This is a genomic window from Superficieibacter electus, from assembly GCF_002915575.1.
Classification (GTDB): Bacteria; Pseudomonadota; Gammaproteobacteria; order Enterobacterales; family Enterobacteriaceae; genus Superficieibacter; species Superficieibacter electus.
In genome coordinates this window covers 172,614-287,956 of record NZ_PQGD01000002.1, presented here as the reverse complement: position 1 = coordinate 287,956, position 115,343 = coordinate 172,614, and the positions used below count along the sequence as shown (strand labels likewise).

Below are 115,343 nucleotides of genomic sequence, written 5' to 3'. Positions count from 1 at the left end.
TTTGCGTAACCGCTCTTCTTCAAGCAGTTGTGCCGGTTCGCTGTTGCTGATCGTATCAAGAGAGGATTCCAGTTCGCGGAGTTCGCGACGTTTTCCTGCCGTCATCGCCGTGCGTCGGGCCAGCGAATTTTGTAGCGAACGTACCACGCTGATATTGGCCGGGACGCCGTTGGAGGTATATCCAGCCCGATGCGTTTTGTATTCGTTCATCTGCCGGTGCTGATTTTTCTTCAGGTTAGGCAGGGCTAAATCTTCAAAAAGCAGATCCAGATACTCGTCTTTGGAAATCTGGAACACAAATTCATCCTGGCCTTCGCCATCCTGACTTGCCTGTCCCTGTCCGCTACCACCGCCACCGCCGCCACCCTGAGGACGCTCAATACGATCGTTTTGCACGAAGTGGTCATTCCCCGGATGAACACGACTGCGTTCGCCGCCGCGCCCCTGATGGAACATCGGTTCGTTGATATCGCCAGCCGGAATGGAAACGGATTCGCCGCTTTCCACGTCCGTCACCGAGCGTTTATTGATGGCTTCGGATATGGATTGCTTAATTTGTGCTTTATAACGGCGTAAAAAGCGCTGGCGGTTAACCGCACTCTTATTTTTACCGTTCAGTCGTCGGTCAATGAACCAGGTCATATGCCCCCCGTACTGCTTTTGCCAACTTCACGCTGCGTTCACAGACCGGAAAACGTTCTGTTCTCCGGCCTGCAAAACGCATCTTTATTCAGGCCCGGTGAGCCGTGCTACCGGGCATTGATATTATGAAGATTTACGTACGCGTAAATACCACTCGCACAGCAGACGCACCTGCTTGCGGGTATAGCCTTTCTCCATCATCCGATCGACAAAATCGTCGTGTTTTTTCTGCTCGTCGGTCGATGTTTTCGCGTTAAAGGAAATCACCGGCAGCAGTTCTTCAGTGTTAGAGAACATTTTCTTCTCGATCACCGTACGCAGTTTCTCGTAGCTGGTCCAGTTCGGATTACGTCCATTGTTATTGGCTCTGGCGCGCAGCACGAAGTTAACGATTTCATTACGGAAATCTTTTGGATTGCTGATCCCGGCGGGCTTCTCGATTTTTTCCAGTTCAGCATTCAGTGATTCACGGTCGAAAAGCTGCCCGGTATCCGGGTCGCGATACTCCTGATCCTGTATCCAGAAATCCGCATAAGTGACATAGCGATCGAAGATGTTCTGCCCGTATTCGGAGTAGGACTCCAGATAAGCCGTCTGGATCTCTTTGCCAATGAACTCGGCATATTTCGGGATTAGATAGCCTTTCAGGAACTCAAGATAGCGTTCTGCCTGCTCTTGTGGGAACTGCTCGCGCTCGATCTGCTGCTCCAGAACATAGAACAGATGCACCGGGTTCGCGGCGACTTCCGCATGATCGAAGTTAAACACTCTTGAGAGGATTTTAAAGGCGAAACGGGTCGACAGACCGTTCATGCCTTCATCCACGCCCGCATAATCCCGATACTCCTGATAGGATTTAGCTTTTGGATCGGTGTCCTTGAGACTTTCACCATCATAAACGCGCATTTTTGAATAGGTGCTGGAGTTTTCCGGCTCTTTCAGGCGCGACAGAATAGTAAAGCGGGCCAGCGTTTCCAGCGTACCCGGCGCGCAAGGTGCGTGAGTTAATTCACTGTGATTAAGCAGCTTCTCGTAGATTTTGATCTCTTCGGAGATGCGCAGGCAGTAGGGCACCTTGACGATATAGACACGGTCAAGGAACGCTTCATTGTTCTTATTATTACGGAAAGTGACCCATTCAGATTCGTTGGAGTGGGCGAGGATAATGCCGTTAAACGGCAGGGCCGAAATCCCCTCGGTGCCGTTATAGTTGCCTTCCTGGGTCGCCGTCAGCAGCGGATGCAACACCTTGATTGGTGCTTTAAACATCTCCACGAACTCCATAATGCCCTGGTTTGCCCGGCACAGCGCGCCGGAATAGCCATAGGCATCAGGATCGTTCTGGGCGTGGTTCTCCAGTTTACGGATGTCCACTTTACCTACCAGTGCGGAGATGTCCTGATTGTTCTCATCGCCAGGCTCTGTTTTGGCAATCGCAATCTGCTCCAGAATGGACGGCCAGACTTTGACCACGCGGAATTTGGTGATGTCGCCGCCAAACTCATGCAGGCGTTTTGCCGCCCATGGCGACATAATAGTGCCGAGATAACGGCGTGGAATGCCGTATTCTTTATCGAGTATCTGGGCATCTTCCTGCGGATTAAACAGGCACAATGGGTGATCGTTAACCGGGCTACGTTCACCGTCCGCGCTCAGCACGTAAATCGGCACTCGTTGCATGAGCGCTTTCAGCCGTTCTGCCAGCGAGGATTTACCGCCGCCGACAGGACCCAGCAGATAGAGGATCTGTTTTTTCTCTTCCAGGCCCTGAGCCGCATGTTTCAGGTATGAAACAATCTGCTCAATAGCCTCTTCCATTCCGTAAAACTCCTCAAAGGCCGGATAACGTGCGATGACCCGGTTCGAAAAGAGACGAGATAGCCGTGGTTCCTGAGCAGTGTCAACCATCACTGGCTCACCGATTGCCGTCAATAGCCGCTCCGCCGCATTGGCGTAGGCGCTACGATCCTGGCGGCAAATAGTAAGAAATTCCTGCAGTGTGAACTCTTCGTCCTTGGCAGCTTCATAACGCTGGCGGTAGTGATCGAATATATTCATGGCATGCCGTCCTTTCGTTTTTAGCACAGGTAAAGAGCCGTTCATATGAATAGTAGAGGCTCCAGGAAGAGGTAGGCTGAGCCACGCTCATTCACACTCCAGCAACCATTATGCCAGGTTAGAGGAGGCCAGAAGACGACGTGCCCGGCGATACACCTTCTAAATAAAGCGTAGATGGCATTTGCAAAACTTGCATGCGAGCCATGACCAATTTCAATGACATATCAATAACTCATCTAAAAATAATTATCGTTGTCTTAAAGCCCGCCAGCGCTGGTCATCGTAGCGTCATCCCTGTGCAAACGATTTGTCATTTACGCAAGAGATAGTAAAAAGTTTCTCTAAGTAAGAATCTTGTAAATTATTTGGGTTGTGCGTAAAGGGCGGTTACACTCCTTCAGCGGATTATTTGATTACAGGAAAGAGCGAATTGTGACTAAATTCAAACTTCTGGCACTGGGTGTGCTAATTGCTTCTTCGGTCAGCGTCGCGCAGGCGGCTGGCCCCTGGACAGTGGGTGCGGGTGTCGGCGTCGTGCAAAATCCCTATAAGCAATATGATGACGATGTTTATCCTGTACCGGTTATCGCTTACGAAGGTGATGATTTCTGGTTCCGCGGCCTGGGTGGCGGCTATTATTTGTGGAACGATAAAACCGACAAACTCTCCATTACGGCGTACTACTCTCCGCTGCATTTCAAACCTCATGACAGCGACAATAACCAATTGCGCCAGCTCGATCGCCGCCGTTCGACGGTGATGGCAGGGCTAACCTATGTTCATGAAACCCCGTACGGTTTCCTGCGCACTACACTTGCGGGTGATACCCTGGATAACAGCAATGGCATCACCGGGGATGTGGCATGGCTTTACCGCTACATTAACGATAGCTGGCGCATCACGCCGGGCATCGGGGTGGAGTGGAGCAGCGAAAACCAGAATGAGTACTTCTATGGCGTGTCCGGCAAGGAATCTCGCCGTAGCGGTCTTCGCAGCTATAATCCGAACGATAGCTGGAACCCGTATGTCGAGCTGGCGGTGAGCTATAGTCTGAACGATCACTGGAACCTCTATGGCTCCGGACGCTATACCCGTTTGTCGGATGAGGTGACTGACAGCCCGATGGTCGACAAATCCTGGTCCGGCGTACTTTCAACTGGCGTAACCTACAGTTTCTGACAGGGCACATATCCAGGGCATTTTATGCGATAAAACAGGGCAATTATGCCCTGTTTTGCATTATGGTGGGGCAGTAAAAATCTCAGGAGGAGTTATGACAAGCAAACGTATTCATTTTGGTCATCAGGCTACGGTGCCGGCCATCGGCCAGGGCACATGGTACATGGGGGAAAGTCGAAGCCAGCGCGCGACTGAGGTCGCCGCCCTGCGCGCAGGCGTCGAACAGGGACTGACGCTGATTGATACGGCGGAAATGTATGCTGATGGCGGTGCGGAAGAGGTGGTGGGCGACGCGCTGAAAGGCATTCGCGACCAGGTATTTCTGGTATCAAAAGTCTACCCATGGAATGCCGGGGGCAAAAAGGCCATTGCTGCCTGCGAAGCCAGCCTGCGCCGGCTGGGCACCGACCATCTCGACCTTTATTTGCTGCACTGGCGGGGAAACTATTCGCTGGCGGAAACCGTCGACGTGATGGAGACGCTGATTGCCCAGGGCAAAATTGCCCGCTGGGGCGTGTCGAATCTGGACATCGACGATATGCACGAGTTATGGCAGGTGGACGGCGGCAGACAGTGTGCGACTAATCAGGTGCTCTATCATCTGGCCTCGCGCGGTATCGAATATGATTTGTTACCGTGGTGCCAGCAGCAGTCGTTACCGGTGATGGCGTATTGTCCGCTGGCGCAGGCTGGCAGGCTGCGTAACGGGCTGATGAATAATGCTACGGTGCTGGACATTGCACATGCGCACAATGCCAGCGCGGCACAAATCCTGCTGGCGTGGGTTATTACTCATCAGGGCGTGATGGCGATCCCCAAAGCATCGAGCGTGGAACATGTGAAAGAGAATGCTGCCGCACTGAACATTACCCTGAGTGCGGACGAGCTGGCGAAACTCGATCGTGTATTTCCAGCTCCCCAGCGCAAGATGCCGCTGGACGTGGTGTAACATTCAGGAATGGTGGCTTCGCCTTATCCGGCCTGTAAACCGCTACCGGATTGCAGTCCCTGCTGCCACACACGCAATCGACGATGCACCGCTTAGACGTTTTCTGAAATGGCTACCCGGCGGTAGCCATTTTTAGTGACGCTATACGAATTAACAGGCCAATTATTAGCGTTTAGCCACGCGAATGGTCTGTGCCAGACGAGAAGGTTTCTCCTCGCTGGTTTTTTGCTTGCGAGTGGCGCAAGCCGTTTCAACGCAAACAAACGTCTTATAGCCGTCGTCCGGCATATCGCCCATGCTGACAGAGAGTGCCGGGCCAGGGTTCCAGCCAACTACATCGTCGTTATGGTGGTGAATCACTTCAATACTGCGATTCAACGCCGTATCGTGGATAACGCTGCACGCTTCCGGCTTCGTATAAACGCGGTCGGTGCGATCCGGGAAGGTCTGCACACCCTCAGCCAGAACGCCTTCCTGCGCGTTATTTACTTTATCAATGTAGCGATCGCCAAGACCGCTGACTTTTACCGCACTGATATCACCCACGTTGAAGTAGGTATGCAGCGCTGAAGTTGTTTCAAATTCGCCGTGCGCTTCCAGTTCGATTTCGCAGGTTTTACCCAGCTTGAAGCGCGCATACAGTGTGAAATCATGCGGCCAGTACTGGCGTGAGGCGTCGCTGCTCTGAAGTTCAAATGTCAACATAACGCCATTATCATCTTCGTTGTGCGCTTTCAGCGTCCACGGCAGGTTGCGGGCAAAGCCGTGAGAGGGCAGACCTTGTTGTTCAGCAGGCCCAAACCACGGCCAGCAGACTGGAACGCCACCGCGCAGCGCCACGCCATTTTTAAATGGTGTATTGCCGCTTAACCACAATACTTCCTCTTCACCTGCCGGTTTCCAGGAGAGCAGATGCGCGCCCTGAAGGGCAAGAGAGGCTTTCACCTGCGGATGGTCAATAACGATCACTTCCAGTTCGTCAAGCTGACGCTGAGAAAGCACCGGGGTTATCTGTTCGATTACAGGTAGAGCAAAAATTTTATTAATCATTTAGCGCAATCCTCTGTCTTCAAAACAAAAAAAGAGCGACCGAAGTCGCTCTTTAGGATCATGTCTCATCTCACTTATTTAGAGATGTGGGCAATCAGGTCCAGAACTTTGTTAGAGTAGCCAGTTTCGTTGTCGTACCAGGAAACCAGTTTCACAAAGTTGTCATTCAGTGCGATACCTGCTTTGGCATCGAACACGGAAGTGCAGATTTCGCCGTTGAAATCGGTAGAAACAACGTCGTCTTCGGTGTAACCCAGAACGCCTTTCATTTCGCCTTCAGAAGCGGCTTTGATGGCTTTCTTGATTTCTTCGTAAGAGGCTGCTTTTTCCAGACGAACGGTCAGGTCAACAACGGATACGTTCGGAGTCGGAACGCGGAACGCCATACCGGTCAGTTTGCCATTCAGTTCTGGCAGTACTTTACCTACTGCTTTAGCAGCACCGGTAGAGGACGGGATGATGTTCTGGGATGCGCCGCGGCCGCCGCGCCAGTCTTTGTGAGACGGGCCATCAACGGTTTTCTGAGTCGCGGTGGTCGCGTGAACGGTCGTCATCAGACCTTCGATGATGCCGAAGTTGTCGTTGATAACTTTTGCCAGCGGTGCCAGGCAGTTGGTGGTGCAGGAAGCGTTAGAAACGATGTCCTGGCCTTCATATTTGTCAAAGTTAGCGCCTTTAACAAACATCGGCGTGTTGTCTTTGGACGGGCCAGTCAGAACCACTTTCTTCGCGCCAGCAGTGATGTGCTTACGAGCGGTTTCGTCGGTCAGGAAGATACCGGTAGCTTCAGCAACAACGTCAACGCCGATTTCGTTCCATTTCAGGTTAGCCGGATCTTTTTCTGCGGTAACACGGATGGTTTTGCCGTTAACAACCAGATGGCCGTCTTTCACTTCTACGGTACCGTTGAAACGGCCGTGAGTGGAGTCATATTTCAGCATGTACGCCATGTAGTCAGCGTCTAACAGATCGTTGATACCAACGATTTCAATGTCAGAACGTTCCTGAGCAGCACGGAAAACAATGCGACCGATACGGCCAAAACCGTTGATACCTACTTTGATAGTCATATATTCCACCAGCTATTTGTTAGTGAATAAAAGGTTGCCTGTAAAATTACAAAAACCTTACGCAGCGTCAAGCGGAATCGTGTCAATCATTGCGACAAATCAATCCTCTGCTTAACCTTTGGACGACTGACTCGCTCGACTTTTCCTTTGGGCTGAAAACCACATGGGGGCTGCGCCCGGAATTTTAAAGGGCCAGCCGGATAAAAATGTGAATGCCATCACAATAATCCGGGTAGCCACGCACAACGGATAAGTTTAGAACAAATAGCCACACCTTGATGTTAATGTTTTGTTAGAATAGGCTTACAAATGTAAGTGCGACTACAGCGAGATGTATCAAAATGGCTAATAAACCATCACCCGAAACGCTAAAAACGACGCTGAGCGAAATGCAATTTTATGTGACGCAAAATCATGGTACCGAGCCGCCATTTACCGGGCGACTCTTGCATAATAAACGTGAAGGGGTTTATCACTGTCTGGTGTGCGACGCACCGCTGTTCAATTCTGCGTCAAAATATGAGTCTGGCTGCGGCTGGCCGAGTTTTTATGAGCCAGTTAGCGAAACGGCAATCCGCTCACTCAATGACTACTCACACGGTATGCAGCGCATTGAAATCCGCTGTGGAAATTGCGACGCGCATCTGGGACATGTTTTTCCGGATGGTCCGCAACCTACCGGAGAGCGTTTTTGCGTCAACTCAGCATCATTAAGCTTTACGGATGATACTGACGGCGAGCAAATTAAAGGCTGAAAAATCGATTCAGCTAATTATTCCATCTTCAGGAGCACGAGAGTGGAACTCGACACACTTATTGAGAGTATGACGCCGGAAGTTTATCAACGCCTGGTCACTGCCGTTGAGCTGGGAAAATGGCCTGATGGCGTCGCACTGACGCCGGAGCAGAAGGAAAACAGTCTGCAACTGGTAATGCTCTGGCAGGCGCGGCATAACACTGACGCCCAGCACATGACTATCGACACACAGGGGCAGATGGTGATGAAAACGAAGCAGCAGCTAAAAGAAGAATTTGGCATCACGCCAAAACCCATCGCCACTTTCCGCTCCTGAATATAAGCCTGTTTATCGCCCGGCATTGTTGTTACACCGGGCGCAAAGGGGCTGTTATTTTTTGTTCATCATGGCTTTCAGATCGGCGAACGGATTGTATTTCGCCGCGCCTACGCTTTCCTGCGCATCTTCACCTGCTACCACGGTTGAACCATATTGATCGGCTTCCGTGTATTTTGAATGCTCATGATCGTGGCAGTAGAGACAAAGCATCTCCCAGTTACTGCCATCTTCCGGATTGTTTGAGTGATCGTGGTCAATGTGATGCACTGTCAACTCGCGCAGGTTGGAATACACAAACTCGCGCGAGCAGCGTCCACACACCCATGGAAAAAGCTTCAGGGCTTTTTCGCGATAGCCGACCTCAAGTCGGGCATAGTTTTTGGGGATATAAGCCATAATATTGGACCTTAATACAGGGTGACGCTGCCATGGTAGCAGGCATCGGGCCCGTAAGTTAATGTAATTGCGTCATACCCGTCGCCATCAAACCTGGGTTTCCAGCCAGTCGTCGAGGGTGTACAACGTTGCACCAGCAGCGGCCATCTCCATAAAGGCCACATTGCTGTCCTGCGGCTGAATATTGACGCCGCGGCAGCCATCAGTGATCACATTAACAGCGTAACCCAGCGTCAGGGCATCAAGTACGGTAAATTTGACGCAGTAATCGGTGGCCAGTCCCATAACGATCAGTGCGGTTACCTGCTTCTCACGCAGCCAGCTATCCAGACCGGTTTGCTGACGGTGCTCGTTATCAAAAAAAGCACTGTAACTGTCAATCAGCGGATTTTGCCCTTTACGAAAAACGGCTTCGATTGCTTTATGCTTTAACAGCGGATGGAGCTGTGCGCCTTCGCTATCCTGAACGCAGTGATCGGGCCAGAAGGTCTGGGGAATGCCATCCAGCATGCCGTCGGTAAAAGGCTCAACGCCTTGCTGGCTGGCGAAACTGCCGTGGTCTGCCGGATGCCAGTCCTGGCAGGCGACAACGTTCTCACCACGTCGATGGCACCAGTCAATCAGCGTATTCGCGACATCAACCGTGCTGTCACCTTCCGGGACGGCCAGCGCGCCACCCGCGCAGAAATCATTTTGTATATCGACCAGTAATAGTGCTCGTTGCTTCATTGTCACTCCTTCATTCATCCGGGGTCAGCTCACCGCGCAGGTTTTGCATCATCGCCGTACGAATGGCATCGGTGCTCAGCCCCTGGCTGAGCAGATAATGGAGCTTGGTCAGCGTGGCTTCTACCGTCATGTCGAAACCGCTGATGACCCCCGCATGGGCCAGCGCATTGCCGGTAGCATAGCCGCCCATATTAACCTTACCTGACATGCATTGTGTCAGGTTCACCACCACAATTCCGCGCTGGCTGGCGTCGGCCAGCTCCTGAAGAAACTCGGCATTCTGCGGCGCATTACCCACTCCGTAAGAGCGCAGGATCAAGGCTTTAACCGGCTGGCGCAGAAAGTTACGTACTACGTCTGCGGAAATACCCGGATAAATCGTCACTACCCCAATGGGTTGCGGTGTGATCGGATGGACGATAAGTTCGCCGGTTCCTCGTGGCGATGGCGGCGTTCCAAGACGGCGAATATGAATTCCGGCTTCCAGTAAAGGTGCCAGGTTAGGAGAGGCAAAGGCATCAAAACCATCGGCATGCGCCTTTGTCGTACGGTTACCACGATAGAGGCGATTATTAAAAAACAGCGCAACTTCATTAATGGGATAATTGGCGGCCACGTACAAGGCATTGAGCAGGTTAATTTGTCCGTCCGAGCGCAGCTCGGCCAGCGGGATTTGTGACCCTGTCACAATTACCGGTTTGCTCAGATTTTCCAGCATGAAAGAGAGGGCGGAGGCGGTGAAAGCCATGGTATCGGTGCCATGAAGGATCACGAATCCGTCATAGTTGTCGTAGTTCGCCTTAATGTCTTCAGCAATATGTTGCCAGTCCTGCGGCGTCATATCTGAAGAGTCCATCAGCGGCAGATATTCATGAATGGCGAAATCCGGCATTTCCGGACGATGGAACTCCGGCATTTGCGCCAGTTGCTGCTGGAGGTGCCCGGAAACAGGAATATAGCCCTGCTCGGAGCGTTGCATACCGATGGTGCCGCCAGTATAGGCGACGTAAATGGATTTCTTTTGCATAACGGCCTGGTCGCGTCTGTGAATGCGGGGAGTATAGCGTGGAGATAATGAAAACGGCAGTATCCTGACGGTTACAGCATTTAACAAGCTTCTCCTTTGCGTGAATAAAAAATAGTCGTTGATGCCGATATTAACCAAAGAGTGAGAACAGCGGAAGCAACGAGATACAGAAGAATGTATCAAATCTGACGTGGCAATCAGGAGAGGCTATTAAGTATGTTTCTGGATAAAAAACGATGCGCCGCCAGGGCGACGCATCGTGAAGTGACTAGCGAATGTTGGCGCAGGTTAAGCAAAACGCGTAGCGATTTTGCGGGTCGTTGAAGGCGGCGAGCTTGTCGCTTTCTTCTTTCACCACGCTTGCCGCGCCTGCCAGCGGGGCAGGCAGATACGCCTGCATCGCCTGTGGCAGCATGGCGCGCACAGACCCGGTCAGGCTGTCAATGACCATATTGAACATGCCAGGCTCTTCAACCAGGTAGTCCAGTTGCCACTGTTTAAGCTTCGCCAGTTCGGCGGCTTTAGCGATGGCATCGTCAAAATCACCAAGGCTGTCGACCAGACCGTTGTTTTTCGCATCCTGACCAGTCCAGACATGGCCCTGAGCAATCTTGTCGATTTGCTCTGGCGTACTCTTACGGGCAGCGGCAACCAGTGAGATAAAGCGCTGATAGCCGTTTTCAATGCTCAACTGCATGATCTGCTGCACTTCCGGCGGCAGATTTTTCGTAATGGAAACATCCGCCAGCGGTGAGGTTGCCACCCCGTCGGTGTGCACACCGATAGAATCGAGGCTGTTTTCTACGGTGTTTATCACGCCAAAGATGCCGATAGAGCCAGTCAGGGTGCTTGGGTTAGCGACGATATAGTTTGCTGGTGTGGAGATCCAGTAACCGCCGGACGCCGCCATACCGCCCATTGACACAACTACCGGTTTGCCCGCTGCTTTCGCCGCTGCCAGCTCAGCGCGGATCACTTCTGAGGCGCTGACGCTGCCGCCAGGGCTGTTAACCCGCAATACGATTGCTTTTACATCGTTGTCGAGGCGGGCTTCGCGGATTTGCGCGGCGGTGGTATCGCCACCCACATTACCCTGCGTCGCTTCGCCGTCCATGATGGCACCGTTTGCAAAGATGACCGCGATTTTGCCACCTTCCTGCGCCGGTTTTTTCAGCGCATAGTCATACATGCTGATGGCGCTGAAATCTTTGTCTTTATCGCTCCAGCCAAACTGTTTACTCAGCGCTTTTTCCATCTCGGCGCTGGAACCCAGTTCATCTACCAGTTTATTGTCGAGCGCATATTTCGCGGTATCGCCACCGGTTTTACGCAGGCCATCCAGCACGCCCTGCGCGCCGGGAAATACCTGCTGGGCGGAAATCTTGCGATTTGACGCAATCGTTGAGAGATAATTCTGCCACAGCTCGCCGATCCAGCGGCTGTCGGCTTCACGGGCCGCCGGGGACATATCGTCACGAATAAACGGCTCTACCGCCGACTTATAGGTACCAACGCGGAAAACGTGCGTAGTGACCTTCAGCTTATCCAGCAGGGACTTGTAATACAGGCCGTTGGTGGCAAAACCGTGTAAATCGACCGTACCCTGCGGCGAGAGCCAGATCTTATTGGCAAAACTGGCGAGGTAATATTGCCCCTGCGTGTAGCTATCGCCCACCGCATAGACCGGTTTGCCGCTGTCGCGGAACTCGCGCAGCGCTTTACCGATATATTGCATTGACGGCTGATCGGCACCGGCAAAATTTTTCAGATCCAGCACGATGCCGGTGATGTTGCGGTCTTCCTTTGCCTGACGGATCGAATGCACAATATCAAACAGCGAGTTTTCCTGTAACCGGTCAGAGTTAGCACCAAACAACTCGCGGGTTACCGCACTCAGCTTACTGGTGGGCGAGGGATTGTCGACGACAACACCGGTAATATCCAGCAGCAGTGCGCCACGCTGGGTATTTTCTTCCGGACCACTGGTCAGCTGCATCCAGATCCCGACGCACACCAGCAGCAGGAAAATAAACACTACATTCAGGACCAACTGGCGTACAAAGTTGAGTAAACGCCATGTCCACTTAAAAAATCCGGCTATATATCGCCAAAGGGTTCGCATGCAATCTCCCTGACCAAACAGAATGAAAAATTTGCCGTTTCGGCAAAATCGTGTGGCTATCCTAAATACACCGTCGCCACTTGTCAGCAGGAATCGCTGGCGGTGCTGTAACAAAACGCCTGTACATGTTAATTTTGTGAAGAATTAACATAACAGGAGTTAATTAATGGATGCACTTGAACTGCTCGTCAACCGTCGTAGCGCTTCACGACTGATCGATCCGGCTCCGGCAGGCGATCAACTGGAAAATATTCTGCGCGCCGGTATTCGCGCGCCAGATCACGGTACCCTGCAACCATGGCGGTTTTATATTGTAGAAGGTGAAGGGCGTCAGCGCTTCAGTGCGCTGCTGGAAAAAGGCGCGCTCGATGCGGGATCAGATGAAAAAGCCATCGACAAAGCGCGGAATGCGCCGTTCCGTGCGCCGATGATTATTGCCGTGGTGGCGAAATGCGAAGAGCACCATAAAGTCCCGCGCTGGGAACAGGAAATGTCCGCTGGCTGCGCGGTAATGGCAATGCAAATGGCGGCACTGGCACAGGGGTTTAATGGTATCTGGCGCAGTGGTCCGCTGACGGAAAGTTCTGTTGTTCGTGAAGGGCTGGAATGTCGTGCGCAGGACAAAATTGTCGGTTTTCTCTATTTAGGCACGCCGCAGTTAAAAGCTTCAACAACGATTGAACTGGCCGACACCGCTCCCTTTGTCCGCTATTTCTGACATCAACGGAAAAACTGTCTGGATTATGAGCGAAAGCAGCATGATTCAGACAGTAGTACTTATCACTGCCCGCTTCTGGCGCTACCATAGCGGCAGTGCATTGACAGGAGAGGTCCATGAGCGCGCAAGCTATTCGATTAACGCAATACAGCCACGGAGCAGGTTGCGGTTGTAAAATTTCCCCGAAGGTGCTGGAGACTATCCTGCACAGCGATCAGGCAAAGTTTATCGACCCCAGACTGCTTGTCGGTAATGAAACCCGCGACGATGCGGCGGTTTACGATTTAGGCAACGGTACGTCGGTCATCAGCACTACCGATTTTTTTATGCCTATCGTCGATAATCCTTTTGATTTTGGCCGTATCGCCGCCACCAATGCCATCAGCGATATTTTTGCCATGGGCGGGAAACCGATTATGGCCATCGCGATTCTGGGCTGGCCGATTGAGAAACTGGCTCCGGAGATTGCCCGTGAGGTCATCGAAGGCGGTCGTCATGCTTGTCAGCAGGCTGGTATTGCCCTTGCGGGCGGGCACTCCATTGACGCCCCTGAGCCTATTTTTGGCCTGGCGGTGACCGGTATCGTGCCGACCGAGCGGGTGAAGAAAAACAGCACCGCGCAGGTGGGCTGCAAACTCTATCTTACCAAACCGCTGGGGATTGGCGTCTTAACTACCGCTGAGAAAAAATCATTGCTCAAAGCGGAGCATCAGGGGCTGGCGACCGAAGTAATGTGTCGTATGAACCTCGCCGGCGCAGCATTTGCCGATCTTGAGAGCGTGAAAGCGATGACCGACGTCACTGGTTTCGGTCTGCTGGGGCATCTGAGCGAAATGTGCCAGGGCGCAGGCGTTCAGGCGCAGATCCGCTATGAAGATGTACCAAAACTGCCGGGCGTGGAGGAATATATTCAGCGTGGTGCGGTGCCGGGCGGCACCGGGCGCAACTATGCCAGCTATGGTCATTTAATGGGCGATATGCCGCAAGCATGGCGCGATCTCCTGTGCGATCCACAAACTTCCGGCGGGCTACTGCTGGCGGTGACGCCGGAAGGGGAAGCGGAAGTACAGGCCGCCGCCGCAGAGTTTGGCATCACGCTCAGCGCGATCGGCGAACTGGTACGCGCGCGCGCGGGACGACCGATGATCGAGATCCGTTAAGTCGATGCGGCTGTTTATTGCGGAAAAGCCAAGCCTGGGACGGGCGATTGCGGATGTGCTCCCAAAGCCGCATCGTAAAGGCGATGGCTTTATTGAGTGCGGTAATGGGCAGGTCGTCACCTGGTGTATCGGCCATCTTCTCGAACAGGCCCAGCCTGATGCGTACGATGGCCGCTATGCGCGCTGGAACCTCAACGATCTGCCTATCGTGCCGGAGAAGTGGCAGCTTCAGCCGAGGCCGTCGGTCACCAAACAGCTCAATGTTATCAAACGCTTTCTACATGAAGCCGAGGAAGTGATCCACGCGGGTGACCCGGATCGTGAAGGGCAGTTACTGGTCGATGAAGTGCTGGATTACCTGCAACTCGCGCCGGCAAAACGCCAGCAGGTGCAGCGCTGCCTGATTAACGACCTGAATCCGCAGGCCGTGGAACGCGCAATTTCGCGTCTGCGTGCCAACAGCGAGTTTATCCCGCTGTGCGTTTCCGCGCTGGCACGGGCGCGTGCCGACTGGCTTTACGGTATTAACATGACCCGGGCTTATACGATCCTTGGTCGCAACGCGGGCTATCAGGGCGTGCTGTCGGTAGGGCGCGTGCAGACACCGGTGCTCGGGCTGGTAGTTCGCCGTGATGAAGAAATTGAAAACTTCATTGCCAAAGATTTCTTTGATGTAAAAGCGCATATCGTCACGCCAAAGGACGAGCGCTTTACTGCGCTCTGGCAGCCGAGTGAAGCCTGCGAACCGTATCAGGATGAAGAAGGGCGATTGCTGCATCGTCCGCTGGCCGATCACGTCGTCAGCCGCATCGCCGGTCAGCCTGCAATCGTGACATCGTATAACGATAAACGGGAATCAGAACCTGCGCCGCTGCCGTTTTCCCTCTCCTCGCTGCAAATTGAGGCCGCCCGGCGTTTTAACCTCAGCGCGCAGAACGTGCTGGATATCTGCCAGAAGCTGTATGAAACCCATAAGCTCATTACCTACCCGCGCTCAGACTGCCGCTATCTGCCGGAAGAGCACTTTGCCGGACGTCATGCGGTAATGAATGCGATTGGCGTTCATGCGCCGGGCCTGCTGCCGCAGCCTGTGGTCGATGCTAATAAACGCAATCGCTGCTGGGATGATAAAAAAGTCGACGCCCACCATGCGATTATCCCTACGGCGCGCAGTTCCGCCGTCAATCTCAACGACCACGAAGCCAAAGTGTACGGTCTGATCGCCCGTCAGTATTTGATGCAGTTTTGCCCGGATGCGGTGTTCCGTAAGTGCGTGATTGAACTGGAGATCGCTAACGGCAAATTTATTGCCAAAGCCCGCTTCCTCGCCGATGCAGGCTGGCGCACGCTGCTCGGCTCTAAAGAGCGTGATGAAGAAAACGACGGCACTCCGCTGCCGGTGGTGGCGAAAGGCGATGAATTACTGTGTGAAAAAGGCGAAGTCGTGGAACGGCAAACCCAGCCGCCACGTCACTTTACCGACGCCACGCTGCTGTCTGCCATGACCGGGATCGCCCGTTTTGTACAGGATAAAGATCTCAAGAAGATCCTGCGCGCCACCGACGGACTTGGCACCGAGGCTACCCGCGCCGGGATCATCGAACTGCTGTTTAAGCGCAGCTTCTTGCATAAGCAGGGGCGCTATATTCACTCGACGGAAGCCGGCCGCGCGTTGATCCACTCTTTGCCTGAGATGGCGGCGAGGCCGGATATGACTGCCCACTGGGAATCGGTACTGACGCAAATCAGTGAGAAGCAGTGCCGCTATCAGGACTTCATGCAGCCGCTGGTCGGCACATTGCACGATCTGATCCATCAGGCTCGCAGCACGCCGGTCCGCCAGTTTCGTGGTATTGTCGCGCCGGCAGCGGATAAGAAAAAAGGGTTTCGTAAACGCAGCACGAAAAAAACGTCCCCACCTGATAATGGCGAGAATGCCGCAATACCATCTTAATATATTCTGAAAAACGCCTTCAGGAGCACGCGGCTCAAAGGCGTTTTTTTTAACCCTGATATTATGCCTGCCGACTTTTGGGCTGATATTCCACACTGCGCTGGAATAGATATATATTGGGTTAAATCCATGGTTGAAAAATATATATTAATGGTATTGCTCTTGCGCCCGACGTTATCCAGTGCCACAACGGATGCCGGTATTCCCGCCACAGCATTTCGGCGCGCAACGTTACAGGAAACCACCTGGCTGAACCAGCAGGCGAATTCACACTCCCTGCATTGCGCGGATATCTACGTTGCCAGTGAGATCCATTCGCTGATGAATTATTCACTCGCGCCGGTGGTAATGACGTTTTCTTCCCGCCCGTTATTTCCACAAGGAAGAATGATCTGCCAGCTTACTACCAGCCGTAACGTCCCCGGCTCTCTCGATCTTTTAGCTAAAGAGGAGGGTAGCGTAGGCAATACGCGCTATACGCTAACGCATACGGGCGTCAATGCCGATGGCTATATTGGCAATAGAGATGAAGGCTGGCATTTTGCCTGTGAAACCCGGGAAAGCGTCAACGATAACGAAGCCGATTTTCACGGTTGTTTCATCAATGATGAGAATTTTTATATTCAGAAAGTGCCGGAGTTAACCGCGCTGGAGGTGCCGGAAGGGTATCTGATTTCGGTCGGTAAGATGCGCTTTAATCCCATTGCACAGCTACGCATTGGTAATAGCCAATTTATTACTGCCGCTGATTTTCCCTTTATCTACGGTGATAACGCCGCGCAGGCGATAGCCAAACTGGAGAACAATACCCGCGTCAGTTGGTCATGGGGAGAACTGACGTCCAGCCGGGTCAGAACCAGCACGCTTTCTGCACAGAGCGTGACGCTTGCCCGGCCAGCGGTGGAAGTACTGGATCGTGCCTGGGACGGTTATCAGTAGTGAAGCGCCTCTTTTGACGGAGGCGCAACAAGGTTAAATCACACCCTGGACCAGCATGGCGTCCGCGACTTTTACGAAGCCCGCAATATTCGCCCCGCGCACGTAGTGGGTCTGTTTACCTTCACCACCGTATTCCACGCAGGCATGGTGAATGTCGAGCATGATATGGTGCAGGCGGGCATCCACCTTCTCCGCTTTCCAGCCCATACGCGCGGCATTCTGCGCCATTTCCAGTCCTGATGTGGCGACGCCGCCGGCGTTGGCCGCTTTGCCCGGCGCGAACAGAACACCCGCTTCAAGGAACAGATCGGTGGCTTCAATGGTGGTCGGCATATTTGCGCCTTCCGCCACCGCTTTTACGCCGTTGGCAATAAGCTGACGAGCCGCATCGACGTCCAGTTCGTTCTGCGTCGCGCACGGCAGGGCGATGTCCACCGGCACGTTCCACGGCTGCTGCCCTTCAAGATAGGTTAAACCAAATTCTTTGGCATAGGCGGCCACACGACCATCGCGGCTGGCTTTGATCTCCACCAGGCGGGCCAGTTTTTCTGCGGTAAAACCCGCTTCATCCACGACCGTGCCGCTGGAATCGGAAGCGGTGATGACCCGCGCACCCAACGACATCGCTTTTTCAATGGCGTATTGCGCCACGTTGCCCGAGCCAGACACCGCCACGCGCATACCTTCAAAACCAAGACCGTGACGTTTTAGCATCGCATCGGTGAAATAGACCAGCCCGTAGCCGGTCGCTTCCGGACGAATCAGGCTGCCGCCAAAGGAGAGACCCTTACCGGTGAACACACAAGCGGTATTGTTGGAGAGTTTTTTCATCATCCCGGCCATAAAGCCAACTTCGCGGCCACCGACGCCGATATCGCCCGCCGGTACGTCGGTGTCCGGACCAAGGTGACGGTACAATTCCGTCATCAGCGCCTGACAGAAGCGCATGACTTCGCCATCGCTTTTCCCTTTCGGATCGAAATCGCTACCGCCTTTACCTCCACCCATGGGCAGGGTGGTCAGGGCATTTTTAAAGGTCTGTTCGAAGCCGAGGAATTTCAGGATCGACAGGTTAACGGTAGGGTGGAAGCGCATGCCGCCTTTAAACGGACCGATGGCGGAGCTGAACTGTACGCGCCAGGCGCGGTTAACCTGCACCTGATTGCGGTCATCGACCCAGACGACGCGGAACTGGATCACGCGTTCGGGTTCAACCAGTCTTTCCAGCAGTGACAGTTCGCGGTAGCGGGGATTTTGTTCCAGGAACGGCCAAAGCGTGGTCATGACTTCACGTACGGCCTGAGCGAATTCTTTTTGCTCCGGATCGCGCTGTTGTACGCGGGCAAGGAAACTTTCCAGAGAGCGTGTCTGATCCATAGATATAAGAGCCTCTTATGATGTGATGGGTTGTATTTATTATGGTTGCGAAGAAAAAGTGACAGCTTTTCGACTATAACATTCGCGCCCGTGCGGGTTGCAAGAAAAAATTCCTGTAGCGGGCGAATTTATAATGGGACGCGCATCATAATAAAAAGTGATGGCAGCATATTTATCTGGCTTTGGTTATAGTACGTAATAAATACATTCAGGAATTAAATAATATGAAGATGATGATCGCTGCTGCTATTTTTGCCCTGGTCAGCGCCAGCGCGCAGGCTGAACCGCGTATTCGCCCGGATGTTGAGGTCAATGTCCCGCCAGACGTGTTCAGCACTGGCGGTCAGCGTGCGCAGCCCTGTAACCAGTGCTGCGTCTATCAGGATCAAAACTACTCCGAAGGTGCGGTGATAAAAACAGAAGGCGTGTTGCTTCAGTGCCAGCGGGACGAGAAAACCCTCAGCACTCATCCGCTGGTGTGGCGGCGCGTAAAAGCATAAACGCGTCTAATAAAGGGATATCAGCGGGGGCGAGTGGAAAACCCCGCGCGTCGGCCGGGACGCACCAGATCAAATCCTGATGTTCAATAGCGGTCAACGTGCCGCTAAACGCGGGCACATGCCAGGCGTGAAGATGGATAAGCCGCCCTGAAACCTCACGCTGGTGGCTGGCAACGTAATTCCCTACCGTCGCCTCAATACCCAGTTCTTCGCGCAGTTCGCGCACCAGCGCCTGCGGCTGGCTTTCGCCCGGCTCGACTTTACCGCCCGCAAATTCCCACAGGCCAGGCTGATCGGCGTGGGCAGGCCGCCTGGCGAGTAAAATTTTGCCATCACGTTCGATGATAGCGGCTACCACGTCGAGGGTTTTCATCGCTCAGACCTTAAACGTTGCCCATACCGGCGCGTGATCTGAGGGCTTTTCCATACTGCGGATGTCATAATCAATGCCCGTTTCCACGCAGCGCTCCGCCAGCGGGAGGCTTGCCAGCAGCAGGTCAATACGCAGACCGCGATTATCGTCAAACCCTTTTGAACGGTAATCGAACCACGAATAGCGATCGGCGGTTTCCGGGTTAGCCTGACGGAAGGTGTCTACCAACCCCCAGTCCAGCAGGCGCTGCATCCACTCGCGCTCTTCCGGCAGGAACGAGCACTTGCCAGTGCGCAGCCAGCGTTTACGGCTGTCTTCGCCAATACCAATATCCAGATCGGTCGGGCTGATATTCATGTCACCCATAATCAGCACTGGATTTTCTTTCTTCAGCTCGCTTTCCAGCAGGGTTTGTAAGTTCTGATAAAACTGTTCTTTGGCGGGGAATTTAAGCGGATGGTCGCGGCTTTCCCCCTGCGGGAAATAACCGTTGATCACGGTCACGTTGCCCAGCGGCGACGGCACCTCGGCAATAATAATGCGGCGCTGGGCCTCTTCACCATCATTTGGAAAACCACGGCGTACCGAGACCGGCGTTTCTTTGGTCAATAGCGCCACGCCGTAATGCCCCTTCTGGCCGTGATAAAAAACGTTATAGCCGAGTTTTGCCACTTCTTCGAGAGGAAACATGTCGTCATGTACCTTGGTTTCCTGCAAGCCGATCACATCCGGCTGATGCTTTTCGACAATTGCGGCAAGTTGATGCGGGCGGGCGCGCAGGCCGTTGATATTAAAAGAGACGAATTTCATAGTCGCTGCCACTGTGCTGGATGAGTTGAGTGGCGATGGTAGCAGAAATTACGTCGCGCCGCGCGAAGATCCCGCGCCTGGCTCACCGCGGTGCAGTAAGCGTGCGATATCAGTGCGCGACGCACCTTAATGAGGCGGCCATCTGCAAGAAATTTCGCAGGCGATCACATTTCCAGAATTATATTTTACGTATGAATAATATTTCTGATTATCAGGCGGTAAATCCACGTTTTAGCCTATTTATGCACTTTGTATGCAAATGTAGTGCATACCGCTCGGTTGTAACCCGTTGATATTCCGTTCACGCATCCGTTTTATGCATTTTTTTCGCTGGCTGGCACGATGCCTGCAATCTACATTTACAGCGCAAACACTCATGAATATTAACATTTCTTAAACTTTTTATTTACCGGATGAGGTCGCTATGTCTCAGTCAATCACGCGTGATAATTTTGATGAATGGATGATGCCCGTTTACGCACCGGCCTCATTTATTCCGGTGCGCGGAGAAGGTTCCCGCCTGTGGGATCAACAGGGCAAAGACTATATCGATTTTGCGGGCGGCATTGCGGTCAACGCGCTGGGGCATGCACATCCGGCCCTCAATCGTGCGCTCAAAGAACAGGCTGATAAATTCTGGCATACCGGCAACGGCTATACCAATGAACCGGTACTCAGACTGGCGAAACGCCTAATCGACGCGACCTTTGCGGACCGCGTTTTCTTCTGTAACTCCGGTGCGGAGGCAAACGAAGCGGCGCTCAAACTGGCGCGCAAATATGCCCACGACCATACTGGCCCGCACAAAAGCGGCATTGTGGCCTTTAATAATGCGTTTCATGGACGAACCCTGTTTACCGTCTCAGCCGGTGGGCAGCCCGCCTATTCCCGTGATTTTGCGCCGCTGCCGCCGGGTATCCGTCACGCCGTATTTAACGATCTGGCCTCGGCCCGGGAACTGATCAACGACGATACCTGCGCGGTGATCGTTGAGCCGATTCAGGGTGAGGGCGGCGTGGTGCCTGCTGAACCAGCGTTTTTGCGCGGCCTGCGTGAGCTGTGCGATCGCCATCAGGCGCTGCTGATTTTTGATGAAGTTCAGTCCGGGGTCGGGCGCACCGGTGAGCTGTACGCTTATATGCACTATGGCGTCACACCGGATTTGCTGACCACTGCTAAGGCGCTGGGTGGCGGCTTCCCTATCGGAGCGCTACTGGCGAGCGAAGCCTGTGCCAGCGTGATGACTGTCGGTACCCACGGCACTACCTACGGCGGCAATCCGCTGGCCAGCGCGGTGGCCGGAGAAGTGCTAACCCTGATCAATCGTCAGGAGGTACTGAACGGGGTTAAACAGCGCCATCAGTGGTTCTGCGAACGACTACAGGCTATCGGTCAGCAGACCGGCGTTTTCAAAGGCATTCGCGGTCTTGGCCTGCTGATTGGCTGCGTGCTGGACGATCGCTACGCCGGGCGGGCTAAAGAATTGAGTATGCTGGCGGCACAAGAGGGCGTGATGGTGCTGATAGCAGGGGGCAACGTGATTCGTTTCGCGCCTGCGCTGATCATCAGCGAAGAAGAGATTACAGCAGGTCTTGACCGCTTCACCCGCGCCTGCGAACGCTTTGTATCAGGAGGTTCATCATGATGATCATCCGTCCGGTTGCTCATGACGATCTGCCCGCGCTGGTGGCACTCGCCGGTAAAACCGGCGGCGGGCTGACCTCCTTGCCTGCCGATGAAGCCACGCTCTCAGCGCGAATTGACCGCGCACTTAACACCTGGCAGGACTCGATTGACCGTGGTGAACAGGGCTATGTTTTCGTCCTGGAAGACACTGACAGCGGCGAGGTGGCGGGGATTTGTGCCATCGAAGTGGCGGTGGGCTTAAACGATCCCTGGTACAACTATCGGGTCGGCACCCTGGTGCATGCGTCCAAAGAGCTCAATGTGTATAACGCGCTGCCAGCGCTATTTCTGAGTAATGACCATACCGGCAGCAGCGAATTATGTACGCTGTTTCTCGACCCTGCCTGGCGTAAAGACGGTAACGGCTACCTGCTGTCAAAATCACGATTTCTGTTTATGGCCGCCTTTCGCGATCGCTTCAATGAAAAAGTGGTCGCCGAAATGCGCGGCGTGATCGACGACAACGGCTACTCCCCCTTCTGGGAGAGCCTCGGCAAGCGCTTTTTTTCGATGGAATTTTCCCGTGCCGACTACCTGTGTGGTACTGGGCAGAAAGCGTTTATTGCTGAACTGATGCCCAGGCATCCTATCTATACCGACTTCCTCTCGCCCGAGGCCCGGGCAGTCATTGGCGAAGTGCATCCACAAACCGCACCAGCGCGTGCGGTGCTGGAAAAAGAAGGCTTTCGCTATCGCGACTATATCGACATTTTTGACGGTGGCCCAACGCTTGAATGCGACATCGACCGCGTTCGCGCCATTCGTAAAAGCCGACTGGTGGAGGTTGGTGAAGGCCAGCCAGCAGCGGGCGAGCAGCCGCTTTGCCTGGTCGCTAACGAACAGTATCACCACTTTCGCGCCATGTTGATTGAGGCTGACCCGCAGTGTGAGCGACTGCTCCTCAACGCGGCGCAAATGGATGCCCTGAAATGCCATTCGGGCGACCGGGTACGGCTGGTACGTCTGTGTGCTGAGGAGAAAAAACAATGAGCCAGTGGATTAACGGTGACTGGGTGACCGGTCGCGGTGCGCGACGCGTTAAACATAACCCGGTATCAACTGAGGTGGTGTGGCAGGGTTATAACGCCGATGCAGAGCAGGTGCTCCAGGCCGGCGGCGCGGCGCGGGCGGCGTTTCCCGGCTGGGCCAGACAGCCGCTCAGCGCGCGTCAGGCGATCGTGGAAAAATTTGCCTCGCTGCTGGAAAGCCATCAGCAGGCATTAACTGAAACCATCGCCAGAGAAACCGGAAAACCGCGCTGGGAGGCGGCAACCGAAGTGACGGCGATGATCAATAAGATTGCTATATCCATCAAAGCGTATCATGTGCGCACAGGGGAGCAACGTACCGGGATGCCTGACGGCGAGGCCACATTGCGTCATCGTCCGCACGGGGTGCTGGCGGTGTTCGGGCCTTATAACTTTCCAGGGCATTTGCCGAACGGCCATATTGTGCCTGCGCTGCTGGCGGGCAATACGGTGATTTTTAAACCCAGCGAACTGACCCCGGGCAGCGGCGAGGCGGTGGTGAAACTCTGGGAGCAGGCCGGCTTACCGCCCGGCGTGCTGAATCTGGTGCAGGGAGGGCGGGAAACCGGGGCGGCATTAAGTCAGTTGGCGGCGATTGATGGCCTGCTGTTTACCGGCAGTTCCGCCACCGGCGCACAGTTGCATCAGCAACTGGCGGGCCAGCCGCAGAAAATTCTTGCGCTGGAGATGGGCGGCAATAATCCACTGATCGTCGATGAGCCAGAGGATATTGATGCGGCAGTGCATCTGACCATTCAGTCCGCTTTTATAACGGCCGGGCAGCGCTGTACCTGCGCACGTCGTCTGCTGGTAAAACGCGGTGAACAGGGCGATCGATTCCTTACCCGGCTGGTTGAGATCGCGGGCGGTCTGCGTCCGGGCGCATGGGACGCTGAGCCACAGCCATTTATGGGCGGACTGATTTCTGAACAGGCCGCGCAGCGCGTTGTTCAGGCGTGGCAGCAGCATGCGGAAAATGGCGGCGTGACGCTGCTGGAGCCACGCTTGCTCCAGCCCAGTACCTCGCTGTTGACGCCTGGCATCATTGATGTCACCGGCGTGGCCAACGTGCCAGATGAAGAGGTTTTTGGCCCATTACTGTGCGTCTGGCGCTACGATGATTTCGCAGAGGCTATTCGCCTGGCAAATGCTACCCGCTACGGGCTGGCGAGCGGTCTGGTTTCAGGCGATCGACAGAAGTTTGAGCAACTGCTGCTCGAAGCGCGGGCCGGGATCGTCAACTGGAATAAACCGCTAACCGGGGCGGCCAGCACCGCGCCTTTTGGTGGCGTGGGGGCGTCCGGTAATCACCGGCCCGGCGCGTGGTATGCCGCCGATTATTGCGCGTGGCCGCTGGCAAGCCTCGAATCTTCTGCGCTGGCCTTACCCGCCACGTTGAGTCCGGGGCTGGATTTTACACATAAGGAGCAGCCATGAGCGCCAGGGAAGTCAATTTTGATGGTCTGGTCGGGCCGACCCACCATTACGCAGGTCTCTCATTTGGCAATGAGGCTTCAACAAAACACCGGCTTCAGTTTTCAAATCCAAAGCTTGCGGCGAAGCAGGGGCTGTTAAAGATGAAAGCGCTGGCGGACGCCGGATTTTTACAGGCCGTTATCCCGCCACAAGAGCGGCCCAATATTCCAGCGCTTCGTCAGCTCGGATTTAGCGGTAGCGACGCGCATATTATTGAAACCGTCGCAGCGCAGGCACCATGGCTGTTGTCATCGGTAAGCTCCGCTTCTTCAATGTGGGTCGCAAATGCCGCCACGGTATGTCCCTCTGCCGATGCTTTAGACGGTAAAGTTCACCTGACAGTTGCCAACCTTAATAACAAATTTCACCGTTCGTGCGAAGCGCCGACGACAGAAGCGGTATTACGCGCTATTTTTCCTGATAATGCCCGGTTCGCCATTCACGCCGCCCTGCCGCAGGTGGCGCTATTTGGCGATGAGGGGGCAGCAAATCATAACCGCCTCGGTGGTGAATATGGTCAGCCGGGCATCCAGCTTTTTGTCTACGGGCGGGAAGAGAGCGGCGTCGCCCGCCCGGAACGTTACCCGGCGCGTCAGACGCTGGAGGCCAGTCAGGCGGTGGCGCGACTTAATCAGATTGATCCTGCACGGGTTATTTTCGCCCGGCAAAATCCGGCGGTCATTGACCGGGGAGTTTTCCATAATGACGTTATCGCCGTCAGTAATCGCCAGGTGTTGTTCTGCCATGAAGAAGCCTTTGCCGATCAGCCCGCGCTGATGGAAACACTGCGCCAGCGTATTCCGGGTTTTATACCGCTTCAGGTCTCCGCCAGCGATGTCAGCGTGGATGAGGCCGTGGTGACGTATCTTTTCAACAGTCAGCTTCTCAGTAAAGCGGACGGCTCCATGTTACTGGTGCTGCCGCAGGAGTCGCAGCAGCATCCGCGTGTCTGGCGTTATCTGACCCGGCTACTGGAGGAAGATAACCCTGTCAATGAACTCAAGGTGTTCGATTTGCGTGAGAGCATGGCTAACGGCGGGGGACCGGCCTGCCTGCGCCTGCGTGTGGTCCTGACCCAGGAAGAACAGGCTCTGGTGAATCCGGCAGTAATGATGGATGAGACACTTTTCACTACGTTAAACCGCTGGGTGGATCGCTACTATCGCGACCGGTTAGTGCAGGCCGACCTGGCCGATCCCCACCTCCTGCGCGAAGGACGCGAGGCGCTGGATAACCTGACGCAGATCTTAAAACTGGGGTCTGTTTATCCCTTCCAGCGCTAAATGGAGGCAAGATGAATCATTTTCTGGCATTGACGCTGGCGGGCACCGCACCGCTGGCCACCCGGGGTGATACCCCCGGGTTTCGCTGGCGCTGGCTGGAGGAGGGCATACTGGAGTTAACGCCGCACCAGCCGGTGTCGCAGGCGCTGGTCCTCTCCGCGGGTATCCACGGCAACGAAACCGCGCCAGTGGAGATGGTGGATCGATTATTGAATGAATTGATGGCGGGCAGCATTCCCCTGCGCTGGCGGTTGCTGATTATCCTCGGCAATCCCGCCGCGCTGCGGGCCGGGAAACGCTATCTGCACGCCGATCTCAACCGGATGTTCGGCGGTCGCTGGCAGCAATTTCCGCGCAGCGGCGAGACGGCCCGCGCCGCGTTACTGGAAGAGACGGTTAGCCACTTTTTTGCCGAAGATGAACGAGCGTTACGCTGGCATCTGGATCTGCATACGGCAATCCGGGGTTCGCATCATGTCCGTTTTGGCGTGTTGCCCGTGCGAAACCAACCCTGGGATGCGGCATTTTTACGCTGGCTGGGAACGGCGGGGCTGGAAGCGCTGGTTTTTCATCAGCAGCCTGGTGGAACCTTCAGTCATTTCAGCAGTGAGCGTTTTACTGCACTGGCCTGTACGCTGGAACTGGGCAAGGCATTGCCGTTTGGCGAAAATGATCTTTCTCTTTTTGCCACTACTGGCCGGGCACTTAGTCATCTGGCTGCTGGTGAGTTGACGCAGGGGAGTTATGCTGAACCGCTGCGTTATCAGGTTGTACAGCAACTGACCCGACATGGCGCGAATTTTACCCTGCATATGTCAGCGAAAACACTTAATTTCACTGCATTTCCCCCCGGAACGTTGCTGGCTGAAGAAGACGGACGCTACTGGCGGGTCGGAAATGAAAACGAATATGTGCTTTTCCCAAATCCTGACGTTGCGCCAGGTTTGCGTGCGGGATTGATGCTAAAAAGGTTATCGTAAAGTAGCGACTTTAATTTACGCTCCGGCCAATTTTACCGGAGCTATTATTTTTATCGGTAATGCGGATTTATCCTGGTAAAGTGCTTTATTATTAATCAGCGTTGTTTTATACTTTTCATAATTACTTCACAATCAGTGCATTAACTATTTTTGCAATCACTCTCCATCTTTTTTTCATATTTTCTCCATAATTGATGAATAAACGTTTTTTACCCTTTCAATGCTTTACTCTGATAATGACTTATTGACGAAAAAGCGCGTAAAGTTAATATTGTCAATACGGCAAATACGCCGAAAGAATAACTGAAAGAAGGATAAAACCATGCGTAAATTAACTGCTCTGTTTGTTGCCTCTACCCTGGCGTTTGGCGCAGCGAATCTGGCCCATGCAGCAGACACCACCACCGCTCCGGGCGCAGGCAAAACAGCGCTACAGCACAAAGGGCCAATGGGGCCGCATCATGACATGATGTTCAAAGACCTGAACCTGACGGATGCGCAAAAACAGCAGGTTCGCGACATTATGAAAGCCCAGCGTGCTGAAATGAAACGCCCGCCGGTTGAGGAGTTGCGTGCCACCCACGCCCTGATCGCCAGCGACACCTTCGATAAGGCGAAAGCAGAAGCCCAGATCGACAAAATGCAGGCACAGCATAAGTCTCAGATGCTGGCACGCATGGAGGCACAGAACAAAATTTATAACATTCTGACCCCGGAGCAGAAAAAACAGTTTAATGCCAATTTTGAGAAGCGTCTGACAGAACATCACGCCGCAGACGGTAAAATGGCTCCGCCAGCTGAGTAAACTCGCTGACAAAATTCAAGACCGCCGGTCCTGCCCATAGCCTCTTCAGGCCGTGGGCAGGCCCGGCGGTTTTTCTTTTTATCACTTGCCTCCGGCTACCGACGCGGTATTCTCCTGAGGCTGGATCAACATTCCTGCCTTTCCGGGCTCCGTATGCGTTTTTCACTTTGTGGCAAGGTTATGTTAAGGCCAGCCGTTACGCTGCCGATAATTGACCCATAACCGATAATGATAAGCCGCTGTCAGCAACGGGCGGCATAGCACTACGCACTGTCCTTTCAGGAGTGATGATGGATTATTTTGATATGCGCACAATGCCGGTCAATTTATGGCGCAACGGTGCCGGCGAAACCCGCGAGCTCTGTTGCTTTCCTCCTGCGACTCGCGACTTTAACTGGCGGGCCAGTATTGCCTCCATTGCGGCAAGCGGTGAGTTCGCGGTTTTTCCGGGAACCGATCGGGTAATTACTTTGCTTGAAGGTGGAGAAATGACGCTGGATGCCGGCAGTGAATTTCGTCATACGTTGCGGCGCTTTCAGCCGTTTCGTTTTTCCGGCGAGCAAACGGTCCGCGCCCATCTTACGGAAGGGCATATGTCGATGGATTTCAACATCATAACCCGCCGCGATCGCTGCCAGGCGAAGGTGAGAGTTGCTGACCGCACGTTCACCACCTTCGGTTCGCGCGGAGGCGTGGTATTTGTCCTCAATGGCGCATGGCAGCTCGGCGATAAATTATTAACTGCTGAGCAGGGTGCTTACTGGCAGGATGGATCTCATACCCTGCGGTTACTGAAAACCGAGGGGCAACTGCTGTTTAGTGAGATTACCTGGCTACCGGGACATTAATTCGCTGATTTCGAAATTTCCCGCCATCAGGGGCTTGCAGAGAATTTTATAGCCATCCTGATCGAACCCGGCAGGGGTGCGTAATAAGGATGTCGCCTCGTCCGGGCTATTGACCGACCCGAGCCATAGCCAGTTATCAATAATATGATACTGGGTCATATCCGGGCCGCTTTCTTTCATTGCCACCGGGCCTTTCCACGGCCAGCATACGACCTGCAACCGTGCCAGGGCATCATGCAGTCGCTGATTGTGTTCCTCAATGCTTTCTTTACCGCAACAGGCTCCGGCACAACGTCGCAGAGCGGCACGAAAACAGGCGCGCCCGCGCGTCACCGATTCCAGACCGAGTAGCCCGTAACAGAGCTTGTGTTCATCGGCAATGCTCTGCAATGCGCCGAGCGCCGCACGCCGGTTAGCGAACAGGCCAAATAGCCCCGGCTGGTGGGAAAAATCAACTTCACGGGCGTAAACCACCTGCGGTTTGCCATCTACCATCAGCAGCGAACAAAGCTGGCGATTGCGTCGAAGACGTTTATTAAAGAGCGGCTGCTGCTCTTTGATCATCTGCGCTTCCAGTAGCAATGCACCAACTTCACCTGCGGTACGCAGCCAGGTGATCCGCCTCGACTGGCGCAGCATAGCGGCTTCAGCAGGGGTACGCAGATGCGAGAGTACCCGGCTGCGAATGTTAATGCTTTTGCCAATATACAGCGGCATGGCTTCACTTTCGCCATGAAAAAAGTAGACACCGGGCAATTTAGGCAACGCCTCAAGCCAGGGACGTAAATGCTCGGGATATTCATATATAGCCGCAGCTTCGAAATCGAGTCGCGGTGCTGAGGGACGCCTTGCCACATTTACTCCTGATACTGTTTACGCATACAGTATAGCAAGATAAATCTGGCGAAAAAAGAGGCGGGGTGAACGGGCCGGAGCAAAGCTCGGCCCGCAGAGAATTACTTTTTCCAGAAATCGTCAAACACGGTGATAGGCGGACGACGTTTATGTTCAGTTTTCAGATACCAGCCTTCAATAATTCGGGCGGTGCCTTCATCAACCGTTTTACCTTCAAGGTAATTGTCGATGTCTTCATACGTTACGCCAAGTGCGGCTTCATCCGGTAAAGAAGGACGATCATCCTCCAGGTCTGCTGTTGGCAGTTTTTTGTACAAATGCTCCGGACAGCCAAGCTGCGCCAGTAGCTGTTTGCCCTGACGTTTATTCAGACGGAACAGCGGGTTGATATCCGTTCCGCCATCGCCATATTTGGTAAAGAAGCCGGTTAACGCCTCGGCCGCATGATCGGTGCCAACGACCACGCCTTTCGTCATTCCGGCGATGCTATATTGTGCTTTCATCCGCTCACGCGCTTTTTCATTACCGCGAACGAAATCGCTTAATTCAATGCCGGCGTCACGCAACGCCTGTTCGCTGGCCAGCACCGCTCCTTTGATGTTTACCGTCAATACGCGATCGGGTTGAATAAATTCGATTGCATCCTGACAGTCCTGCTCATCAGCCTGAACGCCATAAGGTAGCCGCACTGCAATAAATTGCAGGTCATCGGCACTGTTTTCTGCGCGCAATTCATTAATGGCCTGCTGGCACAGTTTTCCGGCAAGCGTGGAGTCCTGCCCGCCACTGATCCCCAGCACCAGCGATTTAATGAAGGGATACGTCGTTAAATACGATTTCAGAAAATCCACGCTGCGACGAATCTCTTCTTGTGCATCAATCTGTGGTTTAGCGCCAAGCGCATGAATAATGTCCTGTTGCAAAGCCATGTCACCCCCCCGTAAGTAAATTCAGTTATGTCATCGACATTTCTGGACGATACCTTAAACCTACCTCTTCAGCGGTAAAACGACAAGAATTGAGCCGCCAGAGGAGGGTGATTGGTGCATTTTCGCCCTCATCCGCTGTTTTTTAAGGATATTTCCGAAAGACAGAGGATTTTCTCATGTAGGTTGAAAAATCCGGATATCTATTCCAGGCTTATAACACGCTGATAAACAAGAGGACGGAATATGAACAAGAATGTAGCAGGAATTTTAAGTGCAGCGGCAGTACTGACTATGTTGGCAGGGTGTACGGCTTACGATCGTACCAAAGACCAATTTACACAGCCGGTAGTAAAAGATATTAAGAAAGGGATGACGCGCCAGCAGGTACAGCAGATTGCAGGCCGCCCTTCTTCTGAAGTGTCCATGGTCCATGCCCGTGGTACCTGCCAGACCTATATCCTGGGTCAACGCGATGGTAAAACAGAAACTTATTTTGTCGCGCTTGATGATACCGGCCGGGTGCTCAACTCTGGTTACCAGACCTGTGCTGAGTACGATACCGATCCGCAGGCTCCGAAGCAGTAATATCCTTTCTCTGCCTGAGACAACGAAGAAACCGGCCCCTGAGCCGGTTTCTTTTTGTGCAGGAAATTCTTTTTTAATCGCGCGAATTATTTGGCCAAAATGTGAGGGGCATCAAGGCAACAGGTCAATGAGAGACAATTCAAGTGCCTCAGGCATTATCACCGTCCAGTAGAACCTCGTATACTTATGTCAGGCAAAACAATATTATTTAGAATTGCCATCGACGACAAAGCGAGATTAATAATTCGCCGTACAAAAATTGTTCGTAAAATTATGGAGGGTTTTATGGAGAAGAAAAAAATCTATTTATTTTGCTCCGCAGGGATGTCCACTTCTCTGTTGGTATCAAAAATGCGTGCTCAGGCAGAAAAATATGAAGTGCCGGTAACCATTGAAGCTTTTCCTGAATCACTGGCAGCAGATAAAGGGCCTGAAGCTGATGTTATTTTACTCGGGCCGCAAATTGCTTATATGTTATCAGACATTAAAAATGTCGTGCCGAACAAACCCATTGAGGTTATTGACTCGATTCTGTATGGAAAAGTCGACGGTCTGGGGGTATTGAAATCCGCCGTCGCAGCGATAAAAAAAGCAGCAGTACATTAATTTTATTTATTTTTCCCGTCAAAGAGTAATTTCATATTTCAGCGCCGCAATATTCTATTGCGGCATTATAGGATGTTATGTATGAGCAAAGCTATAGATTCACTCGAGAAGGTACTTTTGCCCTTTGCTGTGAAATTAGGCAAGCAGGTGCATGTTAATGCGATTAAAAATGGCTTTATTCGCTTAATGCCATTAACGCTTGCAGGCGCAATGTTTGTTCTGATTAATAATGTATTCTTGAGTTTTGGTGAGGGTTCATTTTTTTACTCCTTAGGCATCCGTCTGGATGCTTCAACTATTCAAACATTAGAAGGCTTTAAGGTCATTGGTGGCAGCGTTTATAACGGTACGCTGGGTATTATGTCGCTGATGACGCCGTTCTTTATCGGGATGGCGCTGGCCGAGGAACGTAAAGTTGACCCGCTGGCAGCAGGTTTGCTGTCTATTGCTTCTTTTATGACAGTCACCCCTTTTGCTGTTGGAGAGGCGTATGCCGTCGGTGCGAACTGGCTGGGCGGGCAGAACATCATTTCCGGTATTATCATCGGGCTGGTGGTCGCTGAGATCTTTACCTTTATCGTGCGCCGTAACTGGGTCATCAAATTGCCGGATAGCGTGCCTGCATCAGTTTCGCGCTCGTTTTCCGCCCTGATTCCAGGTTTTATTATTCTGCTCATTATGGGTTTTGTCGCCTGGGGACTGACACTCATCGGCAGCAATTTCCACCAGATTATCATGGACAGCGTTTCTAAACCGCTGGCCTCAATGGGGAGCGTCGTAGGCTGGGCTTATGTGGTGTTTAACGCGCTGCTGTGGTTCTTTGGTGTTCACGGTGGACTGGCGTTGACGGCGCTGAACAGCGGTATTCTTGGCCCATGGGGCATGGAAAATATGGCGACCTATACCCAGTATGGGTCGGTTGATGCGGCGATTGCTGCCGGTAAAACTTTCCATTTCTGGACCGGACCGATGCTGGAATCGTACATTTTCCTTGGCGGTACGGGGGCCACATTAGGTCTTATTCTGGCGATTTTCATCGCTTCACGACGCGCGGATCACCGCCAGGTAGCGAAGCTGGCGCTGCCGTCAGGTCTGTTCAATATCAATGAACCGATTCTGTTCGGTATGCCGATCATCATGAACCCATTGATGATGATCCCCTTTGTGCTGATCCAGCCTATTCTGGCAGGTATCACACTGGCGGCCTATTCACTGGGCCTGATCCCACCGTCAACCAATTTCGCGCCATGGACAATGCCGCCTGGACTGGGTGCGTTCTTTAACTCAAACGGTAGTATTGGTGCGCTGATTCTGGCCCTGTTTAACCTGGGCGTGGCGACGCTGTTCTATCTGCCTTTCGTGATCATCTCCAACAAAGCCCAGACGGTCATTGAGGAAGAAGAAAGCGAAGAAGACATCCGTAACGCGCTGTCGTTCTAATCTCCACCGGAGCGGAGGACACTCCGCTCGTTGCTTAAAGGAAAGTTTGTATGTTTGATTTGGAAGAGATCACTGAGGCGGATACCGCAGCCGAAGAACTGGAAGAGGTAGTCATGGGGCTGATTATCAACTCAGGCTCTGCCCGCAGTCAGGCTTATGCCGCGTTGAAAAAAGCGAAAGAGGGTGATTTTATCGCGGCCAACGAGCTGATGGCGCAATCCCGGCTGGCCCTTAATGAGGCGCATCGTGTTCAGACACAGCTCATTGAGAGCGATCAAGGTCAGGGCATAATGAAAGTTAGTCTGGTACTGGTGCATGCTCAGGACCATCTCATGACCTCTATGCTTGCCCGTGAGCTTATCGCCGAGCTCATTGAGCTGCATGAGAAAATGCAATAGGCTTGGGAAAGCCGGGTAACAGGAGAGTGCGATGGAAATCAAAACGGTACGCGCAAGTCAATTTTTGAACAGTGAAGATTTTCATATGTTCATTTTTGATAAAGTTGAGAGCGTCAGTGGGTTACATCAGCACGATTACTACGAGTTTACCATTGTTCTGACGGGCAGCTGCTATCAGGAAATCAATGGTAAACGGGTATTGCTCGAACGAGGGGATTTCGTCTTTATCCCCATCGGCTCGCATCATCAAACGTTTTATGAATTCGGCATGACGCGTATTTTAAATATGGGGATCAGCCGTTCCTTTTTTGATGAGCATTACCTGTATTTGTTACCCTTTTGTTTTGTTGCATCTCAGAAGTATCATATTAAGAAGGAATTTCTCACTTATCTTGAATCGGTTATTGCGTCACTCGATTTTCGTGATAATGAATTTGATGAATTCAATAAGCTGTTAACGTTCTACATTGTTAATCGTCTACAGCATTATAAAGAGCAGGTTGAGGATGATGATATCCCCGTCTGGCTCCGACGCACCGTGAAAGAAATGCATGATAAGGCCATGTTTGGTGAGAATGCGCTGGAGAAGATGATTGCGATTTCCGGTAAAAGCCAGGCTTATCTCACGCGCTCTACGCAAAAGTACTACAACAAAACGCCGGTACAAATCATTAATGAAATCAGAATTAATTTCTGTAAAAAGCAACTGGAAACGACCAATTTTTCGGTTGCTGATATCGCGTTTGATTCCGGGTTTAGTAGCCCCTGTATTTTTATTAAGACGTTTAAAAAATTAACCTCGTTTACCCCGGGTTCATATCGCAAACAGTTTTGTGGCGGTTAATGAAAAACGCTGCATAATTTTTAATTATCAATTTATCAAAAATGATTCTGCTAAATGATGTATGTAAATAATCATTTACTGGAAGGGAGATTATATGAAAACATTAAAAGTTGTCACCATTGGTGGCGGCAGTAGTTATACGCCGGAATTACTCGAAGGCTTTATTAAACGTTATAATGAACTGCCCGTAAGTGAATTGTGGCTGGTGGATGTAGAAGAAGGCCGGGAGAAGCTGGATATTATTCATAACCTTTGTCAAAGGATGGTAGAAAAAGCTGGGGTACCGCTTAAGGTCTATAAAACGCTGGACCGCCGTCAGGCGTTGCAGGGGGCTGATTTCGTGACGACGCAACTGCGCGTTGGTCAGTTGAAAGCACGCGAAAAAGACGAGCGTATTCCGCTGAGCCATGGCTATCTGGGACAGGAAACTAACGGCGCTGGTGGCCTGTTTAAAGGGCTACGTACCATTCCGGTCATTTTCGATATTATTAAAGACGTTGAAGAAATTTGCCCGAACGCGTGGATTGTTAACTTCACCAACCCGGCGGGTATGGTGACCGAAGCGGTATACCGCCACACCAATTTCAGACGTTTTATCGGCGTGTGTAACGTGCCTGTTGGCATGAAAATGTTCATTCGCGATGTCCTGAAACTGGAAGAGAGCGACGATCTGTCCATCGATCTGTTTGGTCTGAACCACATGGTCTTTGTTAAAGAGGTGCTGGTTAACGGTCAGTCGCGCTTTGCGGAACTGATCGACGGTGTGGCCTCCGGTACTCTGACCGCCAGAACCGTTAAGAACATTTTTGGCCTGCCGTTTAATGAAGGGCTTATCCGCGCGCTCAATCTGCTGCCGTGTTCTTATTTGCAGTATTACTTCAAGCATAAAGAAATGCTGGCAATCGAAATAGGTGAGTTTTACAAAGGCGGGGCGCGGGCTCAGGTCGTACAGCAGCTCGAAAAACAGCTTTTTGAATTATATAAAGATCCAAACCTCAATGTTAAGCCGGCGGAACTGGAACAGCGCGGTGGGGCATACTACTCTGACGCAGCGTGTGAAGTCATTAACGCCATTTACAATGATAAGCAAACCGAGCACTACATCAATATTCCGCATCAGGGATGCGTGCAGAATATCCCGCACGACTGGACGGTCGAGATGACCTGCCTGCTGGGGCGCAACGGGGCGACGCCACACCCACGCATTACCCATTTTGACGAAAATGTGTTGGGTCTGATCCACTCCATTAAGTGCTTTGAGATTGCGGCAAGCAAGGCGGCACTGAGCGGCGAATTTAATGATGCGTTGTTGGCACTCAACCTGAACCCGTTAATGCGCTCCGATACTGATGCGCAAGTATTAATTCAGGAATTGCTACTGGCGCATCAGGAGCATCTGCCCCGGTTTGCGAAGGCCATCGCTGCACTTAAATAACTGTGTGAAAGAAAGGAGGCACCTCGTGCAACGTTTATTGATTGTTAACGCCGACGACTTTGGTTTAAGCAAAGGGGTAAACTACGGCATCATTGAGGCCGCCCGTCATGGCGTGGTGACATCCACGACGGCAATGATGAACGCGCCCGCGATCGAGCACGGCGCAGAACTCAGCACAAGCGTCCCGCAACTGGGTGTAGGGCTACATTTTGTGCTTAGCTTTGGTTGCCCTTTGACCAACATGCCGTCGCTTGCTCGCGACGGTAAGTTTGGTAAATGGGTGTGGGAGGTAGCGGAGCAGGGCGCATTGAGTACTGAAGACGTAGAATGTGAACTGGCTTGTCAGTATCAGCGCTTTTTAGATGTTTTTGGCCGCGCGCCAACGCATATTGACAGCCATCACCACGTGCATTTGATCCCGCAAGTGTATGCCGTCGTAGCGAAGTTCGCGCATGATAAAGGCTTGCCGGTTCGCATCGATCGTGAGGTGGTGGAACAAAACCAGATTGCCCTCACCGACGAGCGTAGCAGCGATAGCTTTGCCAGTAATTTCTATGCCGAAAACGTGCAGGAAGCGTTTTTCTTGGACATTCTGGACAACGCTGTTACTCGCGACGAGCGGTCGATCGAAATTATGTGTCATCCGGGACTGGTTGATAAACCCCTCCAGCAAAGCCAGTATTGCTATCCGCGTCTGGACGAGCTTGACGTGCTGACTGCGCCTTCACTGAAAGCGGCGGTGAAAGCTCGGGGATTCAGACTGGGGAACTTTAGCGACCTGTAGAAGAGAAGACCGTAGCGAATGCTATGTTGCGCCGTAATGCCGGGTGGCGGCTTCGCCTTACCCGGCCTATGACGTTATCAATATCAGGCGTTGTCCATAACACGTAGGCCTGCGCAAGCGAAGCGCCGCCAGGCAAGGTGCGACGGAATAACATTTGTCAGTCATACCGGTTATTCAACTTCAACAGGTTGTCCATAACACGTAGGCCTGCGCAAGCGAAGCGCCGCCAGGCAAAAGGCCACGGTGTAACGTTGTCAGCGAGTTAAGACCGCAGCGCCAGCGCTGCGGTCTTCTGTTACGCCGGAATACTGGCGATTTTACTGCTACGTGACCATACCCGGTGGGCAGCCAGCAGAGTAATCAGTTCTTTTACCGTCGCCGCAGAAATACTGTCGGCTTCAACAATACCCTCTTCACCCTGAGCATCGACATTGAGCACGGTTTTAAACTCACGGGCATCGCCTGCCAGCACGATGGGTTTAAGGTGCTTGTAGGCTTCCAGCAGATAGTAATTCGCATCGCCGTTAGCTTTCAGGTTGGTAAGGTCGCCGCCAGGAACTACCACCGCATCAACCGTGAGCGAAGGCGCGCCCGCGAAGGTTGCCATAATATTCAGCGCCGAACCGTCATCCGCCTTGATTTCACCCATTCGGGAATACAGCAGTTTGGCATGCACGCCTTGCGCTTTCAGCCCTTTTAGCAGTGCCAGCAAATCAGCCGCCTTCACCTTATCGTTCAGTAATACGCCGACCACACGGCCCTTAACGTTGCCGCCGGGGATAGCATAAAGGCTCAATGAGGGATCTTTTTTCAGGCCGTTCACATCTGCTGGTGGGGTGATGGCGAGCTGTTCATCGCTCAGTGTCAGACCCAGGTTTTCTGCCACTCCCTGCGCCAGCTTGAGATCGATACGGGCCAGATGATCTACCACCCGCTCGCGAATATAAGGGCGGCTCACTTTACCCAGTTCGAAGCTGTAGGCGTCGATGATATGTTGCTGCTCGACCGGTGTCTGGCTATTCCAGAACAGGCGCGGGTGAGAATAATATTCCGCAAATGACGGGCTGCGCTCGCGCACTTTATTGCCATCAACACGTTCCTGATAGCTTTCAAAACCGCCACGTTTAGCTGCCGGTGGCGTTTCGCGCGGCCAGTTATCGTTAATCGAATTCGGTTCGTAGTTCGCCGGGTTGGTATCAATATCCATGCGATGCATCCCGTCCCGCTGGAAGTTATGATACGGGCAGGTAGGGCGGTTAATCGGGATCTCGTGGAAATTCGGCCCACCAAGGCGGCTGATTTGGGTATCGGTATAAGAGAATAAACGCCCCTGCAACAGCGGATCGTTAGAGAAGTCTATCCCCGGAACAATATGCCCTGGGTGGAAAGCGGCCTGTTCGTTTTCGGCAAAGAAGTTATCCGGGTTGCGATTCAGCACCATTTTACCAACCAGTTGTACCGGTACCAGTTCTTCCGGAATAAGTTTGGTTGGATCGAGCAAATCAAAGTCAAACTTAAACTCATCTTCTTCCGGGATCAGTTGTAATCCCAGTTCAAATTCAGGGTAATCGCCAGCCTCGATAGACTCCCACAGCTCACGGCGGTGGAAATCCGGATCGCGGCCTGTCAGCTTCTGGGATTCATCCCACACCATCGACGCTTTACCCGCCACCGGTTTCCAGTGGAAACGGACGAAGGTCGCCTTTCCATCTGCGTTAATAAGGCGGAAGGTGTGGATGCCAAAGCCTTCCATAGTACGCAGACTACGCGGCAGGCCGCGGTCAGACATCGCCCAGATGACGTTGTGCAGCGTTTCTGGTTGCAGTGAAACATAGTCCCAGAACGTATCGTGCGCTGAACCGCCCTGCGGAATAGCCCAGTGTGGTTCCGGTTTCACCGCATGCACAAAGTCAGGAAATTTATGGGCGTCCTGAATAAAGAACACCGGCGTGTTATTACCCACTAAATCGAAAATCCCTTCCTCGGTATAGAACTTGGTGGCAAAGCCGCGAATATCACGCACGGTATCTGCCGAGCCTGCGCCGCCCTGTACGGTAGAGAACCGCACGAATACCGGGGTTTTCTTTTGCGGATCGCTGAGGAAATCAGCTTTCGTAATATCACTCAAATCTTTATAGGGCTGAAAATAGCCATGCGCGGCAGAACCGCGGGCATGCACAATACGCTCAGGAATACGTTCGTGGTCAAAGTGGGTGATTTTTTCGCGCAGAATAAAGTCTTCAAGCAGCGTCGGGCCACGATTGCCGGCGCGCAATGAATTCTGGTCGTCGGCAATCTTGACGCCCTGGTTGGTCGTTAATGCCTGGTTTTCACTGCCTTTGCGGAAGGCTTCCAGCGCGGTAAGTTTATCACTTTCGACATCAGGTGCTTTCAAACTACCCGGCGCGGTAGGTTGTTCTCCGGGTGCGGTCGGTTTAGGGTCCGGCTGATGCGAACCATCTGCCGGTGCCAGAGAATCCAGACCCGGCTGCGCTTCTCTTTCATCATGGACGGGAGAAGGGTGATTTTTGCTGTTTTTATCATCTTTCGACATTGCGTAAGCCTCTTGTTTTCATCTCTGAAAATGGTCGTTCTTAGGTTAAAAACCTCTCTAACTATAGAACAATCTCAAAGGCAGGCACGGCGAAGGGGGAAAGAAGATAAGTCAATGCACACCTGACGCGACGTCAGGGTGACATTTCGGCTATCATAGCGTTTTGTTAGTGATCTCTTGTGAATGAACTGCTTATGAAAACGCTTCGACAACAAAATCGTCCTGTCATCAGCTACGTGCCTCGTGTTGAGCCCGCGCCGCCTGAACATGCGGTGAAGATGGAGGGTTTTCAGGACGTCTGGCTGCTGCGCGGGAAGTATGTTGCGTTTGTTCTGATGGGCGAGAAGTTTGCCCGCTCACAGGCATTCAGCGTGCCGGAATCCGCCCAGCGCTGGGCAACGCAGATGCGTCAGGAAGGTGAAATCGACGAGTAGATGGCGATGCCCGGCGAACCGGGCGAGGGCAATTGGCCGGGCAGTGTACCCGGCATGTTACTAGCGATGCGCCAGTTCTACTTCATCTTCACTGTTCAGAACGGCTTTATCGGTTTGCTTAAGCCACTGGCTGGTCAGCGTACCGGCGGTCATCGAACCACTTACGTTGAGTGCGGTGCGGCCCATATCAATCAGCGGCTCTACGGAAATTAACAGTGCCACCAGCGTAACCGGCAACCCCATAGCAGGCAGGACGATCAGTGCGGCAAAGGTGGCACCGCCGCCTACGCCCGCTACGCCTGCGGAACTTACCGTGACAATACCGACCAGCGTGGCAATCCACATCGGGTCCAGCGGATTAATGCCCACCGTTGGCGCAACCATTACCGCCAGCATCGCCGGGTACAGACCGGCACAACCATTTTGCCCGATCGTTGCGCCAAACGAGGCGGAGAAGCTGGCGATAGACTCCGGCACACCCAGACGACGCGTTTGCGCTTCAACATTCAGCGGAATGCTTGCGGCGCTGGAGCGGCTGGTGAACGCAAAAGTCAGGACCGGCCACACCTTACGGAAGTAGCGCAGCGGGCTGACGCCGTTGACGCCGAGCAGGAGGCCATGGACCACAAACATGATGGCAAGACCCAGATAAGAAGCGATAACAAAGCTCCCGAGCTTGATGATATCCTGAAGGTTAGATCCGGCCACCACTTTGGTCATCAGTGCCAGCACGCCGTACGGCGTCACCTGCATCACCAGACGTACCAGCTTCATGACCCAGCTTTGCAGCGTATCGATCGCCGTCAGAACCCGCTGGCCTTTTTCGACATCGTCTTTCAGCAACTTAAGTGCCGCCACGCCAAGGAACGCCGCGAAAATCACTACACTAATGATGGAGGTCGGATTGGCTCCTGTCAGATCAGCAAACGGGTTTTTCGGCACAAACGACAAAATAAGCTGCGGGACGGTCAGGTCGGCCACTTTACCGGCATAGTTAGTTTCAATGGCGTTAAGACGCGCCGTCTCGGCTGCCCCTTGAACCAGCCCTTCAGCAGAGAGGCCAAAGAGATTGGTGACCAGCACGCCCACTAAGGCCGCAATTAAGGTGGTAAACAGCAGCGTACCAATGGTCAGAACGCTGATTTTTCCCAACTGTGCCGCGTTATGCAGACGGGCCACCGCGCTCAGAATTGAGGCAAAGACCAGCGGCATGACGATCATTTGCAGCAACTGGACATAGCCGTTGCCAACCACGTTAAACCACTGGATTGAACTTTTCAGGACCGGGCTGTCATCGCCATAGATCAGCTGTAACGCCAGACCAAAGACCACGCCCAGCAGCAAACCCGCCAGCACTTTTTTTGCCAGACTCCACTGTTTGTGACGGGTTTGCCCCAGCACAAACAACAAAATCACGAACACGATAATGTTCGCTATTAATGGAAAATTCATCCCCGTTCTCCTGTTTATTATGGCCGGCTTAGAAACGCCGACTCAGATGGCGCAAGAGTAGCAGAAGTGTGATGGGGGTCTTATATCCAAATGGAATGGCTTATAACTTTACATGTCAATCGCGCCACTAATGGCTTAATTGATGATTTATCATACGATAAAAGTTTGTTTGCAGGGCGTTAATCATTCCGGATGACCAGCGTACCGCGCTGTTATCCGGCAGATTTTGCGGCATCCAGATAGCCCAGGCAAACAGCGCCATACACAGGACGCGCTCAAGTTGATTACCTTTTCGCGGGGCCAGGATAGGCAAACGAAAACGCCAGCGACAGGGCCATAGCAGAGGGACGCCTGCGGGCGTGAGCATGTCGGCAAGAATATGACTCAGATAGCCCAGCACCAGTCCCTGAACCGCGTCTGCAGGGATAACCCAACTTTCCGGCACCTTTAAATAACACAGCGTCAGGCCGCCGAACACGGCCAACAAACTATGGGTAAAACCACGATGACCAAACGCTCGCGCTACCGGTTTGGAGATCCACCTCAGCCGCTGGCCAAGAAAAGACTGTGGATGATCGATATCCGGCAAAAGACAGGTCAAAATGGCCGATGGAATGATATGCCACCAGTCGCCTTGCGCGAGCACGGGCGTAAGCTCGGCATTTTTGGCAAAAACCGCGCAGGCGATGGAAAAAAGAAGGTGGCCTTCCGCCGTCATGATGATCACTGGACTCGCTAAACTGTCGATTCATCCAGTATAGGGTTTTTATACAGTATGTGAAAGAGGTGACGTTGTAACTCAATGTCACAATTTACGTAGCAGGGCGGCGACCGCGCCTTGCCCTGCCTGTGGAATCTTAAATATCAATGTAGTATTTACGATTTGTAGGCCTGTGCAAGCGCCGCGCCGCCAGGCAGGATGCCTGCTGTAATTAACCGCGCAGATGCTGGCTTGTCAGCTCATTTAGCGATGCCAGTTTAACGTTCGCCAGCGCATAGCGCGGATCGTGCTGAGCGTCTGCGGCAGGAACCACAATTGAGCGCATACGTGCCGCTTTGGTGGCAATCATCCCGTTTACCGAATCTTCCAGTGTGACGCAAGTAAGCGGGTCGACGCCTAACTTTGCCGCGCAATCGAGATAGACCTGAGGGTGCGGCTTGCTGTAAGGCAGTTTCTCGGCGGAGGCCAGTGCATCAAAATCGTCGCGCAAATCAAACATCGTCAGTACATTTTCCAGCATGTGCAGCGGGGAGGCTGACGCCAGGCCGATTTTAAGGCCTTCCGCTTTACACAGCGCTACTGCCTCACGTACGCCGGGCAACAGCGGACGCGCATCTTCCACCAGGTTTATCGTGCGGCGAATAATTCGCGCCGTCACTTCCTCACGGCCTGGACCATTCCATGGCTGCTGGGCGTACCACAGATCCACAACCATATCGATGCGTAATCCCAGCAGGTCGGGCAGCTCATCGCGCCGCGAAATATCCACGCCCAGGCTCTCCATGACCTCCAGTTCCGCCCGATCCCACAATGGCTCGGAATCAATAAGTAAACCATCCATATCAAAAATTGCGGCGAGAATTTGTCGCTTAACTGTCATTGCACCCCTCCTCAGGAGTCATATCGTACGGCGTAGTAAGTCTGAGTATGGGTTGTTATAGCATATTGCTTTTAAAAATCGGGCGAAAACTGGCAGCAGCGGGTAGAATTAGCAGCGATAACAAAGCGTCTCTATAAGGGGAATCCATGACGTATCAACAAGCTGGACGCATCGCAATCATTAAACGGATTGCGGGTTGGGTAATATTCATTCCAGCAGTCGTTTCTACGCTAATCTCGGTTCTGAAATTCATGTATGCGCACAGCGAAAAGCAGGCAGGGATCAACGCTGTAATGCTGGACTTTGCACACGTGATGATTGAAATGATGCGTTTTAATACGCCGTTCCTGAATTTTTTCTGGTACAACTCGCCACAGCCGGAGTTCAGTCATGGTCTCAACGTGACGTTCTGGGTCATTTTTGCGCTAATCTTCATTGGTCTGGCATTGCAGGCCTCCGGTGCGCGGATGAGTCGTCAGGCCCGTTTCCTGCGGGAAGGGGTTGAAGACCAGATGATCCTGGAAAACGCGAAAGGCGCGGATGGCATGACCCGTCAGCAAATTGAATCGCGGATTGTGGTGCCGCGTCATACCATCTTCCTGCAAATTGTGCCGCTGTACATCACACCGATTGTCGTCATTATTATCGGCTATTTTTTCTTTTCGCTGCTGGGCTTTATTTAACATACCCGCCCGGCTTCAATACCGGGCGAACCGTTACACGGCGGGCAGCGGTCGCGGTTTACCTTCGCTGTCTACTGCCACATAAATAAAGAGCGCCTCAGTCGCTTTATAACGCTGGCCGATCGGCTCCGAAGAAACCTTTTTTACCCACACTTCAACGTTAATGTTTACTGAGGTATTGCCTCGTTTCACGCAGCGAGCGTAGCAGCACACCACATCGCCGACCGCCACCGGGCGCAAAAATGTCATGCCATCGACCCGCACGGTCACGACCCGACCCTGAGCGATTTCTTTGGCCTGAATTGCGCCGCCCATATCCATCTGCGACATCAGCCAGCCGCCAAAAATATCTCCGTTCGCATTGGTGTCGGCAGGCATTGCCAGCGTACGTAGTACCAGTTCACCCTGCGGCGCATCGTTTGTGGTTGTCATTGTGGTTCCAACATTGCGTTATTGCTATTCGGGCAAATGCTACTACGAAAGGGCAATAGTGAGAATGGGCAAGCGCGAGAGATTATGCCTCCGCGCACCATTAGCCAGCGAAGAGGTAGGTCAAGAAAAAGCGTGGGGCTTATTGCGACAGCTTTCACGGTATCTGAGTAATGATCCCCCTGCCTATATAGCCTGCTTCCCAGAGAAGAAATTCAGTCCCTGTTTTAAGATAAGGCAATACGATATCGGCTGACAAAAATGCGATCTCTACATCCTTTATGGTTTCGCCTGGATAAATATCTCTGCCAATTAGGTTGACAAATATTCGGCAGTCCCAGCCATAAGCGGCTAAGGCTTCAATATCTTTAAAATAAAGCGGGCAGCCAAACGGTCGGGCGGCAAGCAGCGGGAGGCGTCTTCCGCCCTCATCTGTGCTGTAAAGCTGGAGGGTGGTCCGGATGGCTCTCATGGCGTTAGTTGGGATTCAGGACGATATTCATATCGTGTTCACCGCCCCTCATTGAGAACGTTGATAACAGTGCCGTAGCCAATGATTTTGCTCATCTCTCTTACTTCAAATCTGTCGCCGCTTTTAATCATGTGACCGATAAATTCCCAGCTCACAAAGGTGATCGTGGTCATTATAGATTCGCCTGGATAGTGTAGACAGTCATCATCATAGTGATGTTTGCCGCTGACCAGATAAGGGATGTTATCGAATTTGTGATGAGGGAAATAACCACTTCCGATGCCATTCACTTTAGGCAAGGGAATGTTTTCGGCTAATCTGAAAACCGCTAATACGTGTTCCATGGCGAATCCCGGTAATTATCGACAATATTATTCAGTATGACGTCACGCGAGTCGCTATTTTTTGTGCGAAATCAGCGTAAGCAACAAGAGGGATACTTGACGCATTTATTGCAAAAGTGAAGGGAATAGTGCAGCCGGACGGGCGACGCCGCCCGGCGAGAAAGATGGCGTACCTGTCTTACGGTTTGTCATCCTGCGGCATGTGTCGGTAAATATACACTCCGCTCAACAGGGTAAATACCAGCGTCAGCGCCGTCAGGCCGAAGACCTTGAAATTAACCCAGATATTTTGCGGTAGCCAAAAAGCAATGTAGATATTCGCCAGGCCGCAGAGAATGAAAAACAGCGCCCAGGCAATATTCAGTCTCGACCACACCGCAGCAGGCAGCGTAAGTTCTTTACCCAGCATGCGCTGGATCAAGGGCTTTTTCATTACCCACTGGCTGAAGAGCAGCGCGCCAGCAAACAGCGCGTAAATAACGGTGACTTTCCATTTGATAAACTCATCGTTATGGAAGAAGAGCGTTAACCCGCCGAAGACCGCCACCAGCACAAAGGTAATCAGCGCCATTTTTTCGACCCGACGATAGCGGACCCAGCTGTAAATGAGTACCACGGCGGTGGCAATAATCAGCGCCGTGGTCGCCATGTAGATATCGTACAGCTTGTAGAAGGCAAAAAAGACCACCAGAGGTAAAAAATCCAGAAACTGCTTCATACAACGATTCCGTGATAATGACGCTCATCAGACGAGCGACAGGGTTAAGGACGAATAAGCATGTACAGGCGAAAAAGATAAATGAGCAGCATCGCGGAAATCAGATTGCTCAGAGTGTTAGCGACAATAGCTCCCGGCAGTGGCGTCAACACCGCAAAATGCGAGGCCAGCATCAGCAGCAGCGTTTTAGCCAACAGCCAGCAAATAATCGCCGGGGCGACAATACGCATATTGGCCCAGGCCAGACGCATACTGGCACGCATTGCGGCAAAAATTCCCATTTTATCCTGCACGATCATTACCGGGGCAAAGGCCAGTACGATGGCCAGAATTACCCCCGGCACCACAATAAGCATTACGCCAATCTGCACCAAAAACGTGGTGAGCAGGATCAGCAAAAACAGCTTAGGCAGCACCGGGGCGCTGGCACCAATGGCGCGCAGGGCGCTGACGGGCTGCCCGGCCGAAATCATCTGGATCAGCAGCAGTACCCCGCCTGCCAGTAGCGCATTGCCAACCAGCCCGGAAAATGTCGAGACTGCCGACGCGTGGAGTAATACTTGTTGCTGCTCCGGCGTCATGCTCTGCACCAGTTCAAATAATCCACCGCTACCGGCCAGATTGTCACCCTCACTCAGGATTGAAAGCTGCTCTTCACCAGGTGAAAAAGCATGGCCAAGTACCACCGTGATAAACGCACACAACAAAGCAATCAGCAAAATAGTAATGAACTGATTACGAAAAAAATTACCCGTGTCACGGTAAACGGACTTTGCCGTGATAGACATGCACTCTCCTTGAGTTTGGCAGGTGTTATTAAGCGCATGATTGTACCCTGGATAACTCATCAGTGGCAGCATCAGGAAAAGTAAGTATTGGTGGGTCTTTGTAAAGGGGCGGTAAGTGGTAGTGTGCTCTGGCACGCAGGCAGGCCTCGTTAAGTTCGCCATTTTCACCTGACATGACAAATTCGCGGCAGGTTGACGGTCGATTTTCATAGATCGTACAGCATGTCGCCTCGCCGGGTTCACCCTGCAACGCAATACAGCGGGGATCTTTCTGATAGGTGCCGCGCATGCAGCGCAGAAAGGGGGAAACCGGCTCGGTAAGGGCCACCGGGACGTTACCATAAGCATCGTCGCCCTCGGACCAGTAAAAGGAAACACGAAAATACGCACAACAGGCACCGCACGTCATGCACGGGTTTATATCGCTCATAACACACCTGAAAACGCACTCAAATTATCACCAGAAGTAAGGTAGGCCTCTGATGCGTCAGGCGCAATAGGACCATGGCAAATTATTTTTGGCACTCATTGTCATCAAAATTGACGTGGTTTGGCGAAACGGGATTGTGTCGAGTCTGTAAAAATTAATCCAGATCAATAAAGGTTAAATCTCAGGATTAAATGTGATCTAAGTTGGATCACTTTTACTTCTTTGTAGGTATATTTGCCGCGCCTGATAAAACCATAACGATGGAGTGGATATGAAAAAAATTGCGGTGGCGGCATTAATCTTAAGCAGTCTCTCTGGTGGTACAGCATGGGCGCACGAGGCGGGTGAGTTTTTCATTCGCGCCGGGTCAGCAACGGTACGACCAACTGAAGGTTCAGATAACGTGCTGCAGAGCCTTGGTGGTTTCAACGTTGATAATAATACCCAGCTTGGCCTGACATTTACCTGGATGGCAACGGATAACGTGGGGGTAGAACTGCTCGCCGCCACGCCGTTTCGTCATAAAGTAGGCACCGGGCCAACAGGCGATATTGCGACGGTGCACCATTTGCCGCCTACCTTAATGGCGCAGTGGTATTTTGGCGATGCCAGCAGCAAGGTCCGGCCTTATATCGGCGCGGGCGTGAATTACACGACTTTTTTTGATGAAAGCTTTAATGATACCGGCAAGGCTGCCGGGCTGTCCGATCTCAGCCTGAAAGACTCCTGGGGGGCGGCAGGCCAGGTCGGGCTGGATTACCTTATTAACCGTGACTGGCTGATTAACATGTCGGTCTGGTATATGGATATTGATACCGAAGTGAAGTTTAAAGCGGGGGGCGTACAGCAGAATGTTGACACCCGTCTCGACCCGTGGGTATTCATGTTCTCAGCCGGGTATCGTTTTTAATTTTTTGTTACAAACTGGCCGCGAGCGGCCAGTTCCTTGTTTTATATCTATTCAGATTTAACTATAAAGGCTTTTTATGCGATGAAGAGCATAACAGGCACACTTTGATAATGCGCATTCATACAGAAGGGTTATTATCGCCGTTTGAGTTTTTCCTTAATTTGTCCTTAAGTAGTGACGGCATATGACACTGAAAACGCAATTTTCCGCAGCAGCATTTTTTCTGCTCCTGCTGGCAGTCCTGTTTCCCTTTGCGGCAGATTTACATCTGCCTCTGCTTCACGGTGAAGTCGTGGAATGGATTGAAAACGGCCAGGCGCTGTGGCTGCTGTTTGGCGCTGTTTTTACCGCGTCTTATATTAAGCCATTATCGCTTGAAAAGGGGTCCAGGCAGTTCTGGCTGTGGGCGGTAGTATGGTGGGTGGTATTGCTGGGAAGAAGCACCAGTTGGGGACGGGACTATTTCCCGCATGAACCCAAACTGGTATTCAGGACGATTTCGGTGATCCTGATCGCCGCACTGGCGCTGCCGATTCTTCTGTCCTCAACCTTACGCAAAGAGATTGCCCTGAAATTGCGCACCGCGGAAATATCGCTGTGGATGGCGCTTGTGGTGGTGATCACTTTCTTGATTTCTGACTCAGTAGAACATCATCGCCTGCTTGCACCGTGGTTTTTGCACGCCAGACAGTATCAGGATTTGATTGAAGAACTCTATGAGATCCCCTTTATGGTGGGCTTGTTCTTTATTACCTGGGACCTGATGAAAAACGAGAAGCGGGGCGCTCCGCTTTCCGTGGCGCATGCCAGCCGCTAAAAAAAAGCCCGCATTAAAGGCGGGCAAGTCATACTGGAAGCAATGTGAGCAATGTCGTACCGAATACCTGAGTATTTAGCTCAACTATTCGGTAGTGAGAAAGATAATCTTTATCATCTTCAGAATCAACCCCTTCTTTTGTGCGGATGTCAGGGCAAGGTAAATACCGTGCGTTTTTTACTGTCGTCCACGGCCCAGGCTGCGCTGACTTCTGCCAGGGGAGCGGGTGTCGTGGCGATCGTAAACCCGCCCGGAACAGCAGCCTCAAACATCCGTGCCGTCGCTGAAACCAGTTCTGCCATCGACAGGCTGCCGATGCCGCTCCCCATCAGTTGAAGGGGGGATGCCCGCAGCACTGTCCCCGGAAGGGAAATATCAGCGCCGGACAGTGAGCCAACCTGTATAAAGCGCACGGGGTGAGTCGATGGACTATGTTTTGCCAGCGTGGTCAGGATATGCCGGGCACTCTCCCCCCATAGGTAATCAATCACCACATCAATCTGTTCGCTGGCATGCTCTGCCAGTTGTTCTGGCATATCCTCCGTCCCGAGCAGCAGCGTATGATCTGCACCACAGCATTCCAGTGCAGCCGGATTACGTCCGCTGGCAATGATCTTTTTCGCCCCAAGGTGGCGGGCGATTTGTACTGCCAATTGCCCTGCGCTACCGGTGGCACCGTTAATCAATACCGTTTCTCCCGGCTGAAATCTGGCGCGATTCACCAGCGCCGCCCAGGCCGACATGCCAGGATTACCCATTGCGGCTGCATCGACAGAGGAAAGCGTTTCAGGCAGCGGCAGGCAATGTTCAGCGGGTACCAGCGTCCATTCCGCCATACTGCCCCAGGGCGCGACCGGCATAACGAACCAGACGCGCTCGCCCTGTTCGGTAAGACCCACGCCGTCAATCCCGGGGATAAAAGGCTGGGTAGCGCTGAAACTATAATGCTTACCCGCCGCACGGCTTTTAGCCACATGACTGATTGCTGCCGCCTGAACCTGAATAAGCCGATTGTCGGCACTCGCTTGCGGGGCAGGAAAGTCCCCATATACGGGGCCTGTAGTAGGGTCATACACCACTGCTGCTTTCATTGGTCTTCCTCCGTCTGGCTGTTATGTGTAAAATGCACATATCTACCCACGGCACTATACTCTGCTGGATTTTATATGCAAGATGCACATAAAAGTTATGACATTACCGATTTTCATGGCGCGCTACTGGATATCATCAGCGTCATGAATCATCCCTTGCGCGACGAAATTCTGCTGAACGAAGCGAATGTCCGTCTCGATCAAACGCTTTTCCCTCTGTTAGTCACCATCGGTCGGTATGGGCCAGTGGGCGTTGTTGAGCTGGCGGCCCGGTTGGGCAGGGACTACACCACCGTGAGTCGTCAGATAAAACGGCTGGAAGGTCTTGCGCTGGTAAACAAGCAGCCAGCGGCGCATGACAGACGCGTTAGTGAGGTGACCGTTGCGCCGCAGGGTGACGCTCTGCTGAACAATATTAATCAGGCCCGCCAGCGATTAATGAACCGGATTTTTAGGCAATGGTCGCCGCAGGACGTGGATGCACTTTTTCGCCTGGTGCGTAAATATGCGAACTGCGTGAAGGGGGAAGCCCTGTCCGACCCGCAGGCCGGACAGCGTTAACATCAGATATGCGGCGTGGCCGCTTTCATTTTCTGCACAAACCCGTTGAGTTCACTGAGCATTTTCTCAGGCGCGTTGAGGTTATTTTCAATGATTTTAACGATTGCCGAGCCGGAGATTGCGCCTGCTGCACCAGCATGAATGGCGGCGGTCACCTGTTCCGGCGCGGAGATACCGAATCCCTGCAGCGGCGGTGCCGCATGGTATTCGGTCAGCTTCTCCACCAGGTGGTGCAGCGGCAGTGCAGCCTGTTTTTCCGCACCGGTCACGCCAGCACGCGAAAGCAGATAGGTGTAGCCCCGGCCATGTGAGGCTATCTGGCGCAGCAGGTCATCATCCGCATTCGGCGGGCAAATAAAAATAGGCGCAACGTTGTGGCGCAGCGCGGCCTGGCGAAAGGGAGTGGACTCTTCAATGGGAACATCAGCGACCAGCACTGAATCCACGCCAACACGGGCGCAGGCAGCGTAAAATTCATCAATGCCGCGGCTGAAGACCAGGTTGGCGTACATCAGCAGGCCGATGGGAATATGCGGATACTTCTGGCGAATGGTTGCCAGCATTTCAAAGCACTGGCCCGGCGTGACGCCCGAGGCAAACGCACGCAGGGTCGCATTCTGAATGGTCGGGCCATCCGCCAGCGGATCGGAGAACGGAATACCCAGCTCAAGCGCATCCGCACCCGCTTCAATCAGCGTATCAATAATCTTCAGCGACTGTTCGGGAGAGGGATCGCCAAGGGTCACGAATGGCACAAATGCGCCTTCCCGGCGGTCTTTCAGTCTGGCAAATAACTGTTCATAGCGTTCCATCAGATTTCCCCTCGCGCTTTCAGAATGTCGTGTACGGTGAAAATGTCTTTATCGCCGCGACCGGAGAGGTTAACCACCAGTAGCTGCTCTTTTTCAGGATTATCGCGCATCATTTTCAGCGCATGGGCAAGCGCGTGAGACGATTCCAGCGCCGGAATGATCCCTTCTTCACGACATAACGCTTTGAATGCGTCCAGCGCTTCGTCATCGGTGATGGAGACATAATCAGCGCGCCCGGTGCTGTTCAGGTAAGCGTGCTGCGGGCCAACGGACGGGAAATCCAGACCAGCAGAAATGGAATAAGATTCTTCGATTTGTCCGTCTTCGGTCTGCATCATCGGCGATTTCATGCCGAAGTAGATACCTACGCGACCATGTTTTAGCGGCGCACCGTGCTCGCCCGTTTCGATGCCGTGACCGGCAGGCTCTACGCCGATAAGTCCAACGCTGGCTTCTTCAATAAAATCCGCAAACATGCCAATGGCGTTCGAACCACCGCCGACGCAGGCGATAACGGCATCCGGCAGACGACCTTCTTTTTCGCGGATCTGCACTTTCGTCTCTTCGCCGATCATGCGCTGAAATTCACGCACGATAGTCGGGAACGGGTGCGGACCTGCGGCGGTGCCGAGCATATAGTGCGCAGTATCATAACTGCCGGACCAGTCGCGCAGGGCCTCGTTACAGGCGTCTTTCAGCGTCGCGGAGCCGCTATATACCGGAATGACTTCCGCGCCCATCAGCCGCATACGGAACACGTTTGGCGACTGGCGCTCAACATCTTTCGCCCCCATATAGATGCGACACTTCAGCCCCAGCAACGCGCTGGCGAGTGCCGAGGCAACGCCATGCTGGCCTGCGCCGGTTTCGGCGATGATTTCCGTTTTGCCCATCCGTTTGGCCAGCAGTGCCTGTCCGAGCACCTGGTTGGTTTTATGCGCGCCGCCGTGCAGCAGATCTTCACGCTTAAGATACAGCGTGGTCTTTGTGCCGGCAGTAAGGTTCTGGCATTTGGTCAGCGCGGTCGGACGGCCGGCATAATTTTTTAACAGGTCGGTAAACTGCGCCTGAAATTCAGGATCTTTCTGCGCGCTGACGAAGGCTTCTTCCAGCTGGCGCAGGGCAGGCATCAGGATCTGCGGCACATACATGCCACCAAACTCACCGAAGTACGGGTTTAATAATGTAGTCATCGTCACTTCCTTAATAAGCGCGCAGCGTCTGAAATACCGAGGCCAGTTTGCTGGCATCTTTTTTACCCGGTGCAGATTCTACGCCAGAATTAAAATCAAGCCCGGCACAGCCGGTGCCTGCGGCGCTAACGCAGTTGTCGGGACCAAGCCCGCCTGCCAGCAGGACATTGCTCAGGTCCTGGCCCGCCAGCAGCGACCAGTCGAATGACTGACCGCTACCGCCCTGGCCATTATCAAAAATGTATTTATCAACGTGGTTAAAATGGCGCGCAGGCAGGGTGTTGCTTACGCTCAGCGCTTTCCAGACCGCCACGTCAGCGGGCAGGGCGGCGCGCAGGCGGGTGATGTAATCCTGGTCTTCGTCGCCGTGCAGTTGCACTGCAGCAAGCGCCAGCGTCTGCGCCGTCGCCGCCACCTGCTCGACTGGTGCATTGCGGAACACGCCGACATAGTGCAGTGGCGCACCCGCCATCACGTTACGCGCCTGAGCCTCACTGACCGCACGCGGCGAGGACGGTACGAAAATCAATCCGCCATAGATTGCCCCTGCCTCATGAGCCGCCTGCGCATCTTCAGCGCGGGTCAGGCCGCAGACTTTGTTTTCACCGAGCAGAACCCGCAACACGGCGGCGTTAAGATCGTCATGCGACATCAGCGCCGAGCCAATCAGAAAACCATTGGCGAAACGGCTTAGCTCACGGATCTGCGCGTGGGTAGTAATGCCGGATTCGCTGATCACCGTCACGCCGTGACCCAGGCGCGGGGCCAGTTCGCGGGTGCGGTTGAGATCGATAGACAAATCGCGCAGGTCACGGTTATTAATACCGACCACTTTCGCTTCCAGCGCAATCGCCCGCTCCAGTTCTTCCTCGTTACTGACTTCCGTCAGCACGCCCATCTTCAGGCTATGCGCAACGGCAGCCAGCTGGCGATACTGTTCGTCATCCAGCACGGAGAGCATCAGCAGGCAGGCATCGGCCTGATAATAGCGTGCGAGGTAGATCTGGTAAGGATCGATAATAAAATCCTTGCACAAAATTGGCTGCGGCGCGATGCCGCTGACAATGGGCAGAAAATCAAAGCTGCCCTGAAAATATTTTTCATCGGTTAATACCGAAATGGCGGAGGCATGATGTTTATAGATCCCGGCGATACGCGCAGGATCGAAATCATCACGGATCACCCCTTTTGACGGAGACGCCTTCTTACACTCCAGAATAAACGCGGTGCGAGCGCCCTGTAAGGCGGCGTAAAAATCGCGCTGGCTGGCAACCACCTCATTCTGAAAGCTTGCCAGCGGCTGCTGCTGTTTACGGTTTTCTACCCATATCGTCTTGTCGGCGACGATTTTCGCTAAAACGGTTTGCATCATTTACCCTCTTGCCGCCAGTGCGGTGACGCGATCGTAAGCCGCGCCGCTGCGTAATACGCTCAGGACTTTTTGTACGTTAGCCTGCAAATCTTCTTCACCGTGTAGCCGCATGAGCATGGCGACATTCGCCGCCACGGCAGCCTGGTGCGCAGTGTCGCCTTTACCTTGTAGTAAGCGTGTTAAAATGTCACGGTTTTCTTCCGGCGTACCGCCGGCCAGTTCTTGCTGATGATATGGCGTCAGGCCGAAATCAGCGGCAGTAAGCTGATAGTTTTTGATTTCCCCGTTGTGCAGCTCTGCGACCACGGTGGGCGCGTGGAGGGATACCTCGTCCATGCCGCCGCTGTGCACCACGGCTGCCCGCTGGTAACCCAGCACGCGCAGGGTTTCGGCAATCGGCAGCACCAGTTCCGGGCTGTACACGCCAATCAGTGCCAGCGGCGGATGCGCCGGATTAATCAGCGGACCCAGTACGTTAAACAGGGTGCGGGTTTTTAACTGCTGGCGGACCGGCATTGCGTGGCGAAACCCGGTGTGATATTTCGGCGCAAACAGGAAGCAGACGCCCAGTTCATCGAGTGCAGCACGCGATTTATCAGCATTCATGTCCAGATTAATGCCGAAAGCGGCCAGCAGATCTGACGATCCGGATTTACTGGAGACGCTGCGGTTACCGTGTTTCGCGACTTTCAACCCGCAGGCAGCGGCGACAAAAGCGCTGGCGGTGGAAATATTAATACTGTTGCTGCCATCGCCGCCGGTGCCCACGATGTCGGCAAACGGATAATCAGGGCGCGGGAACGGCGCGGCGTTTTCCAAAAGCGCGGTGGCGGCACCGGCAATTTCATTGGGATGCTCGCCGCGAATTTTCATGCTCACCAGCGCCGCCGCCAGTTGCTCTGGCTTCAGCTCGCCGCGCACCACAGCGGAGAAAAGCTGGTGGCTCTCCTGCTGACTGAGGGTCTGCGCCTGATAGAGTTTTTCCAGTACCGGTTGCAGCGTGTGCGTCTGCTGGAGTTTCTGCATGGCCCATGCCAGCGTTTGCTCCAGCAGACGCGCGCCCTGGGTGGTGAGGATTGACTCCGGATGAAACTGGAAACCGCATACCCGGTCAGCATCGTGACGAACTGCCATCACCATGCCGTCAAAATGGGCATTGATGGTCAGTCCGGCCGGAATGTTGCTGCCCACCAGCGAATGATAACGCGCAACCGGCAGCGGATTAGGCAGGCTGGCAAACATCGCCTGGCCGTCATGTTCAATGCTGGACGCTTTGCCGTGCAGAATTTCGCCCGCCTGGCCGACATAGCCGCCGTAAGCTTCCACTATCGCCTGATGTCCCAGGCAGATGCCAATAATCGGCAGCTTACCACGCATCCGGGTGAGCAGTTCTGGCATACAGCCCGCTTCGCTCGGTGCCCCGGGGCCTGGTGAGAGCATCAATACCGGGTTGTCCATGGTTGCCAGACGGTCAATTAACGTTTGCGCCGGGACATGGTTACGGTAAATCACCACGTTGTGCCCGCTGGCACGTAGCTGATCTGCCAGGTTATAAGTAAAGGAGTCGATATTATCGAGCAGCAGAATGTCAGCCATCAGAAAATCTCCTGTGCATGATGAGCGGTGGCGATGGCGCGCAGGACCGCGCGGGCTTTATTACGGGTTTCATCCGCTTCAGACTGCGGGACGGAATCGAGCACCACGCCTGCGCCCGCCTGAACGGTCGCAATGCCGTTTTCGACAAACGCCGAGCGAATAACAATGCAGGTGTCCAGCGAGCCGTGAGCGGTAAAGTAGCCTACCGCGCCGCCGTAGCTGCCGCGGCGTTTACCTTCAGCACCGGCAATGAGTTGCATGGCGCGCACTTTCGGCGCACCGCTGAGCGTGCCCATATTCATACAGGCGCGATAGGCGTGCAGCGCGTCAAGATCATGACGCAGCTCGCCGACCACGCGGGAGACCAGATGCATTACAAACGAGTAGCGGTCCACTTTGGTCAGGTCAGCGACGTAGCGGCTGCCTGGCGTACAGATGCGCGCCAGGTCATTACGTGCCAAATCCACCAGCATTAAATGCTCTGACAGCTCTTTATGATCGGTACGCATTTCCAGTTCAATGCGGCTGTCGAGATCGCGATCGAGAGTACCATCCGCACGGCGGCCGCGCGGACGGGTCCCGGCAATCGGGTAAATTTCAATCTGCCGTGAATCAGCGTCATATTTCAGCGAGCTTTCCGGCGACGCACCAAACAGGCTGAAATCGTTATCCTGCATAAAGAACATGTACGGGCTGGGATTACTTTTCTTCAGCACATCGTAGGCCGCCAGGGGCGACGGGCACGGCAGTGAGAACTGGCGGGATGGCACCACCTGGAAGATTTCCCCTGCGCGGATGGCTTTCTGCATCTGACGCACCACCGCACCGTACTCTTCATCACTCTGATTGCAGCTACTGCGCATCTGTTCCATTTTTTCTACCGGCAGCGGCTGTGGTGGGGTATTCAGTTGCTGATGCAGCGCTTGAATACGTTGGGTCAGGCGGTTTTTTTCTTCAGCATTCGGGGTAAACAGGCTGCACTGAATGCGCGTTTTTTTACTTTGATGATCAATCACCAGCAGCGTTTCGGCGAGATAGAAGCAGTAATCAGGGCAGGCGGTATCGCTCTGCAACTGCGGCAAATCTTCAAAACCAGCGACCAGGTCATAGGCGAACAGGCCGCCAAAAAACATGGCTTCACGCTCCTCTTTTGGCACTACAACCAGATCCTGTAACAGACGAAAGGCATCAAAAACGGACAACGCACACAGTCGGGCATCTTCATCTAATAATGTGCTGACGGGTGGAAAGCGCAGGACGCGACCCTTATCCTGTTGTTGATTATCAACCCCGGCGGGCAGGGCGGCGTCGAGCAGCGTCAGGAGCGCCGCGCCATTATCGCTCAGTGCGGTAATAGTGACAGTGTCACCTAAAGCGGTGATGCGCAGAGCGCTGTCGACCAGCAGCAGGCTTTTCAGATCGTCTTTACTGTCAATATCAGCGGATTCCAGCAGCAGCGTCGCCGGACGTGCGCCACAGAGCTGATGGAACAGTGCGGTAGGATCTTCGCGGTACACTGCGTCGCTGGTCAGCAGTTCGAGAGTGTGTTTTTGCGTTTGCATTGTTATTCTCATTTGTTCTGGTCAAAAAAAAGCCCGCTCAGGTGGCGGGCCAGGTATCTGTTTGCGATGTGCAGACGTGATGATACAGCCCATTAACAGGGAGTACGCCACCAACCGTGCAGAGTAAAAATGCCTTTCATCTCAGATACCTTTTCTTCGTGAACTTTCGTACTAGTTAACTAGTTCATGAAAATAATGTCAAGCGCTGATTTCAGAAAATCCTCGTCAGCCGTTATGATGAGCGGCAAAACACGTTAACACTTAGACGGAGCCGTTTTTTGAGCGAAACCAATTACGCCATAATTTATGACCTGCACAGCCATACGACCGCCTCAGACGGTATGCTCTCCCCTGAGGCGCTGGTCCACCGCGCTGTTGAAATGCGTATAGGTACGCTGGCCATCACCGACCATGACAGTATTGATGCCATTCCGGCGGCGCAGGCGGAAATTGCCCGCGCCGGACTGGGACTGCGGCTGATTACCGGGGTGGAAATTTCTACCGTCTGGGAAAACCACGAGATCCATATTGTCGGGCTCAATATTGATATTCATCATCCGTCTATGGTCGCTTTTCTGGCAGAGCAAAAAGTCAGACGCGAGCAGCGAGCACGGCTTATTGCTGAACGGCTGGAAAAAGCGCACATTCCCGGTGCATGGGAAGGGGCTTTAAAACTGGCGGCGGGCGGGGCAGTCACCCGAGGCCACTTCGCGCGTTTTCTGGTGAGCGCGGGTAAAGCCAGTAATATGGCCGACGTCTTTAAAAAGTACCTGGCGCGCGGGAAAACCGGATACGTTCCCCCACAGTGGTGTACAATAGATCAAGCTATTGATGTGATTCATCATTCTGGCGGCAAAGCCGTCGTCGCCCACCCCGGGCGCTACGACCTTTCTGCCAAGTGGCTGAAAAGGCTACTGGCATACTTCGCCGAATGCGGTGGAGATGCGATGGAAGTCGCCCAGTGCCAGCAAGGTCCCAATGAGCGCACTCAGCTTGCGGCGTATGCTCAGCAGTTTGGTCTGTTGGCCTCGCAGGGGTCAGATTTTCACCAGCCCTGCTCGTGGATCGAGCTGGGGCGTAAACTCTGGTTACCCGCAGGCGTGGAAGGGGTGTGGCATCAGTGGGAACAGCCGCAGAACACCGATTGAGAGGGAAGTATGAGTCAGTTTTTCTATATTCATCCGGATAACCCGCAGCCGCGGCTAATTAATCAGGCTGTGGAAATTGTCCGTAAAGGTGGGGTCATCGTTTACCCCACCGATTCCGGCTACGCGCTGGGCTGTAAAATTGAAGACAAAAGCGCAATGGAGCGCATTTGTCGCATTCGTCATCTGCCTAACGGGCACAACTTTACCCTGATGTGCCGCGATCTGTCAGAGCTATCTACCTATTCATTTGTCGATAACGTCGCGTTTCGCCTGATCAAAAATAACACGCCGGGGAACTACACGTTTATTCTGAAAGGTACAAAAGAGGTACCACGTCGCCTGTTGCAGGAGAAGCGTAAGACTATTGGTCTGCGTGTTCCTTCGAACCCGATTGCGCTGGCGCTGCTGGAGACGCTGGGTGAACCGATGCTTTCAACATCGTTGATGTTGCCGGGCAGCGACTTTACTGAATCCGATCCGGAAGAAATTAAAGACCGGCTTGAGAAGGTCGTGGATCTGATTATTCACGGCGGGTATCTCGGCCAGCAGCCAACAACGGTGATTGATTTGACCGAAGATGCTCCGGTCGTGCTGCGTGAAGGCGTGGGTGACGTCAACCCTTTTCTTTAATCACCCCGGAAATGGCAGTGAAAACCTTCACTGCCATTTTTTCAATTAAATACAGAGATAATATATTAATCTGATAAATACCCGTCTGACATCCATTTCTGCAAAGCAATATTCTTCAGCACCTGTTTTATGAGACGTATCACAGAGTCACTTCATTATTTGAACTGCCTCACTTTTTTCCCATGGTCCGAATAATTTATTTCCACTTGTCAGGGAAAATGCCTGTCAGAACAAAGGAAGAAAAACGTTTATCCTGTTAATCAGGCAATATGATTAACGATGCAAATGGAGATAGCGACACATGCTCATTGCAAGACAAAACATTTTTCTTAATCAGACTTTCAGTAATAAAAGGGAGATTTTCCATTTCCTGGCCTGCCATGCGGTTTCACAAGGCTGGGCGAGCGATGCGGCCAAAATTGAGGCGGATTTCTGGGCCAGAGAGAATCAATATTCCACGGGTTTTGAAAGTCAGATTGCTATTCCCCATGCTAAAACGGCCAATGTGTCCCGGGCCGGGGTTATTTTTATCCGGCTAATTAATCCGATCGACTGGGAAAGTCTGGATGCGCTTCCCGTTAAAATTGTCTTTGGCCTGTTGGTACCCGAAGCCGGAGCGAAGGTTCTTCATTTACAGATTATTAACAATCTTGCCAGTCAAATCGTTGATGATGAATTCAGAGAAAAATTATTCTCTGCTACCGATGAAGAGGAATTATTCCAGTTTATGCAATTGCGAATTTCAGTTCAGGAGGAAGCATGAATATTGTTGGCGTTACATCATGTATTGCCGGCCTGGCGCATACGCCGATGGCGGCAAAATCGCTGGAGAAAGAAGGTGCACATCTCGGCCACACGGTAAAAATTGAACAGCAAGGGGCGATGGGCATACTTAATCGAATAACCGCTGCAGAGGTTGCGGCAGCCGATTTTGTCATTATCGCCGCCGACCGTGCAATTGAAGAGGAAGAACGTTTTACCGGCAAATTAATTATTCGGGTCAAAATTGGCCAGTGCGTGGGGCATGCCGCTGAGGTTATCGCTAAATGCGTGGCGGCAGTTGAAGCCCGTAACGGCTCAGGGAAGGATAAATCATGAAAAAAATATTAAATGAAATTAAAAACCACCTGATGACCGGGATTTCCTATGCACTGCCGATCATTATCGCCGGATCGCTGATGGTGGCGGTGGCAAAAATAGTCGGTCTGGCATTCGGCGAGTCCAATCTGGATGCCTTTGCAAGCAGTGATGGCATTAAAAACTGGCTGTATTTGACACAGGACATCGGCTTTAAAATTATTGGGCTAATGAACTATGTCCTTGGGGCCTACGTCGCGTTTTCAATTGCCGGAAAGAAGGGTCTGGCAGCGGGTTTTACGGCTGGCCTTATTGCTTCTTTAACCGGCTCGGGCTTTCTTGGTGCAATTCTCGGCGGTCTGCTGGCGGGCTACTCTTCTGAGTGGGTGGCTCGAAAAATCCGCATTGAGGGGTCGGCTGCATCTTCAGTCCCGTTGATCATTTTGCCATTTATCACGGTGGGGCTTCAGGTGCTGATAATGCGCCTCCTGTTGGGTGATGTGCTGAGCTGGATTAACATTGCGCTTATGGCCTGGGTGCAGAAAATGACCGAAGATGGCACCAGCACGGTGGTGCTTGCGGCGGTACTGGGGGGCATGATCTGTTTTGACCTTGGTGGGCCTGTTAATAAAGCGGCGTGGGGGACGGCCAACGTGTTGTTTCTCAGTGGCGTTTATTTACCGGCTATTTTGGTGAACGTTGCCATTATTATTCCGCCGCTTGGTTACGCCGCAGCACGCTTTATGCGACCGCATAATTTTAGTCACACGTTAAAAGAAGCCGGTAATGGTGCTGTCATTATGGGTATTCTCGGTATATCAGAAGGTGCGATTCCATTTACGCTAAAAAATCCGGCGCGACTCATTCCTGTTAATGTCCTGGCGGGTATTTTAGGGGCGGTGACCGTCGCCTTGTTAAAAGCATATCCGGTCATGCCGCCCCTGGGGGGATTATATGGTGGGTTCACCGTCGGTAATCCCTGGGCTTATTTTATCGGCGCATTAGTTGGCACTCTTGTTATCGCGATTGGGGCAAATGTACTAGTGAATTTCAATGAAGATACTGATCTTACTACCGCCAATCGTTCTGCGAGCGAAGACATCGAAATTAAATTTGATTAAGCTGCTGGAGCTCGTTACTGAGGTTTTGTTATGAAAAACAAAATAGTGCATTTATACAGTCATACACACTGGGATCAGGAGTGGTATTTCACCTCCTCGCGATCGCGGGTTTATCTTTTTAATCATGTAAAAAATGTTATTCGTATTCTGAATAACAACCCTGATTTTCCCTGCTATTTGCTGGATGCGCAAAGCGCACTATTGGAGAGCTACCTCCAGTGGGCACCGGAAGATAAGGCCAGTTTGAGCCGTTTAATTGCGGAAAAACGCGTGTTGATTGGCCCATGGTATACACAAACCGATCAACTGGTGATCCATCAGGAGTCGATTGTACGAAACCTTTACTACGGGATCGAAATCGCCAGGGAGCATGGCGGCGTCATGCGCCTGGGTTACGTGCCGGATAGTTTTGGGCAAGGCGGAAATATGCCGCAGATCTACCGTCAGTTTGGTATTAATCACGCGCTCTTCTGGCGGGGCATTGCGGATAACACGCTGCACGATTGCGAGTTTTACTGGCATGGGACGAATGGCGATCGGGTATTTACTGTACAGATGCCATGGGGCTACCACTACGGCGGATTACTTGATGAAAGTCCCGAAACTATGAAAGCGTTTCTTGATAAAAAAATGTCGCCCATTGAAGCACGTAGTACACGCTCACACCTGCTTTTCCCGCATGGTTTCGACCAGGCTCCGGTCAGGGAAAATCTGCCAGAGCTTGTGAAGCAATTTAATGAATGCGATACGCAGCGCCACTATGTTATTGATAGCCCGCTCAACTTTGTGCAGACCGTTGAAAACGAGGTCGCCGGGGACGCTCCGCAGCTTCACGGGGAACTTACCGAAGCAAAACATTCCCGTATCCACAAAACGATTTTTTCATGTCGTGCCGATTTAAAGCAGTTGAATAATGAAATTGAGGCGTTGGTCGTCAATACGCTGGAGCCGGTGCTGGCCATAAGTCGCAGCCTGGGACATGACTATCCAGCCCGTATCACCGCAGACATCTGGAAACTGATGTTTTTTAATGCGGCCCACGACAGCATTGGCGGCTGTAATAGTGACGAAACTAATCAGGATGTCTGGTTTCGTTACAAGCAGGCGCGGGATCTGGCCACAAACCTGCTGGAAATGCATACGCGACTTATCAGCATTCGTATTCCTCGCGAACATGATTATACGTTCACTGTGTTTAATCCGTTATCCTGGCGCTCATCGCCACAACTGACGTTTGAGGCCTGGTTACCGGGTATTCCTTTTACTCTGTGTGACGCGACAGGTCAGGCGCTGCCTTATGTCATTGAGGAGGAAAGGGAACTGACGGACTACGTATTAAATCAGACGATCCGCCTGAACCCTGGTCACGCCTGGCATAAACCGGAAAAAGTTTACCGGACGCGGATTAGGGTTAACAGCAGTCAGCTTCCCGCCCTTGGTTATACCCGCTGGTATGCTGATTTCAGTTGTGACGGTGCCAGCAAGGCGGTAAGTGATACTGCCCGCAGTATCGAAAATGCCTACTACTGCATTACGGTGGAAGAGGACGGCTTACTGACCATTGTGCATAAGCACACCGGCAAGCGCTATACCCGACAAATGCATTTTGTCGACAATGGCGATGACGGAGACGCTTATAACTACTCACCTCCTCGTGAAGACATGATTATCTCTTCCCGCGGATGTCTGATAAATCAGCGCTGCCAGCGCAGCGATCTGCAACAGTCACTACTGCTTGAGTATGAGCTTAATCTCCCTGTAGACCTCATCCAGCGGGCAAAGGGGGAGGTGACAACAGCGATGCGCATTTCAGTAAACGTGGCATTGCAGCAAGATGATCTGATCCGTTTCGAGGTGGACGTGGACAATACCGTGCTGAGCCATCGGCTTTGTGTACATTTTGCCACCGATATCATGGCCAATATGTCTTATGCCGATCAACTTTTCGGTGTAGTGGAGCGACCCGTTAAATATAGTGAGGCGTTGTCCGTATGGGAGCAGGAAAACTGGCAAGAAAAGCCCATTGCGATTGAACCGATGCAGAGCTATGTCAATCTGCATGACGATGAACACGGGTTTACCTTACATACCAATGGCGTGCGCGAATATGAAATTGTTGGCGACAGCTTCGACACTATTTCACTCACCCTTTTCCGGACCTTCGGTTTTATGGGGAAAGAGAAGTTGCTCTATCGTCCCGGCCGGGCGTCAGGCGAAACCGTGGTAGCGACGCCTGATGCGCAACTGTCAGGTAAACGTTCATTCTCTTTTGCCTGGCGCATGTACCGCGGTTCGTTTGATGCATCACAATCGGCCAGCGTGTCTAAAGCCTGGCTAACGACGTTTCCTGTCTGGCAGGACAGTGATTTTCTTAATGGCCGTCTGCGTTTCTGCCTTGCCGATGTCGAACGCTGTTATCCGTCAGACTACAGCCTTTTCACGTTGCCCTGTGGGCCTGAGGACGCCCTGGCAAGCGTGGTGAAATGCGCGGAGCGAAAGCCGGGATACATTGTACGTTTTTATAATCCAACGCTGGCTTCAGAGGTCCGGATACCTTCGATGGATAACGCCTGTAACGTGATGCTGGATGAACAAACCCCGATGGCAGAAAAAGGGGTACTCAAGCCTGCGGATGTGCAGACATGCTATGTCGGGATAGAGTGAAAAAACCATGAGACGGTTCAGCCATAAGCGGATCAGAGATATTTTCATACGGGTGGTGGACAGTAGCGTCACGCAAACGTCCCTCGCCCGGGAGATGAATGTATCCACGCGCACAATCCGAAGCGATCTGAAAGAGATTGACGATCTTCTTCGTGCTTGTGGCAACCGTCTTATCAACGATCGCAAAAAGGGTATTTTTATTCACACAGACGACGGGGACACGCTGGCGCAACTGATTGAAGAAGCCCGTCGCCCGTGGAAGGAAATACGTACCGCCAGCGAGCGAAGGCGAGCATTGCTCACTGCGCTGCTGGCTCATCGTGACGGACTTTCACTGGCGATGCTGGAGTCAGAATGGTTTATCAGCATTTACAGTCTTAAAAATGATATTGCCCTGCTTAAGCGGCATTTTGCCCTTTACGATATAGCCATTATTGCGGAAGGTGGCGACAGATTCCGGCTGGAAGGCAGCGAAAAGTTGCTTCGCCGCTGTCTGTATGAACATTTGTTGAGTGCCCGTGAAGCCGATGAAGAGTATCAGGATATTTTTTGTTCTCCTACCACCATGCAGGACATAAAAAAAATTCTTAGCCACTATTTCACCGCACAGGGTTTCATCTTAAGTGATGTAAACCTGCGTTTTTTAACGCTGGTCTGCGGCATTATTCGTGAACGCATTCGTAGCGGACAGTGGCTCTTTGATTATGAGTTTGCGCACGGTGAACCTGGGTGGCGAAGTGCTTCACGAGAATTGTTGTCTCTTTTAACGGTTTCGCAAAAAACATTGCCCGACGGGGAAATCAATTTTTTAGCCATGCACCTTGCGGCTTTTTGTACCGCGCTACCGGAGCATATGGAGGAAATGGGCTTTTACGACATTGAACACAGTATTATGCATCATTTCTTGAGTTATGTGAGTAGCGCATGGTTTTGTGAAATCAATTATGATGAGGTCATGCGCAAGAATTTGCTTAACCATATTAAAGCGATGCGCATCAGAATAAATAATGGCATTACTATTGTTAATCCCTTAATTGAACAGATAAAACGGCACTACCCATTGATGTATGAAATGACGCTGGCAGCTTTCAGCGAGCTGGAGCATTTTTTTAGCGCTACAATAACCGATGATGAAATTGGTTATCTGGTCATGCATATCGGAGCCATTCTGGATACGCCTCACTATGGTGCAGGTAATCAGAAAATAACGGCGTTAATTGTGAGCGATCAAGGAATAGCCTCGACCAGGCTGGTTTGCCAGAAAATCGTAAAGATCTACACCGATATTACTATTGCACAATGTATTTCTGTTGAGCAGTACCACGCCATGTCATTTCTCGAAGAAGATATTGTTATTAGTATGGCTGACGTTGACGAAAAAAATCGCCGGGTAGTGACGCTTAGCCCGCTTCCGGAGCGTTGGGAACTGGAGAAGATCAAATATTATCTGATAGCCGATAACGCGCCGCCGATGACAATGTTGAATTATTTCTCCGACGAGCATTTTTTTATCATGCCGGGAAATGAGCATGTTAAAGAGAATGTTATTGAGTTATTGGCCGTGCCCCTGGAAATCAACGGCAAAGTCGACAAGCATTACTTACCTTCGGTACTGGAACGAGAAGCCCGCGCCTCGACCTTACTGGATGAAAAACTGGCGATACCTCATCCGTTGGGGCTGGTCGCATTAAGTACGATGGTGACTGTTGCCATATTTCCACAAGGTATTGAGTGGGACCCCGGAAAGGTGGTTAAGCTGGTTTTTATGCTGGCAATTAGTGAAGATGCGTTTATTGATAGCATGCATATCTATGATTATTTGACGAACATTCTGGATAATGACGTGATAGACCGCCTGAGCCAGTGTGAAAGTTTTGCAGAATTTATTGCTATTTCTAAGAAATATTTTTTATAACGCCCAGGGGGTGCGTATTACTGCGCGAAAGACTCTGATTTATGCTGAAAATAAAAGAGGTTACAACGCAGTGAAAAGTGGGTATAATACCACTTATTAATCACCGTAATTCGTTGATTTTAAAAGATTTTAACTCTCCAGTCGACGCCTGGGAAGGCGACACCTAAAGGAAAGCTCTATGAGCGAAAAGCTACAGAAAGTGCTGGCGCGTGCCGGCCACGGCTCCCGTCGTGAAATTGAATCTATCATTGAAGCCGGACGCGTCAGCGTAGACGGCAAAATCGCCACTCTTGGCGATCGTGTTGAGGTTACCCCCGCGTTAAAAATTCGCCTTGATGGTCACCTTATTTCGGTTAAAGAATCGGCTGAACAAATTTGTCGCGTGCTGGCTTACTACAAGCCGGAAGGCGAGCTTTGCACCCGTAACGACCCGGAAGGACGCCCGACCGTTTTTGATCGCCTGCCGAAACTACGTGGCGCGCGCTGGATTGCCGTGGGTCGTCTGGACGTAAATACCTGCGGGCTTATGCTCTTCACCACCGACGGTGAACTGGCCAATCGTCTGATGCACCCGAGTCGCGAAGTGGAGCGTGAATATGCGGTACGCGTATTTGGTCAGGTAGACGACGCGAAAGTGCGCGATCTTGGTCGCGGCGTGCAGCTTGAAGACGGCCCGGCGGCGTTCAAAACCATTAAATTCAGCGGCGGCGAAGGCATTAACCAGTGGTACAACGTTACCCTGACTGAAGGTCGCAATCGTGAAGTGCGCCGGCTGTGGGAAGCGGTGGGCGTGCAGGTCAGTCGTCTGATCCGCGTGCGCTACGGCGATATTCCTCTGCCGAAAGGTCTGCCGCGCGGCGGCTGGACCGAGCTGGATCTGGGGCAAACGAACTACCTGCGTGAGTTGGTGGGCCTGAAGCCAGAAACCGAATCAAAAGTGGCCGTAGAAAAAGATCGTCGCCGTATGAAGGCGAACCAGATCCGTCGTGCGGTGAAACGTCATAGCCAGGTGGGCGGTGGACGGCGCTCCGGCGGCGGTCGCAGCAACGGCTAAATCATATGGCCCGCCGCACCTTGCGCGGGCCTGTTTTCTTAGTAGTCAATCCCAGGTTGTGCTTTAATTCCCGCATCAAAAGCATGCTTTAGCGGACGCAGTTCACTGACAGTATCCGCTATCTCCAGAATATCCCGATGACATCCACGGCCGGTAATAATCACCGTTTGTGTTAGCGGACGCGCGCGTAGCGCCTCAAGAACCATTTCCAGTGGTAGGTAGTCGTAGGCCACCATATAGGTAAGTTCGTCCAGTATCACCATATCCAGCGCAGGGTCCGCCAGCATGCGGCGGGCATGTTGCCAGACTTCAAGACAGGCTGCGGTATCGGCGGCGCGATCCTGGGTATCCCAGGTAAATCCGCTTGCCATTACCTGGAACTCCACGCCATGCGGTTCCAGCAGATTACGCTCGCCGTTGGGCCAGTTCCCTTTAATAAACTGTACTACCGCCACGTTTTTGCCGTGGCCGACAGCGCGGGTAGCTGTTCCAAATGCCGCGGTGGTTTTTCCCTTACCGTTACCGGTAAAAACAATAATAATACCGCGCTCTTCCTGCGCGGCAGCAACCCGGGCGTCCACTTTGTCTTTCAGACGCTGCTGACGCTGCTGATAACGTTCATCGCTCATTGTGATATTCCCGGTTTACGCCCTGGCTGAGCATCAAAAGTCATGCCGGTTTTTCTGCGGCTATCATCGCCCATCAGCCACAAATACAGCGGCATAATATCGGCAGGGGTTTTAAGTTTTGACGGATCTTCTTGCGGAAAAGCGCTGGCACGCATTGCGGTACGTGTGCCGCCTGGATTAATACAATTCACCCGCAGAGGAGAATGTTGATATTCTTCGGCCAGCACCTGCATCATGCCCTCAGTGGCAAATTTGGATGCCGCATAGGCCCCCCAGTGTGCACGCCCCTGGCGGCCTACACTTGAGGAAGTGAATACCAGCGACCCCGCGTCCGATTTGAGTAATAAAGGAAGCAGCGCCTGCGTCAGCATAAAGGTGCCATTTACGTTAACCTGCATTACCTGTTGCCAGACCTCCGGCTTTTGCTCTCGCATAGGGGCCACGTCGCCCAGCAGGCCAGCATTGTGCAGCACGCCATCAAGGCGCGGATAATGCACCGCAATCTTTTGTGCCAGTTGTTGGCACTCCTGCGGTGTACAGCTTAAGAGATCCAGCGTAAACCAGGACGCAGGCGTGCCGCCTTCTTCCGCGATGCGCTGCGCAACGGCACGAAGTTTTTCCTCATTGCGTCCAAGGAGAATGACGCTGGCACCGTAACGTGAGTAGGTGAGTGCCGCTTCCCGGCCAATGCCGTCACTGGCTCCGGTGACGAGGATAATATGGTGGTGTAATAAATCTCGTTGCGGTTGGTAGTGCACGGCGGTCTCTCCTGATCACAGCGGGCAATTAAAAAGGGTTAATACACTTCATCCTTCTGGCTGCGTTCGTTAACTCCAGTCACGTACCTGGTTACGCTCAGGGGATTCACTCACTTGCCGTCTTGATGCAACTTGCATGATGTTGTGTATATGCCTTAAAAAGCGTCTGAATTCAATCGGACGGCAGGAAAGCGTGCCACGTCATTCATATTTTGCAACGATTTCATAATAATGAATATTTTCCTGAATCTGCTTCCCAACACCAAATGACGACCCGAGACGAGGCGGAAAGGGTGTTGTACACTGGGACCAGACGTTAAATGAATTTAACCAAGGTGGAAGTGTGGAATTACTCTCTCAATATGGTCTTTTTTTGGCAAAAATCGTGACGGTGGTCGTGGCGATAGCCGTCATTGCAGTACTGATTGTCAATCTGACGCAGCGAAAACGCCAGCGCGGTGAACTGCGCGTGACCAATCTTAGTGAGCAATACAAAGAAATGCAGGAAAGTATGTCTGCGTCTTTGCTGGATGAACATCAGCAAAAGCAGTGGCATAAAGCACAGAAGAAAAAGCATAAACAGGAAGCCAAAACGGCTAAAGCGCAGGCAAAACTGGGTGAGAAGGCTGACTCCGGTAAACCTCGCGTTTGGGTACTGGATTTTAAAGGCAGTATGGATGCGCACGAGGTGAATTCACTACGTGAAGAAATTACCGCGGTGCTGTCGGTCGCGAAGCCGCAAGACCAGGTTGTATTGCGCTTAGAAAGCCCAGGCGGGGTGGTACATGGCTATGGACTTGCGGCTTCACAATTACAGCGCATTCGCGATCGCCAGATCCCGCTGACCGTCACCGTTGATAAAGTGGCCGCCAGCGGTGGCTATATGATGGCCTGCGTTGCCGATAAAATCGTCAGCGCGCCGTTTGCGATCATTGGATCTATTGGCGTGGTAGCACAGGTGCCCAACTTTAACCGCTTCCTGAAAAGTAAAGACATTGATATTGAGCTGCATACCGCCGGGCAATATAAGCGCACGCTGACGTTGCTTGGCGAGAATACTGAAGAAGGGCGGCAAAAATTCCGTGAAGATCTGAACGAAACGCATTTACTGTTTAAGGATTTTGTTAAGCGGATGCGTCCGTCACTGGACATTGATCAGGTGGCAACGGGTGAGCACTGGTACGGTTCACAGGCATTACATAATGGCCTGATCGATGTGGTGAGCACCAGCGATGAATGGCTACTGGGGCTCATGGAGGGTCGTGAAGTGCTGAACGTTCGTTTCCTGCAACGTAAAAAATTGATGGACCGTTTCACCGGTAGCGCGGCAGACAGTGCCGACCGTCTGTTACAGCGCTGGTGGCAGCGCGGGCAACAGCCGCTAAGCTAATCCCCAGGCCGGGTAGCGGATGCTACCCGGTCCAGCATTAAACTAGTCAACCAGGTAGTACTTCTCTGACAGTTCGTGCGCCAGATATTTAAACATATTAAATACCGCAGTGCTCTTGCCGGTGGGGAGACCCTGTTCATCAAGAAAATACTCGCCGCTAAACACCAGCACGCCGTTACGTTGCGTAACGCCGGTCGCTTCGATACCCGCCATGGTGTCTTCATGCTCGCGAATAAGTTTATTTGCTTCCTGCAATAATGATTGACGATCGATAGGTTGCGTTTCACTTTTCATTTTTTTACTCCTCAGCAAACTGGCGATAGTCTACGTCCTGCGCGGCTCGCGGGCAAATATTCCCCCAGAAAAACAGGGGAATCCGTGAAGCTATCGGCTGGCGGGATTTGTTTTTGCATGCTAATAAAGTTGCGTAACGTATTTTATCAGGTACAGTGAGACCCTTTCGATAATCTGGCAACAGATTTGCTTGACATTCGACCGAAAGTTCGTCGTGCTATATCACCGTAGCTTAGAAAAGCAACTAACTCAGCCACCTGTGCCGATGTACATACAGGCAGTTGGGCTGAGGGGTTGATCTCTGCTGGACGTGCCGCCATATCAACGGCTCCGTCAGCAGTACGTGAATCAACGTGCGATGTATTCCTGGAAGAATCAAATTAGGTAAAGGTGAATATGGGTAAAGCTCTCGTTATCGTTGAGTCCCCGGCAAAAGCCAAAACGATCAATAAGTATCTGGGTAATGACTACGTGGTTAAGTCCAGCGTGGGTCATATCCGCGATTTGCCGACCAGTGGCTCAGCCGCCAAAAAGAGCGCTGACTCTGCCTCCACCAAAACGGCCAAAAAGCCCAAAAAGGATGAACGCGGCGCGCTCGTCAACCGCATGGGCATTGACCCATGGCATAACTGGGAGGCGCAATATGAAGTGCTTCCGGGTAAAGAAAAGGTTGTCGCTGAATTAAAACAGCTGGCTGAAAAAGCCGACCACATCTATCTCGCAACCGACCTTGACCGCGAAGGGGAGGCCATTGCCTGGCACCTGCGGGAAGTGATTGGGGGAGATGACAAACGCTATAGTCGCGTGGTGTTTAACGAAATCACCAAAAACGCGATCCGTCAGGCGTTCGACAAGCCCGGCGAGCTGAATATCGATCGTGTAAATGCTCAGCAGGCGCGCCGGTTCATGGACCGCGTCGTGGGGTATATGGTCTCTCCACTGTTGTGGAAAAAAATCGCCCGTGGATTATCGGCCGGGCGCGTTCAGTCCGTGGCCGTGCGTCTGGTGGTCGAACGTGAGCGTGACATCAAGGCGTTTGTTCCGGAAGAGTTCTGGGAAATCGATGCAAACGTAGCCACGCCTGGTGGTGATTCTCTGCCGCTGCAGGTAACACATCAGAATGATAAGCCGTTCCGCCCGGAAAATCGTGATACGACGATGGCCGCGGTAAGCGAGCTGGAAAAAGCCCGCTATAGCGTTCTGGAGCGCGAAGATAAACCGACCAGCAGTAAACCTGGCGCACCGTTTATCACCTCTACGCTTCAGCAGGCAGCCAGCACTCGTCTGGGTTATGGTGTGAAAAAAACCATGATGCTGGCGCAGCGTTTGTATGAAGCAGGTTACATCACTTATATGCGTACCGACTCCACGAATCTGAGTAAAGATGCTGTGGAGATGGTGCGTGGTTATATCAGCAGCCAGTTTGGCAAAAAATACCTGCCAGCCGATCCGAACCAGTACGCCAGCAAAGACAATTCACAGGAAGCGCACGAAGCCATTCGTCCTTCAGATGTGTCGGTCGAAGCTGAGTCACTAAAGGATATGGAAACCGATGCGCAGAAATTGTATCAGCTGATCTGGCGTCAGTTTGTCGCCTGTCAGATGACGCCTGCACAGTATGATTCCACTACGCTGACGGTGAAAGCCGGTGATTTCCGCCTCAAAGCCCGTGGCCGCATTTTGCGTTTTGACGGCTGGACTAAAGTCATGCCAGCGCAGCGAAAAGGGGATGAAGATCGTATTCTACCCGCGGTGAATCAGGGTGATGAACTGTCGCTGATTGATCTCGTTCCGGCGCAGCATTTTACCAAGCCACCAGCACGTTTTAGTGAGGCCTCGCTGGTAAAAGAACTGGAAAAACGCGGTATCGGCCGCCCGTCGACCTATGCTTCTATTATTTCCACCATCCAGGATCGTGGTTATGTGCGGGTAGAGAGTCGCCGTTTTTATGCTGAGAAAATGGGTGAGATTGTTACCGACCGGTTGAAGGATAACTTCCGTGAGCTGATGAATTTTGATTTCACTGCACAAATGGAAGACCGTCTTGATCAGGTTGCCCGACACGAAGCTGAATGGCAAAACGTGCTGGATATCTTTTTTGCCGAGTTCAGCGAACAACTCGAAACGGCGGAAAAAGATCCGGCTGAAGGCGGGATGCAGCCAAATCAGATGGTGCTGACCAGCATTGATTGCCCGACCTGTGGCCGAAAAATGGGGATTCGTACTGCCAGTACCGGTGTTTTCCTCGGCTGCTCCGGTTATGCGCTGCCGCCAAAAGAGCGTTGCAAAACCACCATTAACCTGGTGCCGGAAAATGAAGTGCTCAACGTACTGGAAGGCGATGACGCGGAAACCAATGCGCTGCGAGCGAAACATCGCTGCCAGAAATGCGGTACCGCGATGGACAGCTACCTTATCGATCCAAAGCGTAAACTGCACGTGTGCGGTAACAATCCGACCTGTGACGGTTATGAGATTGAAGAGGGCGAGTTCCGCATCAAGGGATATGACGGCCCGATCGTTGAGTGCGAAAAATGTGGTTCTGAAATGCATCTGAAGATGGGGCGTTTTGGTAAATATATGGCCTGCACTAACGACGACTGTAAGAACACGCGTAAAATTTTACGTAACGGAGAAGTGGCTCCGCCGAAGGAAGATCCGGTACCGCTGCCGGAACTGCCGTGCGAGAAGTCGGACGCTTACTTTGTTCTGCGTGATGGTGCCGCGGGGGTATTCCTTGCAGCGAACACCTTCCCTAAATCACGTGAAACCCGCGCGCCGCTGGTCGAAGAATTGTACCGCTTCCGCGATCGTCTACCTGAGAAGCTTCGCTATCTCGCCGACGCGCCGCAGCAAGATCCACAAGGCAATAAAACCGTTGTCCGCTTCAGCCGTAAAACCAAACAGCAGTACGTGGCGGCGGAAAAAGAGGGCAAAGCCACCGGTTGGTCGGCGTTTTACATTGACGGCAAGTGGGTTGAAGGTAAGAAGTAATTCAACGAGTTCCGTGTTTTCTTATGTCGAAAGGGCCGCTTGTCGGCCCTTTTCTATTTATCATTATTATTTTTTAATCATACCTATACACGGTAGCTATAAATGATATAGTGGTTATAGTTAGCTCCTTTTTTAGTCTTAAATCGTCTTAAGCGATTGACCCTGCGTTTACCGGGATGGCGCGTCATGAAACTACAACAGCTTCGTTATATCGTTGAGGTGGTAAACCACAATCTCAACGTCTCTTCCACCGCGGAAGGACTTTACACCTCTCAACCTGGCATCAGTAAACAAGTGCGTATGCTGGAAGATGAACTGGGGGTTCAGATTTTCGCCCGTAGCGGAAAACATCTGACGCAGGTGACGCCAGCGGGGCAGGAGATTATTCGCATTGCCCGTGAAGTCTTGTCGAAAGTTGATGCGATTAAGTCTGTGGCTGGCGAGCATACCTGGCCGGATAAAGGTTCGCTGTATGTCGCGACCACGCATACTCAGGCACGCTATGCTTTACCCGGCGTGATCAAAGGCTTTATTGAGCGTTATCCACGCGTCTCACTGCATATGCATCAGGGCTCGCCGACGCAAATTGCCGAAGCAGTATCAAAAGGCAATGCCGACTTTGCTATCGCCACCGAAGCGCTACACCTTTATGACGATCTGGTGATGCTGCCATGCTACCACTGGAACCGCTCTATTGTAGTGACGCCAGAACATCCTCTGGCCGCCAAATCTTCCGTCACTATTGAGGAACTGGCACAGTATCCGCTGGTCACCTACACCTTTGGCTTTACCGGGCGTTCCGAACTGGATACGGCCTTTAATCGCGCCGGATTAACGCCACGAATTGTCTTTACCGCTACCGATGCAGACGTGATTAAAACTTACGTCAGACTGGGGCTGGGGGTAGGCGTTATTGCCAGCATGGCCGTTGACCCGGTTGCCGATCCTGATTTAGTGCGTCTGGATGCACACGGTGTCTTTAGCCACAGTACAACCAAAATTGGCTTTCGCCGCAGCACGTTTTTGCGCAGCTATATGTACGACTTTATTCAGCGCTTCGCACCGCACCTGACGCGTGACGTGGTGGATACTGCCGTGGCATTGCGGTCTAATGAAGACATCGAAGAGATGTTTAAAGACATTAAACTGCCCGAGAAGTAAATACGGCTCAACATCGGATGCTGGAATCATGCCTGGCGGCGCTTTGCTTGCACAGGCATGTAGTGTGCAAATAACGTATGGATATAAATGACGTGGTAGGCTGTCACCCTGCAAATCAGCGTACAACGACGTGTTATTAGTTTGAAAAGCCTCTGCTGTGGCATTCGCCTGTCCCCTCATAATAAGAGCGTTTCGATGATGTAATTGTGCAGATACAGTGTCGATAGCCCATTCATTTCGCGTACATCTTCCCGCCAGTAAATTAACTTTACTAATGTTAATATCGTGCAGCCAGACAGATCCATAAAAATCACGAATATATCCTGCAGTTTGTTACGCATAAACCTTTTATTTTGGCTATGGTTCACAGATTTTATTATTTAAAACTTATCTACTGCGTTGGTTATATCCTGTCCTGCGTACCATCCCCTATAAAGGAATATGCCATGATCAGCTTTCATGAGAAATTACTACGTGATATTGATTATCAGATCCAACAAATAGAAAAAAATATATATACACCAGTGAATGAATTAACAGTTGAAGGCTTTATTACGCCGGAGCCTGTGCCCTTTGCCCGGCGTCGGCAGGGTAAGCCGCATACCTTTATTCCTGGCGAGTGCTGGGGCCAGCTCTGGGATTGCGCGTGGGTCAATGTCCGCGGCGTGGTGCCTGCGCAGGCGCGTGGTGATGCGGCGGTAATGCTGTTTGACTGCGGCGGTGAAGCGCTGGTTGTTGATGCCGACGGCGCGCCGCTCAGCGGATTAACTAACGTTGACTCCACCTTTGACCCCAGCCTGGGGCGGGCGGGAAAGGTGGTGTTTCCGCTGGCGCATGTGAGCGAAGTCGATTTATGGCTCGAACTCGCCTGTAATGACCTGTTTGGCGCTTTGCACAGCGGAAAACTGGCGCTGGCACATATTGCCACCTGCCACCACGAACTGCGCGCGCTTTATTATGATGCTGGCGTACTGCGCGATCTGCTGCGCTGCCTGGATAACGCATCAGCGCGGTTTAAACGCGTACTGTTCTGCCTGAGCAGCGCCTTGAACGGTCTGACGACCTATAACGACGATGCGGTGGCGACCTGTCGACAGGCGTTGGCGGTTGAGCTGGCAAAAAAAGGTGGCGACCCGACAGTAAGCGTGGTTGGTATTGGTCATGCTCATATGGATCTCGCCTGGCTTTGGCCAATTCGTGAAACCAAACGCAAAGGTGCACGTACCTTTGCTACCGCGCTGGATCTGCTCGGGCGTTACCCGGACTACCATTTCGGAGCCAGTCAGCCGCAGTTATTTCAGTGGATGAAGGAGGACTATCCGCAACTGTACGCCCGCATTCAGCGTCAGGTACAGCAGGGGCGGCTGGAAATTCAGGGCGACATGTGGGTGGAGCCCGACACCAATGTTCCTTCAGGTGAGTCGCTGGTCCGGCAGTTCCTCTATGGTCGCCAGTTTTTCCAGCAGGAATTTGGTCAGGTCACCCGGATGCTCTGGTTGCCGGATGTCTTCGGTTATAACGCCAATTTGCCGCAGATCATGAAAAAATCGGGCATTGACTATTTTATGACGCAAAAACTGTCCTGGAATGAGCACAACCCATTCCCGCACCATACCTTTATCTGGCACGGCATTGACGGCAGCAGCGTACTGTCGCATATGCTCCCGGAGGAGACCTATAACAGTCCGGCATCACCGGGCAGCATTCAGCGTATTGAAACCTCTTATCACGAGGCAGGCGTATGCGACCAGGCACTTATGTTGTTTGGTATTGGTGATGGCGGCGGCGGTCCCGGCGAAGAGCATCTTGAACGGCTAAAGCGGATGAAAAACCTCAGCGGTATCGCGCCGGTAAAACAGGGTTATGCCATTGATTTCTTCCGCAATATTGCGAAAGATTGCACTCACTATCCTCATTATCATGGCGAGCTGTATCTGGAAAAACATCAGGGCACGCTGACTACCCAGGCGCGTAATAAACGTTTTAACCGCAAGCTGGAGAACGCGCTGCGCGAGCTGGAGTTCCTCGCCAGCCGCCAGTGGTTCTATGGCCAGAAGGAGTATCCTGCCGACACCTTGCAGGAGATATGGCGGGAGGTGTTGCTGTACCAGTTCCACGATATTCTGCCCGGCTCTTCCATCCGCCGGGTCTACGATGAATCCGTCGCCCGCTATGAAATTCTGCTGGCCCAGGTAGAGCAGCGCATTCAGGCCAGTCTTGCAGAGCTGCACCGGCAGGCGGGTGTGCGGGCCGGCGCATTCGTTATTCATAATCTGAGCGGGTTCGCCCGGGAAGAGTGGCTTCAGTTGGCTGATAAGTCAGTGCGCGTCGCGGTACCGGCGTTTGGCTATCGGATCATGAATGAGGTGATCGCCGATACGGTACCTGAGATTACCGCTCAGCCACAAAGGCTGGAAAACGATCTATTGCGCGTTGAGTTTAACGAACAGGGGCATATTGACGCCCTGGTGGATAAGCAGGTCGGCCGCTCGCTGTTGCAATCTGGCACCGTGGGAAACCAACTGGCCGTGTATGAAGATATCGGTGGAAACTGCTGGGATATTAATATTACCTATCGTCAGCGTACGCCGGAATACTTCCAGCTTGTCAGCGCCACCGCCCGCCAGGAAGGGGCAGCGGCGGTGGTTGAGCAGTGTTACCGTTACGGAAATTCCCGCTTAACGCAGAAAATCAGCCTGCTGCCTGACAGTAAGCGCTTAACCTTTGAAACGCACGTTGACTGGCATGAGCGCGATAAAATGCTGCGTACCTCGTTTGCGGTAAATATTCTCAGCGAGCGGGTGAGCTGTGATATTCAGTTCGGCAAATTCAGTCGTAGCGCCCGGATAAACAATGTCTATGACGCCGCACAGTTTGAGATTTGCGCGCATAAATGGATCGACTATTCCCGGACAGACTATGGCGTAGCGCTGCTTAATGAGAGCAAATACGGTCATTATGCCAAAGACGGGGTACTGGATTTGAACCTGCTGCGTTCGCAAACTTATCCGGGCACCAATGCCGATGAAGGCGAACATGACTTTGCTTACGCGCTGTTCCCCCACTGCGGCGATGAGGTGGTAGGCGAGGTCAATCGCGAGGCTTACCTGTTCAACAACCCGCTACGGATAAACATAGCCGACGGCGTGCAGCCGCAAACGGCGGTAGAACTCAGTGCGGGGTTTATTAGCTGCAACTCGCCGCATATTTGTCTGGAGACGGTGAAAAAAGCGGAGATTCAACGGGCGCTGGTGCTGCGCGTCTGGGAGTTTGACGGTGGTGAAGCGACGGCAGATATTCAGATCCCCGCTGGCGTCACGCGCGCCCTGCTGACCAACTTAATGGAAGAAGGGGAGGAGGAAATCGCAATCGCCAACGGGCATGTCACTCTGACGTTTGCGCCCTTTGAGATCAAAACGCTGCTTCTGATGCTGCCCTAACCACCGGGTCCCGGCGACGGTAGTCGGGACTTTTTATACTATTTCCTGGTCCTGTCAGGTACAGTACTGCGAAAGCAACAGCGGCGGGAGCCACTCGGCGGATAACAGGCTATTACCCTTCAGAAGAAATGCCGCCTGGCTGACAAGGCAGCGTGTAATGCACAATGGGCCAGCCTCATTAATGTGAGTTCACTGGAACATTACAATTATTCTCTTCACCTGCCCGGAAATTCACTGGATTTTTTGTTATTTATTGATTAGGATTTATCTCAATTAAGATTGCTTACGCCGATTGCTGGTGCAGAAAATGATAAGTAGTGCCGATTTTACGAGGGTAGTAATGTCATCTGGAAGTGAGCAGCCGAAACGAGATCCGCAACTCAAGCGTAAAGCGTGGCGTGCCGTCTTTATTGGCTCCGCGCTGTTTTGGGTCGCACTGGCACTGCTGGTCTGGAAATTCTGGGGTTAATAGCGCCCCTGAATGCGCGTCTTTTAATAGCATAATAAAAATACACCACAGCAATATAAGCCCTGCCGGTTACGACAGGGGCAACCACTCTTTTATATGGTGTAAAAAAATGAATCACAATAGCGATACTAAATACTGGTCGTGGCTGGGAGCACTTTCCTTCTCTGTGCTCTTCTGGGCGCAGATGGCCTGGATGCTAACGCAGTAATCTTCCAAAACCCGGCCCCGTGCCGGGTTTTCATTTTTTTGACTCCTCGCGTTTACCGATTTATCAATTTGAGTTGTTATCAAAACGTTACGACATGTATGTGTTATCTTTAATGCAGACCCTGGGAAAGATCAGGGTATCGCAATCCCTGTCATTAAGGAGGAGCTATGTCGTTAACCCTACGCGAAGCCAGTAAGGATACATTAACGCTACAAGATAAAACCTGGCACTATTATAGTTTGCCACTGGCTGCAAAAGAGCTTGGGGACATTACCCGTTTACCCAAGTCGTTGAAAGTTTTACTGGAAAACCTTCTGCGCTGGCAGGATGATGATTCTGTTACTGCTGACGATATTCATGCGCTGGCCGGATGGCTTAAAACAGGCCATGCCGACCGTGAGATTGCCTGGCGTCCGGCCAGGGTATTGATGCAGGATTTTACCGGCGTACCCGCAGTCGTGGATCTTGCCGCCATGCGTGAAGCCGTTAAGCGTCTGGGTGGTGATACGGCGAAAGTTAACCCGCTTTCGCCGGTCGATCTGGTGATTGATCACTCGGTGACCGTGGATCATTTTGGTGATGATGAGGCGTTTGGCGAGAACGTTCGCCTGGAAATGGAGCGCAACCACGAACGTTACATTTTTCTGCGCTGGGGTCAGCAGGCCTTTAGCCGCTTTAGCGTGGTGCCGCCGGGAACCGGCATTTGCCATCAGGTTAACCTTGAGTATTTGGGTAAGGCCGTCTGGAGCGAACTGCAGGACAAAGAATGGGTTGCTTATCCTGACTCATTGGTGGGGACAGACTCCCACACCACCATGATTAACGGCCTTGGCGTGCTCGGCTGGGGTGTCGGCGGCATCGAAGCAGAGGCGGCGATGCTGGGACAACCGGTATCAATGCTGATCCCTGATGTTGTCGGCTTTAAACTTACCGGAAAATTAAATGAAGGGATTACGGCAACCGACCTGGTTCTTACCGTCACCCAGATGCTACGTAAACATGGCGTGGTGGGAAAATTTGTCGAATTCTACGGTGACGGTCTCGATACGTTGCCTCTCGCCGATCGGGCGACGATAGCGAACATGGCACCGGAATATGGTGCCACCTGCGGTTTTTTCCCTATTGATGCCGTAACACTCGAATATATGCGCCTGAGTGGGCGTAGTGATGAACACGTTGAGCTGGTGGAAGCCTATGCTAAAGCTCAGGGGATGTGGCGCAATACCGGAGATGCGCCGGTATTTACCAGCTCGCTTGAACTGGATATGGGGGATGTGGAAGCCAGCCTGGCGGGACCTAAACGTCCGCAGGATCGTGTCGCGCTGGGAGATGTGCCTAAAGCCTTTGCCGCCAGTGCCGAGCTGGAAGTGAACACCTCGCAAAAAGATCGCCAGCCTGTCGATTATACGTTGAACGGACATCAGTATCAGTTGCCTGACGGCGCGGTCGCCATTGCCGCAATTACCTCCTGTACCAATACGTCTAACCCCAGCGTGTTGATGGCGGCAGGTCTGTTGGCGAAAAAGGCCGTTAAGCTTGGACTCAAGCGCCAGCCGTGGGTGAAAGCCTCACTGGCTCCTGGCTCGAAGGTGGTCTCCGATTATCTGGCGCATGCACGTTTGACGCCTTACCTCGACGAACTGGGCTTTAATCTTGTCGGCTACGGGTGTACGACCTGTATCGGCAACTCCGGCCCCTTACCTGAACCGATTGAAGTGGCGATCAAGAAAGGCGATCTTACCGTTGGCGCAGTACTCTCCGGTAACCGTAACTTCGAAGGGCGTATTCATCCGCTGATTAAAACCAACTGGCTGGCCTCACCGCCGCTGGTGGTGGCGTACGCGCTGGCCGGTAATATGAATATCAATTTAACCACCGATCCGCTGGGGCATGACCGAAAAGGCGATCCGGTTTACCTGAAAGATATCTGGCCAACCGGCCGTGAAATCGCCCGGGCGGTGGAAGAGGTGTCAACAGAGATGTTCCGCAAAGAGTACGCGGAAGTCTTCGAAGGCACGCCGGAATGGAAGGCTATCCAGGTTGAAAGTTCTGACACGTATGACTGGCAGAGTGATTCCACCTATATTCGTCTCTCGCCGTTTTTTGAAGATATGCAGGCTGAGCCAAAACCTGTCGAGGATATCCACGGTGCCAGCATTCTGGCCATGCTGGGTGACTCGGTAACCACTGACCATATTTCGCCGGCGGGTAGCATTAAGCCTGATAGCCCGGCCGGACGTTATTTGTTGAATCACGGGGTTGAACGCCGTGAATTTAACTCATACGGGTCTCGTCGTGGTAATCATGAAGTGATGATGCGTGGTACGTTTGCCAATATCCGCATTCGCAACGAAATGGTGCCAGGTGTGGAAGGGGGGATGACTCGTCACCTGCCGGGTAACGAGGTAATCTCTATCTACGATGCCGCCATGCGCTATCAGCAGGAGAGTACGCCCCTTGCGGTGATTGCTGGTAAAGAATATGGCTCCGGGTCCAGCCGTGACTGGGCTGCAAAAGGGCCGCGCTTGCTGGGTATTCGTGTGGTCATCGCTGAATCTTTCGAGCGTATCCACCGTTCTAACCTTATCGGCATGGGGATATTACCCCTCGAGTTTCCTCAGGGTGTGACGCGTAAAACGCTGGCGTTGACCGGGGAAGAGCGTATTGACGTGGCGGGTTTGCAGAATATCAAACCTGGTGCAGACATCGCCGTAAACCTGACGCGGGTCGATGGGTCGTCGCAAGTCATTCATTGTCGTTGCCGAATTGATACGGCAACGGAACTGACCTATTACCAGAATGACGGCATTTTGCATTATGTCATCCGCAATATGCTTAATTAACAATCAGGTGAGGTACCCGGCATTGCCGCGTCGCCCGCGCAGAGCGTATTTCACTCTGCCCGGCGGCGCTGCGCTTGCGCGGGCCTGAAATTTCCATGCTCTGCTGGTAACGGGCTGATATATTTAATTTATAGGCCGGGTAAGGCGCAGCCGCCACCCGGCATCACCACGGAGAGACGCTCTGAAGCTACTTGTTTAACAAATGCCCCATCTTTTCCGCTTTGGTGTCCAGATAATGCGCATTGTTGGGGTTGCGCCCAACGATTAACGGAACCCGTTCAACAATATTGATTCCCGCTTCAGTTAAAATCTCAACTTTGAGAGGATTATTGGTCAGCAGGCGAACTTCCTCAACGCCCAGCAATTTGAACATATCGGCACATAACGTAAAATCGCGCTCATCGGCAGCAAACCCGAGCTGATGGTTGGCCTCTACAGTGTCATAACCCTGATCCTGTAATGCATAGGCACGAATTTTATTCAGAAGCCCAATATTACGACCTTCCTGGCGGTGATAAAGCAACACACCCCGACCTTCTTCTGCAATATGGGCCAATGCGGCTTCCAGCTGAAAACCGCAGTCACAGCGCAAACTGAAGAGCGCATCACCGGTCAGACATTCTGAATGCACCCGCGCCAGAACGGGCGTCTGACCGGAAATATCGCCATAGACCAATGCCACGTGATCCTGCCCGGTTGCCAGTTCTTCAAATCCCACCATCAGGAAATCCCCCCAGGGGGTTGGCAGTTTGGCTTCTGCCACTCGTTTAAGCTGCATGTGGTTCTCCAGATTATGCGGGCACCTTTCGTGCCTTCTGTATGTCGCTATTTTGCCACAATGTTTTCCACTTCACCTAATAAGCCATTTTTGAACGCACATTAAGCGAACAAATGCGCCTTTCGCGCCGCATCGTTGAATTTCAGTTATGATTTGTGAAGTCATTTTAAAAGGAGAGACTATGTTTACCATTGCCAGGCGTACCTCAGCAGGCGCGGCGTTGTTACTCATCATGCCTGTGGCGGTGTGGATCTCAGGATGGCAGTGGGAGCCAGGACGTGACAGTTACTGGCTAAAAATGCTTTATTGGGTCACTGAGACGGTTACCCAGCCCTGGGGGATTATTACGCATATTGTGCTTTGCGGTTGGTTTTTCTGGTGCCTGCGTTTTCGCCTGCGCCCGGCGATTATGCTTTTTGCGATACTGGGCGGGGCGATTCTGGTAGGCCAGGGGGCTAAATCATGGGTCAAACAGCAGGTTCAGGAACCGCGTCCCTTTGTGCTGTGGCTGGAAAAAACCCATCATATTCCTGTCGATGAGTTCTACACTTTAAAACGTAAAGCGCGCGGTGAGATGGTCAAAGAATTGCTGACGGAACAGGATAATATCCCCACTTTTTTGCGTAAACACTGGCAAAAAGAGACCGGTTTTGCTTTTCCGTCAGGACACACCCTTTTTGCCGCAAGTTGGGCATTGCTTGGTGTCGGGCTGCTATGGCCTCGCCGGCGTAAAATAACTATCGCTGTCTTATTGCTCTGGGCAACGGCGGTGATGGGGAGTCGCATGCTGCTGGGAATGCACTGGCCGCGTGATTTAGTCGTTGCTACGCTGATTTCATGGCTACTGGTTACCTTCGCCGTCTGGCTGGCACAGCGTATTTGTGGCCCGTTGACGCCGCCAGGGGAAGAGGCCCGGGAAATCAAAGAACGCGTGCAGAAAAGCTAACTGGGGTTGAAAAACGGTTGATCCGCCCTTAAATCCAGCTCAGGTGTGACGCTTTTCCATTCCGTCTATAGCGTGAAAATGGTACTTTATAAGGCTGGAAGCGCCAGGCTGCATATTATTTAAACGCTCACACCACATAACGGGAAGTAATGTGAAATATTTACTCATTTTCTTATTGGTATTAGCGATTTTCGTCATCTCGGTCACGTTAGGTGCTCAAAACGATCAGATGGTGACTTTCAATTATTTGCTGGCGCAGGGAGAGTTTCGTATCTCCACGCTGCTGGCAGCACTGTTTGCCGCTGGTTTTGCTATCGGCTGGCTAATCTGTGGCCTTTTCTGGCTGCGCCTTCGCGTCTCGTTGTTGTATGCTGAACGCAGGATCAAGCGTCTGGAAAATCAAAGCCTGACTACGCCTGTACTGACAGAGCCGGGCGTACCGGTAGCGAAGGAATAATCATTTATGCTGGAGTTGTTGTTTCTGCTTTTACCCGTTGCTGCTGCTTATGGGTGGTACATGGGGCGCAGAAGTGCACAACAAACTAAACAGGAAGAAGCCAATCGCCTGTCGCGTGACTACGTGACGGGCGTGAACTTCCTGTTAAGCAACCAACAGGACAAGGCGGTCGATCTGTTCCTCGATATGTTAAAAGAGGACACTGGCACCGTCGAGGCCCATCTCACCCTTGGAAACCTGTTTCGCTCTCGTGGCGAAGTCGATCGTGCCATTCGTATTCATCAGACTTTAATGGAAAGCGCGTCGTTAACCTACGATCAGCGCCTGCTGGCGGTACAACAGCTTGGTCGCGATTATATGGCGGCCGGGATGTACGATCGCGCTGAGGACATGTTCAGCCAACTGGTGGATGAAACGGACTTTCGGGTGAGCGCGCTACAGCAATTGTTGCAAATCGCCCAGGCGACCAGCGACTGGCAAAAAGCGATCGATGTGGCTGAACGGCTGGTGAAACTGGGCAAAGAAAAACATCGCGGCGAAATTGCCCATTTTTACTGTGAACTGGCGCTCCAGCAGATGGGCAACGACGATATGGATAAGGCGATGGCGCTGTTGAAAAAAGGCGCAGCGGCCGATCGCAACAGTGCGCGCATTTCCATCATGATGGGGCGCGTGTTTATGGCGAAGGGCGATTATGCCAAAGCCGTTGAAAGTTTGCTGCGGGTCATTAATCAGGATAAGGAACTGGTGAGTGAAACGCTGGAAATGCTGCAAACCTGCTACCAGCAGTTGGGTAAGAACGACGAATGGGCCGAATTCCTGCGTCGCTGTGTGGAAGAAAACGTGGGCGCGACGGCAGAGCTGATGTTGGCTGATATCGTTGAACAGCGTGAGGGGCAGGAGAGTGCGCAGGTGTATGTTACTCGTCACCTTCAACAGCACCCCACGATGCGCGTTTTCCATAAGCTGATGGACTACCACCTCAATGAAGCCGAAGAAGGCCGCGCCAAAGAGAGTCTGATGGTGCTGCGAGACATGGTTGGCGAGCAGGTGCGGAGTAAACCCCGCTTTCGCTGCCAGAAGTGCGGCTTTACTGCTTATACCCTCTACTGGCATTGTCCTTCCTGCCGGGCCTGGTCAACGGTGAAACCTATCCGCGGACTTGACGGACAATAATAAAAAAAGGCGTTAATTAGTTACAACATACTTAATGTTATTCCTCGCTATTGTCCACCTCCCGTTTTTAACTGGCATTGCAGGGAAAAATGCAGCCTGTCATTTTGATGAAGCCGCAGGTAGAATGCTCGCCGTTTACCTTTTTTTGCGCCTGCTGTGCGCCATCATCAGGAAGGTTCGCTCATGACGTCTATTGTTTCATCCTCTTCACGCTCTACAACGCTTTCGCCCGTTGTTGTCGCACTCGACTATGATAACCTTACTCATGCACTGGCATTCGTTGACCGCATCGATCCTAAGGATTGCCGTCTCAAAGTCGGGAAAGAGATGTTTACCCGCTTTGGCCCTCAGCTGGTACGTGACCTTCAGCAACGAGGTTTTGGCGTATTTCTCGATCTGAAATTTCATGATATCCCCAATACCACTGCGCGTGCGGTCGCCGCTGCGGCTGATCTTGGCGTATGGATGGTCAATGTGCATGCGAGCGGCGGAGAGCGGATGATGAACGCGGCGCGTGAAGCGCTGATACCTTTTGGCAAGGAGGCACCACTGCTGATTGCGGTAACGGTGTTAACCAGTATGGAAAGCAGCGATCTTGCCGGGCTGGGAGTAACATTGTCGCCTGCTGACTATGCAGCGACGCTGGCACGCCTGACACAACAGTGCGGTCTGGACGGTGTGGTCTGCTCTGCACAAGAGGCCGTGCGTTTTAAGCAGGATCTGGGCCAGGCATTTAAACTGATCACGCCGGGCATCCGTCCGCAGGGTAGTGCGGCAGGCGACCAGCGACGTATCATGACGCCGGAACAGGCACAGGCGGCTGGCGTGGATTATATGGTGATCGGCCGCCCAATCACTCAATCTCCCGATCCGTTAGTGACTTTACAGACCATCAATGCATCACTGCGTCAGGAGGCATAATGAACGACTCAGCGAATTCCCGGCTGGTTTATTCAACCGAAACGGGCCGCATTAATGAGCCTGCGATCGCATCTGAACGACCAAAGGGTGATGGGATTGTACGCATCCAGCGGCAGACCAGCGGACGCAAAGGAAAAGGCGTTTGTGTTATTACAGGGATTGATGCTGATGATGCCACCCTTAATAAACTGGCCGCAGAGCTTAAGAAAAAATGCGGCTGTGGCGGAGCGCTGAAAGACGGCGTCATTGAGATTCAGGGTGATAAGCGGGATCTGATTAAAACGCTGCTGGAAGCCAAAGGCATGAAAGTAAAACTGGCTGGCGGCTAATAAAAACACGCGAGCCACAGTGTAAACTGTGGCTCGTATAAATAGTGCTTAAAAAGGTAATATGTGTGTGAAGGGGAAGGTTATTTACTAACCTGGTGGCCGATAACACCACCTACTGCCGCGCCACCCAGAGTACCCAACGCGCTACCATCAGACAGCACTGCGCCACCGATAGCACCCGCACCTGCACCCAATGCCGTATTACGGTCGCGTTTAGACCAGTTTGAACATGCGCTCAGAGACATTGCCAGAGTAACTGCCAGAACCGCGGCGGCCATTTTTTTACTCGTTAAGTTCATCATACCTTCTCCTGAATAATTGATTCATGGAAGAATTTCCCTTTTATTATAGCTGCTGGCCATAATATTGGGGCCGTCCATGAGTTTTGTTTGCAGGTGTAAAAAATCACGCAGGTGATTGTTCTGGCCTGTCGTTTCGTTAAGCTAAGTTTAGGTTTTTCCCTTTGATCAGACAGGTAAAAACTCTTAATTAGTGACCAGGATAAATCTCAGAGAAGGGCAGCAGCCTGCACAGAGGCAGGCTGTGTAGACTCAGACAGGATGAACAATATCGACACTAAGACCGCTTTCAGTTAACTGCAACCGTATTTCCTCATTTAGTCCGTCGTCAGTGACCAGCCGGTGAAGATGCGTCGTCGGCCGCAAAGGATACGGATGGATGGCCCCAAATTTAGAGCTGTCGGAAAGAATAATGGTTTCGCCGCCTTTCTCCAGTACCGCATTCACCACATCTGCGCGCAGCATATCGCGGCTGGTAAAACCGGTATCCGGCTGCCAGCCATCTATGCCAATAAAAGCTTTATTGAAGTGAACGTTCTGCGCATAAAAACGAGTGAGCGGGCCCACCATACTTTCGCTTGTCTTCTGATAAATACCGCCCAGGAGAATAACTTCACCGGGACTGTCTTTCAGTAAATGGGCAATATAGCTGCTGACGGTAACAATGGTAGTGGCTTTGGTTTCCGCCAGAATACGTGCCAGCAGTGCATTACAACTGCCATTTTCAATAAATACGGTTTCACCGGGAGCAACAAGCGTTGAGGCAAACTGAGCAATATCACGCTTTTGTGAGAAATTACTGAGCATGCGCGTTTCGACATTATCATTATCAAGCGGTACGGCTGCGCCGTGCTGGCGACGTAAATAACTCTGCTTTTCAAGTAATGTCAGATCCTGACGGATAGTGACCTCAGAAACATTAAAGGTTTTTGCGAGTTCAGAGACGCTCATTCGTCCTTTATCGGTCACCAGCTGAATAATATTGTGTTGTCGGGCATTCATAGTCGTAACGTCACGTCCCTTGTTATTAACTATACGCAATTGGCCGGTAACTAGATTTCCCATGGTGATTTTGGCGAGCCTTGCTCACCGGGCCGTTCGCGCTTTACCTGCTCCAGAAGCTCAGCTTTAAGAATTTCTAAGTTATGGATAGCAGAGTGGTAATCACCGGCGACCAGGATATCAAGCACAGTGTCTATACGTTGTGCCACATTGTGCGGATTGAGTTCGGCCATAAGGTATCCTTTATCGAAAAGTGAATAAATTCAATGATGCAAAAAATGATGATAAAAGAAAAGTAAAAAAATATGCTATTAATGGACCGTTTTCGATTGATACTCACGATACCACTTTTCAAAAGCCTCCGCTGGCATTGGTTTGGCAAATAAAAAGCCCTGTCTCTCATTTACGCCATTACGGGTAAGAAAGATATCTTCTTTTTTTGTTTCCACTCCTTCAGCAATGACCCGTAGCTGAAGCGCCTGCGCAAAGGCTATTATGGCTCGCACCAGTGACTGCGAAACGGCCTGCTTATGCACGTCACGCACAAAGCTTTGATCCAGCTTGATGGCATTTATAGGGAAGTGCGCCAGTTTGGAGAGAGAAGAATAACCCGTTCCAAAGTCATCAAGATGGATCTGAGCACCGAGCTCGCTGAATTGCTGAATAACCGAATGCGCTTGTTCGGCATTTTCAATCAGGCAACTTTCAGTCAGTTCCACGTCAATGGGGCAATCATCAAACTGAAATTCCTTGAGAGCCTGATTCAGATCGCTAAAAATCGACTGATCGGCTAACTGGCGAGCTGAGACGTTAACCGCTACCCGCAGGTGAATGCCTTTCTCACGCCAGTCCGCCAACTGGCGAACGACCTCCAGCATAACCCAGCGGCCAAGGGGGACAATCAGGCCAGACTCTTCAGCATAGGCAATAAACTCCTGCGGAGGGATTAATCCCCGTTCAGGTGATTGCCAGCGTACCAGCGCTTCCAGACTATGAACCTCGCCGTCCCAGTCTATTTTGGGTTGATAATGAATGTGAAGCTGGAGGTTTTCCAGCGCTTTACGCAGGTTAGTGTCGAGCCATAAATATTCGAATACCCGCTGGTTCATTTCCGGGGCAAAAACGCAGAACTTCCCCCGACCATTTTCTTTGGCGGTGTACATGGCAGTATCGGCGTTGCGAATGACACTTTCACGATCCTCTCCATGCTGGGGCGCAATTGCAATGCCCAACGAACAACTGGTATAGACCTCAATAAGGCCGACACGGAAGGGCTGCTGCAATTGGTGAAGGATTCGCGAAGCCATTGCTTCCAGCGCGGCCTGAGATGTGGTGGTTGCCAGCACAATAAATTCATCACCTCCCAGGCGAGCCAGCATCTGCCCCTCTTCAAGACAGCTTAAAATCGCCAGCGATACGGCCTGAAGCAGCCTGTCGCCAAATACATGGCCGTAGGCGTCATTTATCTTTTTAAAATTATCAAGGTCCAGATAAACAATACCGACCTGGGTGTCGCCACGTAATTCAATGGCTTGTGCGATCAACTCCTGGATAGCATTTCTGTTCGGCAAGCCAGTGACGCTGTCGGTATTAGCCAGCACCCGTAAATGTTCCTGGGTCCGCCGCTCCTCGGTAATGTCGGTGCCGGAACAAATGAGGAAAATTTCGTTTTTGCCGCTGCCACTGTGGACAAATTTATTACGAAACAAAAACAGTCGCTGGCCTTTGCGAGTATTGATCCAGCGCTCGACTTCATAGGAACTACCGTTATTAAAAAAATCGTTAATATATTCGCGGGAGGCATTAGCTTCGCCCGGCGTCATAAAAAGATTAAATATGCTTTGCCCGATGACTTCATGTTCTTTTTTACCAGCATACTCTTCGCTCAGACGGTTAAAGCGCTGAATATTTCCGTGGCGATCAAGGATGACGATCACTGAATTGGCTTCAGAGACAACCTGCTCGGCAAAAGAGAGACTTTGTGCCAAATCCCGGGCTACCGACGACGTATCATTCCATGCTGAAGACGTTCCGGCCCATTCATCGGCGCTGACCTTGCGACCAACAAGATGAATGGGTACCTCACAATTATAAATGTTGAGTGTTATTTTAATACTGGAAGTTATAACACTGAGTTCCCGTATTCGCGATGCCTGATCTGCGGTAAGGGTAATCACCTGGGTGAGAGAGGCGTTTTCGTTTGCCATCAGATAGAGCGCATTACTGTGTGCTTTAAACCGCCAGCGTGGACTGGCGCTCCCGGTAAACCGGGACAACAGATTATGCTCAGGCTCGTTTTTCATATCCTCTCCGCACAATAAATATGTCTCAATTAAGCGTATTTATGCCCGGCACGGTACGTGTCGACACTTTTAGTGTGAACGCTTTTACTGGTTTTGGCGGAAAATTTTAGAAAAATGGCAGGGAGGTCGCATTCGCGAAATGAATATAAAAATGGCTTTCCGTGTTGGCGGAAAGCCGTATCGTTTATTGATTAACAATCAAACGGCAGGACGTGCGATCACGCTGCGGGTCTCAAGACGAACTTCGGCGATAGTAACATCAATCACCTCCGTGACTTTATAGACCACTTCACCTTTAATTTGCACCGTACCGTTTTCCTGGCTGCACACCAACTCGTCGCGGACAGCATGAATGAACGGAGCCGGAATAAAGGCGACTGCGCCGTTATCTACCAGCCGTACGCGCATTCCACCGCGGCTGATATCGATAATTTCCGCTGCAAAACGGGTATCGGTGCCGGCTTTATCCTGCAGGAAACGAGCATACAACCAGTCGCCGACATCACGTTCGGCCATCCGGTTCAGGCGACGGCGTTCTGCCATCTGCACGGTAACGTCTGCCAGGGGGCGCGCAATCGTCTCACCTTTAATGACGGCTTTCAGCAGACGATGGTTAATCATATCGCCGTACTTACGAATCGGAGAGGTCCAGGTCGCGTAAGCTTCCAGTCCGAGGCCGAAATGAGGACCCGGCTCGACGCTGATTTCCGCATACGACTGGAAACGACGAATACGGCTGTCAAGGAAGCTGGTTGGCTGCGCATCCAGTTCACGACGCAGTTTGCAAAAGCCCGGCAACGTTAATACCTCTTGCGTATCAACATGCATACCGTGGGTTTTCAACAATGCGGCCAGTTGCTCACTGTTCGCGGGATCGAAACCCGTATGAACGTTATAGATACCGAAGCCGAGTTTGTCGCGCAGTACGCGGGCGGCGCAGATATTGGCTGCGATCATTGACTCTTCAACAATACGATTTGCAATGCGGCGAGGTTCGGCAACGATATCCAGGACTTCACCTTTCTCCCCCAACACAAAGCGGTAGTCAGGGCGATCTTTAAAGACCAGCGCGTGGTTATGACGCCATTCGCCGCGGCTCAGGCAAATCCGGTTTAACAGGGTGATTTGCCGCGCGATATTTTCGCTTTGCGGTTGCCAGCCGTTATTCTCCAGCCAGTCAGATACATTGTCGTAAGCCAGTTTGGCTTTCGACTCGATGGTTGCCGCAAAGAATTCAATATCATCCTCGATGGCACCTTCGGCATTGATCACCATCCGGCAGGCCAGCACCGGGCGGACTTCCTGCGGACGCAGGGAACATAAATTGTCTGACAGCTCGCGGGGCAACATTGGAATGTTAAAGCCCGGCAGATAGTTGGTGAAAGCACGTACTTTAGCAGTCTCATCAAGCGTGCTGCCTTCTGCAATCCAGGCCGTTGGGTCGGCGATAGCAACCGTTAATTGCAACTTGCCGTCAGCGAGCTCTTCAGCGAACAGTGCATCATCCATATCTTCAGTGCTGGCACTGTCAATGGTGACGAAATCCAGCGCAGTCAGATCGCGGCGAAGTAACCCTTCATCCAGCATCTCCACCGTAGTACCCTGCGGCGCGTCTTTTTCGAGATTGTGACGTGCCAGAGTCACCCACCATGGAACAAAATGGTCATCACCAAAGGTGATAAACTGCGTCAGCTCAGCATAAAAACTGCGGTCGCCCTTAAGCGGATGGCGGCGCATCTCAGCCACGGCCCAGTCGCCATTTTGAAAATCATCTGTAACGCCGCGCTCGGCACGGCAGGGAATCGCTTCTTTCAGCAGGGGATGATCCGGCACAATAGTAAGACGGTCATCTTTCTTCTGTACTTTGCCAACGAAACGGGTCAGGAACGGCTCGACCAGTTCTTCCGGCTCCGCGCTTTCGCGATCTTTTTCACTGTGGATCACAGCGATAATACGGTCGCCATGCATGACTTTTTTCATCTGCGGCGGCGGAATGAAGTAGCTTTTTTGCGCATCGACTTCAAGGAAGCCATAGCCTTTTTCCGTGGCTTTAACAACCCCTTCAGCACGAGGGGTCTGAGAATGTAGTTGCTGTTTAAGCTGCGCAAGCAGCGGGTTATCCTGAAGCATAATGATGTATTTTCGTGGCCTAAGAGCGGCTGACAGTTTTACGCGAATCTTACCCTTCCAGCAAGCGCTGTTTAACCCTTTCCCTTACACCCTGTCGGGTCAGATCGTTTCACCCAGCGCAATCCTTAGCCGATTAAGCCAGCCACATAATCCACTCCATGCCAGCAGGTTAATCGCTTCCTCGACGGAAAGACCATGTTCAATTAGCGGGGTAAATTGTGCCGCGCTAAAGCGATCCGGCGCGCGGGTTAATAATTGAACAGACTGAATAATAACCTGCTCCAGGGGGCGGTGTTCACACCATTTCTTTAAGGTTTCCTCATCCTGAAAATAAAGCCCAATCTCATCGTCAACAGTATCGCTCCAGGCGCTAAAACAGCTTGCGCTACCGTTAATGCGTGAGGTGACCAGGGCGGCCAGTGGCGTGAAGGTGGACGACGGAAGGGCGCTAATGATGCTGGCGGTCGCATCCAGCGTGCGACAGTCATAGACCAGCAGGGGAACCAGACCTTCCAGGGGGAAAAGCCCTTGCCATTTCTCCCGTGCTGCGGTCTGCTCTGCGCTGGCGTAATGCGGTTCAATGCCAGCCAGTGTCGGAAGCCATTTCACATCCGGACGGGTAAAATGGGTTGCCTGCGCATCTTCTTGTACTGGCATGCCGGGTATCCAGCGCACCGGCTGGGCGTTCAGCGCCTGAAGCGTTGCCAGCACCCGGGCCTGAAAGCCGACGAAGCCAATAATCTGATTAATTAGCACGATGTCATAGGATGTGAGCCCAACATCTTCAAGTTGCGTTTTCGCCTGGGCTGTAATGACGGACGGAGAGCTGGCAAGCTGCCTTGCATATTGGGTGATCTGCGCCAGACGATGATTACTTTCACGCGATGAATCGGGGCCAGGTAAAGGCGTTAGCCGCGCTGCATAGTGATTACATAAACGCTGTACCCCGTAGACCTGGGCGACGGTCAGGGCAGTACTGAGTCTATCGTAGGCACTGAATGTTTGCAGGCGCGTGACCGTAACGTTATTTGGAAAAAGAAGGGTAGTCAGTTCCCGGGCAGGCTTTATCCAGCCTTCACTTGCAGTAAGAAGCGATTCGGGAAGCGTAAGCTCAAGCAGGAAGCGGTCCTCAACATGAGCGGCTTCGGGAACTAATGGCAGAACGTCCGACGGACAGGTACTGGATTGTGTCTCATGATACCAGTGATTTTTACCGGAAACGCGGCGTTGTTCCATGGGCTTTCCTTGATCTGAAGGTGGCGACCCGTGCAAATGCAGGCGCGGTGCAGCGGATCGTTTTAACCTGGATATCCTGGCGTAAGCCCGTGCAGGGATAAAAGAATGAAGGGTGATATTTAATAGCCGATCGGAATATAGAAGAGCGATAACCCTCTTCGCGAGCGCGAAGAGGGGCAGAAACTTATTTCAGTTCCAGTTCATTCATCGCAGCGATGCTGAAACCGCCATCAACGTGAACGACTTCACCGGAGATACCGGCAGAGAGGTTAGAGCACAGGAAGGCGGCGGAGTTGCCGACGTCCTCAATCGTGACGGTACGACGAATCGGAGTAACCGCTTCACAGTGCGCCAGCATCTTACGGAAGTCTTTGATGCCAGAGGCTGCCAGAGTGCGGATAGGACCAGCAGAGATGGCGTTAACACGCACACCTTCCGGACCCATGGCATTCGCCATATAGCGCACGTTAGCTTCCAGAGACGCTTTTGCCAGACCCATCACGTTATAGTTAGGAATGGCACGTTCTGCTCCCAGGTAAGACAGGGTCAGCAGGGCAGAATCCGGGTTCAGCATTTCACGACACGCTTTTGCCAGCGCAACAAAGCTGTAGGCGCTGATGTCGTGTGCGATTTTGAAGCCTTCACGGGTAACGGCATTCACATAATCGCCGTCTAACTGGTCGCCAGGCGCAAAACCGATGGAATGCACAAAACCGTCAAATTTAGGCCAGCTTTTTGCCAGCTCGCTGAACAGCGCGTTAATGCTTTCATCTTCAGCTACGTCACACGGCAGCACAATGCTGGAACCCAGCTCCGCGGCAAAACCTTCCACGCGGCCTTTCAGTTTGTCGTTCTGATAGGTGAACGCCAGCTCAGCCCCTTCACGATGCATAGCCTGTGCAATACCGTAGGCAATGGAGAGTTTACTGGCGACGCCAGTGATCAGAATGCGCTTACCGGTAAGAAAACCCATAGCTTTTAATCCTTAGTTGATTGGTGCTTATTCTGCCTAAAAATCAGGCGGTTTGTTGCTTTAACACAGCAGTACGAAACCGTAAACGGCCATTATAAGCTACTAGACAGGTGGAGGCTATACCTGACACAGTGCCTCACTAATCATCGGAGGAGTGTGCGGCGATGGGCATGGTACGAGAGCGCTTGAATGATTTATATTGTGAATCTGCAATTTTCTTATAAATAGACAAAAGAATGTATTAAATAAATATATTCTGAAAATAAAGTTTCTTCACGAAAACTATTTGAATGGCATTCGCAAGCAGAGTAATGTTATTTATAATATCTAATCGAGTAAAATCCATATTTTTATTATTTTGCTAAAAATAATATTTACTAAAGTCCAAAATCTACGTATGCTTTATCGCGTCATTTTTGATGGCATCTACTGTGCATACATTATTTGAATATATAGTGATATCTTATTCATATTCAGGTGATGATTGAATTGCATGGTGAATAATTAGCGATTAAGCATAAGGTTGTGCGAATGAAAATTTCAATTATTGCTCTCTCCACCGTGTTTGCGTTGGGAATGATATCCAGTGCGCAAGCTGTGCAGGGGAACTATGGCAAAGTGCATTTCTGGGGAGAAATTACCGAGTCGCCCTGCGATATGCCGCCTTCAGAACTTAACAAAGATGTACCAATGGGTCAGGTGTCTGATAGTAACCTGAATCAGGGAATTAAATCAGGTATGACGGCATTTACGCTGAAACTCACCAATTGTAATTCCGCTACGTTGACTACCACAAAAACCTCTTTCACTGGTGAGGCAGGCCCAACCGCAGTGGCTAACAGCTTTGCGGTCAAGCAGGCGGGAATTAATATGGCCGACGTTGGCCTGATCATGACCGATATGCAGTCAGTCAAAGTGGTTGAGAATGCCCCGGTCGTTAAACCGGGCGTTTCAGTTGATGAGGTCTGGACGCCGTTTAACGGCACGCATTTACTGGAATTCGGCGCTTACTTGCAGGGTATTCCTAGTGGTACCGCCACAGCGGGTTTGTATACCAGCGACGTGAATTTCTCTATCCAGTATCAGTAATTATTACTTGTAGTGTGATTATTTTCCTGGACCCAGGCGGAGTTTGCTCCGCCTGTCATATCATGGGATAAATGCGCAGGGACAGAATGAATAATAAAAAGCGCAAACTTGCTATAGCGATAAGTTTGTCGCTGCTCAGCCATGCTGCCGCAGTAATTGCTGATGATAGTGTCGATTTTAATACTGATTTTCTTGATGTGAAGGATCGCAAAAATATTAGTGTCGGACAGTTTTCAATGTCGGGCTATGTCATCCCTGGTCAGTATTGGCTGGCGGTAAAAATAAACGGCACAACGTTACCTGATGAATATTTTATCGATTTTATTGTTGCCAAAAATAAACCGACAGGCAGTGCATCAGTTCCCTGTTTGACGCGGGAACTGGTGGATCAATTTGGTCTTAAGCCAGATGTGGTTGCAGGTTTACGCTGGCAGGATAACCCCGTCTGCATGGTGCCAGGCCAACTTGATGGTGTCATGGTGAAGGGCAATCTGAACCAGTCAACGCTGGAGGTCAGTATTCCACAAGCATTTCTGGAATATACCGATCAGGACTGGGACCCGCCTGCGCGCTGGGACACAGGTATTAACGGTGGCATTCTTGATTATCATATTGACGGTCAGTTTCGTCACGATCAGCAGGATGGCGCACAGATGCTGGATCTGACTGGCAACGGCGTTGCGGGGCTGAATCTGGATGCCTGGCGCATGCGTGCAGACTGGCAACTGGATTACAGTCACGATGATCGTGATAGCGACGAGTCAGCTGCTGGTCAGCAGCTTGAATGGACAGGCTCACGCTACTATGCCTACCGCCCAATCCCCTTGCTGCGCTCAAAATTGACCCTGGGCGAGGATTATTTGCAATCTGATGTCTTTGACAGTTTCAGCTTTATCGGTGCCAGTCTGGTGTCTGATGACACTATGCTGCCGCCCAATTTACAGGGATACGCGCCGGAAATTGTTGGCGTGGCCCACAGCAACGCAAAAGTTACCATCACCCAACTGGGAAGAATACTGTATCAAACCCAGGTTCCCGCCGGACCCTTTCGCCTCCAGGATTTGAGCCAGTCGGTTTCCGGTGAACTGGACGTGAAAGTGGAGGAGCAGAACGGCGACGTTCAACAGTTTACGGTCAATACCGCCAGCGTCCCTTTTCTGACGCGACCTGGCCTTGTGCGTTACAAATTGGCATTGGGGCGTCCGCAGATGTGGGAACACAAGCTTAACGGGCCGATGTTCGCCAGCGCCGAAGCCTCATGGGGCGTCAGTAATGGCTGGTCGTTATACGGTGGACTCATTGGTGATGAGCATTACCGGGCGGTGGCGCTGGGCGTTGGACGCGATCTGTCAATCCTCGGTGCGTTGTCAGCTGACGTCACACGGGCTAATGCCGATGTGGACGGCAAGGGAACGTTTCGCGGTAACTCCTGGCGACTTAGCTATTCCAAACGCTTCGATGAATATCACAGCAATATCACATTTGCTGGTTACCGTTTTTCAGATCGCAACTACATGAGCATGAGCGATTATCTGGACGCGCCTGAATACGCCGGTGACCGACAGGAAGATCAGTATTATCGCGACGGCTACAACTATCGCAATAAAGAGATGTATACGATCACTTTTAACCAGAATATCCCCGACTACGGGCTGAGTTTTTATCTGAATTACTCTCGTCGCACCTACTGGAACCAGTCGGATGAAAATAACTACAGCCTGTCGCTGGCTAAAACGCTCGAAATCGGGCGGTTTAAAAATATCAGCATGTCCCTTACCGGCTACCGTAATCAGAGCAGCGAATTCAGTGATGACGGCGTTTATATCTCCTTCTCAATGCCCATCGGCGACAACGACAACGTGAGCTACAACAGCACGCTGGGCAAGAATAGTGCACAGCGGCTGGGTTACTACGGACGCATTAATGCGCATAGCAACTATCAAATCAATGCCGGTGTAGACAGTGGAGATCATATCAGCGCTGATGGCTATTACAGCCAGGAAGGGGCGATCGGCAAAAGCGATTTAACCATCAGTTACCTTGATGGCGACTACGCCTCAGCCGGCTTCTCGCTGGAAGGCGGCGCGACGCTCACTGCCAAAGGAGGGGCGCTGCATCCTGTAAGTTCACGCGGCAGCAGCCGTTTGCTGCTGGATACGTCAGGTGTGCCGGACGTGGCGATGGGGGAATGGGGGAGCGCCACTCGTTCCAACCGTTTCGGGAAGGCGGTCATTGCGGATATGGGCATGTATACCCGCCGTTCCGTTGGACTGGATTTACGCCAGTTGCCGGACAAAGCCGAAGCCTCCCGTTCGGTGGTACAGGCGACCCTGACCGAAGGCGCGATCGGCTATCGTGAATTTGATGTCATCACCGGCGAGCGGGTGCTGGCGGTTTTACGTCTTGTCAATGGCGAGTTTCCGCCATTTGGTGCCGAGGTGCTGAATGCCCGCCGTAAAATGCTGGGCGTACTGGCTGATGATGGCAATGTTTTTCTGGCGGGAGTGAAAGCAGGAGAGCGCGTGCTGGTGCGTCAGGAGGGGCATATCTTTTGCCAGGCGACTTTACCGGCGGTACTGCCTGCCCAGGAGCTAACACAAACGCTGTTACTACCCTGTGCAGAAGTAAATGAAAACGACATTAAGGAGTAGCGTAATGAATGGAAAAGGATGCCTTGCCTGTGCTCTGACAGCACTTGTTCTGCTGGCTGGCCGTGTACAGGCCTCGGTCACTATTGAGCAGACGCGGGTTGTCTATAACGCCAGCGAAAAGGCGGTCAGTTTGAAGGTGATCAACCGTGATAAAGCCCGACCATATCTGGCGCAGACATGGCTGGAAGATCAAAATGGCAACAAAATCACCTCGCCGCTAATGGTGCTGCCGCCCATCCAGCGTGTCGATGCCAACAGTACCTCTCAGGTGCGGATTCAGGCATTACCTGCGACGGCGCAACTGCCCCAGGATCGGGAAAGCCTGTTCTGGTTCAACATTCGCGAGATCCCGCCGCGGAGTAAAAAAGAGAATGTGCTTCAGGTGGCGCTGCACACCAAAGTGAAGTTATTTTATCGGCCAGCGGCGATCATGACCCTGCCGGAGCAGCCATGGCAGGAAAAGCTGGTGGTGCGCAAAGTCGGTAGCGAATTACAGCTGGAAAACCCGACGCCTTACCATATCACCATTGTAAATCTTGCGGCGAAGAAAGGAGCCGGAACGCTAAAGGGTTTCGAACCGCTGATGCTCGCGCCTTTTGAAAAACAGACCGCGCCATGGAACGTCTCGACGCTGACCAGCGATGCTGTCATCAGTTATATCAACGACTACGGTGGGCGTCCGGAACTGACGCTCAATTGCAGCCAGATTCCCTGCACATTAACGCCGTTACAGGAAAAAAAGGCGCAGCAATGAAACGGGCGAGCCTGATGATTTTGCTGTTAATGAGTCTGAACGCCCTGGCGGCAACGTACTCCTCGACGCAGCAGCTAACCATCATTATCGATCCGCCACCACCGTGCCAGCTAACGGTCAGCGATCTGGATTTTGGCGTGGTGGCAGTGAGCAAAATTGATAACAGCAGCTATAAAAAGCTGCCGCTGCGGTTTGTGTTTAGCTGTAGCGAAGTGAATCAGGCGCTGACGGTGAAGATGAAAATCGTCGCGACCGCGCTGGATGATACGACCGCGCAGACCTCAGTACCGGGATTGGGCGTGCAGTTTTTTGTTGGCAATGCCGTCACGCCGCTGCCGCTGAACAGTGACATCACTAATCAGGGGCAGCCAGCGGACGTAGTGGCGCGAGGGCTATCAATAATGCCGTTTATTATGCCAGGCGAGTCGGTGGAGGCCGGGACGTTTCGCGCGCAAATGAGCTTGCAAATGGAGTACCAGTAATGAAGCGTTGGCTCTTTCTTTGCGTCTGCCTGTGGGCGAATCAAGGTTTTGCGGTTAGCGCCAGTTTTGTTGTGCAAGGCACTCTGGTGTTAAGCCCCTGCGTTCTGCCGCCGGAGGCCAGCCAGATTGAAGTCGATATGGGCAATTGGTCACAGGAAACCTTCGCTGTCAGTGAAACCGGGCCGGCAGTGCCATTTGTGATTCATCTTGAGGAATGTTACCCGGAGGTGGCATCCACGGCAGAGGTGAGCTTTAACGGGCAATCCACGGTGGAAAATACGGATGTGTTAAGCCTTGACACCAGCAGTACGGCGACCGGAATCGGTATTGCAATATCGGGACAGGACGGCAGGACTATTACTCTCAACCGTGGCGTCTATGCCTGGCGTCTGGCGTCAGGCGTTAACGATATCCCGCTACAGGCGCAGGTGATAGTGGTGAGCGATACCGTACAACCGGGGACGTATTCGGCGACGGTGAATTTCACCCTTAGTTATCCCTAACAAGGACGAACAATGAAAAGAATGCTTTTACTGGTCACGCTGCTGTGGCTGACGGCGGGGATATTGTATGGCGCGCAGGCGGCGAACGTATCGTGCAATTATGCCAGCAGCGGCGCAGCGAATACGCAGTGTGTGGTAGTGGGAGAGATGTATATGGGAATATCCCAAATACATATGGAGGAACGTGGGTGGCAGCAGGGCGATCATGGAAGAGGGACAAACTGCTATGCATATATCACTTTTACGGATGGTAGCAGGACTGGCGAATTTTTCTGTGGTACCAATTATGACGCAGGCCGCAATGATGACGCGTTGGGACAATTTCTGATTTACGAAAGTTGTAGTCAAGGTAAAGGTGGGCCAACTTGTCGTGCCAGTGCAAAGGGCGGTAGATTAAATATATTTATACAATATCAATGTACGGCAGGCGTAGGTAATTGTCGCCAGGGTGATTATAGTGTCAGGAATTACTATCTTGATGCTCCCCGATCTAATGGTACACAGTGGGGTTTTACACGTCAATGGTCAGGCAATGCCGGTTCATGTATAGAGAAAGCCTCATATAGTAGCAGTTACGATACCGGTTCTACTACAATAACCTGTAGCGGTATGGCCATACCGGCAGGATGGACGTTTATCAGTAATTTTTATGTTCCGCAGCTTTCCCCAGTCAACGCTTTCGATTATTCCGGTGATATGCTGGGACAGGTTTATTTCGGTATTGATGGTTCAGGTGGTAAAACGTATCCCTACTATATTGCTTTTCCCCAGGCCTCCTGTAACTCACCTGCGGTTTCCAGCTACGTCTTTTGGGCCACTGGCACTACCAACTACACCCTGCACAGCAAATACAAAAACGACAGCGTCATTGTACAGCTAAGGCCGCAACAAAATATCAGTAACTGCACCCACAACGTTTACGGCTGGGCGGGAGCGGACGGCTGGTATCGCACCACCGCGAAACTGGCGATAAAATCCGAAAGCAGTAGTTGCGATAAAGGCGTTACCAACAGCTACAGTACATGGTTAGACGGTGCTGACACCGTGATTAACTGGACCATCTCTGGTTTAAGCACGCTCGCGGGAGGCACACAGGTCAACTGCACCCATAACCTGGTCACTGAATTGACATGGTATTAACCCGACGCCGTCGGGTAGCGGCATCGCTTTACACCGCATACAAAACCTACTATGTCAAAGGGTTACAAAAAATCAGGCTTTATAGCGCAGTGCTGCCTTATGTATGGGGCACTGTTGTCCCTGTATCCTGCTGGTTAAACGGATCTGGACGACAAACTCCATAGATTAATGTGATCACCCTCTAATTATCTCCCTTGTTCACTCAGTACTATGGCTCGCCTGAAATGGACGACTTAGCGAGACAAGGACAATGCAATTACCTACAGATTATTATCAGCGTGTTTATGCGGGCGTATTGGGAAAGTTAATTGGCGTTTATCTGGGCCGCCCCTTCGAAGGCTGGACTTACCAGCGGATCATGCAGGAGCTGGGGCCGATTAACTATTATGTTCATGACAAATTTAACCGTCCGCTGGTGGTGACAGATGATGACGTCGCTGGCACCTTCACGTTTATTCGCGCCCTGGAAGACTACGCCTTGCCGCCTGAGTTAACCGCAGAACAGATGGGTCAGTGCTGGCTTAATTATATTATCGATAAGCGCACTATTCTCTGGTGGGGCGGCAACGGCAACTCCACGGAACATACTGCCTGGCTTAACCTCAAAAAAGGCATTCCCGCGCCGCTGAGCGGGGCCATCGCCACCAACGGTAAAACCATTGCCGAGCAAATTGGGGCACAAATTTTTATCGACGGCTGGGCGCTGGTTCCACCCGGACCGCCGCGACTTGCCGCCTCGCTGGCGCAAAAAGCCGCCAGCGTCAGCCATGACGGCGAAGCCGTCTACGCTGCGATGCTATGGGCGGCGATGGAGGCAGAAGCTTTTATCTGCCAGGATATTGAACAATTGATCGCCACCGGGCTTGCGGTCATTCCGCCTGATTGTGAGATTGCCCGGCTCATCAACGATGTATATCGCTGGCGCAACGAAGATAATGACTGGCATCGCACCCGTCAGCGTATTGAAGATCATTACGGCTATCAAAAATATCCCAGTAACTGCCACGTGATCCCGAATCACGCCATCATGATTATGGCCATTCTTTACGCGCCGGACGACTTTCAGCGGGCGCAGATGATAATTAATACCTCCGGCTGGGATACGGACTGTAACGCTGGTAACGTAGGCTGTCTGTCAGGCATTATGCTGGGATTACAAGGCATCGACGCCGGACCTGACTGGCGTGGGCCGCTGGCGGATCGGATGTTAATTTCCTCCGCTGACGGTGGTTTTTCAATCAATAACGCCGTGCGGGTAACGGATTATCTGGTGTCACTTGGGCATAAACTTGCCGGACAGCAACCGCCTGCCGCACCTAAAGAAGGGGCGCAGTATCATTTCTCGCTCCCCGGCAGCGTACAAGGTTTCCGCAGCCTGGCGCAGGATATCGAGGTCAGTAATGAGCGCTATCATGACCGCAGGTATTTAAGTCTGCGCTATACCGCTCAGGTGCCTGGTCAGCACAGTATGGTCACGACGCAGACCTTTGCGCCGCCCGAAATTGTCGGGATGCAGTCCTATGAATTAATGGCTACACCGCTGATTTATCCGGGTCAGTGCTTACAGGCACGGGTATTAATGCCAGAAGACTGTGCCGGCGTTGTGAAGGTGCAGTTGTGCTATCGGGTTTATGATGAGCACAGCCAGCTCCGGTCCTGCTACGGTGACGGGCAGCTCCTACGCCCTGGCGGCGATGTCACATTAATAATGGCAGGATACTCGTCGATTTCCTGCGCTGGGATGGCGCACCAACGCTGACGCTGAAAAAGCCAGAGGGCGAGAGCGATTTCTGGTGGCGGGCGTGGGTCAACGGCGTGGATCTTATCTCACGTCATTATCCCTCCCGTTTTCGCATTTCTAAAGAGTATGGCGAAGGGCTGGTCAGCCACGGTACCCGGCAATGGCGTGATTACCGGCTGCAAAGTCAAATTACCTTGCATCTGGGCGACTATGGTGGACTGGCATTTCGAATCCAGGGCATGCGACGTTATTACGCGCTGCAAATGACGCAGGACGAAAAAATCCAGCTGATTCGCGTTCGTGACGACAGCGTAACGGTACTGGCGGAGCAGGGGCTGAAAAACATTTACGAGCGCGAGGTTAATTTTGATGTTGCTGTGAAGGGGCACACCATTACCGCGACGGTGGACGGTATGAGGCTGTATGCTGAAGATGCCACAACGCAGCGTCTCGACGACGGCGGCGTAGGGTTGGTGGTGTGTGGCGGCGCGCTGTCTATGGCGACCCTCCAAATCACACCGGTTGAGTAAGGGAAACCGTTAACGCGCGGTAGCCTGAATCAACGCACAGACGTGCCCGGTGGCGCTCACCGGGCATGCTAAACCTGCCGTGTCTACATTCGGCTGAGAGCGGGAGCCATTTTGTTCTCTCTGCAAAACGCGTCACTTATCCTTGCGCCACGCATCAGCGGTCAATGCTTCACCAAAATGCCCGGCGATAAGGCGCTTGGTTAAATCATGGAGCGGCGCGGCCAGCACGTCAGCGGTACTCCCGCGCTCCACCACTTCACCCTGATGCATAACCAGCACCTGATCGCTGATATGTTTCATCATGCCTAAATGCTGGGTGACGTAGATATAGGCAATGCCCTGTTTTTCCTGCAGTTCCAGCATTAAGTTAATCAATTGCGAGCGCATGGACATATCCAGTGAGGCCAGCGCTTCGTCGGCGATGATCACTTTCGGGCGCAGGATAAGTGCGCGGGCCAGCCCCAGACGTTGCTTCTGGCCCGGAGCCAGCATATGCGGATAATAGCTAACATGATCGGGAAGCAGGCCTACCATACGCATCGTTTCGATAATACGTTTACGCCGATCGTCAGGGGGTAAATCGGTATTAAGGCGCAGCGGAAAATCCAGGATCTGCGAGATACGCTGGCGTGGGTTAAGCGATGTTGACGGGTCCTGAAAAATCATCCGGATACGCTGGCTGCGAAAAGAATAATCACCATAATGCAGGGGGTGATCGTCAATCAGCAGCTCACCGGTTGTTGGCTCTACCATCCCCGCCAGCATTTTCGCCAGCGTCGACTTACCCGAGCCGTTTTCGCCTATAATCGCCAGCGTTTGTTTTTCGCGCAGGGTAAAACTCAATGGTTTTACTGCTTCCACTGTTTGTCGGTGAAACCAGCCGGTGCGATAGCGAAACGTTTTACTCAGATTGCGAACTTCAAGCAAGGTTTCAACCATCTCACTCTCTCTCCATATTCAGCGGAAAATGACAGGCGTACAGATGGTTTTTAGCCCCTGTCAGACGAGGCGTTTCAATACATTTGCGCTGAGCATACGGGCAGCGAGGCCCCAGCCGGCAGCCAATCGGCAAGTGTTCAAGCAGGGGAATAGCCCCCGGCATGGTATTGAGCCGACTTTTATGCGGCATGGCGCTGCCAAAGTCCGGAATGGCCCGGATAAGCGCCTGCGTGTAAGGATGGTGCGGCGTTGCGATCAATTCTTCGCTTGGGGCGGTCTCCACTGTCTGTCCGCAGTACATCACGTTGATTTTATCGGCCCATTTACTCAGCATTTGCAGGTCGTGGCTGATTAACAGGATCGTGGTGTTGTTATTCTGATTCAGCCGGCTCAGCAGGCGGAAAATTTGTGCCTGAGTGGTTGGCTCCATGGCATTCGTCGGCTCATCGGCAATCAGCAGACGCGGCTGATTTGCCAGCGCAATGGCTATCATTACTTTCTGGCACTCACCATCGGTAAGCTCATAAGGAAAGCTGCGCAGCACATCTTTATGATCTTTAATCCCCACCCGGTGCAGTAACTCAATGGCGCGCTGTTTGCGCCAGCCCAGACGCTGCCACCAGCGGCCTTTAAAGGTCCAGCGGGGAATATTTTGCATCAACTGGGTCCCAATGCGCTCTGAGGGATCAAGACAGGATTGCGGTTCCTGAAATATCATCGACACATTATGCCCTACCAGCTTGCGCCGTTCGCGTACTGACAGCCGCAGTAAATCGATATCGTCAAAGCGCATACGGTCAGCAGTAATTCGCCAGTTATCCTTAGTGACGCCGCAAATTGCTTTGGCAATCAGGCTTTTGCCAGAGCCAGACTCGCCCACCAGTCCGCGGATTTCCCCTTCGGCCAGCGTCATGCTGACGCGGTCAACTGCCTTCACCCAGCCTTCACTGGTCTTAAATTCAATGGTCAGGTTGCGGATATCCAGTAATGGCATTATTCCACCCCCGCGTTAATTGCGCGGCGCAGGCCGTCGCCCAGCAGGTTAATCAGCAGTACGCTTATCATAATCGCCGCGCCCGGCAGCATTACTGTCCACGGCGCAACATAGATAAGCTCAAGCGCGTCGCCCAGCATCGCGCCCCATTCCGGAGAAGGCAGCTGTGCACCAAGGTCGAGAAAGCCCAGCGCGGCGATATCCAGAATCGCCATTGACAAGGCGCGGGTGATTTCAGTGACCATCCCCGCCGTAATATTAGGCAGTACAGCGAACCACAAAATATTCAGCGTCGTGGCACCGTCAAGACGGGCAGCCACCACATACTCTTTTTCCAGTTCGTCATGCACCAGGCTATAGACCGAGCGCACCATCCGTGGCAGCAGTGCCAGCCAGACGGCGAACATCGCATGCGACAAATGCGGACCAGCAAAGGCAACGACAATAATCGCCAGCAGTAAGGAAGGGATGGATAACAGCGTATCCAGAATATGGTTCAGCGCCGCCGAACGCAGGCCGTGGGTGGAACCGGCCACAACACCGAGCACCAGCCCACACAATGTGGCTGCCAGCGTGACCACGAACGCGCCACCCACGGTCGGTGTCGCGCCGCTAAGCAGTCGGCTCAACACGTCGCGCCCCAGATCGTCCGTACCGAGGAAAAAAGAAACCTCTCCGTAACGCGACCACGATGGCGGCAAGAGTTGATAGCCTAAAAACTGCTGATTGATGCCATAAGGGGCAAACCAGTGACCCAGCACACATAACAGTAGCAACGCACCACAGCCATATAAACCGATCATGGCCGTGGTGTCTGAGTAAAATTTGCGCCACGCATTGCGCAGTGCGCCCGGAGAGCGCTTTTCGCTGTAGACGCTATCGTAAGGCATACCATTCCTTATGTTTCAGAGGGTTAGCCATAGCACCCAGGATGTCCGAAATAACGTTCACTATAATGACCAGAGCACCAATCACCATCACGCCTGCCGAAATGGCTGCGTAATCCTGCTGGCGGATGGCATTAATCAGCCAGCGCCCCAGACCTGGCCAGCTAAATACCACTTCAGTGATCATCGCCAGCGTCAGCATGGTCGAAAATTGCAGCCCCAGACGGGGGATCACCGGCGGTAGCGCATTATGCAGGACATGACGCCAGAGAATGGTCCGGCGAGAGACGCCGCGAGTGGCCGCCGCTTTGATATAGTTCTGGTCGAACACCTCAATCGTGCTGATACGCATTAACCGAATCACTTCCGTGGTGGGGGCAACGGCCAGCGTCAGCACTGGCAAAATCATATGGCGCAGGGCGCTTAACACCATTTCATGACGCCACGGCGAGTCGGAAAGCCAGGCATCAATGATAGCGAAGCCGGTAACGTTTTTGACTTCATACAGCAGATCGAAACGCCCCGAGACCGGTAACCAGCCCAGCGTCAGTGAGAAAAACATCGTCAGTAGCAGCGCCAGCCAGAAAACCGGAATCGAAAACCCCAGCAGAGCCAGCGCACTTATCACATTATCCTGCCATTTATTGCGCGTGATACCCGCCAGCATTCCCACGGGTATTCCGATCAGCAGGGCAAACGTGAAGGCGAGAATACAAAGCTCCATGGTGGCCGGAAAGACCTCTTTTAACTGCTCGGAGATCAGCTGGCCGTTGATACTGGAGATGCCGAAATCCCAGTGCAAAATACCGTTGAACCAGAACACCCAGGCATTCCACAACGATGCGCCCTGAAGCGGGGCATGCGGCGTAAAATAGCTCAGGCTGAAGCCTATAAACGTTAATAAGAATAAGGTAATCAACAGCAGCAACAGGCGACGCAGTGTAAAAATAATCATGGTTTTTGCCCCTCTTCCTTTTCGCGTGAGACACCTGCGAAAGAAGCATTGCCAAACGGGCTCAGCACTAATCCTTTCATATCGTAGCGATAGGCCTGCAAGCGTAGTGAGGAAGCCAGAGGCAATACCGGCAGTTCACTGGCGAGAATATGTTGTGCTTCATCATAAGCGTCAATACGCGAAGCAAGCTGTTGCGAGGAAAGGGCCTTGAGCAAGACATTATCAAACTGGCGATTGCACCAGTGAGCATAGTTGGTTTGAGAACTGATGGCGGCACAGCTCAGGAGCGGGCGGAAAAAACTGTCCGGATCGTTACTGTCGGTGGCCCAGCCAGCCAGCGTCATATCATGATTCATATCCATCAGTCTCGCTTCCTGAAAACGACCCTCGACTGGCATAATCGTGACTTTTACCCCAATATGCGCCATATCTGCCTGAATCAACTCCGCCATTTTCAACGGACTGGGATTCCAGGCCTGCGATGAGGTTGGTACCCATAGCTGAAGCGATAAGTTTTCCACACCCAGGCTTTTAAGCTGCTCCCGGGCTTTAGCGGGATCGTATTCGGTAATTTTTGCTTCGCTATCATAGGCCCATGACGCGCGGGGCAAAATTGAGGCCGCTGTTTCTGCCGTACCGTAATAAATCGACTGCATCAGTCTTTCATTATTGATTGCCAGCGCCAGTGCATGACGGACGGCCGGGTTATTCAGCGGTGCTTTATTAGTGTTAAACGCCAGATAGGCAATGTTCATCCCGGGACGCAGCGTTAATCTCAGGCGCGGATCGTCACGCAAAATGGAAAGCTGGCTGGCAGCCGGCCAGGCGAGTACATCGCACTCACCTGTTAAAAGCCGTGAGAGGCGACCCGTCCCGCCAGAGCCGAGGTCAACCACGACCTGAGGCATCAGCGGCTGGCCGCGCCAGAAGCGTGAATGACGCTGTAAACGGATGTATTGACCCGATCGATATTCACTGAGTTGATAAGGCCCCGTGCCGACAGGCTGGCGATCAAGCAACTCTTCACGGTCGGTTTTGGTTAATTCGGCGGCATATTCTGCTGACATCACTGAGGCATAATGCGTCGCCAGATGCCACAGGAACGAGGCATCTGGCCGGGTAAGACGAAATTCGACGGTACGATTATCCAGCTTACGTACGCTTTCCACCGTGTCGGCAAACTGAAGACTGTCGAAATAGGGGAAACTACTGCCGTTAACCGCGTGCCATGGATGATGGCGATTAAAAATGCGCTGGAAGGTAAATACCACGTCGTCAGCATTCAGGGGACGCGTGGGGGTAAACCATGCTGTCTTTTGAAACGCCACACCGTTGCGTAAGAAAAAGCGATAGGTAGCACCGTTATCCAGCACTTCCCAGCGTTCTGCCAGCTCAGGCACCAGCCGGTAAGTATAGGGATCGACCTCAAGCAGGCGGTCGTAAAGCTGGTCTGCCAGCGTGTCCACAATCAGGCCGCTGCCTGCTTTTTGTGGGTTGAAGGTATTGACCTGCCCGCTGACGCAATAGACAAAGCCGCTGTCGCGAATATCGGAGACAGGAGAAGCCGACGGCTCAGGGGCTGCATGGGCCAGGCCGTAAAGGAGGCCGACAGCAGCGACCAAAGATGACAAAACCAGGCGCATAATTTTCAGGGTTTTCAGATTCGATCTGCAAAGTGTATCGCACTTACACCTGCTGCGTAAAAATGTCTGCGGACAATCGCTGTAAATATGGTCAGCTTTGGCGTTCGCAGGGTTAAATCTGATGTTTTTTGAGCAATGCCCGCAGTTGATGGTAGGTGATGCCCAAAAGTTCGGCCGCGCGTTTTTGGTTAAAGCGACCCTGCTGCAGACTTTTTTCCAGCAGTGCCCGCTCTTGCTCATGTTGATACTGACGCAAATTCAGTGGCAAACCGGGCAGATCCTGTGGAGTATTTTCCTGCGCAGGCGCCAGGGCGCGAGCAAAAGGATCGATAATAATATTCTCTAACGGAGTTTCACTGGTGCCATGACGATACACTGAGCGTTCAACGACATTTTTCAGCTCACGAATATTACCCGGCCAACGATAGCCCATTAGCGTTTGTGTGGCATGTTCAGTAAAGCCGGGAAAAAGAGGCAACCCAATTTCGCGGCACATCTGAATGGCGAAATGTTCAGCCATCAGCATGATATCGCTCTGGCGTTCGCGCAGCGGCGGCAGTAGCACCACGTCAAAAGCCAGCCGGTCGAGCAGGTCAGCGCGAAAGGTGCCTTCTTCGACCAATTGCGGCAGGTCAGCGTTGGTGGCGCACACCAGGCGCACATTTACCTGTAGCGGCTGGCTACCGCCCACGCGTTCCAGCTCACCATATTCAATCACCCGCAGCAGTTTTTCCTGTACCAGCATCGGCGCGGTTGCCAGCTCATCGAGAAACAGCGTGCCGCCATCGGCGCGCTCAAAACGCCCCGGATGCCGTTTCTGCGCTCCGGTAAATGCCCCCGCTTCATGACCGAACAACTCTGAATCCAGAAGGTTTTCGTTAAGCGCGGCGCAGTTCAGGGATACAAACGGCCCCTGCCAGCGAGAGGAGAGAAAATGCAGACGACTGGCAATCAATTCTTTACCCGTACCACGCTCGCCAATAATTAGTACCGGCTTTGTCAGGGGGGCCAGATGTGAGACCTGTTCAAGGACGTCGATAAAATTATTCGCTTCTCCTAACAGGTTATCTTTCTGCTCAGCCATGATGAAATTCACCATTATGTAGTGTTATTAACCATTACACTTTATATTCTGGGTGATGATTAATCAATCGATTATTTATAAATCAATGACATAAAAATATGGCACGGTGCTTGCAATAAGTTTATCAACAGGGCAACGCCCGATATAATGAATATCATCGTGAGGAGTTAATTATGGGTATTTTTTCTCGTTTTGCCGACATCGTGAACGCCAACATAAATTCACTGCTGGAGAAAGCGGAAGATCCACAGAAGCTGGTGCGCCTGATGATTCAGGAAATGGAAGACACGCTGGTTGAAGTCCGTTCTACCTCCGCCCGCTCGCTGGCAGAGAAAAAGCAGCTGAGCCGCCGTATTGAACAGGCGACCGCTCAGCAGCAGGAATGGCAGGAAAAAGCGGAACTGGCGCTGCGTAAAGATAAAGACGATTTAGCCCGCGCCGCGCTGATTGAAAAGCAGAAGCTGACCGATTTGATTGCGACCCTGGAAGATGAAGCCATTCTGGTTGATGAGACCCTGACCCGGATGAAAAAAGAGATCGGCGAGCTGGAAAACAAACTCAGTGAGACGCGTGCACGCCAGCAGGCATTGACGCTGCGTCATCAGGCGGCAAGCTCTTCACGCGAAGTGCGTCGCCAACTGGACAGTGGAAAAATTGATGAAGCAATGGCACGTTTCGAATCCTTTGAGCGTCGTATTGATCATATGGAAGCCGAAGCGGAAAGCCATGGGTTTGGTAAACAGAGAACGCTGGATCAGCAGTTCGCCGATTTGCAGGCGGATGATGAAATCAGCGAGCAATTGGCCGCGCTGAAAGCCAAAATGAAGCAGGATAACCAATAACATTCTGGCGGTGCCTGAGCGCACCGCCGCTCAATACCTGTAAGGAGTACACATGAGCGCGCTTTTTCTTGCCATACCGTTAACCCTGTTCATTCTGTTTGTTCTGCCTGTCTGGCTGTGGCTGCATTACAACAACCGTTCCCGCAACGGCACCTTATCCGCTAATGAACAACAGCACCTGGTGCAGTTAAGCGATGAAGCCAAAAGAATGCAGGAACGCATCCAGGCGCTGGAGGCTATTCTTGATGCAGAACATCCAAACTGGAGGGATCGCTAATGGCAGTTATCGACCTGAATAAAAAATTGTGGCGACGCCCGCAGCAGGGCATGGTGAAAGGTGTTTGCGCCGGGATCGCCCATTATTTCGATGTGCCGGTCAAGCTGGTCCGCTTAATTACCGTACTGGCAATGGTGTTTGGGCTGTTCTTTTTTGTGGTCGTCGCGTACATCATTATGACATTTATGCTGGACCCGGTGCCCGACAGTGGGCTTGAGGGGGAACAGGCACTTAATAGCGGCGAGCTATTGGCCATGGTGGAAAGCGAGCTTGCGGCAGGCGAAAAACGTCTGCGCGAAATGGAGCGGTATGTGACTTCTGATACGTTTTCACTACGTAGCCGCTTCCGTCAGCTTTAAATAACAGGAGCCAGAAATGAAAAGCAAGTGGCAGAAAGCAAGCACCCACGTGAAACCTGGTCTTAAGATCGTCGGGAAGCTGGCGTTACTGACCGCGCTGCGCTATGGGCCGGCGGGTGTCGCTGGGTGGGCGATTAAATCAGTCGCCCGCCGACCTTTGAAAATGCTGCTGGCCGTAGCACTGGAGCCACTATTGAAGCACGCCGCCAAAAAAGTCTCCCGCCGCTATTCCAGCCGGCAAACACCCCGGTGACCCTTCAGGTCACCATAACAATATTTTCACATCCTTTTCCCTGAATTTGCGGCAGCTCACAAATTGCAAATTTAACCTGCGGAATCTCTATTTTTCGTCTCCTGTGCCTCATGCTCCGGATTGACAGCTAATTTTCACTGGAGTAGTCTCCTTTTTCGTGGGACCGCTACCATGGAAAAGAAAAATGAAGGAAAAAATTAATCAGTTACTCACGGATGTTTACGCTGACGGATTTACATCCTCACATCGGGAGGTGTTATTCAGCGCCCTTGAAAAGAGTAAATCCATAATTAGCCAACGGCGCAAGCAGGGGTGGGATGAAAGCGATGTAGTGTTAATTACTTATGCCGATCAGTTCCATCACGTGGATCAAAAACCACTTCCCGTCTTCAATCATTTTTACCAGAAATGGTTTAAATCTGTTTTTTCACATGTCCACTTATTACCTTTCTGCCCATGGTCTTCTGACGACGGGTTTTCCGTGGTTGATTATCACCGTGTCGCGCCTGAAACGGGTGACTGGGAAGATATAGACGATTTGAAAACACAAGCAAAATTAATGTTTGATTTCGTCTGTAACCATATGTCAGCAAAAAGTGAGTGGTTTCAAAACTATTTACAACAAAAGCCAGGATTCGAAAATTTCTTTATCGAAATGGACCCTGAAACGGATTTATCAGCGGTAACGCGCCCGCGCGCACTGCCATTGTTAACGCCTTTCACCCTGGCCGATGGATCGGTGCGCCATCTGTGGACCACGTTTAGCGAAGATCAAATTGATCTCAATTACGCTTGTCCGGAAGTACTCCTGAAGATGGTAGATGTCCTGCTGCACTATCTTTTACAGGGTGCGGACTATATTCGTCTCGATGCAGTCGGTTTCATGTGGAAAACGCCGGGAACATGCTGTATTCATCTGGAAAAAACGCATCAGCTGATCAAACTTTTCCGCGCCATTGCCGACGACGTTGCGCCTGGAACCGTCATCATTACCGAAACCAATGTTCCGCATAAAGACAACATTTCCTATCTCGGCAATGGCAAAGATGAAGCCCATATGGTCTATCAATTCTCTTTGCCACCGCTGGTATTACATGCAGTTCATCGCCAGGATGCTACAGCACTGTGCCGTTGGGCGCAGAGTCTGGTCTTGCCTGGCGACAAAACTACCTGGTTCAATTTCCTTGCTTCACATGATGGCGTTGGTCTGAACCCGCTGCGAGGGATTTTGCCGGAAAATGATATTTTGCAACTGGTTGATACGCTTCAGAAGGAAGGGGCGCTAATTAACTGGAAGAATAATCCGGATGGCAGCCGTAGCCCTTATGAAGTCAACGTAACCTATATGGATGCCCTGAGTCGTCGCGATGACACTGATGATCAACGTCTCGCCAGATTCATTCTTGCTCACGCTATTTTATTGAGCTTTCCTGGCGTGCCCGCAGTGTATATTCAGAGTATTTTGGGATCGCGCAATGATTATGCGGGCGTAGAAAAGCTGGGATATAACCGGGCCATTAACCGTCAGAAATATGACGCAGGCGAAATGGAACAGTCTCTGTTTGCCTCTCAGTCATTGCGCAGCAGGGCCTATCATCTTCTTTCACAGCTAATCGTGCTTCGCAGACAAAATAAAGCTTTTCACCCGGACAGCCAGTTTGCCATTCAAACGCTTAATTCCAGCGTCATGCAAATTACTCGTACCGCCAGTAATGGTGAGGAAATCACTGCTCTGTTTAATATTAGCGATCATCAACAGTGTATTGAGGCGAAGGTTAAGGGTGGTTTTGATTTAATTAATAAACATGTGGTTATGGATACATCGATAACATTGCAACCATGGCAGGTTATCTGGATCAAAAAACAATAAAGGAACATCTTATGACTAAATCAAAAATAGCGCTGGTGGCAGCGCTGGTTTCCTGCGCCCTTATTTCAGGTTGTGATGACAATAATAAACCAAAAGTGGCCATCGAGTTTATGCACTCCTCGGTTGAGCAAGAGCGCCAGGCCGTTATTACTAAACTGATTGAACGTTTTGAGAAAGAAAACCCGGGAATTACGGTTAAGCAAGTCCCGGTAGAAGAGGATGCCTATAACACCAAAATTATCACACTGGCTCGTTCTGGTTCGTTGCCGGAAGTGATCGAGACCAGCCACGACTATGCCAAGGTGATGGATAAAGAACAGCTTATCGATCGTAAAGCTATTGGCGAGGCGATTAAAGCAGTAGGGGAAGACCAGTTCTATGATGGCGTACTGCGCATAGTGCGTACGGAAGATGGTTCGGCCTGGACCGGCGTGCCAATCAGCGCCTGGTTACAGGGCGTGTGGTATAAAAAGGATGTCCTGGCAAACGCCGGCATTGAAGAGCCGCATAACTGGCAGCAACTGCTGGCGGCAGCACAAAAGCTGAGCGATCCGGCGCAGAAAAAATATGGCATTGCATTGCCTACTGCTGAAAGCGTCATGACAGAGCAGGCTTTCTCACAATTTGCGCTCTCTAATCAGGCTAACGTTTTTGACGCCAGCGGCAAGATTACGCTTAACACCCCGGAAATGGCGCAAGCACTGGCGTTTTATCGTGACCTGGCTGCCACCACCATGCCTGGTTCTAACGACGTCATGGAGATCAAAGATGCTTTCATGAACGGCTCTGCGCCAATGGCAATCTATTCAACCTATCTTATTCCTGCCGTTTTCAAAGAGGGTAATCCCGCGAATCTGGGGTTCATGGTGCCTACCGAAAAATCTGCGGCAGTTTACGGCACCATTACCTCGCTGACTATCAGTAACGGTCAAACTGAAGATGAAACCGCTGCGGCAGAGAAGTTTGTCACCTTTATGGAGAAAGCGGACAACGCGGCGGATTGGGTCATGATGTCTCCAGGTGCCGCACTGCCAGCCACCAAAACCATCGTTGATACACCGCAGTGGAAAGATAACGAGGTTATCAAGGCGTTTGGCGATCTGCCAAACGAGCTGATTGCGCAATATCCGCATATGCAGGTGTTTGGCGCGGTGGCGGACAAAAACTTTACCCGCATGGGCGATGTTACCGGCTCGGGCGTAGTGAGTACTCTGGTTCATAACGTCACCGTTGGTCAGAAGGACCTGAAGCAAACCCTGACAGACAGCCAGACGAAGCTGGATGATCTGGTTCAACAACGTTAATGGCGAAAATGGAAAGTAGTATGAAAAGGTTGTTCTCTGGCCGTTCAGATATGCCTTTTGCCATGCTGCTACTGGCCCCCAGCTTGTTATTGCTGGGGGGCCTTGTAGCCTGGCCAATGATATCTAACATCGAAATCAGTTTCTTACGTTTGCCGCTGAACCCGCGGATAAGCTCGACGTTTGTTGGGCTGGATAACTACATCCGGATTTTGGGCGATCCGGGATTCTGGCATTCGCTATGGATGACCGTGTGGTACACCGCGCTGGTGGTTATCGGCAGTACAGTACTGGGACTGGGCGTGGCGATTTTCTTTAACCGCGAGTTTCGCCTGCGCAAAACGGCCCGTTCGCTGGTTATCTTGTCCTACGTGACGCCGTCTATTTCGCTGGTTTTCGCCTGGAAATATATGTTTAACAACGGCTACGGCATTGTGAACTACCTCGGTGTCGATCTGCTGCATCTTTACGATCAGGCTCCACTGTGGTTTGACAACCCCGGCAGCAGCTTTGTGCTGGTGGTGCTCTTTGCCATCTGGCGCTATTTCCCGTACGCCTTTATTTCATTCCTGGCCATTTTACAAACCATTGATAAGTCGCTGTATGAAGCGGCGGAGATGGACGGTGCCAGCGCCTGGCAGCGGTTTATGATTGTGACTCTTCCGGCGATTATGCCCGTGCTGGCGACGGTCGTAACATTGCGTACCATCTGGATGTTCTACATGTTTGCCGACGTGTATCTGCTGACCACTAAAGTCGACATCCTCGGTGTTTATCTCTACAAAACAGCATTTGCCTTTAACGATCTTGGCAAAGCAGCGGCAATCTCTGTGGTGCTGTTCGTCATCATCTTTGCGGTCATATTGCTTACCAGGAAGCGGGTGAATCTCAATGGCAACAAATAAACGCACGCTGAGCCGTATTGGCTTTTATATCGGACTGGCGGTCTTTCTTATCATCACGCTGTTTCCGTTTTTTGTGATGTTAATGACCTCGTTTAAAGGCGCAAAAGAGGCGATATCCCTGAGTCCAACACTGCTGCCACAGCACTGGACGCTGGAGCATTACGTCGACATTTTCAACCCGCTGATTTTTCCGTTTGTGGATTACTTCCGTAACAGCATGGTGGTGTCGGTTTCCTCTTCTGTGGTGGCCGTGTTCCTCGGCACGCTGGGAGCCTATGCGTTGTCCCGCTTGCGCTTCAAAGGACGGATGACCATTAACGCCAGTTTTTACACCGTTTACATGTTCTCCGGGATCTTACTGGTGGTGCCGCTGTTCAAGATTATCACTGCGCTCGGCATCTATGACACGGAAATGGCGTTAATCATCACCATGGTGACCCAGACGTTGCCCACCGCTGTTTTCATGTTGAAAAGCTACTTTGACACCATCCCGGATGAAATCGAAGAAGCAGCGATGATGGATGGCCTGAACCGTTTCCAGATCATCTTTCGTATCACGGTACCGCTGGCGATTTCTGGTCTGGTTTCGGTGTTTGTGTACTGCTTCATGGTGGCGTGGAACGACTATCTTTTCGCCTCCATTTTCCTCTCCAGTTCCAGCAACTTTACGTTGCCGGTTGGCCTGAACACGCTGTTTAGCACCCCGGATTATATCTGGGGACGCATGATGGCAGCCTCACTGGTCACTGCGCTGCCAGTGGTGGTTATGTATGCGCTTTCAGAACGTTTTATAAAGAGTGGGTTAACCGCCGGTGGCGTCAAAGGCTAAGGCGGCCTGTTGAATAAGGATATTGTAATGAAGAAGTTAGTAGCAACTGAACCGCGCGTAGCGGCACTGGTTGAGTATGATGATCGCAGTGTTGCGGCCAATGAAGTTAAAATCCGCGTCATGTTTGGTGCACCGAAACACGGTACCGAAGTGGTCGATTTCCGGGCAGCAAGCCCGTTTATCGATGAAGACTTCAATGCAGAATGGCAAATGTTTATGCCGCGTCCTGAAGGGGCTGCACGGGGTATTGAGTTTGGCAAATTCCAGCTCGGTAACATGGTTGTGGGTACGATAATTGAGAAAGGTGACAGTGTCACTGAATATGCACTGGGTGATTGCGTCTGTGCCTATGGTCCACTCTCTGAAACGGTCATCGTTAACGCGGTCAATAATTACAAGCTGCGTAAAATGCCGGAAGGGGCATCCTGGAAGAATGCCGTGTGCTATGACCCGGCGCAGTTTGCGATGAGCGGCGTACGCGAAGGCAATGTTCGCGTAGGCGATTTTGTTGTAGTGATTGGCCTTGGTGCCATCGGTCAGATTGCTATTCAGTTGGCAAAAAAAGCAGGCGCGTCAATCGTTATTGGTGTTGATCCGATTGAACGTCGCTGCGAGATCGCGCGTCGCCATGGTGCGGATTATTGCATGAGCCCGATCGGCACTGATGTAGGGATGGAAATCAAGAAAATCACCGATAAGCTGGGCGCTGACGTGATTATTGAAACCAGTGGCTACCCGGATGCGCTGCAATCCGCGCTGCGTGGTCTGGCCTATGGTGGCACTATCTCTTATGTCGCGTTCGCCAAACCTTTCAGCGCTGGCTTTAACCTGGGCCGCGAAGCGCATTTTAATAACGCCAAAATCGTTTTTGCGCGCGCATGCAGCGAACCAAATCCGGATTACCCGCGCTGGAACCGCAAGCGTATCGAAGAAACCTGCTGGGAAATGCTGATGAACGGCTATCTGGATTGTGACGATCTGATTGAGCCGGTCGTGACATTTGCCACCAGCGCTGAAAGCTATATGAAGTATGTCGACCA

At 52.2% G+C, this 115,343-nt stretch carries 111 protein-coding genes and 1 other annotated feature (2 of these 112 cut by a window edge); of the genes, 65 read left to right on the top strand and 46 right to left on the bottom strand.

Annotated features, from left to right (window positions below):
• Together CHU32_RS03435 and yeaG are read right to left on the bottom strand one after the other, a co-directional pair.
• Positions 1 to 642 carry the 5' portion of a YeaH/YhbH family protein gene (locus CHU32_RS03435; RefSeq protein ID WP_103677772.1) on the bottom strand. 642 nt of this gene lie to the left of the window's left edge, so only the first 642 of its 1,284 coding nucleotides appear in the window; it begins with the start codon at positions 640 to 642; the stop codon falls past the left edge of the window.
• 123 nt (positions 643 to 765) lie between these two features.
• Positions 766 to 2,700 carry a protein kinase YeaG gene (gene yeaG, locus CHU32_RS03430; protein WP_103677771.1) on the bottom strand — a complete coding sequence of 645 codons (1,935 nt, stop codon included), beginning with the start codon at positions 2,698 to 2,700 and terminating at the stop codon, positions 766 to 768.
• A gap of 432 nt (positions 2,701 to 3,132) precedes the next feature.
• On the opposite strand from yeaG, the gene CHU32_RS03425 reads away from it, so the two are divergent.
• Positions 3,133 to 3,879 (top strand): MipA/OmpV family protein, encoded by a 747-nt coding sequence (locus CHU32_RS03425; protein WP_103677770.1) that lies wholly within the window; start codon positions 3,133 to 3,135, stop codon positions 3,877 to 3,879.
• A gap of 94 nt (positions 3,880 to 3,973) precedes the next feature.
• Positions 3,974 to 4,828: an aldo/keto reductase gene (locus CHU32_RS03420; RefSeq protein WP_103677769.1), complete on the top strand. Its 855-nt coding sequence runs from the start codon at positions 3,974 to 3,976 to the stop codon at positions 4,826 to 4,828.
• A 165-nt stretch (positions 4,829 to 4,993) separates the two neighbouring features.
• Here the strand turns inward: CHU32_RS03420 and CHU32_RS03415 are convergent, their stop codons facing one another.
• Both CHU32_RS03415 and gapA read right to left on the bottom strand, forming a co-directional pair.
• Positions 4,994 to 5,878, bottom strand: coding sequence for a D-hexose-6-phosphate mutarotase (locus CHU32_RS03415; protein ID WP_103677768.1), 885 nt, complete (start codon positions 5,876 to 5,878; stop codon positions 4,994 to 4,996).
• 74 nt (positions 5,879 to 5,952) lie between these two features.
• Positions 5,953 to 6,948 (bottom strand): glyceraldehyde-3-phosphate dehydrogenase, encoded by a 996-nt coding sequence (gene gapA / locus CHU32_RS03410; RefSeq protein WP_103677767.1) that lies wholly within the window; start codon positions 6,946 to 6,948, stop codon positions 5,953 to 5,955.
• Positions 6,949 to 7,289: 341 nt separating this feature from the next.
• Here gapA and msrB point away from each other — a divergent pair, with 341 nt between their 5' ends.
• Both msrB and CHU32_RS03400 read left to right on the top strand, forming a co-directional pair.
• Positions 7,290 to 7,703, top strand: coding sequence for a peptide-methionine (R)-S-oxide reductase MsrB (gene msrB / locus CHU32_RS03405; RefSeq protein WP_103677766.1), 414 nt, complete (start codon positions 7,290 to 7,292; stop codon positions 7,701 to 7,703).
• A gap of 42 nt (positions 7,704 to 7,745) precedes the next feature.
• Positions 7,746 to 8,021, top strand: coding sequence for a YeaC family protein (locus CHU32_RS03400; protein WP_103677765.1), 276 nt, complete (start codon positions 7,746 to 7,748; stop codon positions 8,019 to 8,021).
• 54 nt (positions 8,022 to 8,075) lie between these two features.
• Here CHU32_RS03400 and yajD read toward each other — a convergent pair whose 3' ends face one another.
• The 4 genes from yajD to sppA all read right to left on the bottom strand — a co-directional run bounded on the left by yajD (position 8,076) and on the right by sppA (position 12,298).
• Complete coding sequence (gene yajD / locus CHU32_RS03395; RefSeq protein ID WP_103677764.1) at positions 8,076 to 8,420, bottom strand: HNH nuclease YajD; 345 nt, start codon at positions 8,418 to 8,420, stop codon at positions 8,076 to 8,078.
• Positions 8,421 to 8,507: 87 nt separating this feature from the next.
• Positions 8,508 to 9,149: a bifunctional nicotinamidase/pyrazinamidase gene (gene pncA / locus CHU32_RS03390; RefSeq protein ID WP_103677763.1), complete on the bottom strand. Its 642-nt coding sequence runs from the start codon at positions 9,147 to 9,149 to the stop codon at positions 8,508 to 8,510.
• 10 nt (positions 9,150 to 9,159) lie between these two features.
• Positions 9,160 to 10,176 (bottom strand): asparaginase, encoded by a 1,017-nt coding sequence (gene ansA, locus CHU32_RS03385; RefSeq protein WP_103677762.1) that lies wholly within the window; start codon positions 10,174 to 10,176, stop codon positions 9,160 to 9,162.
• A gap of 268 nt (positions 10,177 to 10,444) precedes the next feature.
• Positions 10,445 to 12,298 carry a signal peptide peptidase SppA gene (gene sppA, locus CHU32_RS03380; protein ID WP_103677761.1) on the bottom strand — a complete coding sequence of 618 codons (1,854 nt, stop codon included), beginning with the start codon at positions 12,296 to 12,298 and terminating at the stop codon, positions 10,445 to 10,447.
• A 166-nt stretch (positions 12,299 to 12,464) separates the two neighbouring features.
• Between sppA and CHU32_RS03375 the strand changes: the two genes are divergently transcribed.
• The 4 genes from CHU32_RS03375 to CHU32_RS03360 all read left to right on the top strand — a co-directional run bounded on the left by CHU32_RS03375 (position 12,465) and on the right by CHU32_RS03360 (position 17,069).
• Complete coding sequence (locus CHU32_RS03375; protein ID WP_103677760.1) at positions 12,465 to 13,016, top strand: NAD(P)H nitroreductase; 552 nt, start codon at positions 12,465 to 12,467, stop codon at positions 13,014 to 13,016.
• Between the two features lie 116 nt (positions 13,017 to 13,132).
• Complete coding sequence (gene selD, locus CHU32_RS03370) at positions 13,133 to 14,176, top strand: selenide, water dikinase SelD (RefSeq protein WP_103677759.1); 1,044 nt, start codon at positions 13,133 to 13,135, stop codon at positions 14,174 to 14,176.
• Between the two features lie 4 nt (positions 14,177 to 14,180).
• Positions 14,181 to 16,130, top strand: coding sequence for a DNA topoisomerase III (locus tag CHU32_RS03365; protein WP_103677758.1), 1,950 nt, complete (start codon positions 14,181 to 14,183; stop codon positions 16,128 to 16,130).
• A 129-nt stretch (positions 16,131 to 16,259) separates the two neighbouring features.
• A complete protein-coding gene (locus CHU32_RS03360) occupies positions 16,260 to 17,069 on the top strand; it encodes a hypothetical protein (RefSeq protein ID WP_103677757.1) in 810 nt (269 codons plus the stop codon).
• Between the two features lie 33 nt (positions 17,070 to 17,102).
• Here CHU32_RS03360 and gdhA read toward each other — a convergent pair whose 3' ends face one another.
• Entirely contained in the window at positions 17,103 to 18,446 is a 1,344-nt protein-coding gene (gene gdhA / locus CHU32_RS03355; protein ID WP_103677756.1) for an NADP-specific glutamate dehydrogenase, read from the bottom strand.
• 236 nt (positions 18,447 to 18,682) lie between these two features.
• Between gdhA and CHU32_RS03350 the strand changes: the two genes are divergently transcribed.
• On the top strand, positions 18,683 to 18,946 hold the full coding sequence (locus CHU32_RS03350; protein WP_103677852.1) for a YnjH family protein: 264 nt from the start codon (positions 18,683 to 18,685) through the stop codon (positions 18,944 to 18,946).
• Here the strand turns inward: CHU32_RS03350 and CHU32_RS03345 are convergent.
• Positions 18,906 to 19,319 carry a pyrimidine (deoxy)nucleoside triphosphate diphosphatase gene (locus CHU32_RS03345; RefSeq protein WP_103677755.1) on the bottom strand — a complete coding sequence of 138 codons (414 nt, stop codon included), beginning with the start codon at positions 19,317 to 19,319 and terminating at the stop codon, positions 18,906 to 18,908. The genes CHU32_RS03350 and CHU32_RS03345 overlap by 41 nt on opposite strands.
• Before the next feature lie 3 nt (positions 19,320 to 19,322).
• On the bottom strand, positions 19,323 to 20,129 hold the full coding sequence (gene xthA, locus CHU32_RS03340; protein ID WP_103677754.1) for an exodeoxyribonuclease III: 807 nt from the start codon (positions 20,127 to 20,129) through the stop codon (positions 19,323 to 19,325).
• A gap of 424 nt (positions 20,130 to 20,553) precedes the next feature.
• Between xthA and astC the strand changes: the two genes are divergently transcribed.
• The 7 genes from astC (at position 20,554) to ves (ending at position 28,235) form a co-directional block, all read left to right on the top strand.
• Complete coding sequence (gene astC, locus CHU32_RS03330) at positions 20,554 to 21,774, top strand: succinylornithine/acetylornithine transaminase (RefSeq protein WP_103677752.1); 1,221 nt, start codon at positions 20,554 to 20,556, stop codon at positions 21,772 to 21,774.
• Complete coding sequence (astA, locus tag CHU32_RS03325; RefSeq protein WP_103677751.1) at positions 21,771 to 22,805, top strand: arginine N-succinyltransferase; 1,035 nt, start codon at positions 21,771 to 21,773, stop codon at positions 22,803 to 22,805. Before astC ends, astA begins: the two co-directional genes overlap by 4 nt.
• Complete coding sequence (gene astD / locus CHU32_RS03320) at positions 22,802 to 24,280, top strand: succinylglutamate-semialdehyde dehydrogenase (protein ID WP_103677750.1); 1,479 nt, start codon at positions 22,802 to 22,804, stop codon at positions 24,278 to 24,280. The genes astA and astD overlap by 4 nt, the downstream gene beginning before the upstream one ends.
• Positions 24,277 to 25,602, top strand: coding sequence for an N-succinylarginine dihydrolase (astB, locus tag CHU32_RS03315; RefSeq protein WP_103677749.1), 1,326 nt, complete (start codon positions 24,277 to 24,279; stop codon positions 25,600 to 25,602). The genes astD and astB overlap by 4 nt, the downstream gene beginning before the upstream one ends.
• Positions 25,603 to 25,613: 11 nt before the next feature.
• Positions 25,614 to 26,582 carry a succinylglutamate desuccinylase gene (gene astE, locus CHU32_RS03310; protein WP_103677748.1) on the top strand — a complete coding sequence of 323 codons (969 nt, stop codon included), beginning with the start codon at positions 25,614 to 25,616 and terminating at the stop codon, positions 26,580 to 26,582.
• Between the two features lie 322 nt (positions 26,583 to 26,904).
• Positions 26,905 to 27,387 (top strand): ATP-independent periplasmic protein-refolding chaperone Spy, encoded by a 483-nt coding sequence (spy, locus tag CHU32_RS03305; protein WP_103677747.1) that lies wholly within the window; start codon positions 26,905 to 26,907, stop codon positions 27,385 to 27,387.
• 290 nt (positions 27,388 to 27,677) lie between these two features.
• Positions 27,678 to 28,235 (top strand): environmental stress-induced protein Ves, encoded by a 558-nt coding sequence (ves, locus tag CHU32_RS03300; RefSeq protein ID WP_103677746.1) that lies wholly within the window; start codon positions 27,678 to 27,680, stop codon positions 28,233 to 28,235.
• On the opposite strand, the gene cho is transcribed toward ves, so the two are convergent.
• Both cho and nadE read right to left on the bottom strand, forming a co-directional pair.
• Positions 28,221 to 29,090, bottom strand: coding sequence for an excinuclease Cho (gene cho / locus CHU32_RS03295; protein ID WP_103677745.1), 870 nt, complete (start codon positions 29,088 to 29,090; stop codon positions 28,221 to 28,223). The genes ves and cho overlap by 15 nt on opposite strands.
• A 101-nt stretch (positions 29,091 to 29,191) precedes the next feature.
• A complete protein-coding gene (gene nadE, locus CHU32_RS03290; protein ID WP_103677744.1) occupies positions 29,192 to 30,019 on the bottom strand; it encodes an ammonia-dependent NAD(+) synthetase in 828 nt (275 codons plus the stop codon).
• A 243-nt stretch (positions 30,020 to 30,262) separates the two neighbouring features.
• Here nadE and osmE point away from each other — a divergent pair, with 243 nt between their 5' ends.
• From osmE to chbG, 7 genes are all read left to right on the top strand, one after another.
• Positions 30,263 to 30,604, top strand: a complete 342-nt coding sequence (gene osmE, locus CHU32_RS03285; protein WP_103677743.1) for an osmotically-inducible lipoprotein OsmE — start codon at positions 30,263 to 30,265, stop codon at positions 30,602 to 30,604.
• Between the two features lie 285 nt (positions 30,605 to 30,889).
• Positions 30,890 to 31,210, top strand: a complete 321-nt coding sequence (locus CHU32_RS03280) for a PTS sugar transporter subunit IIB (RefSeq protein ID WP_103677742.1) — start codon at positions 30,890 to 30,892, stop codon at positions 31,208 to 31,210.
• 81 nt (positions 31,211 to 31,291) lie between these two features.
• Entirely contained in the window at positions 31,292 to 32,650 is a 1,359-nt protein-coding gene (gene chbC, locus CHU32_RS03275; protein WP_103677741.1) for a PTS N,N'-diacetylchitobiose transporter subunit IIC, read from the top strand.
• 50 nt (positions 32,651 to 32,700) lie between these two features.
• Positions 32,701 to 33,048: a PTS N,N'-diacetylchitobiose transporter subunit IIA gene (chbA, locus tag CHU32_RS03270; protein ID WP_103677740.1), complete on the top strand. Its 348-nt coding sequence runs from the start codon at positions 32,701 to 32,703 to the stop codon at positions 33,046 to 33,048.
• Between the two features lie 31 nt (positions 33,049 to 33,079).
• Complete coding sequence (chbR, locus tag CHU32_RS03265) at positions 33,080 to 33,892, top strand: transcriptional regulator ChbR (RefSeq protein ID WP_103677739.1); 813 nt, start codon at positions 33,080 to 33,082, stop codon at positions 33,890 to 33,892.
• A 94-nt stretch (positions 33,893 to 33,986) separates the two neighbouring features.
• Entirely contained in the window at positions 33,987 to 35,327 is a 1,341-nt protein-coding gene (locus CHU32_RS03260) for a 6-phospho-beta-glucosidase (RefSeq protein ID WP_103677738.1), read from the top strand.
• A 25-nt stretch (positions 35,328 to 35,352) separates the two neighbouring features.
• Positions 35,353 to 36,111, top strand: coding sequence for a chitin disaccharide deacetylase (chbG, locus tag CHU32_RS03255; RefSeq protein WP_103677737.1), 759 nt, complete (start codon positions 35,353 to 35,355; stop codon positions 36,109 to 36,111).
• A 295-nt stretch (positions 36,112 to 36,406) separates the two neighbouring features.
• Here chbG and katE read toward each other — a convergent pair whose 3' ends face one another.
• Positions 36,407 to 38,665: a catalase HPII gene (gene katE, locus CHU32_RS03250; RefSeq protein ID WP_103676573.1), complete on the bottom strand. Its 2,259-nt coding sequence runs from the start codon at positions 38,663 to 38,665 to the stop codon at positions 36,407 to 36,409.
• 194 nt (positions 38,666 to 38,859) lie between these two features.
• On the opposite strand from katE, the gene cedA reads away from it, so the two are divergent.
• Entirely contained in the window at positions 38,860 to 39,099 is a 240-nt protein-coding gene (gene cedA, locus CHU32_RS03245; protein WP_245880176.1) for a cell division activator CedA, read from the top strand.
• Between the two features lie 60 nt (positions 39,100 to 39,159).
• On the opposite strand, the gene CHU32_RS03240 is transcribed toward cedA, so the two are convergent.
• From CHU32_RS03240 to hxpB, 3 genes are all read right to left on the bottom strand, one after another.
• On the bottom strand, positions 39,160 to 40,551 hold the full coding sequence (locus tag CHU32_RS03240; RefSeq protein WP_103676571.1) for an L-cystine transporter: 1,392 nt from the start codon (positions 40,549 to 40,551) through the stop codon (positions 39,160 to 39,162).
• Positions 40,552 to 40,678: 127 nt separating this feature from the next.
• Positions 40,679 to 41,269: a metal-dependent hydrolase gene (locus CHU32_RS03235; RefSeq protein WP_103676570.1), complete on the bottom strand. Its 591-nt coding sequence runs from the start codon at positions 41,267 to 41,269 to the stop codon at positions 40,679 to 40,681.
• Positions 41,270 to 41,483: 214 nt separating this feature from the next.
• On the bottom strand, positions 41,484 to 42,152 hold the full coding sequence (gene hxpB, locus CHU32_RS03230; protein ID WP_103676569.1) for a hexitol phosphatase HxpB: 669 nt from the start codon (positions 42,150 to 42,152) through the stop codon (positions 41,484 to 41,486).
• 146 nt (positions 42,153 to 42,298) lie between these two features.
• On the opposite strand from hxpB, the gene CHU32_RS03225 reads away from it, so the two are divergent.
• A complete protein-coding gene (locus CHU32_RS03225; protein WP_103676568.1) occupies positions 42,299 to 42,835 on the top strand; it encodes a YniB family protein in 537 nt (178 codons plus the stop codon).
• Positions 42,836 to 42,868: 33 nt separating this feature from the next.
• Here the strand turns inward: CHU32_RS03225 and yciA are convergent, their stop codons facing one another.
• From yciA to CHU32_RS03195, 5 genes are all read right to left on the bottom strand, one after another.
• Positions 42,869 to 43,267: an acyl-CoA thioester hydrolase YciA gene (yciA, locus tag CHU32_RS03220; protein WP_103676567.1), complete on the bottom strand. Its 399-nt coding sequence runs from the start codon at positions 43,265 to 43,267 to the stop codon at positions 42,869 to 42,871.
• A gap of 507 nt (positions 43,268 to 43,774) precedes the next feature.
• Positions 43,775 to 44,080 (bottom strand): hypothetical protein, encoded by a 306-nt coding sequence (locus CHU32_RS03210; RefSeq protein ID WP_103676565.1) that lies wholly within the window; start codon positions 44,078 to 44,080, stop codon positions 43,775 to 43,777.
• Positions 44,081 to 44,258: 178 nt separating this feature from the next.
• Positions 44,259 to 44,798 carry a septation protein A gene (locus tag CHU32_RS03205; RefSeq protein WP_103676564.1) on the bottom strand — a complete coding sequence of 180 codons (540 nt, stop codon included), beginning with the start codon at positions 44,796 to 44,798 and terminating at the stop codon, positions 44,259 to 44,261.
• 44 nt (positions 44,799 to 44,842) lie between these two features.
• Positions 44,843 to 45,586 (bottom strand): YciC family protein, encoded by a 744-nt coding sequence (locus tag CHU32_RS03200; RefSeq protein WP_103676563.1) that lies wholly within the window; start codon positions 45,584 to 45,586, stop codon positions 44,843 to 44,845.
• A 28-nt stretch (positions 45,587 to 45,614) separates the two neighbouring features.
• Positions 45,615 to 46,016 carry a YkgJ family cysteine cluster protein gene (locus CHU32_RS03195; protein ID WP_103676562.1) on the bottom strand — a complete coding sequence of 134 codons (402 nt, stop codon included), beginning with the start codon at positions 46,014 to 46,016 and terminating at the stop codon, positions 45,615 to 45,617.
• Positions 46,017 to 46,287: 271 nt separating this feature from the next.
• Here CHU32_RS03195 and ompW point away from each other — a divergent pair, with 271 nt between their 5' ends.
• The gene (gene ompW / locus CHU32_RS03190) at positions 46,288 to 46,926 is read left to right on the top strand and encodes an outer membrane protein OmpW (protein ID WP_103676561.1); all 639 of its coding nucleotides are present in this window, start codon (positions 46,288 to 46,290) and stop codon (positions 46,924 to 46,926) included.
• A gap of 184 nt (positions 46,927 to 47,110) precedes the next feature.
• Positions 47,111 to 47,743 carry a hypothetical protein gene (locus CHU32_RS03185; protein ID WP_103676560.1) on the top strand — a complete coding sequence of 211 codons (633 nt, stop codon included), beginning with the start codon at positions 47,111 to 47,113 and terminating at the stop codon, positions 47,741 to 47,743.
• Positions 47,744 to 47,892: 149 nt separating this feature from the next.
• Here the strand turns inward: CHU32_RS03185 and CHU32_RS03180 are convergent, their stop codons facing one another.
• Positions 47,893 to 48,834, bottom strand: coding sequence for a quinone oxidoreductase family protein (locus tag CHU32_RS03180; RefSeq protein WP_103676559.1), 942 nt, complete (start codon positions 48,832 to 48,834; stop codon positions 47,893 to 47,895).
• Between the two features lie 75 nt (positions 48,835 to 48,909).
• On the opposite strand from CHU32_RS03180, the gene CHU32_RS03175 reads away from it, so the two are divergent.
• Positions 48,910 to 49,395, top strand: coding sequence for a MarR family winged helix-turn-helix transcriptional regulator (locus CHU32_RS03175; RefSeq protein WP_103676558.1), 486 nt, complete (start codon positions 48,910 to 48,912; stop codon positions 49,393 to 49,395).
• A 2-nt stretch (positions 49,396 to 49,397) separates the two neighbouring features.
• Here the strand turns inward: CHU32_RS03175 and trpA are convergent, their stop codons facing one another.
• From trpA to trpL, 6 genes are all read right to left on the bottom strand, one after another.
• Positions 49,398 to 50,207 (bottom strand): tryptophan synthase subunit alpha, encoded by an 810-nt coding sequence (gene trpA / locus CHU32_RS03170; protein WP_103676557.1) that lies wholly within the window; start codon positions 50,205 to 50,207, stop codon positions 49,398 to 49,400.
• Entirely contained in the window at positions 50,207 to 51,400 is a 1,194-nt protein-coding gene (gene trpB / locus CHU32_RS03165; RefSeq protein WP_103676556.1) for a tryptophan synthase subunit beta, read from the bottom strand. Before trpB ends, trpA begins: the two co-directional genes overlap by 1 nt.
• A gap of 10 nt (positions 51,401 to 51,410) precedes the next feature.
• Positions 51,411 to 52,769 carry a bifunctional indole-3-glycerol-phosphate synthase TrpC/phosphoribosylanthranilate isomerase TrpF gene (gene trpCF / locus CHU32_RS03160; protein ID WP_103676581.1) on the bottom strand — a complete coding sequence of 453 codons (1,359 nt, stop codon included), beginning with the start codon at positions 52,767 to 52,769 and terminating at the stop codon, positions 51,411 to 51,413.
• A gap of 3 nt (positions 52,770 to 52,772) precedes the next feature.
• Positions 52,773 to 54,368: a bifunctional anthranilate synthase glutamate amidotransferase component TrpG/anthranilate phosphoribosyltransferase TrpD gene (gene trpD, locus CHU32_RS03155; protein WP_103676555.1), complete on the bottom strand. Its 1,596-nt coding sequence runs from the start codon at positions 54,366 to 54,368 to the stop codon at positions 52,773 to 52,775.
• Positions 54,368 to 55,930 carry an anthranilate synthase component 1 gene (locus CHU32_RS03150; protein ID WP_103676554.1) on the bottom strand — a complete coding sequence of 521 codons (1,563 nt, stop codon included), beginning with the start codon at positions 55,928 to 55,930 and terminating at the stop codon, positions 54,368 to 54,370. Before CHU32_RS03150 ends, trpD begins: the two co-directional genes overlap by 1 nt.
• Positions 55,931 to 55,953: 23 nt before the next feature.
• Positions 55,954 to 56,049: a sequence feature (Trp leader region), on the bottom strand.
• Entirely contained in the window at positions 56,023 to 56,070 is a 48-nt protein-coding gene (gene trpL, locus CHU32_RS28875) for a trp operon leader peptide (protein ID WP_116480918.1), read from the bottom strand. Its footprint overlaps the feature before it by 27 nt.
• A 138-nt stretch (positions 56,071 to 56,208) precedes the next feature.
• Between trpL and rnm the strand changes: the two genes are divergently transcribed.
• The 8 genes from rnm to rluB all read left to right on the top strand — a co-directional run bounded on the left by rnm (position 56,209) and on the right by rluB (position 65,539).
• Complete coding sequence (rnm, locus tag CHU32_RS03145; protein WP_103676553.1) at positions 56,209 to 57,078, top strand: RNase RNM; 870 nt, start codon at positions 56,209 to 56,211, stop codon at positions 57,076 to 57,078.
• A 9-nt stretch (positions 57,079 to 57,087) separates the two neighbouring features.
• The gene (locus CHU32_RS03140; protein ID WP_103676552.1) at positions 57,088 to 57,708 is read left to right on the top strand and encodes an L-threonylcarbamoyladenylate synthase; all 621 of its coding nucleotides are present in this window, start codon (positions 57,088 to 57,090) and stop codon (positions 57,706 to 57,708) included.
• Between the two features lie 301 nt (positions 57,709 to 58,009).
• Complete coding sequence (locus tag CHU32_RS03135; RefSeq protein WP_103676551.1) at positions 58,010 to 58,471, top strand: PTS sugar transporter subunit IIA; 462 nt, start codon at positions 58,010 to 58,012, stop codon at positions 58,469 to 58,471.
• Complete coding sequence (locus CHU32_RS03130; RefSeq protein WP_103676550.1) at positions 58,468 to 58,806, top strand: PTS fructose transporter subunit IIB; 339 nt, start codon at positions 58,468 to 58,470, stop codon at positions 58,804 to 58,806. The genes CHU32_RS03135 and CHU32_RS03130 overlap by 4 nt, the downstream gene beginning before the upstream one ends.
• Positions 58,803 to 59,906: a PTS fructose transporter subunit IIC gene (locus CHU32_RS03125; protein ID WP_103676549.1), complete on the top strand. Its 1,104-nt coding sequence runs from the start codon at positions 58,803 to 58,805 to the stop codon at positions 59,904 to 59,906. The genes CHU32_RS03130 and CHU32_RS03125 overlap by 4 nt, the downstream gene beginning before the upstream one ends.
• A gap of 30 nt (positions 59,907 to 59,936) precedes the next feature.
• Complete coding sequence (gene mngB / locus CHU32_RS03120; protein WP_103676548.1) at positions 59,937 to 62,570, top strand: mannosylglycerate hydrolase; 2,634 nt, start codon at positions 59,937 to 59,939, stop codon at positions 62,568 to 62,570.
• 94 nt (positions 62,571 to 62,664) lie between these two features.
• The gene (locus tag CHU32_RS03115; protein WP_245880174.1) at positions 62,665 to 64,485 is read left to right on the top strand and encodes a BglG family transcription antiterminator; all 1,821 of its coding nucleotides are present in this window, start codon (positions 62,665 to 62,667) and stop codon (positions 64,483 to 64,485) included.
• Positions 64,486 to 64,663: 178 nt separating this feature from the next.
• A complete protein-coding gene (rluB, locus tag CHU32_RS03110; protein ID WP_103676546.1) occupies positions 64,664 to 65,539 on the top strand; it encodes a 23S rRNA pseudouridine(2605) synthase RluB in 876 nt (291 codons plus the stop codon).
• Positions 65,540 to 65,577: 38 nt separating this feature from the next.
• Here the strand turns inward: rluB and cobO are convergent, their stop codons facing one another.
• Together cobO and CHU32_RS03100 are read right to left on the bottom strand one after the other, a co-directional pair.
• Positions 65,578 to 66,168 (bottom strand): cob(I)yrinic acid a,c-diamide adenosyltransferase, encoded by a 591-nt coding sequence (gene cobO / locus CHU32_RS03105; RefSeq protein ID WP_103676545.1) that lies wholly within the window; start codon positions 66,166 to 66,168, stop codon positions 65,578 to 65,580.
• Positions 66,165 to 66,926, bottom strand: a complete 762-nt coding sequence (locus CHU32_RS03100; protein ID WP_103676544.1) for a YciK family oxidoreductase — start codon at positions 66,924 to 66,926, stop codon at positions 66,165 to 66,167. The genes cobO and CHU32_RS03100 overlap by 4 nt, the downstream gene beginning before the upstream one ends.
• A gap of 343 nt (positions 66,927 to 67,269) precedes the next feature.
• Here CHU32_RS03100 and sohB point away from each other — a divergent pair, with 343 nt between their 5' ends.
• Positions 67,270 to 68,316 carry a protease SohB gene (gene sohB, locus CHU32_RS03095; RefSeq protein ID WP_103676543.1) on the top strand — a complete coding sequence of 349 codons (1,047 nt, stop codon included), beginning with the start codon at positions 67,270 to 67,272 and terminating at the stop codon, positions 68,314 to 68,316.
• Between the two features lie 42 nt (positions 68,317 to 68,358).
• On the opposite strand, the gene CHU32_RS03090 is transcribed toward sohB, so the two are convergent.
• Positions 68,359 to 68,610, bottom strand: a complete 252-nt coding sequence (locus CHU32_RS03090; RefSeq protein ID WP_103676542.1) for a YciN family protein — start codon at positions 68,608 to 68,610, stop codon at positions 68,359 to 68,361.
• Positions 68,611 to 69,006: 396 nt separating this feature from the next.
• Between CHU32_RS03090 and topA the strand changes: the two genes are divergently transcribed.
• From topA to acnA, 6 genes are all read left to right on the top strand, one after another.
• Positions 69,007 to 71,604: a type I DNA topoisomerase gene (gene topA / locus CHU32_RS03085; protein ID WP_103676541.1), complete on the top strand. Its 2,598-nt coding sequence runs from the start codon at positions 69,007 to 69,009 to the stop codon at positions 71,602 to 71,604.
• Positions 71,605 to 71,790: 186 nt separating this feature from the next.
• Positions 71,791 to 72,765: an HTH-type transcriptional regulator CysB gene (gene cysB / locus CHU32_RS03075; RefSeq protein WP_103676540.1), complete on the top strand. Its 975-nt coding sequence runs from the start codon at positions 71,791 to 71,793 to the stop codon at positions 72,763 to 72,765.
• Between the two features lie 446 nt (positions 72,766 to 73,211).
• A complete protein-coding gene (locus tag CHU32_RS03070) occupies positions 73,212 to 76,205 on the top strand; it encodes an alpha-mannosidase (RefSeq protein WP_176691665.1) in 2,994 nt (997 codons plus the stop codon).
• Positions 76,206 to 76,512: 307 nt separating this feature from the next.
• Complete coding sequence (locus CHU32_RS03065) at positions 76,513 to 76,674, top strand: YmiA family putative membrane protein (RefSeq protein WP_103676538.1); 162 nt, start codon at positions 76,513 to 76,515, stop codon at positions 76,672 to 76,674.
• A gap of 109 nt (positions 76,675 to 76,783) precedes the next feature.
• Positions 76,784 to 76,882, top strand: a complete 99-nt coding sequence (gene ymiC / locus CHU32_RS28525) for a small membrane protein YmiC (protein ID WP_245880173.1) — start codon at positions 76,784 to 76,786, stop codon at positions 76,880 to 76,882.
• 167 nt (positions 76,883 to 77,049) lie between these two features.
• Entirely contained in the window at positions 77,050 to 79,725 is a 2,676-nt protein-coding gene (gene acnA, locus CHU32_RS03060; RefSeq protein ID WP_103676537.1) for an aconitate hydratase AcnA, read from the top strand.
• Between the two features lie 187 nt (positions 79,726 to 79,912).
• On the opposite strand, the gene ribA is transcribed toward acnA, so the two are convergent.
• On the bottom strand, positions 79,913 to 80,503 hold the full coding sequence (ribA, locus tag CHU32_RS03055; RefSeq protein WP_176691664.1) for a GTP cyclohydrolase II: 591 nt from the start codon (positions 80,501 to 80,503) through the stop codon (positions 79,913 to 79,915).
• A gap of 181 nt (positions 80,504 to 80,684) precedes the next feature.
• Here ribA and pgpB point away from each other — a divergent pair, with 181 nt between their 5' ends.
• The 5 genes from pgpB to yciH all read left to right on the top strand — a co-directional run bounded on the left by pgpB (position 80,685) and on the right by yciH (position 84,332).
• Positions 80,685 to 81,449: a phosphatidylglycerophosphatase B gene (gene pgpB, locus CHU32_RS03050; RefSeq protein WP_103676535.1), complete on the top strand. Its 765-nt coding sequence runs from the start codon at positions 80,685 to 80,687 to the stop codon at positions 81,447 to 81,449.
• 151 nt (positions 81,450 to 81,600) lie between these two features.
• Positions 81,601 to 81,906: a LapA family protein gene (locus CHU32_RS03045; protein ID WP_103676534.1), complete on the top strand. Its 306-nt coding sequence runs from the start codon at positions 81,601 to 81,603 to the stop codon at positions 81,904 to 81,906.
• 6 nt (positions 81,907 to 81,912) lie between these two features.
• A complete protein-coding gene (gene lapB, locus CHU32_RS03040) occupies positions 81,913 to 83,082 on the top strand; it encodes a lipopolysaccharide assembly protein LapB (RefSeq protein ID WP_103676533.1) in 1,170 nt (389 codons plus the stop codon).
• Positions 83,083 to 83,265: 183 nt separating this feature from the next.
• Positions 83,266 to 84,003, top strand: a complete 738-nt coding sequence (gene pyrF / locus CHU32_RS03035) for an orotidine-5'-phosphate decarboxylase (RefSeq protein ID WP_103676532.1) — start codon at positions 83,266 to 83,268, stop codon at positions 84,001 to 84,003.
• Positions 84,003 to 84,332: a stress response translation initiation inhibitor YciH gene (yciH, locus tag CHU32_RS03030; protein ID WP_103676531.1), complete on the top strand. Its 330-nt coding sequence runs from the start codon at positions 84,003 to 84,005 to the stop codon at positions 84,330 to 84,332. Before pyrF ends, yciH begins: the two co-directional genes overlap by 1 nt.
• A gap of 80 nt (positions 84,333 to 84,412) precedes the next feature.
• Here the strand turns inward: yciH and osmB are convergent, their stop codons facing one another.
• The 7 genes from osmB to fabI all read right to left on the bottom strand — a co-directional run bounded on the left by osmB (position 84,413) and on the right by fabI (position 92,275).
• Positions 84,413 to 84,631, bottom strand: coding sequence for an osmotically-inducible lipoprotein OsmB (gene osmB / locus CHU32_RS03025; RefSeq protein WP_103750783.1), 219 nt, complete (start codon positions 84,629 to 84,631; stop codon positions 84,413 to 84,415).
• Between the two features lie 252 nt (positions 84,632 to 84,883).
• Entirely contained in the window at positions 84,884 to 85,633 is a 750-nt protein-coding gene (locus tag CHU32_RS03020; protein WP_103676530.1) for a DeoR/GlpR family DNA-binding transcription regulator, read from the bottom strand.
• 50 nt (positions 85,634 to 85,683) lie between these two features.
• Positions 85,684 to 85,866 (bottom strand): YciZ family protein, encoded by a 183-nt coding sequence (locus tag CHU32_RS03015; RefSeq protein WP_103676529.1) that lies wholly within the window; start codon positions 85,864 to 85,866, stop codon positions 85,684 to 85,686.
• 78 nt (positions 85,867 to 85,944) lie between these two features.
• Positions 85,945 to 87,936 (bottom strand): cyclic di-GMP phosphodiesterase, encoded by a 1,992-nt coding sequence (pdeR, locus tag CHU32_RS03010; protein ID WP_103676528.1) that lies wholly within the window; start codon positions 87,934 to 87,936, stop codon positions 85,945 to 85,947.
• Positions 87,937 to 88,134: 198 nt separating this feature from the next.
• The gene (locus CHU32_RS03005; RefSeq protein ID WP_103676527.1) at positions 88,135 to 90,066 is read right to left on the bottom strand and encodes an exoribonuclease II; all 1,932 of its coding nucleotides are present in this window, start codon (positions 90,064 to 90,066) and stop codon (positions 88,135 to 88,137) included.
• Positions 90,067 to 90,165: 99 nt separating this feature from the next.
• Entirely contained in the window at positions 90,166 to 91,302 is a 1,137-nt protein-coding gene (locus CHU32_RS03000) for a carboxymuconolactone decarboxylase family protein (protein WP_103676526.1), read from the bottom strand.
• A 184-nt stretch (positions 91,303 to 91,486) separates the two neighbouring features.
• On the bottom strand, positions 91,487 to 92,275 hold the full coding sequence (gene fabI, locus CHU32_RS02995; RefSeq protein ID WP_103676525.1) for an enoyl-ACP reductase FabI: 789 nt from the start codon (positions 92,273 to 92,275) through the stop codon (positions 91,487 to 91,489).
• A gap of 531 nt (positions 92,276 to 92,806) precedes the next feature.
• On the opposite strand from fabI, the gene CHU32_RS02990 reads away from it, so the two are divergent.
• From CHU32_RS02990 to CHU32_RS28520, 8 genes are all read left to right on the top strand, one after another.
• Positions 92,807 to 93,364 (top strand): fimbrial protein, encoded by a 558-nt coding sequence (locus tag CHU32_RS02990; protein ID WP_103676524.1) that lies wholly within the window; start codon positions 92,807 to 92,809, stop codon positions 93,362 to 93,364.
• Positions 93,365 to 93,450: 86 nt separating this feature from the next.
• On the top strand, positions 93,451 to 96,015 hold the full coding sequence (locus tag CHU32_RS02985) for an outer membrane usher protein (RefSeq protein ID WP_176691663.1): 2,565 nt from the start codon (positions 93,451 to 93,453) through the stop codon (positions 96,013 to 96,015).
• Between the two features lie 4 nt (positions 96,016 to 96,019).
• Positions 96,020 to 96,769 carry a fimbrial biogenesis chaperone gene (locus CHU32_RS02980; protein ID WP_103676522.1) on the top strand — a complete coding sequence of 250 codons (750 nt, stop codon included), beginning with the start codon at positions 96,020 to 96,022 and terminating at the stop codon, positions 96,767 to 96,769.
• Positions 96,766 to 97,251 (top strand): fimbrial protein, encoded by a 486-nt coding sequence (locus CHU32_RS02975; RefSeq protein ID WP_103676521.1) that lies wholly within the window; start codon positions 96,766 to 96,768, stop codon positions 97,249 to 97,251. Before CHU32_RS02980 ends, CHU32_RS02975 begins: the two co-directional genes overlap by 4 nt.
• A complete protein-coding gene (locus CHU32_RS02970) occupies positions 97,251 to 97,754 on the top strand; it encodes a fimbrial protein (RefSeq protein WP_103676520.1) in 504 nt (167 codons plus the stop codon). Before CHU32_RS02975 ends, CHU32_RS02970 begins: the two co-directional genes overlap by 1 nt.
• 12 nt (positions 97,755 to 97,766) lie before the next feature.
• Positions 97,767 to 98,894, top strand: a complete 1,128-nt coding sequence (locus CHU32_RS27990; protein ID WP_133159256.1) for a hypothetical protein — start codon at positions 97,767 to 97,769, stop codon at positions 98,892 to 98,894.
• A 250-nt stretch (positions 98,895 to 99,144) separates the two neighbouring features.
• Positions 99,145 to 100,653, top strand: a complete 1,509-nt coding sequence (locus tag CHU32_RS02960) for an ADP-ribosylglycohydrolase family protein (protein ID WP_245880172.1) — start codon at positions 99,145 to 99,147, stop codon at positions 100,651 to 100,653.
• 56 nt (positions 100,654 to 100,709) lie between these two features.
• Entirely contained in the window at positions 100,710 to 101,165 is a 456-nt protein-coding gene (locus CHU32_RS28520) for a hypothetical protein (protein ID WP_245880171.1), read from the top strand.
• A 132-nt stretch (positions 101,166 to 101,297) separates the two neighbouring features.
• Here CHU32_RS28520 and sapF read toward each other — a convergent pair whose 3' ends face one another.
• The 6 genes from sapF to pspF all read right to left on the bottom strand — a co-directional run bounded on the left by sapF (position 101,298) and on the right by pspF (position 107,682).
• Entirely contained in the window at positions 101,298 to 102,104 is an 807-nt protein-coding gene (gene sapF / locus CHU32_RS02955; RefSeq protein ID WP_103676518.1) for a peptide ABC transporter ATP-binding protein SapF, read from the bottom strand.
• Between the two features lies 1 nt (position 102,105).
• On the bottom strand, positions 102,106 to 103,098 hold the full coding sequence (sapD, locus tag CHU32_RS02950) for a putrescine export ABC transporter ATP-binding protein SapD (RefSeq protein WP_103676517.1): 993 nt from the start codon (positions 103,096 to 103,098) through the stop codon (positions 102,106 to 102,108).
• The gene (gene sapC, locus CHU32_RS02945) at positions 103,098 to 103,988 is read right to left on the bottom strand and encodes a putrescine export ABC transporter permease SapC (protein ID WP_103676516.1); all 891 of its coding nucleotides are present in this window, start codon (positions 103,986 to 103,988) and stop codon (positions 103,098 to 103,100) included. Before sapC ends, sapD begins: the two co-directional genes overlap by 1 nt.
• Entirely contained in the window at positions 103,975 to 104,940 is a 966-nt protein-coding gene (gene sapB, locus CHU32_RS02940; protein ID WP_103676515.1) for a putrescine export ABC transporter permease SapB, read from the bottom strand. The genes sapC and sapB overlap by 14 nt, the downstream gene beginning before the upstream one ends.
• On the bottom strand, positions 104,937 to 106,583 hold the full coding sequence (gene sapA / locus CHU32_RS02935) for an ABC transporter substrate-binding protein SapA (RefSeq protein ID WP_103676514.1): 1,647 nt from the start codon (positions 106,581 to 106,583) through the stop codon (positions 104,937 to 104,939). Before sapA ends, sapB begins: the two co-directional genes overlap by 4 nt.
• A 112-nt stretch (positions 106,584 to 106,695) precedes the next feature.
• Positions 106,696 to 107,682: a phage shock protein operon transcriptional activator gene (gene pspF, locus CHU32_RS02930; RefSeq protein WP_176691662.1), complete on the bottom strand. Its 987-nt coding sequence runs from the start codon at positions 107,680 to 107,682 to the stop codon at positions 106,696 to 106,698.
• A gap of 158 nt (positions 107,683 to 107,840) precedes the next feature.
• On the opposite strand from pspF, the gene pspA reads away from it, so the two are divergent.
• The 9 genes from pspA to ycjQ form a co-directional block, all read left to right on the top strand.
• The gene (gene pspA / locus CHU32_RS02925) at positions 107,841 to 108,509 is read left to right on the top strand and encodes a phage shock protein PspA (protein ID WP_103676513.1); all 669 of its coding nucleotides are present in this window, start codon (positions 107,841 to 107,843) and stop codon (positions 108,507 to 108,509) included.
• A gap of 52 nt (positions 108,510 to 108,561) precedes the next feature.
• Positions 108,562 to 108,786, top strand: coding sequence for an envelope stress response membrane protein PspB (pspB, locus tag CHU32_RS02920; RefSeq protein WP_103676512.1), 225 nt, complete (start codon positions 108,562 to 108,564; stop codon positions 108,784 to 108,786).
• Complete coding sequence (gene pspC, locus CHU32_RS02915; RefSeq protein WP_103676511.1) at positions 108,786 to 109,145, top strand: envelope stress response membrane protein PspC; 360 nt, start codon at positions 108,786 to 108,788, stop codon at positions 109,143 to 109,145. Before pspB ends, pspC begins: the two co-directional genes overlap by 1 nt.
• 16 nt (positions 109,146 to 109,161) lie before the next feature.
• Positions 109,162 to 109,398, top strand: coding sequence for a phage shock protein PspD (pspD, locus tag CHU32_RS02910; RefSeq protein ID WP_103676510.1), 237 nt, complete (start codon positions 109,162 to 109,164; stop codon positions 109,396 to 109,398).
• Positions 109,399 to 109,582: 184 nt separating this feature from the next.
• On the top strand, positions 109,583 to 111,268 hold the full coding sequence (locus CHU32_RS02905) for a sugar phosphorylase (protein WP_103676509.1): 1,686 nt from the start codon (positions 109,583 to 109,585) through the stop codon (positions 111,266 to 111,268).
• Between the two features lie 11 nt (positions 111,269 to 111,279).
• Positions 111,280 to 112,572, top strand: coding sequence for an ABC transporter substrate-binding protein (locus tag CHU32_RS02900; RefSeq protein WP_103676508.1), 1,293 nt, complete (start codon positions 111,280 to 111,282; stop codon positions 112,570 to 112,572).
• A gap of 20 nt (positions 112,573 to 112,592) precedes the next feature.
• Positions 112,593 to 113,474: a carbohydrate ABC transporter permease gene (locus CHU32_RS02895; RefSeq protein WP_103676507.1), complete on the top strand. Its 882-nt coding sequence runs from the start codon at positions 112,593 to 112,595 to the stop codon at positions 113,472 to 113,474.
• Entirely contained in the window at positions 113,461 to 114,303 is an 843-nt protein-coding gene (locus tag CHU32_RS02890; RefSeq protein WP_103676506.1) for a carbohydrate ABC transporter permease, read from the top strand. Before CHU32_RS02895 ends, CHU32_RS02890 begins: the two co-directional genes overlap by 14 nt.
• 27 nt (positions 114,304 to 114,330) lie before the next feature.
• Positions 114,331 to 115,343, top strand: the 5' portion of a protein-coding gene (gene ycjQ / locus CHU32_RS02885) for a D-guloside 3-dehydrogenase (protein ID WP_103676505.1). The gene runs 40 nt beyond the window's last position; the window shows 1,013 of its 1,053 coding nt (coding positions 1–1,013); it begins with the start codon at positions 114,331 to 114,333; the stop codon falls past the right edge of the window.

Bases quoted from the DNA above. Each gene is read 5' to 3' on its own strand.
- yeaG (WP_103677771.1), bottom strand. From the start codon at position 2,700: ATGAATATATTCGATCACTACCGCCAGCGTTATGAAGCTGCCAAGGAC.
- CHU32_RS03420 (WP_103677769.1), top strand. From the start codon at position 3,974: ATGACAAGCAAACGTATTCATTTTGGTCATCAGGCTACGGTGCCGGCC.
- CHU32_RS03415 (WP_103677768.1), bottom strand. From the start codon at position 5,878: ATGATTAATAAAATTTTTGCTCTACCTGTAATCGAACAGATAACCCCG.
- gapA (WP_103677767.1), bottom strand. From the start codon at position 6,948: ATGACTATCAAAGTAGGTATCAACGGTTTTGGCCGTATCGGTCGCATT.
- msrB (WP_103677766.1), top strand. From the start codon at position 7,290: ATGGCTAATAAACCATCACCCGAAACGCTAAAAACGACGCTGAGCGAA.
- yajD (WP_103677764.1), bottom strand. From the start codon at position 8,420: ATGGCTTATATCCCCAAAAACTATGCCCGACTTGAGGTCGGCTATCGC.
- pncA (WP_103677763.1), bottom strand. From the start codon at position 9,149: ATGAAGCAACGAGCACTATTACTGGTCGATATACAAAATGATTTCTGC.
- ansA (WP_103677762.1), bottom strand. From the start codon at position 10,176: ATGCAAAAGAAATCCATTTACGTCGCCTATACTGGCGGCACCATCGGT.
- sppA (WP_103677761.1), bottom strand. From the start codon at position 12,298: ATGCGAACCCTTTGGCGATATATAGCCGGATTTTTTAAGTGGACATGG.
- CHU32_RS03375 (WP_103677760.1), top strand. From the start codon at position 12,465: ATGGATGCACTTGAACTGCTCGTCAACCGTCGTAGCGCTTCACGACTG.
- selD (WP_103677759.1), top strand. From the start codon at position 13,133: ATGAGCGCGCAAGCTATTCGATTAACGCAATACAGCCACGGAGCAGGT.
- CHU32_RS03365 (WP_103677758.1), top strand. From the start codon at position 14,181: ATGCGGCTGTTTATTGCGGAAAAGCCAAGCCTGGGACGGGCGATTGCG.
- CHU32_RS03360 (WP_103677757.1), top strand. From the start codon at position 16,260: ATGGTTGAAAAATATATATTAATGGTATTGCTCTTGCGCCCGACGTTA.
- gdhA (WP_103677756.1), bottom strand. From the start codon at position 18,446: ATGGATCAGACACGCTCTCTGGAAAGTTTCCTTGCCCGCGTACAACAG.
- CHU32_RS03345 (WP_103677755.1), bottom strand. From the start codon at position 19,319: ATGAAAACCCTCGACGTGGTAGCCGCTATCATCGAACGTGATGGCAAA.
- xthA (WP_103677754.1), bottom strand. From the start codon at position 20,129: ATGAAATTCGTCTCTTTTAATATCAACGGCCTGCGCGCCCGCCCGCAT.
- astC (WP_103677752.1), top strand. From the start codon at position 20,554: ATGTCTCAGTCAATCACGCGTGATAATTTTGATGAATGGATGATGCCC.
- astA (WP_103677751.1), top strand. From the start codon at position 21,771: ATGATGATCATCCGTCCGGTTGCTCATGACGATCTGCCCGCGCTGGTG.
- astD (WP_103677750.1), top strand. From the start codon at position 22,802: ATGAGCCAGTGGATTAACGGTGACTGGGTGACCGGTCGCGGTGCGCGA.
- astB (WP_103677749.1), top strand. From the start codon at position 24,277: ATGAGCGCCAGGGAAGTCAATTTTGATGGTCTGGTCGGGCCGACCCAC.
- astE (WP_103677748.1), top strand. From the start codon at position 25,614: ATGAATCATTTTCTGGCATTGACGCTGGCGGGCACCGCACCGCTGGCC.
- spy (WP_103677747.1), top strand. From the start codon at position 26,905: ATGCGTAAATTAACTGCTCTGTTTGTTGCCTCTACCCTGGCGTTTGGC.
- ves (WP_103677746.1), top strand. From the start codon at position 27,678: ATGGATTATTTTGATATGCGCACAATGCCGGTCAATTTATGGCGCAAC.
- nadE (WP_103677744.1), bottom strand. From the start codon at position 30,019: ATGGCTTTGCAACAGGACATTATTCATGCGCTTGGCGCTAAACCACAG.
- osmE (WP_103677743.1), top strand. From the start codon at position 30,263: ATGAACAAGAATGTAGCAGGAATTTTAAGTGCAGCGGCAGTACTGACT.
- CHU32_RS03280 (WP_103677742.1), top strand. From the start codon at position 30,890: ATGGAGAAGAAAAAAATCTATTTATTTTGCTCCGCAGGGATGTCCACT.
- chbC (WP_103677741.1), top strand. From the start codon at position 31,292: ATGAGCAAAGCTATAGATTCACTCGAGAAGGTACTTTTGCCCTTTGCT.
- chbA (WP_103677740.1), top strand. From the start codon at position 32,701: ATGTTTGATTTGGAAGAGATCACTGAGGCGGATACCGCAGCCGAAGAA.
- chbR (WP_103677739.1), top strand. From the start codon at position 33,080: ATGGAAATCAAAACGGTACGCGCAAGTCAATTTTTGAACAGTGAAGAT.
- CHU32_RS03260 (WP_103677738.1), top strand. From the start codon at position 33,987: ATGAAAACATTAAAAGTTGTCACCATTGGTGGCGGCAGTAGTTATACG.
- katE (WP_103676573.1), bottom strand. From the start codon at position 38,665: ATGTCGAAAGATGATAAAAACAGCAAAAATCACCCTTCTCCCGTCCAT.
- cedA (WP_245880176.1), top strand. From the start codon at position 38,860: ATGAAAACGCTTCGACAACAAAATCGTCCTGTCATCAGCTACGTGCCT.
- CHU32_RS03240 (WP_103676571.1), bottom strand. From the start codon at position 40,551: ATGAATTTTCCATTAATAGCGAACATTATCGTGTTCGTGATTTTGTTG.
- CHU32_RS03235 (WP_103676570.1), bottom strand. From the start codon at position 41,269: ATGACGGCGGAAGGCCACCTTCTTTTTTCCATCGCCTGCGCGGTTTTT.
- hxpB (WP_103676569.1), bottom strand. From the start codon at position 42,152: ATGACAGTTAAGCGACAAATTCTCGCCGCAATTTTTGATATGGATGGT.
- CHU32_RS03225 (WP_103676568.1), top strand. From the start codon at position 42,299: ATGACGTATCAACAAGCTGGACGCATCGCAATCATTAAACGGATTGCG.
- yciA (WP_103676567.1), bottom strand. From the start codon at position 43,267: ATGACAACCACAAACGATGCGCCGCAGGGTGAACTGGTACTACGTACG.
- CHU32_RS03210 (WP_103676565.1), bottom strand. From the start codon at position 44,080: ATGGAACACGTATTAGCGGTTTTCAGATTAGCCGAAAACATTCCCTTG.
- CHU32_RS03205 (WP_103676564.1), bottom strand. From the start codon at position 44,798: ATGAAGCAGTTTCTGGATTTTTTACCTCTGGTGGTCTTTTTTGCCTTC.
- CHU32_RS03200 (WP_103676563.1), bottom strand. From the start codon at position 45,586: ATGTCTATCACGGCAAAGTCCGTTTACCGTGACACGGGTAATTTTTTT.
- CHU32_RS03195 (WP_103676562.1), bottom strand. From the start codon at position 46,016: ATGAGCGATATAAACCCGTGCATGACGTGCGGTGCCTGTTGTGCGTAT.
- ompW (WP_103676561.1), top strand. From the start codon at position 46,288: ATGAAAAAAATTGCGGTGGCGGCATTAATCTTAAGCAGTCTCTCTGGT.
- CHU32_RS03185 (WP_103676560.1), top strand. From the start codon at position 47,111: ATGACACTGAAAACGCAATTTTCCGCAGCAGCATTTTTTCTGCTCCTG.
- CHU32_RS03180 (WP_103676559.1), bottom strand. From the start codon at position 48,834: ATGAAAGCAGCAGTGGTGTATGACCCTACTACAGGCCCCGTATATGGG.
- CHU32_RS03175 (WP_103676558.1), top strand. From the start codon at position 48,910: ATGCAAGATGCACATAAAAGTTATGACATTACCGATTTTCATGGCGCG.
- trpA (WP_103676557.1), bottom strand. From the start codon at position 50,207: ATGGAACGCTATGAACAGTTATTTGCCAGACTGAAAGACCGCCGGGAA.
- trpB (WP_103676556.1), bottom strand. From the start codon at position 51,400: ATGACTACATTATTAAACCCGTACTTCGGTGAGTTTGGTGGCATGTAT.
- trpCF (WP_103676581.1), bottom strand. From the start codon at position 52,769: ATGCAAACCGTTTTAGCGAAAATCGTCGCCGACAAGACGATATGGGTA.
- trpD (WP_103676555.1), bottom strand. From the start codon at position 54,368: ATGGCTGACATTCTGCTGCTCGATAATATCGACTCCTTTACTTATAAC.
- CHU32_RS03150 (WP_103676554.1), bottom strand. From the start codon at position 55,930: ATGCAAACGCAAAAACACACTCTCGAACTGCTGACCAGCGACGCAGTG.
- CHU32_RS03140 (WP_103676552.1), top strand. From the start codon at position 57,088: ATGAGTCAGTTTTTCTATATTCATCCGGATAACCCGCAGCCGCGGCTA.
- CHU32_RS03135 (WP_103676551.1), top strand. From the start codon at position 58,010: ATGCTCATTGCAAGACAAAACATTTTTCTTAATCAGACTTTCAGTAAT.
- CHU32_RS03130 (WP_103676550.1), top strand. From the start codon at position 58,468: ATGAATATTGTTGGCGTTACATCATGTATTGCCGGCCTGGCGCATACG.
- CHU32_RS03125 (WP_103676549.1), top strand. From the start codon at position 58,803: ATGAAAAAAATATTAAATGAAATTAAAAACCACCTGATGACCGGGATT.
- mngB (WP_103676548.1), top strand. From the start codon at position 59,937: ATGAAAAACAAAATAGTGCATTTATACAGTCATACACACTGGGATCAG.
- CHU32_RS03115 (WP_245880174.1), top strand. From the start codon at position 62,665: ATGAATGTATCCACGCGCACAATCCGAAGCGATCTGAAAGAGATTGAC.
- rluB (WP_103676546.1), top strand. From the start codon at position 64,664: ATGAGCGAAAAGCTACAGAAAGTGCTGGCGCGTGCCGGCCACGGCTCC.
- cobO (WP_103676545.1), bottom strand. From the start codon at position 66,168: ATGAGCGATGAACGTTATCAGCAGCGTCAGCAGCGTCTGAAAGACAAA.
- CHU32_RS03090 (WP_103676542.1), bottom strand. From the start codon at position 68,610: ATGAAAAGTGAAACGCAACCTATCGATCGTCAATCATTATTGCAGGAA.
- topA (WP_103676541.1), top strand. From the start codon at position 69,007: ATGGGTAAAGCTCTCGTTATCGTTGAGTCCCCGGCAAAAGCCAAAACG.
- cysB (WP_103676540.1), top strand. From the start codon at position 71,791: ATGAAACTACAACAGCTTCGTTATATCGTTGAGGTGGTAAACCACAAT.
- CHU32_RS03070 (WP_176691665.1), top strand. From the start codon at position 73,212: ATGATCAGCTTTCATGAGAAATTACTACGTGATATTGATTATCAGATC.
- CHU32_RS03065 (WP_103676538.1), top strand. From the start codon at position 76,513: ATGATAAGTAGTGCCGATTTTACGAGGGTAGTAATGTCATCTGGAAGT.
- ymiC (WP_245880173.1), top strand. From the start codon at position 76,784: ATGAATCACAATAGCGATACTAAATACTGGTCGTGGCTGGGAGCACTT.
- acnA (WP_103676537.1), top strand. From the start codon at position 77,050: ATGTCGTTAACCCTACGCGAAGCCAGTAAGGATACATTAACGCTACAA.
- ribA (WP_176691664.1), bottom strand. From the start codon at position 80,503: ATGCAGCTTAAACGAGTGGCAGAAGCCAAACTGCCAACCCCCTGGGGG.
- pgpB (WP_103676535.1), top strand. From the start codon at position 80,685: ATGTTTACCATTGCCAGGCGTACCTCAGCAGGCGCGGCGTTGTTACTC.
- lapB (WP_103676533.1), top strand. From the start codon at position 81,913: ATGCTGGAGTTGTTGTTTCTGCTTTTACCCGTTGCTGCTGCTTATGGG.
- pyrF (WP_103676532.1), top strand. From the start codon at position 83,266: ATGACGTCTATTGTTTCATCCTCTTCACGCTCTACAACGCTTTCGCCC.
- yciH (WP_103676531.1), top strand. From the start codon at position 84,003: ATGAACGACTCAGCGAATTCCCGGCTGGTTTATTCAACCGAAACGGGC.
- osmB (WP_103750783.1), bottom strand. From the start codon at position 84,631: ATGAACTTAACGAGTAAAAAAATGGCCGCCGCGGTTCTGGCAGTTACT.
- CHU32_RS03020 (WP_103676530.1), bottom strand. From the start codon at position 85,633: ATGAATGCCCGACAACACAATATTATTCAGCTGGTGACCGATAAAGGA.
- CHU32_RS03015 (WP_103676529.1), bottom strand. From the start codon at position 85,866: ATGGCCGAACTCAATCCGCACAATGTGGCACAACGTATAGACACTGTG.
- pdeR (WP_103676528.1), bottom strand. From the start codon at position 87,936: ATGAAAAACGAGCCTGAGCATAATCTGTTGTCCCGGTTTACCGGGAGC.
- CHU32_RS03005 (WP_103676527.1), bottom strand. From the start codon at position 90,066: ATGCTTCAGGATAACCCGCTGCTTGCGCAGCTTAAACAGCAACTACAT.
- CHU32_RS03000 (WP_103676526.1), bottom strand. From the start codon at position 91,302: ATGGAACAACGCCGCGTTTCCGGTAAAAATCACTGGTATCATGAGACA.
- fabI (WP_103676525.1), bottom strand. From the start codon at position 92,275: ATGGGTTTTCTTACCGGTAAGCGCATTCTGATCACTGGCGTCGCCAGT.
- CHU32_RS02990 (WP_103676524.1), top strand. From the start codon at position 92,807: ATGAAAATTTCAATTATTGCTCTCTCCACCGTGTTTGCGTTGGGAATG.
- CHU32_RS02985 (WP_176691663.1), top strand. From the start codon at position 93,451: ATGAATAATAAAAAGCGCAAACTTGCTATAGCGATAAGTTTGTCGCTG.
- CHU32_RS02980 (WP_103676522.1), top strand. From the start codon at position 96,020: ATGAATGGAAAAGGATGCCTTGCCTGTGCTCTGACAGCACTTGTTCTG.
- CHU32_RS02975 (WP_103676521.1), top strand. From the start codon at position 96,766: ATGAAACGGGCGAGCCTGATGATTTTGCTGTTAATGAGTCTGAACGCC.
- CHU32_RS02970 (WP_103676520.1), top strand. From the start codon at position 97,251: ATGAAGCGTTGGCTCTTTCTTTGCGTCTGCCTGTGGGCGAATCAAGGT.
- CHU32_RS27990 (WP_133159256.1), top strand. From the start codon at position 97,767: ATGAAAAGAATGCTTTTACTGGTCACGCTGCTGTGGCTGACGGCGGGG.
- CHU32_RS02960 (WP_245880172.1), top strand. From the start codon at position 99,145: ATGCAATTACCTACAGATTATTATCAGCGTGTTTATGCGGGCGTATTG.
- sapF (WP_103676518.1), bottom strand. From the start codon at position 102,104: ATGGTTGAAACCTTGCTTGAAGTTCGCAATCTGAGTAAAACGTTTCGC.
- sapD (WP_103676517.1), bottom strand. From the start codon at position 103,098: ATGCCATTACTGGATATCCGCAACCTGACCATTGAATTTAAGACCAGT.
- sapC (WP_103676516.1), bottom strand. From the start codon at position 103,988: ATGCCTTACGATAGCGTCTACAGCGAAAAGCGCTCTCCGGGCGCACTG.
- sapB (WP_103676515.1), bottom strand. From the start codon at position 104,940: ATGATTATTTTTACACTGCGTCGCCTGTTGCTGCTGTTGATTACCTTA.
- sapA (WP_103676514.1), bottom strand. From the start codon at position 106,583: ATGCGCCTGGTTTTGTCATCTTTGGTCGCTGCTGTCGGCCTCCTTTAC.
- pspF (WP_176691662.1), bottom strand. From the start codon at position 107,682: ATGGTGAATTTCATCATGGCTGAGCAGAAAGATAACCTGTTAGGAGAA.
- pspA (WP_103676513.1), top strand. From the start codon at position 107,841: ATGGGTATTTTTTCTCGTTTTGCCGACATCGTGAACGCCAACATAAAT.
- pspB (WP_103676512.1), top strand. From the start codon at position 108,562: ATGAGCGCGCTTTTTCTTGCCATACCGTTAACCCTGTTCATTCTGTTT.
- pspC (WP_103676511.1), top strand. From the start codon at position 108,786: ATGGCAGTTATCGACCTGAATAAAAAATTGTGGCGACGCCCGCAGCAG.
- pspD (WP_103676510.1), top strand. From the start codon at position 109,162: ATGAAAAGCAAGTGGCAGAAAGCAAGCACCCACGTGAAACCTGGTCTT.
- CHU32_RS02905 (WP_103676509.1), top strand. From the start codon at position 109,583: ATGAAGGAAAAAATTAATCAGTTACTCACGGATGTTTACGCTGACGGA.
- CHU32_RS02900 (WP_103676508.1), top strand. From the start codon at position 111,280: ATGACTAAATCAAAAATAGCGCTGGTGGCAGCGCTGGTTTCCTGCGCC.
- CHU32_RS02895 (WP_103676507.1), top strand. From the start codon at position 112,593: ATGAAAAGGTTGTTCTCTGGCCGTTCAGATATGCCTTTTGCCATGCTG.
- CHU32_RS02890 (WP_103676506.1), top strand. From the start codon at position 113,461: ATGGCAACAAATAAACGCACGCTGAGCCGTATTGGCTTTTATATCGGA.